This window comes from Flavobacterium chungbukense, from assembly GCF_020805785.1.
GTDB classification, from domain to species: domain Bacteria; phylum Bacteroidota; class Bacteroidia; order Flavobacteriales; family Flavobacteriaceae; genus Flavobacterium; species Flavobacterium chungbukense.
The window spans coordinates 115344-199800 of sequence record NZ_JAJGZV010000008.1; the positions used below are offsets into that span (position 1 = coordinate 115344).

Sequence of the window (84457 nt, forward strand, 5' to 3'; positions counted from 1 at the left end):
TTTATATAATAATGAAACCAAAAGGCTTATGAATAAAGAATAATATTTTAGATACGTTTTAAAATGCTCCACAGGAGCAAAATATTTACATCAAAATTCAATTTCACACCAATCAAAAGCTCCAGCGGAGCGGCATATAAATCATTTAAAATATGTCGCTCCGCTGGAGCTTCTTTTTTATAACGTTCATTGTTTTTCTATAAATATTTCGTCCCGCTGGGACTTTCTTCTTTTGACGATTAAATTTCCAAAAATAATTCCAAAAACAAAACCATGCCTCTCCTCTAGCCCTGATGGAAGCGGAAATCCTTTTGCTTTTTCCTTTAAAAAGCAAAAGATTGCAGCGGACAGCAGTCCCGAAGTCTCGGGACATGACTGCAAAAAATGCCAAATCTTTCGCTTCTAGTAAATATTCTTTTTAATTATAAATAAGTTTAGGTAAATTTGCGCTTTATTTTTAGAATAGTGCAAAAAGAAATTATAGTCTTGCTTGGCGGACCTGGTACTGGAAAATCGACACTTATTAACGAATTGGTAGCTCGTGGCTTTTGCTGCTATCCTGAAATTTCTAGACAGGTTACCATGAAAGCGCAAGAACAAGGCATTGAGCAGTTGTTTCTGGAACAGCCTCTTTTGTTTAGCCAAATGCTATTGGAAGGCCGTATTGAACAGTATAAAAACGCTCTTAACGAACCTGATAATGTAGTTTTTATTGACCGAGGAATTCCAGACGTTGTGGCGTATATGGATTATATTGGCGATGAATATCCGGAAAATTTCACAAAGGCTTGTGAAGACTATAAATACACCAAAACTTTTATTTTGCCACCTTGGGAAGAAATTTACCAGAGTGATGCAGAACGCTATGAAAATTTTGAGCAGGCAGTTAAAATTCAGGAACATCTTATTGAAACGTACAAAAATTACGGTTACGAACTGATTGAGGTTCCAAAAGATACGGTTGAAAACAGAATTCTTTATATCTTAGACAAAATTTAGCGAGAAGTTTTAAAGTTGCAAAACTAGGAACTGTTTTCTAAATTTTTAACTTTAAAACTAACGCAATGCTTGGAGCGCAGGATATCCTTCTAAAATACTGGAAACACGACAGTTTTAGACCTTTGCAAAAAGAAATTATCGATTCGGTCCTTGAAGGACGCGATACTTTTGCCGTACTTCCGACGGGTGGCGGAAAATCAGTTTGTTTTCAGGTCCCCGCTATGATGCAGGAAGGAATTTGCCTCGTAATTTCGCCTTTGATTGCTTTGATGAAAGATCAGGTAATGAATTTGCAGAAAAGAGATATCAAAGCAATAGCGCTTACAGGCGGAATTCATACCGAAGAATTGATTGATCTTTTGGACAATTGTCAATATGGCAATTACAAATTCTTATATCTTTCGCCAGAAAGATTACAATCGGACTGGATTTTGGAGCGCATCAAAAATCTACCTATTAATTTAATTGCTGTTGATGAAGCGCATTGTGTTTCGCAATGGGGTCATGATTTTAGACCTGCGTATCTTAAAATTTCAGAATTAAAAAAATTCTTTCCTAAAATTCCGTTTTTAGCTTTGACCGCGACAGCAACTCCGAGAGTTATTGAAGATATTAGAACACAATTAGAATTAAAAAATCCGAATCATTTTCAGCAGTCGTTTGAGCGAAAAAATATCGCTTACATGGTTTTTGAAGTCGAAGACAAATTATACCGCACAGAACAAATTCTTAAAAAGAATCCCCAACCTTCTATTATATATGTACGAAATCGCAAATCGTGTTTTAACATTTCTTCGCAATTACAATCGTTAGGTTTTTCAGCAACCTATTATCATGGAGGTCTTTCGGCAAAAGAAAAAGATAAAAACATGGAGTTGTGGATGTCGGAACAAGCGCAAGTTATTGTAGCGACAAATGCTTTCGGAATGGGAATTGACAAAGACAACGTAAAAACGGTTATACATACACAGCTTCCGGAAAATTTAGAAAATTATTATCAGGAATCTGGAAGAGCAGGACGAAATGGTGCTAAAGCTTTTTCAGTTCTACTTTATAATAATTCAGATGCCATTCAGACCGAAGAACAATTTTTGAATATTCTTCCTGACAAAAAATTCTTGAAAACAGTTTACAATAAATTGTGCAATTATTTTCAGATTGCTTACGGAGAAGGTTTGGATGAATCTTTTTCTTTTAAGATGAATCATTTTTGCAATAAATATGACTTTCCGACTCTAAAAACATATAATGCTTTGCAGTTTTTAAGCCAGCAGGGAATTATTACAATGTCTCAAGAATTCTCAGAAAAAATCAACATTCAGTTTCTTCTGGAATCTAAAGAAGTCATTCGATATGTGAGTTTGAATCCGAATGATGAAGAAATTATTTTGGCGATTTTAAGAACTTATCCTGGCGTACACGAAGTAAAAGCCAATTTAAATCTAGGCCTAATTGCCAAAAAATCAAATCGTACGGAAGAGCAAATTCTAGCGCTTTTAGAAAAACTGAAAGAAAAAGACATTATAGAATATAAGTCTAAAAACAACGACGCAACTATATTATTTAATGAAATCCGAGAAGATGACCTTACGATAAATAGAGTTTCGAAATATTTAGAAAAACAAAATCTAGTCAAAAAAGAACAGCTTTTATCTGTTTTGCATTATATAAAAGACACTAAATCTTGCAAAAACAGATTGGTTTTGGACTATTTTGGAGAAGAAACCAAAGAAAACTGTGGTATTTGTTCGTATTGCATTACGCAAAAAGGAAAAATAACCGAAGCCGATTCGATTGCAGACAAGATTTTATCTTTACTCAAAACTGCTTCGTTAACTTCTAGAGAAATTGAAAACCAAATAAAAATGGATGCAAAAGACATTATTTCGGTTCTTCAGGAATTGCTCGAAAACAACCATATTATCATACAAGCAAATAATAAATACACTTTAAAATCATAATGGAGAAATTGAGAATTATATTTATGGGAACGCCAGAATTTGCCGTTGGCATTTTGGACACCATTATTAAAAACAACTATGAAGTTGTCGGCGTAATTACTGCAGCAGACAAACCAGCAGGACGCGGACAAAAAATAAAATATTCGGCTGTAAAAGAATATGCATTGGCAAACAACCTAACTTTATTACAGCCAACCAATTTAAAAGATGAAAGTTTTTTAGCAGAATTAAAAGCTTTGAATGCCAATTTACAAATCGTAGTGGCGTTTAGAATGTTGCCAAAAGTAGTTTGGGAAATGCCAAGTCTAGGAACCTTCAATCTTCACGCTTCATTATTACCAAATTACAGAGGTGCAGCGCCAATAAACTGGGCAATTATTAACGGAGAAACTAAAACCGGAGTTACTACTTTCTTTATAGATGATAAAATTGATACCGGCGCTATGATTTTAAATTCTGAAATCGCAATAGAACCGGAAGAAACTGCTGGCCAATTGCATGATCGTTTAATGCATTTAGGAAGCTCAACTGTTATTGAAACTTTAAAAGTTATTGAAAATGGAAATGTTAAAACAACCATTCAGGAAGATAACGACGATATTAAAACAGCTTATAAACTAAACAAAGAAAACTGCAAAATCGACTGGACAAAATCTGGAGCAGAAATCAACAATCAGATTCGAGGTTTAAGTCCGTATCCTGCATCTTGGTGTTATCTGAAAGATCAAAATGAAGAATTAAACATCAAAATTTACGAAGCAAAACTAGTCTCAGAATCACACTCTTACGAGACTGGAAAACTGATTAGCAGTAAAAAAGAAATTAAAATTGCAATAAAAGACGGGTTTATTCAGTTATTAAGTCTACAATTTCCAGGAAAAAAGAGAATGTTAGCTTCAGAAATATTAAATGGAGTTAACTTTTCCGAAGCGGCAAAAGTGTATTAAAGTCAGTAAAACAGGGGTTTGCACATAGCTTTAATCGATGAATAGCACTCTTTATGAACAAAAAAAGCAAGTTATTAACAATTTTTGCTAAAATTAAAGAAAACACTTGCACGCAACGGATTTCCTACTAAATTTGTGTATTAACAATTTTTTTTAACCAACAATTAATAACTAATTATTATGAACAAATCAGAATTAATCGATGCTATCGCTGCTGATGCAGGAATTACAAAAGCTGCGGCGAAATTAGCTTTAGAGTCATTTTTAGGTAATGTAGGTACTACTTTGAAAAAAGGTGGAAGAGTTTCATTAGTAGGATTTGGATCTTGGTCAGTTTCTTCAAGAGCGGCTAGAGATGGTAGAAACCCACAAACAGGAAAAACTATTAAGATCGCAGCTAAAAACGTTGTAAAATTCAAAGCTGGAGCTGAATTAGAAGGTGCAGTGAACTAAGTAAGAAAGTTCTCTAAACTTATAATATAATTAAAACCTTCCTTATGGAAGGTTTTTTTATGCGGTTTAACGATTTTTTTTGTGATTTTAATTTTTTTATGATTAAATTTAATAAAAATTGTAACCGTATGATTTCAGAAAAATTAAAAAAAGGACACCTGCTTATTGCCGAGCCTTCAATAATTGGAGATTTATCATTTAACAGATCGGTAATTTTATTAGCAGACCATAACAAAGAAGGATCAATTGGTTTTATCATTAACAAGCCATTAAAATATACTATTAATGACTTAATACCTGAAATTGAAGCCAATTTTAAGATATACAACGGAGGCCCTGTAGAGCAAGACAACCTTTATTTTATTCACAATATTCCAGACTTAATTCCAAACAGTGTTGAGATTTCGAATGGAATTTATTGGGGAGGTGATTTTGAGTCCACAAAAGATCTAATTAACAGCGGAGCTATTAGCAAAAATAACATTCGCTTTTTCTTAGGTTATACTGGCTGGGATGAAAATCAGCTTGAAAATGAAATGCAGGGAAACTCTTGGATCATTGCTGATAATAATTATAAAAATAAAATTATCGGAAAATCTACTACTCACTTTTGGAAGGAGCAGATTATTGAGCTTGGCGGTGATTATCTAATTTGGTCGAATGCACCAGAAAATCCATATCTGAATTAATTTTCAGAAATGGATTCGTTAAGTTTCTGCACCAATAAATGAGCAAGATTCGTTGTAAAATCTTTTTTTCGATATTTAGTTATCGGCTGTATCCCTGTGATTACATTAGTCAGAAATAATTCGTCTGCTTTTTGAAGATCAAATGGCGAAATTATTTCTTCTAACACTTCTATACCTTCTACTTTTTTAGCCAATGCTAAAATTTGCTTACGCATTATTCCGTTCAAAGCACCTTCTGAAACTGGAGGCGTGATTAATTTTTTTCCTGTAAGCATAAAAACATTTCCTTGAAGTGCTTCGACTACATTTTTACTGTCATTCAGCAAAATACAATTGGCAAGACCATTTTCATCTGCAAAAATACTTCCTGTTATATTAATCATCTTATTGGTTGTTTTAAGAGATGACAATAATTGTTTTGTAACATAGAAGTCTTTATACAAATCGACTTCGTATTCGTTTGTATTTACTGTGTAAGCTTTATTTCCAAGAGAAATGGCATTTATTAAAAACGAAATTTCATTACTTTTAGGAAGATACAAACCACCATCATTTCTAAAAACGGTTATTCTAGCTCTTGCTGAAGAAGCAATATTTAATTGATTAACCAGGTTTAGAATTTGTTCTTCAAAATATTCCATTGTAAAATTCATCGGAATCATCATTCTAACAACGCGCATCGAAGCCATCAATCTAAAATAATGATCTTCGAGAAACAAGATCTTTCCGTTGACAATTTTTACTGTTTCGAATACTCCGTCACCATACAAAAAAGCGCGGTTTAAAGTTAGTATATTATCTTCTTGCGCTATGTTTCCGTTAAAATTAATCATAAAAAAAACCCTGAATTTTGTTCAGGGCAAATATAAGGTATAAAATAGACTTTTACTAAACAGAACCTATAAGATGTTTTAGATCAGAAATCTGATTCTCCCACAATTGTTTAGCCTCGCCAATTTCTTCTTTCTCAGCAAAATCAACTACCATAAGAGAAACATCTTTGGTCAATTCATCAACTAAAATATGCAATTCGAAAAAATATTCTGTGTCTTTACTGCTGTCATCAACCCATTTGAATTTTACTTTTTCTCCAGATTTTTTTGAAGCTAGACGCGCTTTTTCTTGTGAATCATTCCAAATGAATGTAAAAAATTCACCTCTTGAATTAACATTGTCGGCAAACCATTCTGATAAACCCGATGGTGTTGATATATATTGATACAATAATTGCGGCGAAGAATTGATCGGAAACTCGATTTCGTAACGTATTTTTGAATCCATGTGCTACTTTTAATTTTTTCGAAATATAAGAATATATGTCCAAAAACAATGCGTTTTTAAAAATATTTTTTTTTCTTCAAAATATTCTTGTGTGCTTTAATATTATTTCTATCTTTGCACCCGCAATGCAGGAAACAATCCTACTAGCAGTCCAGGCGAGGTAGCTCAGTTGGTTAGAGCGCAGGATTCATAACCCTGAGGTCACGGGTTCAACTCCCGTCCTCGCTACAAAAGGCAAAACCCTTAAACAGAAATGTTTAAGGGTTTTTTATTTAAATTAACGCTTTATTTTGTGAAGAACTTTATTAAATTAGCATCTTTGCAACTCAGTAATTTACCAACGTATGGATATAGTGAAATTTAAAATCACATCGAAAACGATAAAAGTGGAAGTGAGAAATTCCAACAATTATGTTTTTAACTTTAATACTGCTTTAGAGATAGAAAAAGCAGATAAAGATGTTTTATTAAAACTATACAATGCTTTAGATTTGCTTTTTAAGAAAGAAAATGCAATCGAAAATAAAAACTACATTTCTCCAAATCAAACTAATATATTAGATCAGATTTCTGCTGCCGATAATTTAGAGCAAGAGAAATAAGAAACTCGACTGTCAGGTTTGCGACATTCAATTTATTTTCGCAAGTGTAATAAAATCATTTTAGTCTCTTACTAGATTCTTAAACAAGAAAAATTGAAGATTCCGAAAGTTTTTTTGAATGCAATTGCTGGAATTTTTAAAATAAAACTAATAACCATACCAAAAACCCTAAATAATAAGGGTTTTGTACTTTAAAGTTATTTAAAAATATTACGAATCACCTTTCCTATTTCTACAAAATCATCATGACTACTTACCGCTCTTTTTTCTGTAAGATTTTTTTCGGTTTTAGAAAATGGATAAATTAGCATATAATTATTAGTACTAACTCGGTTATTGAGCAAATCTGGCACATGACGCATCTGCGAAAAGTAAGAATGCATCCCTTTATCTGCCATCATGATAATCAAGCCTTCATCTTCTACTAAATTAAACGCAACTTCTTGGGCTTCCTGCCAAGAACCAAGCACATTGAACGTTGCTTCTATATTTGCTTTTTTAACAATTCTCTTTAAAATCTGCATGGTTTTATCTTTTCCGTAAAAACTCATTTTCGCTCCTGAGTTTCGTCCAATATTCCAGATTCTTAACATGGAATGAAAAAAACCAGCATCCATTTCTGCATTTTCAGGGACCAGCACAACATAATTTTTTATTGTAGAAACAGGCTGAACAGCATGATAAACCATCAGATTTATAGTCTTATTTCTAAGATAACCATTGTACAAATTATATCCAAAAGAGGCAGAAAATCCTTTTCCTCCTTCTAAACCAACAATTAAATCCGTAATTTCCTTTTCTTTAATAACATTACTAATTCCGCTAGCTGTATCATTATCATGACGAGTTATCGGATTCAGTTTCACATCTGCAGCCGAAGCGGCTTTTACTGCCAGACCTAAAATCTTTTCTGCATTTTTTACCGAAGATTCATTTTCTTCCTCATTAATAACATTGACCCCAAAAACCCGATCTTTATTAGTGGAGGTTTTAACGATAAGCCCCAAATTAACCATTTTCTCGACAGTAGCTTCATGGTTTAATGCCAAAAGTATATTTTCTTTTTCTTCACTTTTTCCAGAAACTTTATCATCTTTATCAGATTCTGCTATACGTTGCGCGCTTGCCATAGAGACAAAAGAAGATATTGTACAGGAAATAAGTATCAGAAGAATACTGCCGTTGAGCACATGATCATTTAAAAGTCTTATAGGTTCTCCTGCATCATTTTCTCCAATTATAATATTATAACCTACCATAACAGAAGCTAATGTAGCAGCTGCAGATGCTGCACTCATACCAAAGATAAGCTGACCTTCATCATTGGTTAATTTAAACGTTTTCTTTGTAAACATAGCCGCCACATACTTTCCTCCAATTGATGCTACTAGCATAATTGCAGCGACCCACAATGTTTCCCAACTTTGTATAAAAGCACTAAAATCAATCAGCATTCCAACACTTATCAGAAAGAACGGAATAAAGATTGCGTTTCCGACAAACTCAACTCTATTCATTAATGATGAAGTATGCGGAATTAATTTATTTAATGCCAAACCAGCAAAAAATGCTCCAATAATAGATTCTATTCCAGCAATTTCTGCCAAAAGTGCCGCCAGATAAATCATTACAATCACAAAAAGATATTGAGAAATTTTGTCTTCTACATTTTTAAAAAACCATCGTGCAATTATCGGAAAAACTAACAATACAATTAAGGTAAATAGTATCATTGAAGTGGAAAGTTTCAACCAAAAAGCAGTTCCAACTTCTCCTTGTGACATTCCAACTACAACGGCCAAAACAAGTAGAGAAAGCACGTCTGTAATCATTGTTCCTCCGACTGTTATGTTTACCGAAAGATTTTTTGCAATTCCTAATCCGCTGATCATTGGATAGACAATCAAAGTATGCGATGAAAAAAGACTTGCAAACAAAACGGAAGTAAGAAATGAAAAACCTAGTATATAATAACCTCCAATAAGTCCAAGTAAAAAGGGCACTGCAAAGGTATATAACGAAAAAATAATACTTTTCCACTTGTTCTTTTTAAAATCGGCCATATCAATCTCTAGTCCAGCTAGAAACATAATATACAACAAACCTGTCGTACCTGTTACCACAACGCTGCTATCTCTAGATAAAACACCAAAACCATTAGGACCGATAACGGCTCCGGCGATAATAAGCCCCAGTAAGTGCGGAACTTTAATCTTATTTAATAATAGCGGAATGCATAATATGATGATAAGTTCAATAAGAAATTTTAAAAGCGGATCTTCTATAGGAAGACTTATATGATGTATACTTAATTGCATAAATTATTTTTTAGATGGTGTAAGCTCAACTGAAAATTTCGCTGTGCAATTATCTTGGCTAATAATAGTTTGTGTGCCTTTTATAACATTTTTTTTAATGTCATCCAGCACTACATTAATTTTGATGGTATTTTTAAGTGAACTTTCTTTAGCAGAATCAAGTACTATTTTTGTACCAAGATACTGCCCTCTAAATACGCGTTTGATCTTATTGTTACTCAAAACATTGGTAAATACGCCAGTAGAATCCGAAACAAAATCCCATACTTCAGTTCGTTGATCTCCAATAACATAATTACTGCAGTTAGATTCTCGACAGATCATTTTGCTATTCCATTTTATCTTAAGACTATCTGGCCACATTTGTACTTTAGGAACCGAATCTTTTGCTATAAAAACAGTTTTCAGACTATCTTTCATTTTTAGAAGCATTTCATATTCATCTTCTTTGTCAGCAAATTTCTTTTCACGTTCCAAAAGAGTATTTTCTCTTTGATTAAGTTCTTGTTCTTTCTTATTATTACAGGAAATGAATACAGGAATAAGAATCAGAATTAAAAGTCTTTTTAAAGTCATAAGATTTAATTTTTGTTATTTACAATTTACGCAAAAAAATCTTTTTATTGGACTAAAAACTGAAGAAACACCAATACTATGCTGCATTTGTTATCTAAAAATCATTTCAACAACGCTAAAAAACATACTCCAAAATTGTAACATTTCTCCAGCAACAGCGTCAAATCTTGAATTAAATTACGGTTCTTTGCAACAAATTAAATTCAGAAGTAAAATTCAATAGGATTTTAAATACAATAATATTGAATCCTATGAGTTTTGACTAGTGAAAACTAGTTGTGATATTTTCGATATGGACAATAAAAAGTTTATTTTAAGTTTAAAAAAAGGTAATGAAGCTGCTTTCAAAGAAGTTTACTTCAATTATTATGATAAACTGATAAATATTGCCAGACGATTTCATTCTTCTGTACTTACACCTGAAGACTTTGTTCAAGAGACTTTCATTAGGTTATACAATAAAAGAGAATTACTCCACGAAGACGTTTTGCTAGACAAACAATTGTTTACAATCTGCAAAAACATTATTCTCAATCACATCAACAGAGAAAACAAAATAATTCAGCTTGATCCTCAAGTTGATATACTACAGGAAGAAACTGATTCTACAATTTTTGACGAGCGAAAAGAAAAACTCCACAGTTTTATCCATCAGCTTCCTGAGCAACAGCAAAAAATATTTACACTACACAAACTGGAAAACCTTAGCTATAAGGAGATTGCAGCAATTACGGATCTTTCTGAAAAGACCATTGCCAATCATATTTATCTTGCCAGTAAATTTATTCGAAAAAAAATCGAAAACCATTAGGAACTTTTTTGTTCTCGTTTGTTATCTATAAAAAACAAGGACAGAAAATGCATATTGAAGCGTATAAAACTAATGTTAGAACTAAAAAAGAAGCCAGTTTATTGGTGGCTCACTTACAGTTCATCATTTCTGACTGTATCATCAATTTTGATAAAAAAGGCCGTGAAAACATTCTAAAAATCGAAACCAATCGCGAGATCAAGGAAATGGTTTATGGTGTTTTTACCAAACAAGGATTTCATTGTCAAATCATTTAAAACCAAAAAAAATGGATAAAGAAAAATTTGACGAAGAATTTGAAAAATTATGGAATGAAAATCCAGCTTCACATTCAGAAAATGAAAAAGAAGCTTCTTGGGAACAATTTCAAACCTCAACTTTTGCCAAAAAGAAAACCAAATCTAAACCTTGGCATTATTATGCCGCAGCTTCGGTTTTACTTTTTGTGCTTATTGGAACAGGAATTTATTTTAATGGAAATTCTCTAAACGAAAACAATGTTATTGCTGAAACGATTATCGAAAATACTTCTTCAGCAATAAAATATGTGACTTTACCAGATAGTTCAAAAGTCGAATTGAGTCCAAACTCTAAAATTTCTTACGGGGCAAATTTTGCTTTAAATAGAAAAATTGAAATTGATGGTGAAGCTTTTTTTAAAGTCAAAAAAGACAAGCAACATCCTTTTCAGGTTTTTTGTGATGAAACTACAACTACGGTTTTAGGAACTTCTTTTACGGTAAAAGAATCTGAAAATGAAGAAATAACGGTTGAACTTTTTGAAGGAAGCGTTCAAATGAATGTAAAAGGTCAAAAACAAAAATGGATTTTAAAACCTGGTGAAAAATTTACTTATGGAAATCAAAAAGCTTCTTTAACAGAGTTTAGCCGATTTGTAGATTTTGACAACGAAAAGCTAACCGCTGTGAGCGATTATATTCAAGAAAATTACGGCTACAGCGTGATGATTCCGCAAGAATATTCAAATCAAAAGATTACCATTCGAATCAATAAAAAAGAAGATTTAAAAACAATTGTGCAATTAATATCAGAAATGTATAACCTAAATTTTGAAATCAATGAAGATTTAAAACAGATTACTTTTCAATAGAAAAGAAAAAAGGATGCAAGCCGCGAAACTTCACATCCTCCTCATAATCAGGATAACACGAGGTTATTCCATTTAATAATAATTCAAAAATACAAAATTTCATGAAGCATATAATTTCAGCATGCTTTTTTTTACTCAGTTTAGGCATGACCGCACAAAAGGTCACGGTAACTGTAGATCAGAATGTAACTTTAAAAGATTTTTTCAAACAGATCGAAGATCAATCTGATTATAAATTTGCCTTTACAGAACAATTCGATACTAGCAAAAAATATTTCACCAAAAAAAGTACTTTTAAGCAGATCGAAGTAGACAAGCTTATTGCGGAATTAAACAAAACTGCATCTGTACAATTTTCTATAGTGGGCAACAATATTTTTGTGAAACAGAAATCTCCATCTCAAAAAGCAACTAAAAAAAAAAGCAGGCTAAAAGGACAGATTTTTGATGAAGAAAGACAACCAGTTATTGGCGCCAATATTTTTATTAAAGAGTTAGAAGCTGGCACTATAACAGACGTCAACGGAAAATACAGCTTAGAAATTCCAAATGGCACTTACACTCTTTCAATCAGTTATGTTGGTTCTAAGAATCAAGAAAAACAGATTACCGTTTCGGATGATGTTACGATGAATTTCAGTATAGAATCGGATAGCCAGCAATTGGGTGAAGTTATTGTAATGAACAATAAAGCGGTTGATATCAAAACAACTCAAATGAGTGTTAACCGACTTTCGATGCAGGAAATCAAAAAAATTCCTGTTGCCATGGGAGAACCAGATCCGTTAAAGTCGATTTTAACTTTACCTGGAGTAACCAATGCTGGAGAAGCTTCTTCTGGTTTTAATGTTCGAGGCGGTGCTGCCGATCAGAATTTGATTCTGTTAGATGGCGCGCCTGTTTATGCAGATTCGCATATGTTTGGATTCTTTTCCATTTTTAATGCAGATATCATAAATGGTTTGGATTTATATAAAGGCGGAATTCCGTCTAAATTCGGAGGACGCGTTTCTTCTGTTTTAGATGTAGCCCAGCAAACTGGAGATTTTCAAGAATATAAAGTAAATGGAGGAATCGGAATTATTTCGAGCCGCCTTTTGGTTCAAGGACCAATACAGAAAGAGAAAAGTTCGTTCATCCTTTCCGGACGTGCTTCGTATGCGCATTTGTTCATGAAACTGGCAGACAATAAAAACTCTGCCATGTTTTATGATTTGAATGCTAAATTTAATTTTCGTTTGAATGCTAATAATACTCTTTCATTTTCTGGTTATTTAGGAAATGATTTATTTGATATTAATGAACGTTTTTCGAGTACCTACGGAAGCACAATGGGAATTTTGAGCTGGAAACATAAATTTAATGATCATTTAAATTCAAATCTTTCTGCTTTTTACAGCGATTATAAGTTCAATTTGGGACTTTCTACAGAAAATTTTGAATGGGATAGCAACATTCAAAGCTCTGGTTTAAAATACGCTTTTAATTATCAAAAATCTGAAAAATTCAAAATCAACTATGGAGTTGACGGACTGTATTACAATTTCAATCCAGGCGTTGTCCAGCCGACAAGTACAGATTCTCAATTCAATTACAAACAATTGGATAAAAAATATGCGCTAGAAGCTTCTGCTTTTATTGATTTTGAAAATCAAATTACAGCAAAATTAAATTTCCGTTACGGACTTCGTTACAGTACATTTTACCGTTTAGGATCTGAAGAAATCAGTACATATGAAAATGGTCTGGCGGTTGTTTATAATCCGCTTTATAAAATTTATGAAGAAGGAATTCCAACTGGAACTATTAAATACGGAAGTGGAAAAACCATCAGCAATTTTGGAAATTTTGAACCGCGAGCTGCTTTATCATATGCTTTTAACGATGATACTTCTATAAAAGCGAGTTACAACAGAATGGCACAATACATTCATATTTTATCAAACACGCAATCTCCGTTACCAATGAGTATTTGGACGCCAAGCGGACCTTTTACAAAACCTCAGCTTTTGGATCAATATGCGATGGGTTATTTTAAAAATTTCAGAGATGGTGATTACTCTTTAGAAACCGAATTATTTTATAAAAATGTTCAAAATCGTATTGATTATATTGACGGCGCTGATGTTTTGGCTAACAACAACATTGAACAAGTTATTCTAAACGGAAAAGCAAGATCGTACGGTTTGGAATTATTATTTAGAAAAAACACCGGTAATTTTACAGGATGGGTTTCTTATACTTTATCTAGAGCAGAACAAAAAACGCCAGGAAGAACCACTGAAGAACCAGGAATTGCAAATGGCGATTGGTATTTGTCGGGTTATGACAAATTGCATAATTTGAGTATTGTTGGAAGTTACGAATTGAATCCGAAATGGTCTTTTAATGGAAATTTCACTTTGCAATCGGGTCAGCCGGTAACGTATGCAAATGGTTATTATGAATTTGGAGGAATTCATGTTCCGAATTATTCTTTGCGAAATGAAAACAGATTGCCGCTGTTTCACCACTTAGATCTTGCGGCAACTTATACACCAAAACCAGACAAAAAGAAAGGATGGCAAAGCTATTGGGTATTTAGTCTTTATAATGTCTACAACAGAAAAAATGCGGCTTCGATGAGTTTTACAACAAATGATGATACAGGAGCAAATGAAACCAGAAGACTTTCGATCTTCGGAATTGTTCCTGGAGTTTCTTATAATTTTAAATTTTAATGCTATGAAAAGAATAAAAAAGCACACAATTATGAATAAAGCATTAGCCTTATTAACGCTTCTTTTAGCATTCTCTTTTACCTCTTGTGAAGACGTTGTCAATCTTGATCTGGAAACAGGCGAAACAAGATTGGTAATTGATGCCGAAATTATGTGGAAGAAAGGAACTGACGGTAAAGAACAAACCATAAAAATCAGTAAAACGGCCCCATACTACAACAATACAACCCCAAAAGTTTCGGGTGCGCAAGTACGAGTTGAAAACAGCAACGGAGATGTTTTTACTTTTAATGAAACAGAAGCTGGCGTTTACAAATGCACAAATTTTGTTGCCGTAATCGATATGGATTACAAACTGTTTATTGAAGCTGAAGGAAAAAGCTTTACAGCCACAGAAAAATTAACCTCTGTAGTTCCAATCAATAAAGTGGAACAAGCACTTGTTCCAGATTTTGGCGGAGAAGATGTAATCGAGCTAACTTTTTATTATACAGATCCAGCTGATCAGGTAAATTTTTATTTAACTGATTATCAAAGTGAATTTCTAATTTTTCCAGAATATGAAAACACAAATGATGAATTTTATAATGGAAATACAATCAGTACGAGATTTTCTCATGAAGATATGAAAGCCGGAAATACAGTAAAAATTACACATAGAGGTGTTTCTAAAAACTTTTTCAATTACATGAAATTAATTTTGGAAGCCTCAAGTTCAAATCCGTTTTCTGTTCCTCCGGGAAATATTAGAGGGAACATTTTAAATACGAATAATGCAAATGATTATGCTTTGGGTTATTTTAGACTTTGCGAAGCCGATCAGGTTGATTATTTAGTGAAGTAAATTATTTACATAAATTTGCCCCCTTAAACGCAATTGTTCAAGGGGGTTTACTTTAAATATTAAGAATTTCATTTTTTACTTTATCCAGCCCGTTTTCCTTTTCCATTCTTCCAGTTGCAATTTCCTTTTTTCAAAATCCTTTGGAACCGATTGATTTTCATCTTTAACACGTTTTCTTATGATTTCGATTTGTTCTTCTAAAGTATTCAGACCAATTTGTTTTCTTCTTTCATTTACCTTTGCTAAATCATCATAAGAATTTGGACTCATTTTACCGCTTTCGTCCCAATCAAACTGCGTTCCGTAAAGCTGGGGTTTATCTTCGAAAACAGCAATTCGATCATTCAAATATGCCAGATTTATTGGATCAGCTTTATTCTCGTTAATAGCTTTTTCTAATTCGAAGGCACATTTTCTCATAAAGTCTGGCTTTCCGATTGAATGTTGAATTATAATCCATGCACTTTGACAGGCTTCTTCTCCAACTTTATCAATTGATGGATAACCAATCTGTTGTATTATATCTTCTAATTCACTTGCATTTTTATTGTGCAACTGTTCCATTTCTGTATTATATCCAGCTGAAAGCTTTCCGTTTTGAATAAGTTTTTCTCTTAATTCAAAATCAGCATTTCTTAGTTCTATTATCTTTTCAGCTATTTTTTGATAATTCATCTTCGTGCAAAATATTCCTATTCAATGTCTATCAAATATAACTAAATATAAAAAAACCTCCAAAATCAAAACTGATTCTGAAGGTTTTTCACTCTATTTAAACTACTAACTTATTTATATTCTTTTTCTTTCTGCGCGTACCAATCTTTCATTACATAAAAAGCTTTCTTTTTAATTCCTTGATCTGAAATTAAACCTTTACGATTAAAGAAATCCTGAATATTTGGCAATTGTCTTCTTGGCGATCTAAAGTCAACTAAAATCCACGGCGAAACTCCTGCTAAACCCTCAATTCTATTGAACATCTGTGTATTTTGAATGTATAATTCTTCCTGATATTCTTCATTCCATCTTTCTTTTTTATCTCCGTGAAGACCTTGTAAAGCTTCGCCTCCAAATTCGCTGATAATAACGGGCTTGTTGTACGGAATAACCCATTGCATGTCTTTGCAAGATTCATTTGTTCCTCTGTACCAGCCTAAATATTGGTTGAAACTTACAATGTCTACATATTCATTCATATTATCGTGAAGTGTATTGACATTGTTCGGACTTTTAGTGACTTCCATCGCCATACTAATCAAACGAGAATTGTCTTGCGTACGCGCGTATTTTGCCAATTTACTTAAGAAAACATCTCTTTCGTCACTGTGCGGTGTTTCATTAGCGATAGACCAAATTACAATTCCACAACGGTTTTTGTCTCTGTAAATCATGTCGTGCAATTGGCGTTCTGCATTCGCGTATGTATCCGGATTTGTCCAAGAAATCGTCCAATAAACTGGAACTTCAGACCAAATCATAATTCCCATTTTTTCGGCTTCTCTTACCATATTTTCGTTGTGCGGATAATGTGCCAGACGAACATAATTACAGCCTAATTCTTTTGCCCAATTCAACAAAGTAATCGCATCATCTTGCGACCAACCTCTACCTGATCTAAATGGTGCTTCTTCATGAATACTGATTCCGCGTAAAAAGACTTTTTTTCCATTTAAAAGAATTTCTTTTCCTTTGGCTTCAATAGTTCTAAAACCAATTTGATCCGCGATATTTTCATCTGCTTTAGAAATCGTTACATCGTACAATTTTGGTTTTTCTGGCGTCCATAAAATTGGATTCGCTTTAATTTCAAAATACGCTATTCCTTTTGCGTCTGTTGTGACGTTCTTTTTGATTTTCAATTCTGGAATTGAAACTGAAATGGACTGATTGGCACTTTCGCTATTCAATTTGATCCAGCCTGAAATTTTTCCTTTTTCCTTTTTATCCAATTGAACCAAATAATCTTCGATATAGGTATTCGGAACTTGAGCCAAAGTGACATCTCTTGTAATTCCGCCGTAATTCCACCAATCCATATTTACCGTTGGCACATTATCTTTATGGCGTTTATTATCTGCTTTTACTACAACGAAGTTATTTCCGTCTACTAATAAATCGGTAACATCAAAATTGAAAGGCGTGTAACCGCCAACGTGAGCACCTGCTAATTTTCCGTTTACGTAAACTTTCGCATCATAATTAACGGCTCCAAAATGCAAAATTCCTTTTGTTTTAGCATCTTTTTTATAATTGAAATCTTTTTGAAACCAAACTGTTCCTTCGTAAAAAAACAATCTTTCTTCTTTCGAATTCCAATCTGAGGGAATATCCATCGTAGCAGAAGTGGCGAAATTATATTCGGTTAAATCTGTGTTATTCCATTTTTTATTTTCGAAAAATCCGTTGTTTTTAAAAGGCATTAAACGGTAATCGTAATATCCATTTTCTAACGGATCTACAATGTAACTCCATTTTCCATTTAAAGCAATATTGTTTCGGGCAGCAATATTTGAAACTAATGGAACTTCCTGTGCTACGGCTTTTCCCATTAATAGAAAAGTACAACACAGCATTACAATTTTTTTCATAGTTTTTATTTTTAATTATATAGGATCTAATTAATTTAAACACATAGAATCATAGATTTTCTTAGTGTATAGAGGCGTTTCACTAGTTTGAACACACATAGCTGCATTTTTACTTGTTTAGATTTACAAATCTTAGCTATGTGTTAGAAACTAGTTTCTTTTAGTATACTTTTTCAAGTCTAAAAAATTTATGTTTCTATGTGTTTAAAAATTTATTTTTTATCAAAATAACGAGTCAGCTCATAAGCATTATCATTAATGACTTTCATCTCTTTTAATAAAGGCAAATACGGTTCAAAATTACTATTGACAATTCCTTTGTTTGAATCTCTGTTCGAATAATCGGTGCTTAAATCCTGCGGATCGTTATCCATGTATTTGAACCAATGCCAACCGACACTGTTTTTATTTTTAAGTAAATCCAAAGTAAAGTTCTGATAGAAAAGCCCTCTTTCTTTTTGCGTACGAACTAGCCATCCTGCACCTGTATTATTTGGCAGTCCAGAATCTTCTCCTTTTGTATACCATTCTGTAATTAAAAATGGTTTTCCTGACCATTCTCCCCAATTGTTCATTAATTCCTGACTTGGCTCCCATTTTCTATAATGATTTATCGAAATGATATCCATATACTTTCCAGCTACTTTAAAAATTTCAGGATTGGTCAATTCTTGTTCTTTATCCTGATTGAAACGACAGCCTAAATACAGATGATTTGGATCTGCTTTTCTAAGCGCTTCGGTCACTTTTTTCATATAAGTTTCAAAATAAAATGCTGTAAATGCCATTCTATCTTCCTGAGTAACATCAGATAATGATGCATTAAATCCTTTTCTTTGATCTAACCAAGCTTTTGCAGCGATATAACCCTGCTCATCTTTGGCCAATAAAGTTAAATGTTTATCTAATGCGTCATTATACCAAGGAAGCTCATTATCAGTAAAATAACCCATCAAATACTTATCATTTTTATACTGAGAAACCTCTTCTACCGATTTTTGGACATAAGAATCAAATTCTTTATCGAAAACCATAACCAAATCAAAGCGGTAATTCTGCCAGCTCGCTTCTTTGTATTTTCCACCGTATTTTTTAATATGATCGGAATGATACATTCCCATTGGCGAAATAATTACGGTATAAACCAGCGGATTTTCTGCATTTTTAACCAAATCAACATTCGACCACGCTCCTACGCCATTGAATCCGTTGTTACGCAATAGTTTAGATTCTTGTTTCACCCAATTTTCTTTGCTTCCGTATTTTTTATCAAATGCCTTTTGCTGATTTACAGAACGCCCTGCGTTGAAAACTGCAATTCCTTTGTAAATAAACGGATAACCTTCTGGATCAATAATCCACCATCTATTGTCTATTTTTTCGGTTCTAAAAAATCCTGTTGCTTCTTTCTGCCAAACTTTAAAACCGCCATAAATTGAAGTCGATTCTGTTTTTTTCGTTTTAAATCCAGGCAATTTATCAATGGTTTTAGCGTCGTAAGTCACCCATTTCGGATCTAATGCATTTTGTCTTGCTTCGACTTTTTGGTACGTAATTTTATTCTGTGCATTCAACGGTATTAGGCTTGTAAAACAGAACAATATGCAAATGGAATGTTTCTTTAAATTCATTTTTAATTGTTTTTTTGAGAGGAATATTGCCTCTAATTTTAACACATAGAAACATAGTTTATTTTGAACATAAAGACGTTTCACTAGTTTGAATTCACATAGCGCATCTATGTTTGAGAAACTAGTTCTCTTTATATTCTTTTAAAGTTTAAAAAATCTATGTTTCTATGTGTTTAGAAAAATTATTTAGATAAATAAATATGATCGATATCGAAAATGTAATTATTTAAAGCTCTTACATCTTCAGGATCAACACTTCTTAAAACCAAAATATCTTTGATTTTCGTTAAATCTAAAAGTGCATTTTGCTTTTTATAATCCGCAATCGGAATTTTAACCATGTTCCAGCTTCCGTCTCTTTTTAATCCGTAAAGATTACTTGTGGCATCAAATTCTACATAACCTGTATTGGAAGCATCTTTCATTCTAAATCTGATTTTGCCGGTGCTGGTTGTTCTTACTGCTAAATTCAGATAAGTGTAAGATGAAATATCGGTGAAATTTACAAACGAAAGAATCGCCATTGCCCATTTAGCTTCTGCAGCTGGAGGTGTTGCTGGAAGAGAAAAATTTCTATAAGCACCTTCATATCCTTCGGTTGCCACTTCTTTAATTACAAATTGATTGCTTGAAACCCAGTTTAAAACAGGAGCTGTTTTGGTGAAATCAGGGTTTTCAGAATAAATTTTAAGCGCATCCACTGGAACAACAATTGGCGGAGTTGGCGGCGCTTCAACCACAACGGTAAAAGTTTTCTTTTCAATTGTATTATCAGTATGTGTTATCTCAAGAGTGGTAGTAAATGTTCCTGCTTTAGTATATTTTACCTCAACAATTGGTTCGATCGAAACACCGGGAGAACCTCCTTGAAAGGTCCATTTGATAGCACGAACTTTTGTAGACGAATCGGTATACGTAACCGTTTCTCCTCCTTTAATAGCAGTATTGGTTGAAGTTGCTTCTATTGTTCCCTTTTTATAAAGATATACTTCGCGTACATCATCTTCGCAGGAAAACAAAACAGCAACAAGCACAAAAAATAAATATTTTAATTTGTCTATATGATTTAGTTTTATGGTCATGATTTTAATGTTTTTGGTTAATTTTTTTTTTGAGAGAATAATAGATGCAAGAAGCAAGAGTAAAGATTTCTTCTAATATCTTGTCTCTTGTTTCTTTTTAGAAAATAGATCCAAGAACAAAGAAGAAAGACTTTCATCAAATCTTGTTTCTTGCTTCTTGCTTCTACACTTCTCTTACTTCAATCCATCTAAAAATCCTTGATACGCCGCTTTTTTATTATAATCTGCGTCTAAAAGCAAAGGATATTCGTTTGAGTGCCAGAAACTTGTAAGCCAAGTATACTTATCCGTCACTCCCCAAGTCGAAATGGCAAATTTTTGAGTTTGAGGCAATTCTTCATACATCGATGTAATGTATTTGTATGTCTCTGATTGTTTTTGCGCTTCGGCATCATTAAAAACATACGAATCTGATTTTGCTGTATTTACCTTGATATCTAATTCTGAAATGTGAATTAGCAATCCTGTCGAAGCCATATCGGTAAAACCAGTTTTCATGGTTTGTCTGTTGGTATCTGTTGCGTAATGAAACTGATCTCCAATACCATCAATTGGCACTCCGTTGGCTTTAAATCTCGTTACCATTTTTTTGATTGCAGCTCTTTTTCCTGCATCAATAACAACGCTGTAATCATTGTAAAATAATTTAGCATCTGGATCTGCAGCTTTGGCATAACGGAAACATCTTCCGTAAAAACCGATTGGATCTTTGAAAAGAGAATTGATTACAGTTTCGTTTCGCATAGCACCTCCATCTGCAAAAACTTCGTTGACAACATCCCAGCTTTTTACTTTGCCTTTGTATCGGCCTACAACGTCGGTAATGTAAACTTTGACTTTTGACTCAAAAGCAATTGAATCGTATTTGGCATTTTTAAACCATTCTGGAAAAGAATCGTACCAAACCAAAGTATGTCCGTGAACTTCTAATTTATTGTCTTGAGCAAAGCCTACTAAATAATCGGCAGCGGTATAATTGTAAGCCGTTGAAGAAGTCCAAATACTCGCCATTTTCATTTCGAATTCGGCTGTAATCTGACTGTAATGCTTTAAAACGGCATTTTTAAAATTGGCTTCATTTTGCAAATCTCTCATTTTGACCGCAGCACCAATTTTAAATTTTGCTTTTTCTTTTAAGGTCTGTGTAATCGGATTTGGATTTCCGGTATCGCCTTCATCTGCATTTATAAAAACTACTTTTTCGTCGTTGCTGCAAGAAGCAAACATCAAAGCGGTTAATGCTCCTAAAATATATTGTTTTATCATCGTGTTAATTTTTAATAGATCTGGAAATCAAAACCAAAAATGATTTCCAGATCAGTGTTAGTAACTAAAAACTTAATTCATAACTTATAATTTTTAAACCCATAGGATCATAGATTTTTTCAAACTTAACAAAGGCGTTTCACTTATTTAAATTCACATAGTTCTCTATGTGTGAGAAACTGGTTTCTTTTTTTAAACTCTTCTCGTAATTTTAAATCTATGTTTCTATGTGTTAAAATCAATTAATACCCAACGTTAAATCCTGCAGGTTTTCCCATCAAATCGATTTGCGATTGCGGAATTGGCATGTTTACCATGACATGAGTCATTTTTAATTGTACTTCACCAGAAATAGTTCCAGATGGACTTGAACGGAAATACAAATTCTGTCTTTCTACCAAAAGCCCTAATCTTTTCAATAAAAACCATCTGTTATTTTCGAATGCCAATTCTCTCGCAGATTCGTCTAAATAATTATTTAAAGTCCAAGCGGTTAAATCGTAAGTGGTTACGGCACTTTCAGGATTTCCAGTGTAACCTCTTCTTCTTACTTTGTTCAAATAAGCCAATGCTTTTCCGTCATTTCCTAAATTATGATACGCTTCAGATGCTAACAAGTAGGTTTCTGCCAATCTGTAATACATATAATCTTTATAACTGTTTGAAGTCATTGGCAGTTTTTCTGTATCGTGATATTTCTTCAAACTCCAATGCCAAGCTCTGTAATTTCCGTTTGGAGCTGCAATGGCAGGATTGGTAATCGGTTGTCCAAATTTTGGGTTTCCAGCAACATTGATTTTATAATCTTGATAATTATCTGAATAATAATACGTTTTGAACCTTAAATCGTTCGTCTGATCGTAAAGTGATTTCAGGTAATTATTTGGATAAAACCATCCTAAAGCCTGACCTCCATAAGCTACATCTTGAACCAACTCGCTTGTATTCAATTCGTAAGTTCTGTGGGTGAAAACACTGCTCAGCCAAGAACCGCCGCCTCCAGCTAAATTATCATCAGGGCCTAATAAGAAGTCTTTTTGGTATGTAAAAAGCGATTCTTTATGATTTCCGTTTTGTCCCCAAACATCAATAAGATTTACTAAACCATGAGTACCGTCATTAATAATCGCATCAAATTGAGCTGCTGCTCCTGCCCAGTCTTGCTGCCATAAAGCGCTTTTCCCGCGAATGTGCCTTGCAACACCTTGCCCGTAACGTCCTGGATCTACTTTGAATGGAAGATTTGCAATTGCATAATCTAAATCTCCATCAATTAATTTGTACACATCTGCATCACTTGCTACTTTGTATTCTACTGGATCGTTAATGTTTTGTGGTGTTGTTGGAATCGTATCGATTAAAATTCCACCATACATTTGTTTTAAATCCAAATACAATTCACCGCGAATAACACGTGCCTGTGCCACTAATCTTTTTTTAGCTGCTTCATCCATTTGGATTGATCTTGCAGCCGTAATTATAGCAGAACATCTGTCGATAATTTTATAGCCTTGAATCCATTTTGAACCTGTAAATGATTGCGGATTATGTCCTGTTCCGTAAGGTGTGTTCCAAGTTCTGTGCAATCCTAAATCGGTTGCCACCATAAAGAATACGTTTGCCCACAAATCGCTATTATCGCCAGATGGCAAGTTGTAAAAACGCATCTGATTGTAAAGTGCATTAACTCCAACTTCTAAACCTGCTGGAGAACTGTAGACATAATCTACAGAAACTTGATCTTTTACCGTTTCTTCTAGAAATTCTTCGCATGAAGTAAGTCCCAAAGAAAGTCCGAAAATCAAAACAAATAGAAAATTTATATTTTTCATGATCTTGTTATTTTTTATTTTATTGAATTAGAAACCAACTTGTAAGCCTATAACACAAGTAACAGGTTCTGGATAATCGTATATTTCTTTCTCTGGACTGTATGATTGATAATCTGTGATTGTAATTAAATTACTTCCAGTTACATACAATCTCATATTACTTAATCCTAGTGGTTTAAGAGTGCTTTCTGGGAATTTAAATCCGACAGAAACGTTTTGTAAACGAACATACGAAGCATCTTGCAATCCTAAAGTGTTAATATATGGCGGATCATTTCCGTCTCTTGGTCTTGGCCAATTTCCTCCAGGATTTTCTGGTGTCCAATAATCTTGTTTGATTCCGTTTTTAACTCCTCTTAAAGAACCTCCGCGTACATAGTCGTATAAAAATGGATTGTCTCTTGTAATACCTTGAACGGTATAGATATCTGCTGAAAAATCGAATTGTTTGTATTCTAAAGCCACAGAAAAAGTACCAAACCAATCCGGCATTTTGGAAGTGATCACCCTATCCTGATCCGGATTTGGATTGGCTCCATTTGACGGATCTGCATCCCATAATTTGATATCTCCAGGATATAAAGTTGTTCCTGTTACAAGAGGAATATTTTCTCCTTCTTGATAAATTCCAACCGCTTTATATCTGTAATAAACATCAATTGGTTTTCCGATAAACCATAAATTTCCAACAGAATTATCTTCTTTTCCGTCACCGTCAGCATCTTTTCCGTAGATACTTACAATGCTATTTTTGTTTTTAGTGAATGTTGCTCCAAGGTTTAATCTGAAATCTTTCTTTTTGATTACATCTCCATTCAAAGAAACTTCTAAACCTTTATTATTTACTTTTCCAATATTTGAAAGTTTGGTTGTGTAACCTGTATTCGCGTTAAGCGTTTCATAAATCAATAAATCTGAAGTATCGGTATTATAAACCTCAACCGTTCCGTTTAATCTATTTTTGAATAAACCAAAATCTGCAGCAAGGTTTAATTGCGTTGAAGTTTCCCATCTTAAATCTGGATTTGATAATTGATTTCCTGGAACATAACCCGAAACTTTTACACCATTAATAATATAATCTCTTTGTGTAGCAGTTGCCATACTTTGATAGGGATTTTGAGGCTGATTTCCGACTTTACCATAACTTGCTCTTAGTTTTAAATTGCTCAAAACTGGAACATGTTCTTTCATGAATTCTTCGTTAGAAACATTCCATGCCGCGTTTACAGCTGGAAAAAATCCCCATTTATTATTTGCTCCAAATACAGAAGATCCATCGGCTCTTCCTGAAACGGTAAAATAATATTTGTTATCAAAATCATATTCTAATTTTCCAGCGAAAGAAATAAGCGATCTTTCATTTCCTCCAATTAATGGTGTATTTAAAAATGCACTTTCTAAACCATAAATTCCCAAAATATCACTCGGAATTCTGCTTGCTGAGTTTCTAAAATCATTGTATTCTGATGAGGTGATTTCATAAACCCCAGTTACATTAAAATGATTTTTTTCGGCTAAATTCAAGTTGTAATGCAAAATATTACTCAACTGATATTCTACATTATCTTTATACTCGATATAACCACTTCCTTGTCCTGAATTGGCAATTCCAGAAAGCGATTTTGAACTATTAAAACTCATTGCTTTATAATTCCAAGATCTGCGGCTGGCATTTAGTTTATATGTAAAACCTTTTGCAAGATTAATATCTACAAACACGTTCATGATATCGTTGCGGTTCAACTCGTTTGTAGTGGTTTCGTAAATATCTATAAGCGGATTTGGGGTTTCTTGAATTCCTCCTGGCAAATAACGGAAAGATCCATCTGGATTATAAACTTGCCCAAGTGGCGAAGTATTAATAGCATTGTTTAAAATATTCCCCACATTCGGACGATTCGATTCAGAAAACTGAAGTGAAACATTCATTCCGATTTTCAGCCAATCTGTAACTCTTTGATCCACATTTACTCTCATCGCTACTTTGTCATAGTCCGAATTTGGAACTACTCCCGTAGTATTAATGTAGTTGATACTAGAAAATATGCTCGTTTTATCCGTTCCTGACGAAATGCTCAAACTATGGTTATTCGTTACACCAGTTCTTAAAACCAATTTTTCCCAATCGATATATTTTCCAGACTGAACCGATTCTAATTCTAATGGAGTGAAAACTTGATTGTCTGGTCTGTAAACTCCATTGTTACTTGTTCTGTATGCTTCTCTTTTTAGTTGCGCAAATTCTTCTCCGCTGTAAACATCAAAATTTCTATTTACTGTTTGAACTCCAGAAAAACCATTATAAGAGATTTTTGCTTTTCCTGTTTTTCCTCTTTTTGTAGTAATCAAGATAACTCCGTTAGAAGCTCTTGCTCCGTAAATAGATTGTGCAGCAGCATCTTTTAGAATTTCCAAAGAAGCAATATCATTTGCATTAACATCATTAATACTTCCAATTACGATTCCGTCCGCAATTACGATTGGTTCGTTACTTCCATTAATGGATTTTTTTCCTCTAATTTGAATTGAAGAAGAACTTCCTGGTCCGCCATCGGCTAAACTTACCTGAACTCCAGCTGCTTTTCCTCTCAACATTTCTCCAACATCTGAAGTGGCCACTTTTGTCAAATCGCCTGGTTTTACAGAAGCCACCGAACTGATTACGTCACTTTTCTTTTTGGTGCCGTAACCAACAACTATAATTTCGTCCAGCGCTTGTGAACTTTCTTTTAAAACTACTTTTAGATTTTTTTTATTTTCTACATCAACAGCAGTTTCATCCATTCCGATAAAAGAAAAAACTAATATGCTTTTTGGAGCGGTATTAATACTGAAGTTACCGTCAAAATCGGTTTGAGTTCCTTTTGTGCTTCCTTTTACGTGGACGTTTACACCTGGTAAAGGCAGTCCTTTATTATCTACTACTTTTCCGGTCACGGTATTTTCCTGCGCCTGCATATTCGTGGACAATATGCACATCAACAGCATCAAAACTAGTTTTAGATAATTTCCACCAAGAAAAAGCATCTTTTCGGGTTTGTTGTTTTTCATTGTAAATTGGTTTGGTTAGTTAATTAATAAATCGTGTGATTACATTGCAAAAGTGCTTAATTAAAGGCTTCTGCAAGGGAGGGTGTTATTCGTTTTTAGGGGTGTCAATGTCTTTCTTTGAGGATTTTGTATTATTTGAAGGTAGAAAAAATGGTATTCGTAATAAAAAACTTAATTTTTAATAAGACAGTTAGTTTTCAGATTGTAACATAAATTTAAACGCAAAGAGGGAAACGTAAAGTCCAGAAAAAATTTAGCCACAGATTATTAGGATTAAAATGATTTTAAAAATCTGTGTTAATCTGTATAATCTGTGGCTAAAAATTGTGTGCAATTAAAAATAAACTATTAATTCACTTGAGAACTTTTATAATCGCTTGGAGAAAGATTGTAGAATTTCTTAAACTCTTTGCTGAAATGTTTTCGATCATTAAAACCAACCATATAGGTTACTTCAGAAACTGAATAACTGGTATTAGCCAAAAGACTGGCGGCTTTCTTTAATCGCATGTTTTTGATGAAACCAGCAACTGAATGATTAGTCAAAGTTTGGACTTTTTTATAAAGTACGGTTCGGCTCATTCCAATTTCGTTTACCAAATCGTTTACATCAAAATCGGTATTATCGAGATTGTTTTCAATAATCTGAGTCAGTTTTTTTAGAAAGATTCCTTCGGGTGTGTTTATGTTTTCTTCTTCAACCGCTGCGATGAAACCTTCGCCATATTTCTGACGCATGATTTCTTTGGCAGATAATAAATTGGCAATCGTCAGTTTTAATTCTTCAATGCTGAATGGTTTTGAAATATAAGAATCTGCTCCTGTAGAAAGTCCTTCAATTCTATTTAAAGTGGATGATTTCGCCGTCAATAAAATAACTGGAATATGATTCGTATTCAAACTTGTTTTCAAGATTTTACACAATTCAAAACCATCCATTTCGGGCATCATCACATCACTGACAATCAAATCTGGAATTTCAGAATCCATATATTCTAAAGCATTTAAGCCGTTAGTAAATTTTAAAACACGATAATCGGCATGAAGTACATCAAAAATAAACGACAAAACTTCTTCATTGTCATCAATAACCAAAATGGTCTTTTTATCGTTATTGTCTTCTAAGTATTCTGGTTCGTAAATGTTAATTTCTGTTTTTACATCAGAAATCGGATTGGCATTTTCATTAATTGAAATTGCATTTTCGACAATTTGAGATTTTTTAAAATGGTCTTTTCCTTTCTTTAATTTTATGGTAAAAATGGTATTGAAATTCGGATCTTCTTCGGTCTGCACTTTTATTTCTCCGTGATGCAATTCGACAATACTTTTGCTCAAAGCCAAACCAATTCCGCTTCCTAAATTGGCGCTTCCGCGATCATCCAACTGGAAAAAGTTTTTGAAAATCTTCTTTTTACGATTATCTGGAATTCCGATTCCGTTGTCTTTTACTTTAATTTCAATACAATCTGAATTGTCTTTTTGTTCCACTGCTAAAGTAATTTTACCGCCTTTGCTTGTGAATTTAAAAGCATTCGAAAGCAGATTGTAAATCACTTTTTCCATCTGATTTTTATCGAAATAAATCAAAGCCGTATTGATATTCAGCACAAACTTGTAATCGATTTTCTTCTCGACAGCAATTCCACGAAACGATTCATAAATATCAAAACAGAAAGAGACAATATCCTGCTGTTCGCAATAGATTTTCATGCTTCCTTTTTCAGCTTTTCTAAAATCCATTAATTCATTAACCAATTTTAATAATCGATCAGAATTGCTTTTTATGGTTTTTAATTTGTGTTCAAGATTTGAATTCTTTTCGGCACTGTTTAAAAGTTCTTCAACCGGTCCGCTGATTAGAGTCAGCGGCGTTCTAATTTCGTGCGAAACATTGGTAAAGAAATCCAGTTTCATTTTATACAATTCTTCCTGTCTTTCTTTTTCTACCTGTTCCAAATAATAGGCTTGTTTTAATAATTCTCTATTTCTAAAAAAACGGAACAATAAAACCGAAGCGCCAGCCAATAAAGCCAGATAAAATAAATAAGCCCACCACGTTTTCCACCAAGGTGGCAACATAATAATTTTTAAGGTTTTAATGGTTGGATTCCATTCTCCCCCTCCATTTGAAGTTTTGATTTTTAGCGTGTACGTTCCCGAATTCAGGTTTGTTAAGTTGATATAATGCTGCGAACCAATTACATGCCATTCGTCTTTATTGAATGAACTTTCAAGTTTGTAAGCATATTCATTTTTTTCTGGCGAAATAAAATTCATCGCACTAAATTCTAAACCAATATATCCTTGATCGTGTTTTAAAGTGATTTCAGTCGTTTCGCTGATGCGTTTTTCTAAAGAAACTTCTTTGTTTCCAGGTCTAATTTCTTCATTATTCACAATCAGCTTTGTTAAAACAATTGGCGATTTATCTTCGGTTTTAATCAATTTTGAAGGATTGAAAACAATCAAACCATTTGAACATCCAAAAACAAGCTCTTTTGCATTTAGATTAGCGCTACAATTATTGGAGAATTGTTTGACTTTTAAACCATCTTTTGAAGAAAAAGAAGTGATTTCAAAATCTTTAATATGGAATACCGATTTCACATTTTTAGTTGTGATTTTATAAAGCAGATTATTATCTGAAATCCAGATATTTCCTTGCGCATCTTCAGAAATACTTTTGATAGTTTCGTCTGTAAAACCCATTGATCGGTTGATTTCGAAAAAACGTCCTTTCTTTTCATCAAAAAGATTCACGCCTCCACTTTCGGCGCCAATCCAAAATCTATTTTTAGAATCGGTAAACATGACCGTCAAACTATTGTTGGACAAACCGCTTTTTGGACCTGCTTTGAAAACTCGGGTAACTTGTTTTAGTTTTTTATCGAAATAATTTAAACCATATTGTGTGGCAATCCAAAGTCCGTCTTTTCTATTGACGATATCGGTAATAAAATTATCGCTAAGCGAATTGGAAGAACCGTCTGCCATATAAATTTCTACAGTTCCGTCTGGCATTACTTTTTTTAATCCGTTGCCATTTGTTCCGACCCATAAATCGCCATTATCCATTAATAAAGACGTAATCGGACGTTCACGTTCTTTGGAATCCCTTCGCGAAAGCGAGATAAATTGAAAAGATTTACTGCTTTTATTGAATTTGAATAATCCGTTGAAAGTCCCGCAAAACAAATTCTGCTCATTCTGATTGACCAAAGCCGTAATCATATTCACGCTTTTATCAGAATCGTAACCTTGAACAAAATACGAAACGCTTTTATTATTTTTAAAATCCAGATAATTTAAACCGCCACCATTGGTTCCAACCCAAATTGAGCCGTCATTTTCTCTTGAAACGGCGTTTACCGTAGCATTATTTAATCCGAAATTAGGTCGAACAACTTCTCTTACATTAACAAAATTGGTATTTGTTTTTTGAAAAAAATTGACTCCGCCTCCATTTGTTCCGATCCAAATATCGTTGTGGCGATCTTTCAAAAAGCATTTTACATCGTCATCCGAAAGGCTATAATTCTGCTGCGGATTATGTCCGTATTTACTAAATTCGTTTCTGTCTTTTTTGTAAACACACAAACCATTTTTGGTAGCAAACCAAATTGTATTTGCATCAACTGCCACAATATCGTTGACCCAATTGGAGGATAAACTGTTTCGGTTGTTAGCAATGAGCAAAAAATTGGTTACCACATTTTTGTCGACATCAAAACGAAAAACACCATTTGCTTCGGTTGCAAACCATAAATCGCCATTTTTTTCTTTAATGACTTTCCATACTTTCGATTTAAGTAAAGCTTCATTTTCGGCAAGCGCTTTTGGCAATGCTTTTTTTGAACCATTTTTAGGGTCAAAACATTCCAAACCTTTAGAAGTTCCGACCAAAATGCCGTAATTTTTATCATAAAACAAAGACAAAACCCTGCTTTTTCTGAAAGGTGAATTGTGGTCGTTGGAGATTTCTTCTAATAAAAATTTCTGTTTGTTTAGTTTTTTAATTCCGCCAAAAGTTCCAATCCAAATTCTATTTTGGTCATCTTGAATTATGGATGAAATATAGTTTCGTCCGCCTTTTATTTTTTGAATATCAATTCGTAAAAAAGTTCTTTCGTTTTTGTTGAAAAGATTTAATCCATTGTTGGTTCCAATCCATATTTGTCTTTCGCTATCTTCTAAAATAACATTCACATGGTTGTTACTTATGCTGTTTAGAATGTCTTTGTTGTACACATATCGCAAGAAATCGTAACCGTCATAACTAATTAATCCGTTTGCAGTTCCAATCCAAATAAATCCTTTTTGAGTCTGATGAATACTCGAAATCATACTTTGCGAAAAACTCGTATCGTAATTGATATGATCAAAATACAAATCTGATTCCTGCGCCTTCGAGCCAAAAGAAATAAAAAGAAATAAGATAAAACTTAAAAAGTAGGTTCTAATGTACTGCATAAAGGAAATTGAATAAAGCCCGAATAATTAATTGCGATAAACCTATGAAAAAAATCAATCGATTGCGGTGCAAAATAGCCTTTATTCTGAAAAAAGAAGAGGGAGTTTTTTCTTTTTAAGGGGTGTAGATGTACTTTATTAATTGTTTTTTTAAAAGAAAAATCATTTTTAAACCCGATAGCGCAGATTTTTAATCCGTGCCCGCAAAGATTGGTTAGTTCTCTTTGTAAATATAAAAAAGTACATTAATTGTGTAACTTTTATTTTAGTGATTTGTTTTGTGTCTTACTGGTGCGGGCACGGATTGCAAATCCGCGCTATCGGGATTATTGATGTTAATTGATATGCTGTGTGTGCACGAGCGGGACGCTCGCGCTAGCGAATGAAATTCTATTTTAATTTATATTTGTTTCAGTACAAAAATTAATTAAATACTCCCCATGAAATCAACATTAAAAAAGACACTATATTTTTTATTTTTATTTTTCTTGTTTAGTTGTGACTCAAATCCACGTAGTAGTTTAATTTATTTGTTTTCTAAGGATAAATCCCAAGTAATTACCGTATTTAGTAATTATTATGAGAACGAAAGAATAGTAGCTTTGGGCAAATTAAATGTAAAACCCAAAAATGATTATGTGAAATTAGATATTTCAGAGGTTACAGAATTGGGCGATGAAATTGGTGTATGCTGGTTTGGAAAAGAGAAAGGATGGCAATTGGTAAGTGATCAATCTAAAATTGTCGAAGTACATTTAGACACTACAAAATACATCATTAAAACAGAATGGTATCGAGAAGATAATACTCCGAATGCCAAATATTATAGACGCACTGGTTGTTTTACAATTGATATGTTAAAACATTCTACAATTCATCCTTCTGTGAATGGATATATTGAAAGACATTAAAAAAAACCACTTCAATTAAGAAATAGCTTCTGTTTCTTCAATCAAACCCAAAATTTTACCATAAGCAATCGCTGCTTTATGAACCTGAACTGACCAATCTTCTGCCGCATTATCATCAGCGCCATCAGAAATGTATTTTAAACTCAAAAACGGAATGTTTTCTTTCATGGCAATCATGGCTAAAGCATAGGCTTCCATATCGACAACATTATAGGCGTCTGAACAATGTCCCATTTCGAAGTTATCTCCTGTTCCGCAAATTCCTTCTTGAAGATTATCCATCAATAAACCGTATTCTAAAACTGGCGGTAATCCAGAAAGAGGCGTTTCAAATTTTGCGAAACCTAATCCGCGAACATCCATATCTCTTTGTACAAATTTGGTACAGCAAATTACATCGCCTTTTTGAAAACAGCTGCTTCCTGCCGATCCTAAATTTACAATTACCGCAGGTTTTTTCTTTTGAATCGCTTTTGTCAATTCGTAAGCCGCATTTACCTTTCCGATTCCGGTAAATAAAACATTATGTCCTTTAAAAACTTCTGCTGCTTCAGATTCGAGAGCAAAGCAGAATAATATATCTTCAATGGCAAAAGATGCCGTTTGGTTTATCTGTATCATGCGTAATGTATTTTCGGTTTACAAAAATAAGCTTTAAAATTTACGTGGCTCTAACCTAAATTTAAAATCTAAAAAACACGTTAAATTCTGCTTTCTATGCTGAATTTTGTCTCAGAAAAAATACTTTTGTTAAAATCAAAAAAGAAGAATTTCAATCCTTAAAAACAGAAAGAAAAACTGAATGGATAATGAAAAATTTATTTTCTGCCTTGAAGGCGTTCGAGATGTAGACGATGATACCCAAACTCATGTGGTTAAATGTCTGGAAGAATTGGCAATTGACCAAGGTATTTCCAGTATCCACAAAACTTGTGACACTATTGAAGGATTAGAAGAAAGTCTGAATATTTTGCTTTATGAAGATCATAATTTTAAAGATTATGAAATCATTTATTTAGCCATGCCGGGACAGCAAAACAACATCTGTCTTCACGATTATTATTACAGCCTAGAAGAAATTGCTGAACTTTTTGAAGGAAAAATGAAAGGCAAAATCATTCATTTTGCGAATCTTAAAGTTTTAGATTTGAATGAAGAAGAGGCACAATATTTCTTGGATATAACAGGAGCAAGAGCCATTTCGGGCTACGGTTCGACTTATAATAAAATTGCCAGCTGCAGTACAATTGACAAGGCGTTTTTTAGTCTGTATCAAGAAAATGACAATCTTTTTGAAGTTGTTGAAGATCTCTATGCTAAACATTACAATCTATGCAAATTGCTTGATTTTAGATTATATTATTAAGGATGAAATCAAAGTCGGCTGAAAAAATAAAAACGTATGAAGCGAAAGGTTTTCGAGAAAAATTTCTCGGAGAAGACAATCCTATTCATTTACTTTTCAAATCCAATTCGGATCATTTTTTCTGTTTAGAAATTGAGGAGGTAATGCATATGCAGTATCCTGTTCCGCCTTCTAAACATTCTTGTCATACCTTAATTTTTATTTCTTCAGGTCAGCACGTTATGAAATTGGGAGATCAAGAATATATAACCACCGATAACCAAATGATTATGGTTCCTGCCGGTCAAATTTTCTCTCTTGATAATGTTAACAATATACACAATGGCTACATCTGCCAGTTTCATCCGGATGTTTTAATTAGAAGATATGGCAGCCGAGAACTGCTCAATGAATTTGATTTCCTAAAAATTTCTGGAAATCCTAAAATCGAACTGGCTCTTGAAGATATTGGCGCTATTACAAATATCTTGGAACGATTGAAAAAGGAATATTCTGAAACCGCCTTTACGGATTTGAATATTGTACAATCGTACTTGATTACGCTGTTTTATGAAATGAATAAAAATACTGTAAAAATGTCTAAGAATATTTCGGCGGCAGAAGCCATTACAGGAAAATTCAAAGAATTGATTCACGATCAAATCAAAACCCAGCATCAGGTTAATTATTATTCTTCTTTATTAAATATAACTCCCAACCATTTAAACAAATGCGTAAAGACTGTCACGGGAAAATCTGCCGTAAAATGGATTGATGACAGCATATTATTAGAAGCCAAATATTTACTCTTTCAAACTACATTTTCTGTTGGCGAAATTGCCACTCAAGTAGGCTTTGAAGATCAATCTTACTTTAGTCGATTTTTCAAAAAAGCAGAAGGAATCTCTCCTATTAGATATCGAAAATTGATTGATAAGTCCTAATTATTGATTACAGAATCCTAACAAATATGTTCTCTTTTTTCAGAAATTTGTGTCCTCAAAAATGCAAACTATGATTTATGTTTTTAAAACTTCCGTTGACAGCCACGCCAAATTTGAGTCGGCTTCTGCATTATTAGATCAATTATTACCAGAATCTCAGTGGAATTTTGATCTTGAAGATTGCGATAATATCTTAAGAGTAGACAGCGAATTGAATGTTGCTGAATTACTTCAAAATAATGCTATTTTCGATTGTATCGAATTAGAATAACTTTATACGCCTTTTAAACATTTATGGAGTCCAAATTATACCAGAACCGAACTTTTGAAACAATCGATTATTCGGAACAAAGTTTAGCCAATACCGAATTTGTAAATTGCGAATTCATAAACTGCAATTTTTCTAAAAGCGATTTAAGCCATAATGACTTTCTGGATTGCACTTTTAAAAACTGTAATCTTTCTTTGGCTGTTTTGCGAAACACTGGTTTAAAAAATATCAAATTTATCGGATGTAAACTTATGGGCCTTGATTTTAGCGCCTGTAACAGTTTTCTATTTTCAATGAATTTTGAAGATTGTCTTTTAGATTATTCCACTTTCATTTATAAAAAACTAAAGAAAACGAATTTTGCAGAATGTTCTTTAAAAGAAACAGACTTCTCGAATACGGATTTATCTCTGGCCATTTTTAAAAATTGTGATCTTTCTAGTGCCACTTTCGTGGAAAGTATTTTGGAGAAAACTGATTTTAGAGGCTCCCGAAACTATGCTTTTGATCCATCAGAAAATAAGATTAAAGGAACTAAAGTTTCGCATACAGCACTTGCGGGTTTATTGCAAAAATTTGATTTATCGATCGAATAGTTTTTTAATCGCAGTTTTCAGTCGCAGTTCGCAACTACTTGAAAACTGAGACTGAATACTGAGACTAAAAAAAAACGGAATACAAACTTAATTGCATCCCGCTTTTCCTATTTATTAACCATGAATTCTAGTTACCAGTGATCCAACGTGGATCTCCAACTTTTCTATCAATTAAAGTTTGATTTTTAATTGTAAAGTTTCCTGTTGCTGCACTTGTAAATTGAGGATCAAGTACAGTTGCTGTAGCATCAGGTCTGTTATTGCTTGCTGTAGCTTGCAAACCAGTCGAATTGAAATTATTATTATTTGAGAACGTCGGAGCTGCTGTTGCAGTCGTGTTTGTATATACTGCCGATCCAACTGCCAATAATGAATTACGTACTGTTAATGTATTTGAGACAAAACGCACATATAAAATTCTACTTGCAGCTGGTAAAGTAGGCGCATATATTGTACATCCGTCGACTAAAACAGTACTAGTCAAACCTGTTCCAGATAATGTAGCAGCCGCATCTAAGCGAATAAAGTCACGAGATGAACAATTATCGAAAGTGCTTTTTGTTAAAGTTACAGTTGCCACATAAGTAGTTCTGAAATCTATAAAATCAGCACCAGCAGCAGTGTTTACATTTTTAATAATACTATTATCAACAGTGAATGATTTTAATCTAGCCAATGCATTTCCATACATTAACTGAGAAGGATAATCATGAACGTTACAGCCACTTATTAAAACATCTCCTAGTTGTGTTGGCGATGCTGTACCAATTGTGATTGCTCCACCAGTTGTACCAGTTCCATTCAAATCTAAGTCGATTAATGAGAAATTAACCACTTCGCTAGCATTAGCCGGATTATTACCAAGAGTGAAATTAACTTTTAGTTTTGATTTATCAGCTGGTCTCAAACCTCTTAATGTTAAGGTTTTATTCACAGCTATTGTTCCCGTTTGCGCTGTGTAATCACCAGGCATAAAAACTAAAACAGATCCAGCAGGAGCATCAGTAATTTTTTGGAAAATATTATCTTCTGGTTTCACTAAAATACCAGTTCCGATATCTATTCCTGTCGTAAAAGTTACCACTCCTCTTTTCTTAGCTCCATTTAATAATGTTGCTGTATACGCTGTTTCTCCTGTAAGTCCAGTTATTACAGCTACACCAGCCGTTTTCTCCGCTGGAGTAATTGTATGAGAAATATTTCCTGGCATTACTGTAATTTGAGTAACCGTACTATTTGGAACCCATCTTAAAGTAACTTGTTTTGCATCAATATCTGCAGGTTGTACAGCAGAGAAAAGTTGCTCAGATAATGTTGTTGCAGTTGTAATAGACCATTTAGAATCTTCTAAACCACCACCATTAACCGCTTTTACTCTAATAGAATAAACCGTTTCTCCTTCTAAAGCCACTTGAACTGGAAGCTGTGCTGCTGTAACATTTACCGTTTTATAAATAGTTTTGAACTCAGGATCATCTGCACTAAACTCAATAACATAATGATCTGCATTTTCGTCACTTTTTGTTGTCCAAGTTAGTTCAACAGTAGTTTGATTTCTAATGGTAGCTTTAAGACCAATAGGCGAAAATTCTCTTGTATTTCCTATACCGTCTAATAATCCTTCATTATAACTTTCGCAGCTTGAAACTGCAATTGCTAGTAGTAATGTGGCTATTAATCCTTTAAATATATATTTTGCTTTCATAATTTATAATTTATTAATACCCGTAATCATTTTTTAACTGACCATTACTTCCGTCAATAAACACCTGCCATATTGGCCAAAACTGTCTATTATCAGGGTTAACTCCTGCTTTGTATAATGAATTTACTTTAGCATCTGCAGTTGTTCCTGTCCATGTCCAAGTTACTGCTGTATATGTTGCTCCTGGATTAACATTTTCACCTCTATTTAATCCGTAAATATCAATAGAAACATTATCTGTTTTAAATTTATAATACAAAGTAGTTGGCACATCGGCATATTCTCCTGTACGAGCTGACAAGGCAGCCATTTTTACTTTAGCTTCGTCTAGTTTTGCTTTTAATAAATTCCAACGAATTAAATTTTGTTTACGTTCCATTTCACCTGTAAACTCATATTTATTTTCAGTTACAAGAGCATTAAACATTGCTTCTTTACTAGTTAAAGCATTTACATAAGCATCAACTTTTACAGCTTGAGATGCCGCAGGGAATGATCTTCTGCGTATTTCTTTCAAATAAGGCATTGCCGCACCTGGACCTTCTAATTCGTTTGCTGTTTCAGCAGCAATAAGAAGTACTTCAGCATATCTCATGTACATTTTATTAACTCCATCATCATTAGTTGAAGTTACATAACGTTTCATCCACTCGTAACGGTATTTACCAAAATACCAAGTATCTAGCGTACCTAATTCTTGTTTAGCGATATTATTAGTTGCTGCACCATATTTATAAGGTACACAAGTAACATCTCTACGAGCATCAACTTGATCATAATCATAGAAAACAGTTGGTAATGGACCCGCTACACCACCACGGTTAGCTCCGTTTGCTTGAAATTGATCACTAGCAGCTGTATGTTTTACAGCGAAAGTAAACAACATTCTACCACGTCCATCAGCGAAAGGAAGTTCCCAAAGAGATTCTCCTCCAGCAGTAGTATTTTCTTCATTGTATTTTCTCCATAATCCTTCAAAAGTAGACTCTAAACGAGCTGAACCGCTTTGAATTACTTCACGAGATTCTTTTAAAGCCAATGCATACATATTAGCAACGGAAAGTTCTGGATCATTACTTCTTCTAACTCCGTCAGGATACTGTTGAAAACCGCTTGCTACCAAAGCCAAACGCGCTCTAAATCCTTTAACAAAGGCTTTATTTACGTGTTCAACAGTATTGGTATAAGCAGTTGCGTTTGGCCATGCAACCAATGTTGAAGCTTCTCCTAAATCTGCAATTAATTGTTTATAAAGAATATCTCTGCTTGTTTTAGGCAAGTATAGAGTTTCACTTGTAATAGGCTCAAAACGAGCTGGAACATCACCCCAAGCTTTAATTAAATCAGCATAATAAATTGCTCTCAGTGTTAGAGCCTCTCCTAATAATTGTCCCATTTCTGATCCTGGAGTAGGATTTCCGTATTGACGTATACCTTTTATACAAACATTAGCACGTTCAATACCTGAAAACATCATCGAATACGCATTATTAGTTGTGTTCATTTCCGTATTGCCCGGTTTTGCATCATAAACACATAAATCGGCTTTATCTCCAGCTGTTTGCGAAGTATTATACCACTCTGTATCTGTATTTAATCCGTAATAAGGTAAAAATCTTCCTCTATAAGAGTTCGTTTCTGCAAATGGCACTTTTATTCCATCTATAGCTCCTTTTGCAAGTCCAGGTGTAGAAAAAATCAAAGCAGCATCTAATGTTGATTGGGCAGGCGAATCTAAGTAGTCATCTTCAAATTGCTGACAAGAACTAAATAGACCCGAAATTATCAATCCCGCTATTATTATTTTATGTTTCATTTTTGTAGTAATTAAAATTAAAAATTAAGATTCATCCCAAAAACCATTTGTCTGCTTCTTGGATAAGGACTTGAATCAACCCCTGGCGTAAGGGGGTTTTTTCTTCTAGTTGAAACTTCCGGATCAGAACCCGAATAGTTAGTCCAAACAAAAACATTGCTTGCCGTCAGATAGAATCTCAATTTAGAAACTCCAAGTTTAGATGTAAACATCTCAGGTGCTGTATACCCTAATGTCAAAGTATTTAATCTTAAAAATGATGCGTCTTCAACTGCCCAATCCGTAAATATAGCAGTTCTCATATATGGTGACCACATAGTCGTATTAGCATTAAGTGCAGTTAATGCAGCTGGATCTGTTACTAATTGACCTGTAGCAGGATCTAAATTTGTCCATCTCTTTCCATCTGCCATTGTTGAATTTAAATTTTTGTACTGCGCTGAAGCATTAGCAGTAGAAAATTCAATTTTATCAGCATTATAAACATCATTACCAATACTCCAGTTAAAAGCTGCCATTAAATCAAATCCGTAAGCATTTCCATTAATAACAAAACCTCCTGAACTTTTTGGATTAACATTACCAATAACAGTTTTATCGCTTAAATCTACTTTACCATCACCGTTAACATCTTTCAATTTCATATCTCCAGGTTTAAGCGCGCTTCCGTCTCCAACCAAAGTAGTAGCAGTACTAATTACTCCAGATTTTAGAACATATTTTCCTCCAACATAATCAAAATCAGAAACCTCATATCTTCCATCATTTTTATAACCGTACATTGTACCTAATGAAGAACCAACTTGAATTAGATAATCATCTCCAATTTGTGAAGAAGCCCAACCGGTTGCTGCTCCAAAATTATTCATAACTCCTAATGAGTTAATACGATTTTTGTTTATTCCCATGTTGAATGAAAAATTCAATCCGTATTTTGCTTTTTCAATTGCAACTACGTTAATAGTAGCCTCGAAACCTGTATTTTGTGTTTCTCCCATGTTACGGTATTGGAAATCATATCCAGAACCTGGAACTGGGAAATTAATTAATAAGTCACTTGTAATATTTTTGTAGACATCAAAATTACCGCTTAAACGATTCTTGAAAAATCCAAAATCTAAACCGAAGTTCTGAGTTACAGTTGTTTCCCATTTTAAATCAGGATTAGGCATTGTTTTAGAAGGTGCCCAAATACTAGTCACACCATTAATCCATGTTGTTGCTGTAGATTGAAAAATCTGAACTTGCTGCCCAACAGGAATATTATTATTTCCTGCCTCACCGTAACTAGCTCTTACTTTCAGAAGATTGATCCAACTTGTATTTTTAAGGAAGCTTTCTTCTGAAATTTTCCATCCTGCTGCAAAAGCTGGGAAATAACCCCAACGATTCTGCTCTAAAAATTTACTTGATCCGTCTGCACGAAATGTAGCTGACAAAATATAACGATTTTTGTAGTCGTAATTAGCACGTCCGAAAAATGACAATAATTTATCATCAGGGCTGTAATAGTTATCTACTGATTGAGGCGTTCCTTGTGTTGTTAATGTTTTTGCTTTATCAAAATCAAAAAACTTAGGATATCCATGAATAGTAGTAGTTACGGTATTAGAATTATAGTTAATGCTTTCCTGTCCAAGAAGTGCTGTCAAATGGTGATTTTCTCCCATTATCTTTTTGAAATCATAATTCAATGTATTAGCATTTCTAAAACGTCTTTCTTTGCTATCTCCCATAATCATTGCAGGCATTCCTTGCAAAGGACCTAATGGAGCATTAGCTATGTAATAGGTAGTTAAGCCATAATAACGATAATCCAAATTGTTAAAATTATCCAGACCTAAGTCAACATTTAATTTTAAATTTTCTGCAATTTCCCATCCAAAACTTCCTAACATATTAAAGTTTTTACGAAACTGCTGACGCTCATTGTCATAGACCGCTCTTAACGGATTCACCAATATATCTGAACCATCACCTGATACATCATCTGAACTCAATCCTGCCACCGGAAGTGGTGCATAACCAACAATAGTACGCATACGTGAATCTGCTGAAGATTTTTCATTTTGCTCATTTACACCACCACCATCAATCTCTGTATCAGAATAACGTACAGTAAAACCAACATCAATCTTGTCATTCAATTTACTTTTTAAAGCCAAAGACAGGTTATTTCTTTTATAATTTGAACCTATCATAATTGCTTTTTCATCGTAATGCGCATAATTAAAGTTATAATTAAGCTTATCCGTTCCGCCTCTAATTCCTAAATCACGGCTTTGTACTTCTCCAGTACGCCCGAAAATTTGTTTTTGCCAATTGTCTCCTTTTAAACCTTTGTACATATCTTGATCTTGCCAATTTCCGAAATACTTAGTATATGAACTAGGATCAGAAGCTACTTTTGTTCCTGTTTGAGAAAGCAAAGCATATTCGTATTGCCATTTAGTATAATCATCTGGCGATAAAACATCAATTTGTTTCGCCATCGTTTTCATACCGTAAAACATATTAAAATTCACGGCTATTTTTCCATCTTTTCCTTTTTTTGTTGTAATCAGAATAACTCCATTTGCGCCACGCGATCCGTAGATTGCAGTTGAAGCAGCATCTTTCAAAACAGTCATCGAATCGATATCTGATGAAGAAATATCATTCATGCTGTTAATTGGAAATCCGTCCACAATAATCAAAGGTGAAGCATCTTGAGTAAGCGATCCACCACCACGAACTCTAATTCTAATATCGGCATCTGGAGAACCTTCTGCAGCAGTTACTTGGACCCCCGCAATACGTCCTGTCAAAGCTTCAGCGACATTTGCCACTGGAACTTTTTTCAAGTCATTTCCAGAAATCGTAGATACTGCACCAGTCAAATCAGATTTCTTTGATGTTCCATACCCAATAACTACAACTTCGTTTAAGTTATTTGAGTCTTCAGTTAAAGTTGCATTTACTTTTGTTTTACCAGCCGCAGAAACATCAATGGTTTTAAATCCAATGAAAGAAAAGCTAAGTACCGCTTTCGGGTTGGTTAGTTTAAGTTTGTAATGACCGTCAAAATCGGTAGAAGTTCCGTTCTTAGTTCCTTTCTCTAAGACATTTACGCCTGGAAGAGAAAGACCCGCAGCATCTGTCACGGTTCCCTCTACAGTTGTATTCTGCGCATGTAACTGACTGCCGATCAATAAGCACAGTAAGAAAACAAGTTTAAAGCAAAAATTTGCTCCTTTGTTTAATAGTTCTTTAAAGTTCATGGTTGATTGTTTAAGTTATTAATTGTTTTTAGTCGTGGTTTAAGTGGTTTTTTGTGGTTACTTTCAATTCATTTATTTAATTATTACAGGTATTTATGTTTACTATTATATCACATTTCTTAACAAATCGGATTAATTATAATCCCTTTTTAACTTCTCGTTACTTAATCGATTTCGAAGATCAAAAATAAAGTTGTAATCGATTACACAAACATAAATATTTTTTTTAAACGAAAAATAATTTTTCATAAAAAAGTCATAAAAAAAATTATATATCAAAAAAAATATTGATTTTTTATATGAGATATATAATTTTAATGAACATAAAATATTAAATATATTATTACTAATCGTTCATTTGATTCGATTTTTACAAAAAAAACAATCGATTACATGAATATTAATTATGAAATTATTAGGTGTATTTTTTACACTTAAAAAGTTAAAAAGATGCTAATTTTTTTTAAATCAATACCGGAAAAACAGGATTTTTTAAAATGAATTTTCTGATATAAAGAAGAATTGGTGCCGAAAAAAGGGTATTTTTCAATCCAAGCAATTGAATTTAAACATAAAAAAAGCCCTTAAACAAAAGTTAAGGGCTAAAAGAATGTATTTTTTTTAAGTGTTAAATATGCTGCAACTGCACTTTCTTTTGATGTAACTTTATCAATATGAATGTAATAATCATACCGATAATTGACATTGCTACTCCAATCAGGTTTGGAGAAGAATAGCTTAGTCCTGCCGCCAGTGGCAATCCGCCTAGAAAAGCGCCTAAAGCGTTACCAATATTAAAACTCCCTTGAAGCGATGCCGAAGCAATCATCTCTGCTCCTTTCGCTGTGCGAATCATTAGCATCTGAATTGGTGCAATAACCGAGAATGAAATAGCTCCTGTTAAGAAAGTTAGAAATAAGGAAACATATTGATTGAATGAGAAAAAGTAAACTAAAACTAAATCTAAAGACATTACCATTAATAAGGCTAAAGTAGTTGGTGCTGGCGAGAATCTATCTGCTAATTTTCCTCCAACAAAATTACCAACAACCATCCCTAATCCTGCTAGGATCAAGATTGAAGAAACATCTTCTGGCTCAAATTTCGATACATTAATTAATAAAGGAGCAATATAACTGATCCAAGCAAATAAACCTCCAAAACCAATTGCAGTAATTCCGATAATCAACCATGCTTCCGTTTTCTTAAAAAACTGAAGTTGTGTTTTCATGTTGACACTTTCTCCTTTTTCAAGATTTGGCATCCATAAATAAATGGCTAAAAATGTTAATAGACCAACAATTGCAATTAGCACAAAAGTATAACGCCAAATAAAATGATGTCCAATATAAGTTCCAATTGGCACTCCGATTAAGTTAGCAATTGTTAATCCTGCAAACATGGTTGATATAGCCTGAGCTTCTTTTCCTTTGTCTGCTAAACGGCTTGCCACTACAGCACCAACTCCAAAGAATGCGCCATGCGGCAAACCTGAAAGAAATCGAGATGCAAATAAAACATTATAATCTGGAGCAATAATAGACAACGCATTAAAAACTGCCAGCATTAAAGCTAAGATTAAAAGCATTTTTTTAGGCGCATAATTTCTACCAGCAATCACCAATAAAGGTGCACCAATAACAACTCCTAAAGCATAAGATGAAATTAAATATCCCGCAACAGGAATTGAAACTTTCATATCTGAAGCAATATCTGGGAGTAATCCCATCATTACAAATTCTGTAATTCCAATAGTTAACCCTCCAAGAGAGAGTGCAATAAGACTTTTTTTCATTTTGATTTATTGTAGAAAGGAATAGATTTCTACGTTGCAAAATTAACACCGTTAACCGAATTAGAAATTGTATATTTGTGATATAAAATTGTACATTTAAGTTATGCCGAAATTAAATCAGTTTAAAACGCTTGTACTTGATGAATTTGAAGAAGAGAAATTTCATCTTCCTCCGCATACGCATACCTATTATGAAATCATCTACATTAATAAAGGAAGCGGCATTCATCATTTAAATCATAATTTGCTGCCATACAAAGCGGGAGATCTATTTGTAATTTCACCAGACGATGAACATTATTTTGACATTAAGAAAAGTACGCGCTTTACCTTTATCAAATTCACCGATAATTACTTCAATTCTAAACAAAATCTTACTTGCGATGAATTTTTGGTCAATACACCGGAGAGTTTCATGCGTGATAAAATCTTGAAAGAAACAGTTCTAAAGTTTGATGAACCTTGTAAAACGATTCTAAAAAACACGGTTGAAAACATTATTACGTACGGAAAATATATTGATGTGACTTCTTCTCCAATTGTTTTTTATCAGATTCTTTCGATTTTTGGTTTAATTAAAGAAACCATTCGAGGAATGAATTTACAGATGAAATCGCCACATCTTGATAATGAACAAATTGCGAATTATATTCATCAAAATATTTATCAGCCAAAATTGGTTCAGATTAAAGTGATTGCAGATCATTTTAATATTGCTCAAACCTATTTCAGTGCTTATTTCAAAAGAACATTCAGTATCAGTTACCGCGAATACATTCATAATTTGAGAACCACTCTAATCGAAAAAAGATTCCATAACAATCAATTACCGATTAAACAGATTGCCTATGAATTTGGTTTTACCGACGAAAGCCATTTGACCAATTATTTCAAAAAACGTAAAAACATGAAGCCAACAGATTTTAAGAAACTGTAGTTATTGAAATCTTAAAAAGTGATTTACTCGAACAATTTTAGCTAAATTTGTAATTCTAAAAAACAATTTCTTGACCAAAAAAACCCACATAATAATGCTTTTTCTAACGCTGACTTTCCTTTTGAATCCAGGTTATACATACGCATGCAATATGGGACATCATAAAGAAATTGCCGTTAAGGAAGAAAACAGCTGTTCTAAAAAATGCTGCGAGAAGAAAACTTCAAAAGAAAAAAAACACAATTGCGATGGAAAATGCCGTCATTCTGGCTGTAATACAACAAGCTTTTCAAGCATTATTTTAACTTCTAATGAATTTGATTTAGAAAATAATGTTTTTAATTTTTCTTTAAAAAACACTTTCACTTATTATCCTGAAGTAACTATTTCTTCGGGTTTTACTTCCATCTGGCTAAAGCCGAAGATATAATTATTGCATTTCTGACAGCCCATATTGGGTCTTTTTTGAATCGAAAACTTTTAAATTAATCTAAAGGAAATTTGAAAATCCTTTATCAAATATCAAACACAATGAAAAAATCCATAATAGCTTTAACAGCAACAATCGCCATTTTATTTTCTACAAATAACATTCAGGCAAGCACACCAAATTCTGAGTTAACAACAATCGAAATTGCAGATGCTCAATTACAAAATGTTTATGATGCATATTTCACTGTAAAAGATGCACTTATAAAAAGTGACAGCAAATTGACTTCGGCAAAAGCCGCAGCTTTATTGACTGCAATTACAGCAGTAAAAATGGACAAACTAAAAAGTAACGAACATACAGTTTGGATGAAAGTGGTAAAGAAACTAACTTCTGATGCAAAAAGCATTTCGTCTACAACAGATTTAAAAAAACAACGTGAAACTTTTAAATCGTTATCTAAAAGTACTTATGATTTAATTAAAGTTTCAAGTCCAGAACAGCCAATTTACAAACAATATTGCCCAATGGCAGACGCAGATTGGTTGAGCAAAGAAAAAGCAGTTAAAAATCCGTATTACGGTTCTTCGATGCTGACTTGCGGAAACGTGGTAGAAACGATTAAATAATATGAAGCTTTACATCAAAAATATGGTGTGCAGCCGATGCAAAATGGTTGTGAAGTCTGAGTTCGAAAAACTCGGACTTCAAACTATTGCTGTTGAATTGGGCGAAGTTGAAATTGAGAAAGAAATCAATGACAATCAAAAAGAAGTCTTATTAGAAAATCTTCAAGCTTTAGGTTTTGATTTAATTGATGATAAAAAAACGAAAACAGTCGAAAGAATAAAGAATCTAATTGTGGATTTGGTTCATCATAAAAACAATGATCTTAAAATCAACTTGTCTGATTACTTATCAGAAAACCTCAATCAAGATTATAATTCGTTAAGCAATTTATTTTCGGAAATTGAAAACACGACAATCGAAAAGTATTTCATCAGCCAAAAAATAGAAAAGGTAAAAGAATTATTGATTTATAATGAGCTTTCGTTAAGCGAAATTGCCGATATTCTCAACTACAGTAATGTGGCGCATTTGAGCAATCAATTCAAAAAAATTACAGGCTTTACTCCTACTTCGTTCAAACAATCGAAAGATAAAAAACGGATTCAGATCGAGAATTTGTAAAAGTCAATTTCTCGCAAGGTCGCAGAGGCGCAAAGTTTTATTTCACGCAGATTTTAAAAGATTTAAGCAGATTTTGCAAATATTTATTTGTTAATCAAATCTGCTCAATCTGCGTGAAAACTTTAAAAACTTATTGCCTTATCTTTATTTAAAAAACTCACGCTTCTGCAACTTTGCGAGATTAATACAAAATTTTTCAAAAATTCAGCTTTAAATCAAGTAGATCAAAAAAAATCTGCTCAATCTGCTCAATCTACGTGAAACAAAAACCTTTGTAAATCTTACAAATCATTCACAAAATTCTACAAACCAAACTCACAGATACTTCGGAAATTTGCATTGTAATACTTAAAAACCAATACAATGACTCATCAATATATAATTTCAGGAATGTCTTGCAACGGATGCCGAACCAAAGTAGAAAAAACTTTGAATGAAGTAGATGGCGTTCAAGCAGAAGTAACTTTGAATCCTCCAACGGCTACGATTATAATGGACAAACACGTTGCGACAGAAAAATTTCAAGAAGTTTTAGCTGCAGCGGGAAATTATACAATTGAAATGGATTCTCCTAAAAACCATTCTGAAACAGCAGTTAAATCATGTTGTTCTAGTCATAAAAAAGAGCATCACGATCATCATAAAATAGATACAAAAAAAGCACCTCAACATAGTGCAAATGGCATTTATTATTGTCCAATGCATTGCGAAGGCGACAAAACCTATAACAAACCCGGAGATTGTCCTGTTTGCGGAATGGATTTAGTGCCACAAATTGCCATAACAGCAACACAATTTACTTGTCCGATGCATCCAGAAATTGTTTCAAACGAACCAGGCGATTGTCCGATCTGCGGAATGGATTTGGTGCCGATGCAGGCTTCTGAAAGTGAAGAAAACAAAACCTATTCTGATTTATTGAAGAAGATGAAAATTGCGATTTTGTTTACGCTTCCTATTTTCATTATTTCAATGTCAGAAATGATTCCGAATAATCCATTTTACAATATAATGTCGATAGAAAAGTGGAATTGGGTTCAGTTTTTATTTTCAATTCCAGTTTTGTTTTATGCGGGTTGGATGTTTTTTGTTCGTGCTTACAAATCGATTGTTACTCGGAATCTGAATATGTTTACTTTAATTGGAATTGGAACCAGTGTTGCTTTCTTATTTAGTATTGTCGGAATGTTTTTTCCAGATATTTTTCCAGCCGAATTCAAATCACATCACGGAACGATTCATTTGTATTTTGAAGCTGCAACTGTAATTATCACTTTAGTTTTATTGGGACAATTATTGGAAGCCAAAGCGCACGGACAAACGAACGGCGCAATCAAAGAATTATTAAAATTAGCTCCAACTGAAGCTGCGTTGGTTGAAAACGGAATTGATAGAGTAATCTCCATTCACAACATTCAAAAGGGAAATTTACTTCGGGTTAAACCAGGAGAAAAAATTCCAGTTGACGGAAAAATAACTTCTGGCGAAAGTAACATCAACGAATCGATGATTACGGGAGAACCAATTCCCGTTGATAAAAAAGTTGGAGACGCAGTAATTTCTGGAACCATAAATGGCACCAAATCGTTTGTAATGATTGCTGAAAAAGTGGGTTCAGAAACGATGCTTTCGCAGATTATTCAAATGGTCAATGACGCGAGCAGATCTCGCGCTCCAATTCAGAAATTGGCCGATCGCGTTTCTAAATATTTTGTTCCGACTGTTGTTATTATTTCGATTGTAACCTTTTTTGTTTGGGCGAAATTTGGACCTGAACCATCATACATTTACGGATTAATCAATGCCATTGCTGTTTTAATTATCGCTTGTCCTTGCGCACTTGGACTCGCAACTCCGATGTCTGTTATGGTGGGAGTTGGTAAAGGTGCACAAAACGGAATCCTGATCAAAAATGCTGAAGCATTGGAAAACATGAATAAAATTGATGTTTTAATTACCGATAAAACAGGAACAATTACCGAAGGAAAACCTTCTGTAGAAAAAATATATGCCTTTAATAATGAGGAAGATTTTCTGCTTCAAAATATTGCTTCCTTAAATCAGCATAGCGAACATCCTTTGGCGCAGGCTGTCGTCAATTTCGCGAAAGCAAAAAATAGTTCTTTAAAAGAAGTTAAAGGTTTTGAAACTATCGCAGGAAAAGGTGTTTTAGGAAACATTGAAAACAAAAAAGTAGCTTTAGGAAATAAAAAATTAATGGCTGAAATCGGCGCTTCTATTTCTGAAAATTTAGAAAAACAAGTTACTGCCGAGCAAAATTTAGGCAAAACGATTTCTTATATTGCTATTGAAAAAGAAGTTTTAGGTTATGTAGCCATTACCGATGCTATCAAAGAAAATAGCGCAAAAGCAATCAAGGAATTAATCAATCAAGGCGTTGAGGTTATCATGATGACGGGCGATAATCACAACACCGCAAAAGCCGTTGCGAAACATTTGCATCTGACTTCTTTTAAAGCGGATTGTCTTCCAGAAGATAAATTAAAAGAAATTGAACGTCTTCAAGCGCAAGGAAAAATTGTTGCGATGGCTGGCGACGGAATCAACGATGCGCCAGCTTTAGCACAATCAAACATTGGAATTGCAATGGGAACAGGAACTGATGTTGCGATCGAAAGCGCAAAAATCACTTTGGTAAAAGGCGATTTAAACGGAATTGTAAAAGCAAAAAAACTGAGCCACGCCGTTATGTCAAATATCAAACAAAATCTATTTTTTGCTTTTATTTATAATACTTTAGGCGTACCAATTGCAGCAGGAATTTTATATCCTTTTTTAGGAATTCTGCTTTCGCCGATGTTGGCTGCGGTGGCAATGAGTTTGAGTTCTGTATCTGTAATCGTAAATGCTTTGCGATTGAGAAATTTAAAATTATAGACTTGAATTTAATTATTTTAACACATAGAATCATAGTTTCACTTGTCGTTAAAAGGCGTTTCACTTGCTTCAGTGCACATAGTTTAGCTATGTTTTGAAACTAGTTTCTTTTATTATCTTTTTTAAACAAAAAATCTATGTTTCTATGTGCTAAAATTAAATCGTGTTCGATCTAACATAAAAATTTAAAAATTATAATTTATAATGAAAATCAAATACCTATTTCTTTTCTTTTTAATTGCTTTTCAGCTGAAGGCACAAAAAATAGTACGTTACGATTTGTATGTTCGCGATACGATTGTCAATTTTTCGGGCAAAGAGAAACGTGCAATTGCAGTAAACGGACAAATTCCGATGCCGACTCTGACTTTTACCGAAGGCGATATTGCCGAAATTTATGTGCATAACGAATTAAAAAAAGAAACAACTTCTATGCACTGGCACGGATTATTTCTTCCTAACAAAGAAGATGGCGTTCCGTACTTGACTCAAATGCCGATTGAACCTGGAACTACTCATAAATATTCTTTCCCAATAATTCAGAACGGAACCTATTGGTATCACAGCCATTCTGGTCTGCAGGAACAAATTGGTTTGTACGGACTTTTTATCATCAATAAGAAAACAAACGATGCAACGATTCGAAAAGGAATTGACGATTTACCAACCGTTCCAGTTATTTTAAGCGAATGGTCTGATTTGAAACCAGAGAATATTCAACGAATGCTACACAATGCCAACGATTGGTTTGCTATCAAAAAAGGAACTACCCAAAGTTATTTTGAATCTTTAAAACAAAAACATTTTTCGACCAAAGTGACCAACGAATGGAAACGAATGAACGCGATGGATGTGAGCGATGTTTACTATGAAAAATTTCTGATTAATGGTAAAAATGAACAACAGCTTTCGGATTTTAAACCCGGAACAAAAGTTCGTTTGAGAATTGCAAACGGTGGCGCTTCGAGTTATTTCTGGTTGACTTATGGCGGCGGAAAAATCACCGTTGTGGCAAGCGACGGAAATGATGTAGAACCCGTAGAAGTGGATCGTTTGATTATTGCCGTTTCTGAAACTTATGATGTTGTCGTTACAATTCCAGAAAACAACAAATCTTTTGCCTTTTTGGCTACAGCCGAAGATAGAACGGGATCTGCTTCTTTATTTTTAGGAAATGGAGAAAAACAGCCAATTCATCATCTTTCAAAACTAAAATATTTTGAAGGCATGAAAATGATGAATGATATGATGAAAATGAACGGCGAAATGAATGACATGGGAATGAATATGTCTTTGAATAAAATGGACATGAATGCCGTAATGTATCCTGAAATTTCGGGCGAAGACGAAAATTCAAAACCAAAAATGGATCATTCCAATCATAATATGGAAGACATGAAAATGGAAAGTGACAGTACTGAAACTTCTGAAATTGTGACTTTGAATTATGGAATGCTGAAATCTCCTTTTAAAACCAATCTTCCGAAAGATGCACCAGTTAAGGAATTGCGTTTCACTTTATCTGGAAATATGAATCGTTATGTTTGGAGTTTAGATAATAAAGTGGTTTCAGAAACCGATAAAATTTTAATTAAAAAGGGAGAAAACGTTCGCATCGTTTTATATAATGGTTCGATGATGCGCCACCCGATGCATTTGCACGGTCATGATTTTAGAATTTTAAACGAACACGGCGATTATGCTCCACTCAAAAATGTGATTGATATTATGCCAATGGAAACCGATACTATCGAATTTCAGGCAAATGCTGATGGTGACTGGTTTTTTCATTGCCATATATTATATCATATGATGGCAGGAATGGGAAGAATTTTTACTTATGAAAATTCAGCACCAAATCCGCTGATTCATCATCCGGAAATGGCTTACAAAATGCTAAAAATGGACGATCGCATGTTTCATTTTATGGCTGAAAATGATTTTGCCAGCAATGGAAATGATGGTGAAGCGATGTTCAGTAACACTCGCTGGAGCATTGGAACCGAATGGAGATTGGGTTACAACGACAAACACGGTTACGAAACCGAAACTCATATTGGCCGTTACATTGGGAAAAATCAATGGCTAATGCCTTTTATTGGTTTTGACTGGCGTTACCGAAAAATGGGAATGGACGAACAGGAACAGAATCTTTTTGGACAGAAAAACACCAAAGACAATCGTTCGGTTTTTAGTGCAGGTCTTGAATATACTTTACCAATGCTCATAAAAGCACAAGTTGAGGTTTATACGGATGGAAATGTTCGTTTACAGTTTGAGCGAAAAGATATTCCGCTTTCGCAAAGACTTCGAATGAATTTAATGTGGAATACGGATAAAGAATATATGGCGGGATTAAAATACATCGTTGCCCGTAACTTCGGAATTACAACACATTATGACAGCGATATGGGAATTGGTTTTGGGGTTAATTTGAATTATTAGAAAAGAATTGGCATTAATTTTGGAATGACAAAAAACACCAAAAAAACCAATTTAATTAAACCTTATGAATCAAACTCTTTTTCTATTATTACTGGCTTTACCAATGATTTTTCAAATTATATTCGGAAGAAAAGCAATTGCCGAAAGTATAAAACTAACTTTCTTTAAAGTCTGTTTAATTACTTTTCTTTCTCAGTTTATATTTTTCATCATTGCGTTTAAAATACTTTCAAACAGACTTCGATCAGAATCAAACGGACAAATTCACTGTGGAATGCCATTTGTTGGACTCATAGGTTTAGAAATCTTGGTAACTCTAATTATATTGGTTATCATTTTAATCCAATATTTAATTAAAAGATCTTACAATCGTAATACATAAAAACTTGCTTTATTTTTCTTTTTACAAAAGCATTAAAAATAAAATTATTCATACAATAAAAACCAGAAGACCTCTAAGCAATTGAGGTCTTTTTTATGTCTTGTGCCTAAATTTGAATAATATATTTTTTTATTGTTTGCGTTTTTTTGCGTTTTTTGTATTCTAAAACAAATTAAAAACGAAATAAAATGCAAAATAAATGAATACAATTGCGTTTTTTAATATATTTATATTTCGATAATTATACCAAAAAACCAATTTACCATGAAAAAAACTACTCTTACTGTTTTTAAAACTGCAATCGCAACATGTCTGTTTTTGAGTTTCTCACTACTCGAAGCGCAATGCATACAGGGACCAGAATTTAACAAAACAACACCTAAAAGAGATTTGAGAGGTGTTTTTTTACCCTCTGTTTTCAATCTGACATGGCCTACAAACAAAACAGCTTCTCCCGCTGTGCAACAGGCCGAATTAATTACAATTCTAGACAATCTTCAAAACAATGGTTATAATACGGTATTTCTGCAAGTTCGCCCAGCTAGTGATGCACTTTATGTATCTGCAATAGAACCATGGTCAAACTACTTAACAGGAACAGAAGGACTCGCTCCTAACCCTATATGGGATCCTTTGACATTTGCCATAACTGAATCGCATAAGAGAGGATTGGATCTTCATGCTTGGATAAATCCTTATAGAGCAAAGAATGGTACTTATCCAAATGCGTCAAATCATCCGATAAGTAAAAATCCGTCATGGGTAATTACTGCCACCAATAATGCCAATTTGAAAATATTAAATCCCGGCTTACCCACAGTTCGGGACTACATTGTTTCCATCATTCAGGATATTGCCACACGATATGATGTTGATGGAATTCATTTTGACGACTATTTTTATCCAAGCGGTGCCATGGCTGCAGCTCCCGCAAATCAAGATAGTCAAGCATTTATTGACCATAACCCAAATGGTTTAACATTAGCAAACTGGAGAAGAGAAAACGGAAACATTTTGATTACAAGGGTTTATGATGCTCTTCAGACTATTAATACTAATTTGAATAAAAATATTGTTTTTGGAGTGAGTCCTTCTGGGATATGGAAAAGCGGTGTGCCTGCTGGAATTACTGGTGGATCATCTTACAATGACTTATTTTACGATCCGATTGCATGGTTAGACGCTGGAAAAGTAGATTATCTTGCTCCGCAATTATATTGGAAAATCACTGGAGCGCAAGATTATGTAAAACTTTCGCAATGGTGGAATGATGAAATAAAAGCTAGAAACAAGCAATTATATGTAAGTCAAGCGTTTTACAAAATGGACGACACAAACAACTGGGCATCGTCAGAATTACAAAATCAGATGATTCACAACAGAACAGCGTCTATGAATGCTACATTTGGTCAAATTGCCTACAGCTACGCTTCTATAAAAACCAATTCAAAATCAATAAATACAAATTTGAGTGGAGCAGAATATAAATATAAATCGTTCGCTCCGCCTATTCCGGGAAAAGATGACATTTGCCCAAATAAACCGGCAAATATTACTATTACAGGAACCAGCTTAACTTGGGATACCCCTGCTCCTGCCTCTGATGGTGATTTACCAGTAAAATATGTAATTTATGCTTTTAACAACGCTGCCGAAGCCGTTACCAACAAAGATGACGGTTCTAAAATTATCGAAATTACAGCTAAAAACCAGTTTACATTGACTCAGGATCAAGTTGATACTAAATTTATTGTGGTAACATCCTTAGATAAAAATAATAACGAAGCTGGAACTTATGATCCGAACTTAGGAAATGATGATTTTGAGCTTGCATCAAAAAATTCATTTAATGTTTATCCTAATCCTTTTAATGAAGTGTTTACAATAGATTTTAACAATCCTGTAAACATTGCGCATATTACAATTTATGAAGCAAGTGGAAAACAAGTGTGGCTTCAGAATATTAATAATTCTGATTCACAAGCAACAGTATCACCCTCAAATTTAATGAGTGGTTTTTATTTTGTTAAAGTTAGTTTTGAAAATGGAAGTAGTGAAAGTTTTAAAATAATCAAAAAATAACCACAGCAGTTTTCTGTAAAACAGCCTCATTTCTGAGGCTGTTTTTATTTTATTTTAAGCGAACACTCCATTCAAAATCCATTTCAGAAACCTGAACACCTTCCTCATTTGTTCCAATAGATTTCATCCAGAACGTCTGTCCTTCTCCAGTTTCAATTGTTCTTTTGATCGCATCGGCAATTAAATGTCCGTCGTTACAAACAAAAGTTATTCTACCCGTCGCTTTTTTAGTAAAGTTTCCTTTATTATTGGCAACTAACATCGAGATCTTTTTTCCGCTTTGCTGAATTTGAGAAATGACCAAAGCTCCTGTTGTCAACTCAGCCGCCATTGCCTGAACAGCAAAATACATCGAATTAAAAGGATTTTGATTAATCCATCTATGTTTAACTGTTACTGTACAGCTAGAATCGTTTATATCTTTAACGCGTACTCCACAGAAGTATGCAGAAGGAAGTTTAAACAGAACAAACTTATTAAGTTTTGATACAGAAATTGCCATGTGATTTATTTTTTTATGTAAAAATACAAAAAAACTATGCACGCACAATAAATTATTAAACTATCAAAACAACCCCAGCAAAATCAATTATTCTGAGTGATTTTCAACAATTTAAAACCAAATTCTTACTTTTTAAATTGTTAAATTTTTGTTAATATTTGGTACTATGCAAAACAAGATACTGTTTTTTAGACATATATTTGCATAAGAAATTACTATATACTTTTAATCATGGAAACAACAACAACACTCATCATGGAAAAAACATCAGAAAAGAACACAGCAGCATTTACTCATTTGAGTACATTAAGTCAATATGTAATTCCGTTTGGAAACTATATTTTTCCGCTAATCATTTGGACAAATTATAAAGATAAATCTGAATTTGCTGATCATCACGGAAAACAGGCTTTGAACTTTCAGTTAAGCTTATTGCTTTATACTTTGATTTTAGCAATTATTGCAATACCAATTTTTATCACTGTGTTTTTACAGAATATTCCAATAGAAGCCGTTTTTAATGATCATGATTTTGTAATTAGAAACTTTGACTTTCAATCGCATATCGGAATGTTAAGTGTCGGAATAACAGCTGTAGTGCTTTTCGGATTATTAAAATTTGTTGAATTCTTTTTAGTGATTTACGCTACGATAAAAGCTTCAAACGGAGAATTTTACAAATATCCGCTTTCGATTCCTTTTATAAAATAACAGTTCGACTTAGCTCACTGTGACAAAAAAAGTTAAAAGTTATAGGTTATACGAACGAGTTCAGACAGAATAAATTCGAAATCAATCATCAATCAATCATCAATCAATCATCAATCAATCATCAATCAATCATCATCAATCAAAAAACGAATTGTTCAATCAAAAAAAAACAAAATGAAATTATGAACATTGAAAACACAAAAGCACAGATGCGCAAAGGTGTTCTTGAGTTTTGCATCTTATCTGTATTAAAAGAAAAAGATGCCTATACATCTGAGATATTAGACACTTTAAAAAACGCAAAACTACTAGTTGTAGAGGGAACTGTTTATCCGTTGTTAACGAGATTAAAAAATGACGGTTTACTAAATTATCGCTGGGAAGAATCGACCTCTGGGCCACCACGAAAATATTATGGATTAACCGAAATAGGGCAAACTTTTTTAAACGAACTTAGCGGTACCTGGACAGAATTGTCTGACGCTGTAAACTTAATCACCAATCAAAATCAATAAGTCATGAACAAAACAGTAAATATTAACTTAGGCGGGATGTTTTTTCACATCGATGAAGATGCATACCTAAAATTAACACGCTATTTTGACGCTATAAAACGATCACTTAACAACTCATCTGGAGAAGATGAAATCATTAAAGATATCGAAATGCGTGTTTCTGAATTATTGACAGAAAAACAAAAAAGTGAAAAACATGTTGTTGGACTGAAAGACGTTGACGAAGTGATTGCGGTTATGGGACAACCAGAAGATTACAGAATTGAAGACGAAGAAAAAACGAATCAATCTTATAGTAATTATGGCCCAAGAAAACACAAAAAATTATACCGCGATAAAGAAAGAGGTGTAATTGGAGGTGTGGCTACAGGTTTAGGTCACTACTTTGGGATCGACGCTGTATGGATTAAAGTTTTATTCTTAATCTTTGTTTTTGCTGGATTTGGAACTGGAATTTTAGCTTATTTCGTTCTTTGGATTGTAACGCCTGAAGCGATTACAACTTCTGAAAAATTAGAAATGACTGGAGAGCCGGTAACGATTTCAAACATCGAAAAAAAAGTTCGAGAAGAAATTGATTCATTGTCTGATAAATTTAAAAATGCAGATTATGACAAAATGGGAAACCAAGTAAAGTCGGGAGCTGGGAGAATAAGTAGTTCATTGGGTGACTTTGTAATGACCATTTTTAAAATCTTCGCTAAGTTTTTAGGAGTAATTCTAATTATAGCTGGACTTTCAACTTTGATCATATTGCTAATTGGCGTTTTTACGTTGGGAACAAACATCTTTATAGAATTTCCTTGGCAAAATTTTATTGACGCAGGAAACTTTCCAGAATATCCACTTTGGGCGTTTGGTTTGTTAATGTTTTTTGCAATCGGAATTCCGTTTTTCTTCTTAACATTATTAGGATTTAAATTGTTATCTCCAAATTTAAAATCAATTGGAAACATTACAAAATACACTTTATTAGCTCTTTGGATTATCTCTATTGCCATTCTTACTAGTATCGGAATTAAACAAGCAACCGAAATATCATATGACAATAAAGTTGTAGAGAAAAAAGCTTTGGCAATCAAATCGACAGATACACTTTATGTAAAGTTTAAATACAGTGATTACTATGCAAAAAGTCTAAATCATCACAGCGATTTTGAATTTGTACAAGATTCTGCAAACAATGAATTGATCTATTCTAATGATGTACGTTTACATATCTTACATACAGACGAGACTGCTCCTTTCATCCAAATCGAAAAAAGCGCGAGAGGAAATTCTTTTCAAAATGCTAAAAAAAGAGCAGAAAAAATTAATTATAAGTTTCAAATTGTCGGAAATCATTTAATTTTGGATAATTATTTCCTTACAGATGTAAAGAATAAATTTAGAGGACAGGAAGTTGACATTTACATTTACATACCAGAAGGACAACTAGTTAAACCAGATTCTTCTGTTAGAGATTATTATAATTCTGATGAAGGATTTTTTAATCTAAATTATGATGGAGATTACAACTATAAAGTTGAAAATTCAAAAGTAAAATGTCTAAACTGCCCTGCTGACGATGAAAGCGATTACGACACAGAAGAAGTAAACACTATTGAGAATGATTCTGTAAATGAAGTTTCTGTTAAAATTAATGGGAAAGAAATTATAAACGGAAAGAAAACAAAAGGAAAGCTAACCACTGACAAAAACGGAGTTATAATCAAAATAAACTAAGCCATGATAAAAATAATCATTCATATTACAAAATTTATAATTGTTACTGTTGCTGCTTTATTATTTGCTTCTTGTAATTTTAACGTAAATTCGATAGAAGGAAGCGGACACGTAACAACTGAAAAAAGAATTGTTCAGGGAGATTTTAAAAATGTTTCTGTAAGCAACGCCATCGATGTCGTAATCGAACAGTCTGATGTAACTGAAATTACAGTTGAAGCCGATGATAATCTTCAAAACGAAATTGTTACAAAAGTTGAAAACGGAACTCTTATAATTAAATGTAAATTCAATTCTTTCCGCAATATTACAGCTAAAAAGGTAACGGTAAAAATGCCTGTTATTGATAAGATTGAAGCTTCTAGCGCATCGTCAGTAACGACCAAAGGAATTGTTGAAGGAGAAGATATTACTTTGGAAACTTCTAGCGCAGGATCTATGAATGTTACTATTGAGTCTGATAAAATTTCAGTAGATGCAGGTAGCGCAGGTTCTGTTAACATCGAAGGAAAAGCGCTAAGTTTTAATTCTTCTGCGTCAAGCGGAGGAAGTATCGATGCCGAAAAATTAATGGCTAACGAAGTAGAAGTAAAAGCAACTAGCGGAGCAACGATTTCTGTAAATCCAATTTTGAGTTTAAAAGCTAAGGCTTCAAGCGGAGGAAGCATAAATTATAGTGGTTCTCCAAAGACAATCGAAAAAGAAGCAAGTTCAGGAGGAAATATCAATAAAAATTAAAAAAAGCGAACTGTTAAATATAAAAGAAATCATTCATCAAAAGTGGATGATTTTTTTATATTTGTCAAAATCAAATCTAGAATTAATGAAAAAAAGTACAGCGCTGCTCCTATTGTTATTTGTTACAACATTAACTTTTGCTCAAAAAAGAGAAAAAATTAAAGGCTCTAAAGTTGTAACGACTTCAGTAAAAGAAGTTGGAAGTTTTGACGCCATTGAAGTCGATGATAATCTGGAAGTTTATTTGGAACAAGGCGAAAAAAACGAAATTAAAATTGAAGCCGATGATAATTTACACGATATCATTGGAATGGATTTAAGAGAAAAAACGCTTCGATTATATACCAATAAAGAATCTAGTATTTTCAAGAAATTAGCTGTTAAGGTTACTTACACGAAATCATTAAATAAAGTAATTACTAAAAATGAGGCTATTGTTTACGCCATTCAGGAATTGCAATTGGACGACATTACCATGAATTGTCTTGATTTTTCGAAATTGTTTTTGAATGTAAATGCCAAAAAATTCACCTTAATTGCCGATGATAAAACCAGAACGGAGCTAAATTTAAAAGCAGATGAAGGAATTATACAGTTGAGTAAAAATGCGGTTCTTAAGACTTTGGTTTCTGCTATAAAATTTAAATGTGATTTATACCAAAGAGGAAATGCTGCAATTGAAGGTATTGCTGAAAAAGCGACTATTCGATTAGACAATAATTCTGTTTTTACAGGAACAAAATTTACCTTGAAGGATGCAAATGTAACAGCTGAAAATTTTGCCGTTGGAAGCATTTTTGCAGAAACAACTGTTTCTTTAGCAATTGGAGACAAAGCCGAAATTTCTCTTTTAGGAAGTCCTGCTATTACCTTAACTCGCTTTTCTGAAGAAGCAAAATTGATTAAAAAGATTAAATAAAAGTTGTCGTTTTCAGTCTGATAATTCCACATAAAATAAAAAAGTCCCAATCATTTACGATTGGGACTTTTTTATTTTTATGTCTTATTCTGTTTACATTCTAACAAACTGAAAACTGAATACTGCCACTAATATTATTCCTTAGAAGCCAAATATCTTTCAGCATCAAGAGCTGCCATACAACCTGTTCCAGCAGCAGTAATAGCTTGACGGTAAACGTGATCTGCAGCATCTCCAGCAACGAAAACACCTTCTACATTTGTTTTAGATGTTCCTGGTGTATTTACGATATATCCTGTTTCATCAAGTGTAATGTAAGAGGCAAAAATATCTGTATTTGGTTTATGGCCAATTGCCACGAAGAAACCAGTTGCAGGAATTTCAATAATTTCGCCAGTCGTTTTATTCAAAGCTTTAATGGCGTGAACTACATTTGAATCTCCTAAAACTTCAACTGTATCATGATTCATTAAAATCTCTATATTTTCTGTTTTGCGAACGCGTTCTTCCATAATTTTAGAAGCTCTGAATTTTTCGCTTCTTACCAACATCGTTACTTTTTTACAAAGTTTAGATAAGTAATGTGCTTCTTCACAGGCAGAATCTCCAGCTCCGACAATCACAACTTCCTGATTTCTGTAGAAAAATCCGTCGCAAACAGCACAAGCAGAAACTCCTCCACCCATATTTAAATAATGCTGTTCTGAAGGTAATCCTAAATATTTTGCCGAAGCACCTGTAGAAATAATTACGGTTTCACAGTGCAATTCAATTGAATCGTTAATCCAAACTTTATGAATATCTCCAGAAAAATCAACTTTTGTAGCCCAACCGTCACGGATATCAGCACCAAAACGTTTTGCTTGTTCTTGTAATTGAACCATCATTTCTGGTCCAGTAACTCCATCAACATAACCTGGAAAGTTTTCAACCTCATTTGTTGTAGTCAATTGACCACCAGGCTGCATTCCTTGATATAACACTGGATTCATATTAGCTCTAGCCGCATAAATAGCCGCAGTGTAACCTGCAGGGCCAGAACCTATAATAAGGCATTTAATTTTTTCGATTGTATTTGACATAGTAATAGTTTTTTTGAGTTGCAAATGTAAACTTTATTATAAAAAATACAGACGAAAATAAATCCTAAAAAACTATGTTCAAATAAGTTTTATTTATTTTTCAATTTTCCTTTTGTAAACGAAATTTATTTATATCTTTGCATCCGCTTTCGGGCAGTATTACAAATACATCTTCGGGGTGTAGCGTAGCCCGGTTATCGCGCCTGCTTTGGGAGCAGGAGGCCGCAGGTTCGAATCCTGCCACCCCGACAAAAGTCTTTTCATTTCTTTGAAAAGACTTTTTTTTTGCAATAAACTGAAATATTGTCGAACGATTATCGCGTCCCGATGGAAAATCGGGAATATCGCAGGTTTGAATGCTGTTACTCCTTTTTTATTTTACATAATTTCAATTTTCACAACCAACAATATTTCCTTAATTTGAAACATAGTCCGTGGTTTCAACCACGGGGACACATCATACTATTCACGATACATTTCCCGTGGTTGAAACCACGGGCTATATTAAAAAAATAAAACCTCTAAAGAAATATGTATCTCGAGAGGTAATATTTTTAAATCTGCCCTATTTTATTTACTTCTCCATTTCAATAAAAGCAGGATAAGATTCACTGTTAGGCAAATTATATTCTTCGTCATAAGGCTGCATACCTTCTCCATTATTATACAAGGCTACACGTTTTGGACCAGTTGCTGTACTCCCACCAGTACCATTTATAACATTCTGAATATTCCCTGAACCGGCAAAACGAGTAATACACATTTTTTCTAATCTAACATTTGGACTGTTTGGCACTTCAAAACCATTTTTCTTGTTCACATTTCCATCTGTTCCTGTAAAAACTGCATAAGATCCCATTCCTACAGTATGATGTTCTTTTACCGTATTTGCAACCTTGAAAGCAGCATAACCATCAACTTTACCGTTTTGACTACTCCAGCTTTTTTGGTTTGGAGCATCATATGGAGGTTCATTTTGAAAGAAAAAAGTTCTTCCTCTTTCACCAAGCCACAAAACCTCATATTCTTGAAAATGCTCTACAAATAAACCATAAAGTGTAACATCATTCCCAGTAACTACAAGTCCGTTTTTACATCTATCTCTTGTCCAGCGCACATCTCCACCACGCTGCGAACCATGATCGGCACGCCACAACCAGAAGTGATCTCCAACCACATTACTACTATTAATCTGCATAGCAACTTGTATCTGAATATTGTTTGACTGGACCCCGCCTACTCTACAAGTAATATCTGTAAGCAAGATAGGATCTGCAGAATGATCTGCTTTTGATCCTTCATCACCAATTCTAACCTGATAGATTGTGCTATTAAATGAATCCATAAGCAATCCCGCAATGATAATTCCATCTTTATCATCGGCATAAATACATCCCCAAGTATTTTTATCAGTTGGTTCTAATGTTACAGAAGCGATTCCTGCCCCAAGAAGAATTGCATCCTTTCTGTTTACTTGAATCGGAGCATTTAGTGAATAATGCCCAGGAGTAAAAAATATATTTTTACCCGCTTTTAACGCAGCATTTATTTCAGCATCTGTATCGCCTTCTTTTGCAACATACCAATTTGCAATTAAATCTTGGACTTTTCCTTCACCCATATTTTTTGAACTCCAAGAAACTCCTATTCTATCTTTTTGCCAAGCTGGAATAAATACTTTATATTCTCCATCTTGATCTATAAAAAGAAAAGGCTTTTCTCTAATAATAGGTGTAGTTGCAATTGCAGAATTGGAATCGTCTGCTAGCGGAGGATTTACACAACCTTGCCAAACCATATTATAAGAACCGCCCATCGCTTCCGAACCAGAGGGAAATACAGCATTTCTTGTATACCATTGCTGTTGTCCTTTCCAATTTGGTCTGTCGGATTCGTAATGAGTATCTGCAATAAAACCTCCACTTCCCCAGAAATTAGTATCTCCAATATCTGAAATATATTTTGAAGTGCTATCAATCAGTAATCTTCTTGCACTTGTTGACTGAGAAACTGTCCAAGCAAAATCTCGCATTACCTCTACATTTTCTACAGAACGCCAAAAAGTACAAGTAGCATTTGCTCCTCCAGAAAGATGAGGCCTTGTAAATATCGAACCCAATTTAACATCTGAAGGCAATTTCCCCAAACCTCCTATGTGAGAATAAAAACCTAATTCTATTGAATTCGCTTCTTTTGATGAAGCAGAACCTGATCCACCAACATCATAAGTCTGACCATCCACATTTGGTTTGAAGTAATAAGCCTGACGTTTTGTAGTCCATTCGCCATTTGCACCACCTAAACCAATAGTACTAAACTGAGAATTAATATCGTTTCTGGCACTTTCTGCTTTTTCATATTTCCTGTCATAGAAATATATATTGTCTCCAAAAATTTGATTTTCTAACGAAATTATGATCGTAATATCATTACGCGAAACTTTATAGTAATTCTCATATTTATTTGCATTCGGTTTATTATCAATAAATAGCAGCTTAGAAGTTGATCCAACCGAAACAAAATCGGAGGACAGACGGCTTCCTCCACGTGTAATTATATAATTTCCTGAAGAGCCAAAAGCCGACCATGATATGGTGATATTATGTTTCTTTTTATTGTAAACAATTTTCCGTTCTATTTTTTTATTTCCCTCTATTTTTTCGTTAGATGAACAAGGCGAAATAAAACTGCATAGAAACAGTATGCATGCAAATAATGTAGATAATGAGATTACTTTTTTACTCATAAGAATGTTCCTTTTTGTGGTTTGATTGACAGCAATAATTGTAATTTTAAGAAAGTCCAAAATAGCAATAATCTTCAACCTTCGAGTCCGTTTTCACACCCAATTTTCTTATCAAAAACACTACAAAATCTAAAAAAATGCCTTTTTATAACATAAATAAAGCTTATGGAACATATCCATTTTTCTTTAATAGCTTTTTTTTGCCGCAAATAGAATGAGAAAACAAAATGAAAGAGATTATACTATTTATGGCTTTAACTTTTTCTGCCATTACATTCGCGCAACAAAAGAACCAAACTTCTATTGATTCTTGCACAGCAACCAAAGCAAGCATATTGTACAAGAAAAACGCACATGCTTCTTATTATCATGATAAATTTAATGGCAGAAAAACGGCGAGCGGAAAAAGATTCAATAACGATGATTTTACTGCTGCACATAAAAAATTCCCTTTTGGCACAATATTAAAAGTAACAAATGAATTAAATAACAATTTTGTAATTGTAGAAATTACAGATCGCGGACCTTTTGTTAAAGGAAGAGAAATCGATCTCAGCAAAAGAGCTTTTATGGATATTGCATCTAATAAAAAAAGCGGTTTGGTTTATGTCACTATAGAAATTCTAAAATAATTATCTTCTCGAGATGAAATTCAGGTTTCTGTCCTTTTAAAGGAGAAACACCTTTCAAAACTTTGCTAACAATTTTATTCATAACTAAAATAATTTTCAGCCGAACACCTATAAAACAACGAATAGCTAAACTTTCACAAATGTTAACAAAATAGATTTTCAAAAACCATAAATAATTGTATTTTTACGGTTCAAAATTCAGAAAATAAATGGGCAAAATCATTGCTATTGCTAATCAAAAAGGAGGCGTTGGAAAGACTACTACATCAGTAAATCTTGCTGCCTCATTAGGTGTTTTAGAAAAAAAAGTATTGTTAATCGATGCTGATCCTCAAGCCAATGCTACATCTGGTCTTGGAATTGATGTAGAAACAGTTGAAATTGGAACTTATCAAATTCTTGAGCATACTGCAACACCGACAGAAGCCGTTTTAAAATGTACAGCTCCAAATGTTGACGTGATCCCTGCGCATATTGACCTTGTTGCTATCGAAATTGAATTGGTTGACAAAGAAAACCGTGAATATATGCTTAAAAAAGCATTGGAAACTGCAAAAGAAGAATATGATTATATCATTATCGATTGTGCTCCTTCTCTAGGTTTGTTAACCTTGAATGCCTTAACAGCTGCAGATTCTGTAGTTATTCCTATTCAATGTGAATATTTTGCACTAGAAGGATTAGGAAAACTATTGAACACTATCAAGAGTATTCAAAAAATACACAATCCAGATCTTGACATCGAAGGTTTATTATTAACCATGTACGATTCAAGATTACGTTTATCCAATCAGGTTGTAGAAGAGGTTCAAAAACACTTTAACGACATGGTTTTTGATACCGTAATTCAGCGAAATGTAAAATTAAGTGAAGCGCCTAGTTTTGGTGAAAGTATCATTAACTATGATGCAACAAGCAAAGGAGCAGTAAACTATATTCATTTAGCTCAAGAAATTATAAAGAAAAACAGCAAATAGTTTTTATGACAAAAGCAATTAAAAAACAAGCCTTAGGAAGAGGATTATCAGCATTATTAAAAGATCCGGAAAACGACATTAAATCAGTAGACGATAAAAATGCTGACAAAGTTGTTGGAAACATTATTGAGCTTGAAATAAGTGCTATCGAAATAAATCCGTTTCAGCCTAGAAGTAATTTTAATGAAGAATCATTACGCGAATTAGCAACTTCTATTAAAGAATTGGGTGTAATTCAACCTATTACTGTTCGAAAATTAGATTTCAATAAATACCAGTTAATCTCTGGAGAGCGTCGTCTTCGTGCTTCGAAATTGGTAGGACTTACACATGTTCCCGCTTATATTCGTATTGCCAATGACAACGAATCTTTAGTTATGGCTTTGGTTGAAAATATTCAGCGTCATGACTTAGATCCAATTGAGATTGCTTTATCATACCAACGTTTAATTGACGAAATTCAATTAACACAGGAACAAATGAGTGAAAGAGTTGGAAAAAAACGTTCTACGATTGCCAATTATTTACGTCTTTTAAAACTTGATCCGATTATTCAAACAGGTATTCGTGATGGTTTTATCAGCATGGGACACGGTAGAGCAATCATCAACATTGAAGACTTAGACGTTCAAACTGATATTTACCAAAAAATTGTAAGTCAGAACTTATCAGTTCGCGAAACAGAAGCCTTAGTTAAAAACTATCATGAAGGCCAGCAGCCAAAAGCTGAGGGAAAACCGAAAGCTGACTCTGCATTTCAAATTAGAGAAACACAAAAAAACACTTTCAACGATTACTTTGGTTCGAAAGTTGATATAAAAGTCGCTGGCAACGGAAAAGGAAAAATTACAATTCCATTTAATTCTGAGGCCGACTTTAATAGAATTATAAAATTAATAAACGGATAGTGAATAAAATTGTCCCCATCAGTCTATTGTTCTTTCTAATAGGAACCGTTTCTCTTTTTGCCCAGGTAAAAAAAGACACGGTTTTGGTCGTAAAAGACACTACTGCATATAAAGAAATAGACCCGCTTACACCAGCAAAAGCAGCTTTTTACTCTGCTATCCTGCCAGGTTTAGGTCAAGCATATAACAAAAAATACTGGAAAATTCCCTTAGTTTATGGAGCTATCGGAACCAGCTTATATTTTTACATCGATAATAATAAAAAATACCACGATTATCGTGATGCCTACAAACGTAGATTAGAAGGCTATAATGATGATAACTATCAATTTTTGGATGAGAGCAGATTAATTGCTGGACAAAAATTCTATCAAAGAAATAGAGATTTATCAGCTTTATTTGTCGTTGGCTTTTATGTATTAAACATTATTGATGCCAATGTTGACGCCGCATTAATTCAGTTTAACGTTAACGAAAGATTGTCACTGCGTCCAGAAATTTATCCCGCCGATGTAACATTTAGACCAAATGTCGGACTAACTTTTAATTACAAGTTTTAATAGATTCTATTAAAAAATCAAAAAAATAATCATAATGAAAATTGCGCTTTTAGGATACGGAAAAATGGGTAAAGTAATCGAAAGAATTGCTTTAGAAAGAGGTCACGAAATAGTTTTAAGAAAAGATGAATTCAATACTTATGACGGACTTTCAACAGCAGATGTTGCCATTGATTTTAGTGTTCCATCAGCAGCCGTAAATAACATCTCTGCTGCTTTCAATGCAAATGTGCCAGTAGTTTCTGGAACAACTGGATGGCTAGAACATTATGACGAAATGATTGCTCTTTGCAATGAGAAAAAGGGAGGTTTTATTTCGAGTTCAAACTTTAGTTTAGGTGTAAATATCTTCTTCGGTTTAAATGAATATCTGGCTAAAATCATGAATCAATTTGATTCTTACAAAGTTTCAATGGAAGAAATTCACCATATCCATAAATTAGATGCGCCAAGCGGAACAGCAATTTCTTTAGCTCAAGGAGTTATTCAAAATAGTAATTATGATGAATGGACTCTAGAGGATGCTAAAAACGATCAAATTCATATTGAAGCAAAAAGAATTGGAGAAGTTCCTGGTACACATACCGTAAACTACGATTCAGCTATTGACAGCATCGAAATTAAACATACCGCTCACAATCGTGAAGGCTTTGCACTTGGTGCCGTTATCGCCGCAGAATGGCTTGCAGGGAAACAAGGAATTTTCACTATGAAAGATGTATTAAACTTACAATAATGGAATAAAATTCAGAATCATTTTCATCTGAATTTAAAATTTAAAATACAATATTATGACACTTTACTCTTGGTTCGTATTTTTCTTAGCTGTCCAAATAATTCATTTTCTTGGTACTTGGAAATTGTATCAGGCTGCAGGTAGAAAAAGCTGGGAAGCAGCAATTCCAGTATACAATTCTATCGTTTTGATGAAAATAATCGGACGCCCGACTTGGTGGACCTTGTTGCTTTTTATCCCAATTATCAATTTGATTATGTTTCCTGTTGTATGGGTAGAAACTTTAAGAACATTTAATAAAAGATCAACCTTAGATACAATCCTTGGGCTTTTCACTTTAGGTTTTTATATCTATTATGTCAATTATACACAAAAATTAGAGTATCGCGCAGAGCGTCAATTAACCCCAGAAAACAAAACGGCAGACACCATCAGTTCATTGCTTTTTGCTATAATAGTTGCTACTTTAGTGCACACTTATGTTGTACAACCTTACACAATTCCGACATCATCTCTAGAGAAATCTTTATTAATTGGTGATTTCTTATTTGTGAGCAAAATCAATTATGGTCCAAGAGTTCCAATGACTACAGTAGCACTTCCTATGGTTCATGACTCTATTCCTTTAACAAAGAAAAAATCATACTTAAGCTGGCCACAATTACCATATTTTAGATTACCCGCAATCGAAAAAATAAAACGATGCGATATAGTCGTTTTTAACTGGCCAGTAGATACCGTTCATTATTTCTTTGAACCAAAAGGAAGACCAGGTGTTATCAAACCTATTGACAAGAAATCAAATTATGTAAAAAGATGTGTTGGCATTCCTGGAGATAGTTTATCAATAAAAGATGGTTATGTTTTCATTAATGGTAAAAAATTAGATTTACCAGAAAGAGCTAAACCTCAATATTCTTACGCAGTTGCTTTAGACCAAAAAACTCCTGTTGATTTCGAAACAATTTTCAAAGAATTAGATATTACTGATCGCGCTGGCTTTAGAACTGAAATTGATTCTACAGGCAGTAGAGTTGAAAAAAGAGATACGCTTTATTTAGGTGCACTTACAGAAGCTGGAGCTCAAAGATTCAAGCAAACTCCTGGAGTTACTGCTGTAATCAGAAAAATTGATAAAGGGAATGATAATGCTATTTTTCCTCATATCAACAAATGGAGCCAGGATAACATGGGACCAATCTATATTCCTGAAGCAGGAAAAACGGTTGCCTTGAATAATGTATCACTTCCTTTCTACAAAGAAATTATTACAAATTACGAAGGAAATAAATTAACTATTGAGGGTTCAAAATTTTTAATTAACGGAAAACCTGCAACAACCTACACCTTCAAACAAAATTATTACTGGATGATGGGAGATAACCGTCATAACTCTGAAGACAGCCGTTATTGGGGTTACGTTCCAGAAAATCATATCGTTGGAAAACCAGTATTCATTTGGATGAGCTGGGATACTAACGGAAAAGGCATCAATAAAATTCGCTGGAGCAGAGTATTTACAACTGTTGACGGTGAAGGCCAGCCACAATCCTACTTCAAATATTTCTTAATAGTTCTTGCTTTATATTTTGTGGGAGATTTTATTTGGAAAAAAAGAAGAGAAAATAAAGCATAATTAAAAATAAACAGTCAAACGTTTAAAAGTTCAAAGTCATAAAGTCAAGCCAAAAACTTACTTTATGACTTTTGACTTTTGACTTTAAAAACTTTAGACATCATGAATTCCTTATTACTTCCAACTTATTTCCCATCTATTAGTCACTTTGCTGTAATAGCGCAATCTGACAGTATTACATTTGAAATGGAAGATAATTTTCAGAAACAGACCAATAGAAACAGAACTTACATCTATAGTCCAAATGGAATTCAGTTATTAAATATCCCTGTAAAGCATTCTAAGGAAGCACATCAGAAAACAAAAGATATTCTAATAGAAAATGAATTTGATTGGCAGAAACAGCATTTTAAATCGCTTGAAGCAGCTTATAGAAGTTCTCCTTTCTTTGAGTACTTTGAAGATGACTTTTTGCCTATTTTCGAGAAAAAACACACGTTTTTAATGGATTTGAATTTCGAAGTTTTAGACATCCTGACAAAATGTTTAAGAATGAAATTTGAATTCGGAAAAACAACAGAATATTTTCATGAAAGTCCAGATTTTACTGATTTCAGGTATTTAGCAAATGGAAAAAAAGACCCGAATTCATTTGACAAATACACTCAGGTCTTTGACGACAAACATGGATTTATCAATAATCTAAGCGTTTTAGATTTGCTTTTCAATGAAGGTAAATTTGCCGTAGACTATTTAAAAACCCAGAAAATAATTTAGATTGGGAATTACAACTTTTGACTATTGACTTTCGACTAAAAAAAATCATTCCATTGAAAGCCTAGTCATAATTGGATAATGATCTGAATTTTCAAAATCTGAAAAACTCTCAAATTGTTTTACTTTCATCTTACTGTCTGTAAAAATATAGTCAATTCTGGCAGGATAATATTTAAATTTATAAGTAGCTCCAAAGCCTCCACCAGCTTCTTCAAAGGCATCTTTTAGCTTTCCTTTGATATTTCTATAAACATAAGAAAAAGGACTGTTATTCATATCTCCGCAGATAATCATTGGCGTTTTGCATTTTTTTATGTGCTCCTTAAAAATTTCGGCTTGCTCCTGTTGCTGAGAAAAACCTTTGCTGATTCTAGCATAAATACGCTGCGATTTCTTTTGATTTACATTATCAATATCATCTGAAATTTCGCTGACGTCAGGAGAAATTTTAATGGATTGCAAATGCATATTATAAACTCTAATAATATCTTTCCCTCGTTTAATATCAGCATAAACCACATTGTTATCTGATTTTGGAAAAACAATATTTCCTTGATCAATAATAGGGAATTTTGAAAAAATGGCCTGTCCAGTTTTTACCTTCTTTCCATCTATAAAAATATATCGATGCGGGTACACTTTTAAATCGAGATGCGCTGAGTTTGAATATTCCTGAATACAGAGAATATCCGGATCTTTTTCATCGATAAAAACCTTGATATTTTCTGGAATATCATCACGATCCAACCATTTAAAGACATTAAAAAGACGAACGTTGTAACTCATTACAGAGAAATCTTTCTCATCTTGAACATATTGTTTAGCCGAAAATTTATAAAACTTATTGATAAAAGTAATTCCGATTAACAGAACCAACCCAGACAAAATAAGACGTTTTTTAAACTGAATTGCCCAATAAACAAAGAAAAGTCCATTTGCTACAAAAAAGGCTGGCATAAACAGCGTAAGCACCGATAAAAGCGGAAAGCTTTTAGGTGCTAAAAAAGGCAGAATATAGATACTAAATGTAAGCACAGTTAGCACTATATTCAAAAAGAACATTATTTTATTAAACCAAGAAAGGTTTTTCATATTTATTTACTACAAGTTTATTTTCCAGCTTTAAATAAAAACTCTTTTTCTTCTTTGGTCAGACAATCGTAACCCGACTGACTGATTTTGTCTAAAATTTCATCTATCTGTTGCTGCGTCTTGTCTTTCGTAACAATTCTTGATGTAGCTTTTTCTGTAGGCTTCTTGTAATTTTTATGAACTTTTGTAAATGGTGTCGTAGGAGATTTTCTAAAGAAGTTGGCAAAGAAATCTAACGTTTTAGAAACAATTATACTTAAATCTGTACCGTTTTGAAGCAATTTAATATAGGCAAAACCAAAAAAAGCACCAGCCAGATGAGAAATATGTCCGCCCATATTACCGGAACGCAACTGTACTAAATCTAGGATCAGAATTACAGCAGTAATATGCCACAGTTTTACGTTTCCGAATAAAAACAAACGAACATCCATTAACGGTGAATAAGTCGTTGAAGCCACTAAAATTGCCATTATTGCTGCAGATGCGCCAACAATTGAACCATAGATGTTAGAAAAATAAAAACTTAATGCAAAAACAACTCCTGCAAAAAGCGCACTTAAAATATATAAGCCTAAGTATTGTTTTTGAGTAAAAAACGTCAAAAACAAATTACTTGCAAAATTCAAAACCATCATATTGAATAACAAATGCCAGAAATCAAAATGAAAAAAAGCATATGTTAAAAAGGTCCACGGCTTAAACATGAAAACTTGAGGATCTGACGACAAAGCTAGCCAATTTGGATAATCAAATGCTCCAACAAAATTTGGCCAGAAAAAAAGCAAAGAAATTATAAAACAAGCTACATTCCAATAAATCATGCGCATTGCTATACCACCCAATCTATATTGAAGTTTTAAATCATCAAGAATATTCATAAAGTCTTCTTTTACTTTTTAAAATTAATTATTAAAGTTAAAAATTAATTCCATCGATTGTTATTAAACTGATTTTTTTTCCAGTACCACATGATCATAAATCCAAAAAAAGCACCTCCAATATGAGCATAGTGCGCTACTCCCGATTCTATACCCATTAAAGAGTTTCCTAAAATCCCAAAAAAACCATCATACAAAAGCATGTAGACTGGTACAAAGTATTTTGCTTTTACAGGAATCGGAATAAACATAATTCCCAATTCAGCGTTTGGAAACATAAAGGCAAATGCCACAAGCAAACCGTATATTGCACCAGAAGCACCAATTACAGGTACAGAATAAGCTTCGAAGAAATGCTTAAGTTGAGATGGAGTTAAAAGTTCATTCCAACTCGTAACTATTTTTCCTTGATTAACTACTTGCAAAATTTGCGTCTTACTAAATCCGTTTGACATTAGAATATTCATAGCGTCCTGATAAAAGTAATAATTAACAGCAAAATTTATTAAAGCCGCACCTAAACCACAAGAAATATAAAAGAATAGAAATTTCTTTCCGCCCCAAAAGTGTTCTAATGTTGATCCAAAAGAATATAATGCAAACATATTAAATGCAATATGAGCAAATCCGCCATGCATAAACATATGTGTAATTGGTTGCCACACTCTAAACGAAGGATTTTCAGGAAAAAATAATGCTAAAAAATGTTCAGAAGCAGGAACTATTTGAGAACCAATAAAAAATATAATATTGATTATCAATAATTGTTTTACTACAGGAGTTATTTTCATCATAAGGCAAACTTTTTATCTATATCTTCCACACGCATGGTGATGAAAGTTGGTTTTTGAAAAGGTGAAATATTTGGATCTTTACAAGCAAACAAACCGTTTACTAAATTATCTTGTTCTTTTTCGGTTAAATAAGATCCGGTTTTAACCGCTAAACTTTTTGCCATCGATTTGGCAATGGTATCGTTTTGACTATAACTACTTGCCGGAATTCCGTCTTGCAAGTCACTCAACAATTGTTCTATTACTAGAGAAACTTCACTTTCCGTAATATTTACAGGAATTCCAGAAACTACAATATGGTCAGTTTTACTTTCATCAAAAACAAAACCCGTTGTTTCCAAAGAAGGCTTTAATTCTTCAATCAGCTTCATTTCGGTTGCCGAATAAAATAAATCTAACGGAAAAAGCAATTGCTGGCTTGAAGCCTGATTTACTGTCATATTCAATAAAAATTGCTCATACAAAATACGCTGATGTGCACGTTGCTGATCTACAATTACCATTCCTGATTTAATTGGCGAAACGATGTATTTTTTGTGAATTTGATACGTTTTTTGAGTAGATTGCTCAATCTCATCATCGTTAAATAAAGAAGAGGTAACTTCTTCGTTTTCGAACGTAAATGGCGAACTTTCTATTGTTTCAGGATTTTCTGTGTCTAAACCAACATATAAACTTTCCCAGCTCGCCGTTGGCTCTACACGTTTTGAATACCCAGAATAAGAAGAACCCGAATAAGACGATCCTGACGAAGATGAAGAACCAGAACTATAACTACCTCCAGAACTGGATTTAGCATAATGCTGGTTGGTTTTATCATCCGTAAAAGGATTAAAAGTTCCATCTACCTGAATCGTTGGCGTTTCTGCTTCCACATCTTTATAATGATATGGCGTATCTAAGTTAGCATCTCGATCAAAATCTAAAACGGGCGCAACATTAAATTGCCCTAAACTATGCTTAATCGAGGCTCTTAAAATAGCATACAAAGCTTGTTCGTCGTCGAACTTAATCTCCGTTTTTGTCGGATGTATATTAATATCAATTGTGTTTGGCGGAACTTGCAAATACAAGAAATAACTTGGCTGAGAACCATCTTTTAACAATCCGTCATAAGCAGCCATTACCGCATGATGCAAGTAACCGCTCTTTATAAAACGATCGTTTACAAAAAAGAACTGTTCTCCCCTATTTTTCTTTGCAAATTCTGGTTTGCAAACAAAACCCTGAACATTTATAATTTCTGTTTCTTCGCTTACAGGAACTAACTTTTCATTGGTTTTTCCAGACATAATTCCAACAATTCTCTGGCGATATCCAGCCGCAGGAAGATTGTACAATTCGCTTCCGTTATGATAAAAACTAAAATGAATATTTGGATGCGCCAAAGCCACTCGCTGAAATTCATCCATTACATGACGAAATTCAACTGTATCTGACTTTAAGAAATTACGGCGAGCAGGAATATTAAAAAATAAGTTTTTAACCGCAAAAGACGTTCCTTTCGGCAAAACGGCCACTTCTTGCGAAACAAACTTACTTCCTTCGATTACAATATGAGTTCCAAGCTCGTCTTGATCTTGTTTGGTTTTCATTTCCATGTGTGCAATCGCTGCAATAGAAGCCAAAGCCTCTCCACGGAAACCTTTTGTTCCAAGAGAAAACAAATCTTCTGCCTGACGTATTTTTGAAGTAGCATGACGCGCAAAACACAAACGTGCATCTGTAACAGTCATACCAACTCCATTATCAATAACCTGCACTAACGATTTACCGGCATCTTTGATAATTAATTTAATATCCGTTGCTTTTGCATCAACAGCGTTTTCTAACAATTCTTTTACGACTGAAGCTGGTCTTTGAACCACTTCTCCAGCAGCAATTTGGTTAGCAACGTGATCAGGAAGCAATTGAATAATACTCGACATTAAGCAAAAAAAGTTTTAAAGATTAGATTCGGTTTTAATAAACCAAGAAGTACAAATTTAGTAAATTTTGATTGGCTTTTAGAATATGAATAATCATAAAAAAAACAAAAAACCTATACCATTGTGACACAGTATAGGTTTTAATATTTTTAAAACAAATGTGTTTTATTCGTTTTCTATTTTTATTGGAGAATCTTCAATTTGAAGCGCTCCTGAAGTTAATAATGGCTGATTGTATGCATGAGCTATGGAAGCCTGCTGACGAATGTAAGCCATTTTGATTGCTGCAATTGCCGCTTCGGTTCCTTTGTTTCCGTGAACACCGCCACTTCTATCAATTGACTGCTGCATATTATTATCTGTTAAAACACAGAAAATAACTGGAATATCTGTTTGAACATTTAAGTCCTTAATTCCTTGTGTCACGCCTTCGCAAACAAAATCAAAATGTTTGGTTTCTCCTTGAATCACACATCCAATTACAATAACCGCATCTACATTTTGGGTTTGAAGCATTTTTTTTGCTCCGTAAATTAATTCAAAACTTCCTGGAACATTCCAGCGAATAATTTGCTGAGCAGGAACTTCACAATCAATTAATGCATCAAATGCACCATTGTAAAGTCCTTCCGTTATAGTATCATTCCATTCAGAAACAACAATCCCAAATCGAAAATCTTTCGCATTTGGGATTGTGTTTTTATCGTATTCAGATAGATTTTTATTTTCAGTAGCCATCTTTTATATTTAAGATTTTAGAATTTTGATTTCAGATTGTAAAAATACAAATCTAAAATCTAAAATCTGAACTCTATAATAATAATTATTGTGCTAATCCAATCAAAGCATCAACTGATGCAGCTTCTGGAGCACTATCATAAGTATCTTTGATGTTATTTAAATATTTCAAAGCATCTTCTTTCTGACCTAAAGCTAAAGCAGTTTTAGCAGCTTTTAATAAGAAACGAGGTGTTGTAAAATCATTTTTATTAGATTCAGCAGCTTTCACATAAAAATCAAGCGCTTCTTTTTGCTGATTTTTCTGAGAATAAGCATCTCCTGTAGCACCTTTAGCTAGAGCAGTCAAGATTAAATCTTCAGACTTAAATTCACCTAAATATTTAATTGCCTCATCGTATTTACCTGTATTCAAATAAGCAATACCAGCATAGTAGTTTGCCAAATTTCCAGCATCTGTTCCAGAATATTCGTCTGCAATTTTAATAAATCCGAATTTACCTTCTGAACCGTTCAATGATAATTTGAACAATGAATCACTAGAAACACCATTTACAGCTTTTTCAAAGTTTTGCTGCGCAACAAACATTTCACTTGCAGCTTCTTCTTGTTTTGGATTTGCAATGAATTTTTGGTAAGCCAAATATCCAATTGTAACAACAGCGATACCAGCAACTAAACCAATAATGATTTTTTGATTTTTAGCCACCCAATCCTCAGTTTTTGAAGCTGTCTCATCTAGTTTTGAAAAAACACCAGCAGTTGTGCTGTCTTTTTCGTCAATAACCACTTGTTGTTCTTCAGTAACCTCTTTTACTTCCTTCTCTTTTGGTGTCTTATATCCTCTTTTATTGTAAGTTGCCATTTAAAATTTATTTAGTGAACGGCAAAAATAAAATTTTTATTGAAAATGACGTAAAAAATTTCAATTTTATCACTTATTTAAAGGAATTATTTTTGTTATTCGTTTTTCCTTTGGCGAAAGCGCTAAAATAAATCAGCCGAGAATTGCTCTAAAGCCAATTATATCGATATTTTTCGGTAATTTGCACCCTCAATTCAAATCAACTTTTTCAAAACTAAAAAATTTATTTTTAGCCACAGATTTCACAGATTTTCACAGATTAAAAGCTTTTAAAAAAAATCCTTTTCAATCATTATAATCTGTGGCAGAAGAAAAAACAAAGAATTGACGCAAAATTTCAAACTTTATCTTTTTTTATAAGGTCTTTCTAAAATGCATTTAAACAAAATATCTTTATTTAATTATAAAAACTTTTCTGAAGCAAGTTTTGATTTCGACATCAAAATCAACTGTTTTGTTGGAAAAAATGGTATTGGAAAAACCAATGTACTTGATGCTATTTACCATTTAGCATACGGAAAAAGTTATTTTAATCCTCTAGCTGTTCAAAATATAAAACATGGAGAAGAGTTTTTTGTGATTGATGCCGAACTCGAAAAAAATGAAAGAACAGAGCAAATTGTATGCAGTTTAAAAAAAGGACAGAAGAAAGTTTTAAAAAGAAACGGCAAAGCGTACGATAAATTCTCCGATCATATTGGGTTTATTCCATTAGTTATTATTTCACCAGCTGACAGAGATCTGATTGTAGAAGGCAGCGAAACACGTCGTAAATTTATGGACAGTGTTATTTCGCAATTAGACGCTCATTATCTGCATGAATTAATAGCGTATCAAAAAGTAATTACACAGCGAAATGCACTTTTAAAATATTTTGCTTTGAATCATCTTTTTGATAACGATACCTTATCTATATATAATGAGCAGTTGCAAGGTTATGGAAAGTCGATTTTTGAAAAACGAAAAGAATTTCTAGAACAATTTATACCTATATTTAATAGACATCACCAAGCCATAACAGGATCTGAAGAAAGCGTGCAATTGGTCTACGAAAGTCATTTGTTTCAAAAGGATTTATTAGTGCTTTTACAAGAGAACATCAATAAAGATCGTGCACTTCAATATACAACGGTCGGAATTCATAAAGATGATCTGTCTTTTGAAATTGATTCGCATCCAATAAAAAAATTCGGATCTCAAGGACAGCAAAAATCTTTTCTTATTGCCTTAAAATTAGCTCAATTTGAGTTTCTAAAAAAACAAAGTGGCGTAAAACCAATTCTTTTGTTTGATGATATTTTTGATAAATTGGATGAAACTCGTGTTGCCAAAATTGTAGAAATGGTAAACAGCGAAACATTCGGCCAGCTTTTTATTTCCGACACACATCCCGAGAGAACCGAAGCAATCGTAAAATCGACACATCAGAGCTATAAAATATTTAATTTATAAAGTTTTTTTTGCCACGAATTTCACGAATTTACACGAATTTATTTTTAGGATTTAACTTTGACAAAGTTTAAAACTTTGCCAAAACTGAATAATAAGCAATTAAAAAATTAGTGTAAATTCGTGAAATTAGTGGCTAACTAAATCATTAAATTAGCCCAAACATTAACTGCAATAAAAACATAGAATATGCTAACGAAAGAATCATTGCAATTTTTAGACGATTTAAAAAGAAACAACAATAGAGAATGGTTTCAGGAAAACAAAAAACGATATGAAATTTTCAAAAAAGATTACCATCAATTGGTAAGTGATTTTTTGGACGCAATGAAACCGCTCGATCCTTCATTAGAATTACTTGAAATCAAAGATTGCACCTTTAGAATTAATCGTGATATTCGTTTTTCTAAAGACAAATCTCCGTACAAAGCACATTTGGGCGTTTGGCTTTCTGCTGGCGCAAAAGGTGCAAATCGTTCAGGATATTATGTTCATATCGAAAAAGGTGCAAGTTTTATTGCCGGCGGATTTTATTCGCCAGATGCTGACGAATTAAAGAAAGTCCGAAAAGAAATTGCCTTTTTCTACGATGATTTACAGGAAATTTTAAATGATAAAAACTTCAAAAAAGAATTCGGAAGTTTAGACATCAACGAAAATAATTCGCTTAAAAATCCGCCTCGTGGCTACGAAAAAGACCATCCCGCAATTGAGTTTTTAAAATTGAAAAGCTTCACCGCAACGCAAGTTTATGACATTTCTGAAGTTACAAAGAAAGATTTCGTAGAGAAAATGAGCAAAAAACTGATTGCTCTGAAACCTCTAAATCACTTTATCAATCGCGCTTTAGAAACCGAAGAATAAAAGATAAATTCGCCACGAATTAATTTTTTTTGCCACAGATTAAAAGGATTAGAATGATTTTTTTTTCGCCACGACCCGAGCGATAGCGAACGGACGAAGTAATTACACTAATTTTCACTAATTAATTCGTGTAAATTCGTGAAATTCGCGGCAACTTTAACAACAAATCCGTTTAATCTTTTTAATCTGTGGCAAATAAAACAATAACCGAATGAAAAGAAAAATACTTTTTCTTGGAGAATCTTACCGCGCCGACGCCATAACTTGGATGAAAGGGCTGAAAGAATTTGGCGATTTCAAAATTATTACTTGTGAACTTCAAACGCCGAACAATTCCAAAATCAATCGATTCAAACGTATTTTAGAATATTTCTTTGCTCCTATTGCCATTCGAAAAATCATTAAAAAAGAAAAACCAGACATGGTTATTGCAGAAAGAACCACCAGTTACGGTTTTCTTGCCGCTTTATCTGGTTCAAAAACTATAGCTATCGCACAGCAAGGCCGCACCGATTTATGGCCTGAAGGTTCAGTTTTATATCCGTTTAAAAAATTCATTCAGAAATATGCATTTAAAAAAGCGCATTTAATTCACGCTTGGGGCCCTGTCATGGCAATCCACATGAAAGCATCTGGAGTTGACATGAGTAAAGTTCTGGTTCTCCCAAAAGGAATTGATTTATCACTTTTTACTCCTTCTACAAACAATTCAAACAAAATTGAAGCGATTGTAACACGCTCTTTAATGCCTGAATATCGACACGATTCTATTTTAAAAGCTTTTGGAGTTTTACATCAAAAAGGAATTGACTTTTCTTTGACAATCGTTGGAGACGGAACACGATTGCAGTATTTGAAAGATTTAACTACAGCACTTCAAATAGAAAACAAGGTAATTTTCTCAGGAAGAATTCCAAACACGGAACTTCCTAAATTATTACAGCAATCCAATATTTATATCAGCATGCCTATTACTGAAGGTGTTTCGGCTTCTTTGTTTGAAGCAATGGCGTCTAATTGTTATCCTGTAGTTTCTGATATTCCAGGAAACCAAAGCTGGATTACGCATCGAGAAAACGGTCAATTAATTACAATCGACGATATCGAAATGCTTGCCAATGAATTAATTTGGTCTTTTGAAAATGCCGAATCTAGAAATAAAGCTATTATTCGAAACAGAAAATTTGTTGAAGAAAATGCAAATTATGATATTAATATGAAGATTATTTCGGAGAAGTATCATGAGTTATTAGATTCCCGAAAGTAGTTTAACCACCAAGTAAACAAAGTTTTACACAAAGTTCTCTGAGCTTTATAATCTTTGCGTAAAACTTTGCGGACTTTGCGGTTAGAAAAAAATTATAATTCATACTTTTGAACTATATTAAAAAGCCTTTTATTTATGGAAATCCAATCCAATTTTTCTTTAAAAAAATATAATACTTTCGGCATTGAAGCCAGTGCAAAAAAATTTGTTGCCGTTCATTCTATTGCTGAATTGAAAACAGTTTTAGCAGAAAACAAAAACGAGAAAAAATTCATTTTGGGCGGCGGAAGCAATATGCTTTTAACGAAAGACATCGACGCTTTGGTAATTCACATCGATTTAAAAGGCAAAAAAATAACAAAAGAAGACGACGATTTTGTTTGGGTGGAAAGTCAGGCGGGCGAAACTTGGCACGATTTCGTACTTTATACAATCGACAATAATTTTGGCGGATTAGAAAATATGTCTCTAATTCCTGGAAATGTAGGCACAACTCCAGTTCAGAATATTGGCGCTTACGGAACAGAAATTAAAGACACGTTTGTTTCTTGTGAAGCTATGAATATAGAAACTCAGGAAATGAAAACTTTCGACAATGCTGAATGTAATTTTGGCTACCGCGAAAGTATTTTCAAACATGAAGTAAAAGACCAATATATTATAACTTCGGTTATTTTTAAATTGACCAAACGCAATCATAAAATCAATACTTCTTACGGAGACATTTTGGCTGAATTGGCTAAAAATAATATTACTGAACCAACTTTAAAAGATGTAAGCAACGCAGTAATTGCCATTAGACAAAGTAAATTGCCAGATCCAAAAGAATTAGGAAACAGCGGAAGTTTCTTTAAAAACCCGATTTTATTGAAATCTGATTTCGAAAAAATTCATCAGAAGTTTCCAGAAATGAAGTTTTATGAAGTTTCAGAAACCGAAATAAAAGTTCCTGCGGGCTGGCTGATTGAGCAAGCAGGTTTTAAAGGAAAACGTTTCGGCGATGCTGGAGTTCATAAAAATCAAGCGCTTGTTTTAGTTAATTACGGAAACGCCACTGGACAGGAAATCTTGGCCGTTTCTAAAGAAGTTCAGAAAACCGTTTTTGAAACTTTCGGCATACAAATTGAGGCAGAAGTGAATGTGATTTAAAAAAACAAACTTCATTAATTCAAATTTTTTAATGAAAAAACTAAATGTTGGAGTCCTTCTAATTCAATTCTTAGGAATGATTTTCCTAATTAATGGTATTTTTCAGTTGCGGTTATATACTGTTGCAGATAAAGTTCTTTGCATAAAGGATCAATTTCAATTTCAAAAATCAGAAAACTGGGATTCCTTATTTCCAACAAATGACGACGTTACAAATTTCTGGCCGAGTGTCTATATTTGGATCTTTTTTGCTTTATTAATTGGTATTTTCTATGTTACCTTTCTAAATTGGAAAAGTAAACTTTCTTCTATAAACACTATTTTGCTAGCAATAGCTTTATATATTCTCTTAAGATTGAAATTTTTTAGAAAAGAGATATTTTCACATTTTTTCCGACCAATTAGAGTTTTACTTTCAGACGATTTTGGCACACAATGCTTAATCGAGGGAGTTATTTTTACACTTATTGGTTTTTCTATTATTTACTTTAGTGTCAATTCAAAATTATTTAATTTTAAAAAAGAAGAAATTGAGAATTAGACAATTGAAAAACTACTTTAAATTCTCTATTTAAAAACAAAAACAATGTATACACCCGATTTATACAAAAACGAAAACCCTGAAGAAATCAGAACTTTTTTAAAAGAAAATAGTTTTGGAATTCTAATCAATCAAACTAACGGAAAATTATGCGCCACGCATATTCCGATAGAACTTGAATTGAATGCTGAAGGAAAAGAAATTTTACAAGGACATATCTCAAAATTAAATCCGCAAGCAGAAGGTTTTGCAGCAAACGATCAGGTTTTAGCAGTATTTACAGGTCCGCACAGTTATATTTCTTCGTCTTGGTATGATCACGAAAATGTTCCAACATGGAACTACATAGCCGTGCATGTTTACGGAAAGATCAAAATTGTTGATTACGAAACTTCGGTTGAACAATTGAAAAAGTTAGTGGACAAATACGAAGTAAATTCTGAAAACCCGGTACGTGTTGAAGATTTATCAGCAAAAACAATGCGTGAAGCAAGAGGAATATTTGGTTTTGAAATAGAAATTGACGAAATTCAAGCCACAAAAAAACTCTCTCAGAACAGAGACGACCACAATTATAAAAACATAATTAAAGAATTAGAAAAAACAGAAAACCCTCAGTCTATAGCTGTTGCAGAAGAAATGTCAAAATGCCGAAAGTAAAATCGGTTTAGCTATTGAATTTAGCGAATTCATAAGTACATTTGCAGTCGCAAAACGTAAAAATTAATAGAACCAAATAAATCAGATGCTTATATACATATTTTACTTTTTTATTGCTATTGTCGTAGTTCAATTATTTTATTATTTAGGTGTTTTTGGAAAATTTGCTTTTGCCAAACCTCAACATGTGAAGCCTAAAAATCTTCCCGTTTCTGTAATTGTATGCGCTAAAAACGAAGAAGAGAATGTTAAAAAATACATTCCGCTTCTGGCACAGCAAAACTATCCAGATTTTGAAATTGTTTTAATTGACGACGCATCAAGTGACGAGACTCTTGAAGTTTTTGAAGAATTTGAAAAAGAATTCTCTAATATTCGTTTGGTAAAAGTTGAAAACAACGAAGCTTTTTGGGGAAATAAAAAATACGCTCTGACTCTTGGAATCAAAGCCGCAAAAAAAGATTATTTACTATTTACAGATGCAGATTGTTTTCCATCTTCTAAAGATTGGATTACTTCTATGACCTCGCAGTTTACCATGAACAAAACGATTGTATTGGGCTATGGAGGTTACGAAAAAATAGAGCGCTCTTTCTTAAATAAAATCATTCGTTTTGAAACGGTTTTAACTGCTATCCAATACTTTTCTTGGGCAAAAATTGGCTCTCCTTATATGGGCGTGGGACGCAATTTGGCATATAAAAAAGAAGAATTTTTCAACGTAAACGGCTTTATTGATCACATTCAGGTCCGTTCCGGCGATGATGATTTATTTATTAATCAGGCGGCAAACAAAACGAATACTACAATTTCATACACTCCGGAAAGTTTTACTTATTCTAAACCTAAGAAAACATATAAAGAATGGTTTACTCAAAAAAGAAGACATATTTCGACCGCAGAACATTATAAGTTTTTTGACAAAATGCAGTTGGGATTGTTTTTCCTTTCACAATTATTTTTCTTTTTATTAGTTATAGTTTTATTGGCTTTCCAATTTCAATGGATTGCCGTATTAGCGATTTTGGCAACTCGTTACACCGTTGTTTGGACAGTAATCGGATGTTCTGCAGGAAAACTTAAAGAAAACGACCTTAAAATTTGGTTTCCTGTTGTTGAGATAGCGCTTATATTAACACAAATTAATATCTTTATAACTAATATCTTTTCAAAACCAGTATATTGGAAATAAATTCTAAAATAGAAAAAGCAAAAAAAGGCGATCAAATCGCCTTTACTTTTTTATTAGATCATTACTGGAATGAAGTGTATGCTTTTATGCTTAAGCGAACTGAAAATGAAACGATCGCAGAAGACATTACCATTGAAACTTTCTCCAAAGCTTTTGACAAAATCGGATCTTACAATGCCGAATTCCAATTTAACACTTGGCTTATTGCAATAGCAAAAAACGTCTACATTGATTTATTACGAAAAAAGAAAACCAGTCTTTTTATAGAAATCACAGACAACGAAGATCAGCAGGCTTATAATATTGCCGACCCTACTCCATCAGCAGAAGATGCGTTAATTAAAGAACAGAATCTTTCTCGTCTGCTCTTATGCATCAAAGAACTCAAACCGCATTATCAAGAAGTAATTCAGCTTCGCTATTTTCAAGAAATGTCTTATCAGGAAATTGCCGTTAAGATCAACGAACCTTTAAGCAGTGTAAAAGTTAAACTTTTACGCGCTAAAAAATTATTAGCAGAAATTATTGAACGTAATAGATAATTTATTATCTTTAGGTAAAGAATAAACTATTCGTATTTTTATTCTTAAAAAAATATATTTCTACAATACTAAAACTACAACTTTTACGTTGTTAGCTCAAACCCAAACCCTTTCTGCGTATGATTTAAAGTTACTTAACCTTAAAACCCAAAAATTATGTCTAAATTAAGCATTTATGAAAGCAAGTGGACTGATCTTGTTTTCGAAAATAAGAACAAAGAGTACGGCGCGTATCAGCTACGCCAAGAGAGTTCTAAAAATTCTGTTACAGCTCTGTTTATGGGTTTATTGTTAATAGCGGTAATAGGAAGTGCATCGGTGCTCATTAACAAACTTAGACCTTCAGTTTCTGATCCTACGATAGAAACACCACCTAGTTACGAAGACCCTATGACTGTGGTCAATGTTGATCCTAATGTTGCACCTCCACCACCAGCTCCACCGACTCCAATAATGGAACAAAGTGCAGCAAGTGCGACAGAAGCAATTCAGCTGACTAATCCTGTGGTGGCAACGACAGAAAACGCAGTTGAAAATATTGCACCTAACACTGAAAATGCTCCAGCTTCAGTAAATGCTACTGGAAATGGAACGGCTGTTAATGCAATGCCTACAACAGGAGGCGGTGGAAATGGAGATGTAGCTTCAGTAGCTCCGCCTACAAACGATCCCGTTTCTTCTGCAATTTTGGATAAAGTTCCTGAATTTCCAGGTGGAATTGCGCAATTCTACAAATATGTAGGAAACAATTTTCGCAGACCTGATCTTGATATGGAAAAAACATTAAAAGTATATGTTTTTTTTATCGTTGAAAAAGATGGTTCGCTTACCGATATTACGGTAAAAAACGATCCAGGTTACGGAATGGGGAAAGAAGCAATTAGAGTTTTAAAATCATTAAAAACAAAATGGAATCCAGGAATTCTAGACGGAAAACCTGTGAGAACAGCATATAGCCTTCCAATTACTGTAAAAACAGAAATGGAATAAATCAATTTATCAATGTATAAAAAAAGCAGAACTTTAGACTGCACCCAAAAGTTTGGACGAATTTATAATTAAATTTGATAATAATGAGCTCGATATTTTATCGGGCTCATTCCTTTTAAATTAAGTTTTATTCTTTCATTATTATAGTATTCTAT

At 33.4% G+C, this 84457-nt stretch carries 72 protein-coding genes and 2 tRNA genes (1 of these 74 running past the window's edge); 47 read left to right on the top strand and 27 right to left on the bottom strand.

The genetic code is table 11. The features are described from left to right. From LL966_RS19260 to LL966_RS19285, 6 genes are all read left to right on the top strand, one after another. On the top strand, positions 1-43 hold the 3' end of the coding sequence (locus LL966_RS19260) for a hypothetical protein (RefSeq protein WP_229355472.1). The gene continues 164 nt to the left of window position 1, outside the view; the window shows 43 of its 207 coding nt (coding positions 165-207); its start codon lies beyond the left edge, outside the window; its stop codon occupies positions 41-43. Positions 44-465: 422 nt separating this feature from the next. Next, entirely contained in the window at positions 466-999 is a 534-nt protein-coding gene (locus tag LL966_RS19265; protein ID WP_229355473.1) for an AAA family ATPase, read from the top strand. A 65-nt stretch (positions 1000-1064) separates the two neighbouring features. Further along, positions 1065-2960: a RecQ family ATP-dependent DNA helicase gene (locus LL966_RS19270; RefSeq protein WP_229355474.1), complete on the top strand. Its 1896-nt coding sequence runs from the start codon at positions 1065-1067 to the stop codon at positions 2958-2960. After that, entirely contained in the window at positions 2960-3907 is a 948-nt protein-coding gene (gene fmt / locus LL966_RS19275; RefSeq protein WP_229355475.1) for a methionyl-tRNA formyltransferase, read from the top strand. Before LL966_RS19270 ends, fmt begins: the two co-directional genes overlap by 1 nt. Positions 3908-4087: 180 nt before the next feature. Beyond that, positions 4088-4360 carry an HU family DNA-binding protein gene (locus tag LL966_RS19280; RefSeq protein ID WP_008464760.1) on the top strand — a complete coding sequence of 91 codons (273 nt, stop codon included), beginning with the start codon at positions 4088-4090 and terminating at the stop codon, positions 4358-4360. Between the two features lie 128 nt (positions 4361-4488). Then, positions 4489-5049: a YqgE/AlgH family protein gene (locus LL966_RS19285; RefSeq protein WP_184167397.1), complete on the top strand. Its 561-nt coding sequence runs from the start codon at positions 4489-4491 to the stop codon at positions 5047-5049. On the opposite strand, the gene LL966_RS19290 is transcribed toward LL966_RS19285, so the two are convergent. Next, positions 5046-5882 carry an aminotransferase class IV gene (locus LL966_RS19290; RefSeq protein WP_229355476.1) on the bottom strand — a complete coding sequence of 279 codons (837 nt, stop codon included), beginning with the start codon at positions 5880-5882 and terminating at the stop codon, positions 5046-5048. The two genes, LL966_RS19285 and LL966_RS19290, sit on opposite strands and share 4 nt — an antisense overlap. 55 nt (positions 5883-5937) lie before the next feature. After that, complete coding sequence (locus LL966_RS19295; RefSeq protein WP_184167403.1) at positions 5938-6330, bottom strand: START-like domain-containing protein; 393 nt, start codon at positions 6328-6330, stop codon at positions 5938-5940. Between the two features lie 154 nt (positions 6331-6484). On the opposite strand from LL966_RS19295, the gene LL966_RS19300 reads away from it, so the two are divergent. Together LL966_RS19300 and LL966_RS19305 are read left to right on the top strand one after the other, a co-directional pair. Next, a tRNA-Met gene (locus tag LL966_RS19300) sits at positions 6485-6558 on the top strand. 116 nt (positions 6559-6674) lie between these two features. Further along, entirely contained in the window at positions 6675-6932 is a 258-nt protein-coding gene (locus tag LL966_RS19305) for a hypothetical protein (RefSeq protein ID WP_229355477.1), read from the top strand. Positions 6933-7129: 197 nt separating this feature from the next. Here the strand turns inward: LL966_RS19305 and LL966_RS19310 are convergent, their stop codons facing one another. Further along, a complete protein-coding gene (locus tag LL966_RS19310) occupies positions 7130-9250 on the bottom strand; it encodes a cation:proton antiporter (protein WP_229355478.1) in 2121 nt (706 codons plus the stop codon). 3 nt (positions 9251-9253) lie between these two features. Further along, positions 9254-9826 carry a hypothetical protein gene (locus LL966_RS19315; protein ID WP_229355480.1) on the bottom strand — a complete coding sequence of 191 codons (573 nt, stop codon included), beginning with the start codon at positions 9824-9826 and terminating at the stop codon, positions 9254-9256. Between the two features lie 292 nt (positions 9827-10118). On the opposite strand from LL966_RS19315, the gene LL966_RS19320 reads away from it, so the two are divergent. From LL966_RS19320 to LL966_RS19340, 5 genes are all read left to right on the top strand, one after another. After that, positions 10119-10637: an RNA polymerase sigma factor gene (locus tag LL966_RS19320; RefSeq protein ID WP_229355481.1), complete on the top strand. Its 519-nt coding sequence runs from the start codon at positions 10119-10121 to the stop codon at positions 10635-10637. A gap of 47 nt (positions 10638-10684) precedes the next feature. After that, positions 10685-10894: a hypothetical protein gene (locus tag LL966_RS19325; RefSeq protein WP_223709135.1), complete on the top strand. Its 210-nt coding sequence runs from the start codon at positions 10685-10687 to the stop codon at positions 10892-10894. A gap of 11 nt (positions 10895-10905) precedes the next feature. Then, positions 10906-11748 (top strand): FecR family protein, encoded by an 843-nt coding sequence (locus tag LL966_RS19330; RefSeq protein ID WP_229355483.1) that lies wholly within the window; start codon positions 10906-10908, stop codon positions 11746-11748. Between the two features lie 101 nt (positions 11749-11849). Continuing rightward, positions 11850-14468 (top strand): TonB-dependent receptor, encoded by a 2619-nt coding sequence (locus LL966_RS19335; RefSeq protein WP_344758350.1) that lies wholly within the window; start codon positions 11850-11852, stop codon positions 14466-14468. A 4-nt stretch (positions 14469-14472) separates the two neighbouring features. After that, a complete protein-coding gene (locus LL966_RS19340) occupies positions 14473-15312 on the top strand; it encodes a DUF4249 domain-containing protein (protein ID WP_229355485.1) in 840 nt (279 codons plus the stop codon). Between the two features lie 75 nt (positions 15313-15387). On the opposite strand, the gene LL966_RS19345 is transcribed toward LL966_RS19340, so the two are convergent. The 8 genes from LL966_RS19345 to LL966_RS19380 form a co-directional block, all read right to left on the bottom strand. After that, positions 15388-15987 (bottom strand): DUF6624 domain-containing protein, encoded by a 600-nt coding sequence (locus LL966_RS19345; protein WP_229355486.1) that lies wholly within the window; start codon positions 15985-15987, stop codon positions 15388-15390. A gap of 110 nt (positions 15988-16097) precedes the next feature. After that, on the bottom strand, positions 16098-17900 hold the full coding sequence (locus tag LL966_RS19350; protein ID WP_229355487.1) for a glycoside hydrolase family 2 protein: 1803 nt from the start codon (positions 17898-17900) through the stop codon (positions 16098-16100). A 212-nt stretch (positions 17901-18112) separates the two neighbouring features. Next, a complete protein-coding gene (locus LL966_RS19355) occupies positions 18113-19531 on the bottom strand; it encodes a hypothetical protein (protein ID WP_229355489.1) in 1419 nt (472 codons plus the stop codon). A gap of 182 nt (positions 19532-19713) precedes the next feature. Beyond that, a complete protein-coding gene (locus tag LL966_RS19360; RefSeq protein WP_229355490.1) occupies positions 19714-20613 on the bottom strand; it encodes a PKD domain-containing protein in 900 nt (299 codons plus the stop codon). A 174-nt stretch (positions 20614-20787) separates the two neighbouring features. Next, the gene (locus LL966_RS19365; RefSeq protein ID WP_229355491.1) at positions 20788-21879 is read right to left on the bottom strand and encodes an endo-1,4-beta-xylanase; all 1092 of its coding nucleotides are present in this window, start codon (positions 21877-21879) and stop codon (positions 20788-20790) included. Between the two features lie 242 nt (positions 21880-22121). Beyond that, positions 22122-23711, bottom strand: coding sequence for a RagB/SusD family nutrient uptake outer membrane protein (locus LL966_RS19370; RefSeq protein ID WP_229355492.1), 1590 nt, complete (start codon positions 23709-23711; stop codon positions 22122-22124). A 27-nt stretch (positions 23712-23738) separates the two neighbouring features. Further along, positions 23739-26765, bottom strand: coding sequence for a SusC/RagA family TonB-linked outer membrane protein (locus LL966_RS19375; protein ID WP_229355493.1), 3027 nt, complete (start codon positions 26763-26765; stop codon positions 23739-23741). Between the two features lie 348 nt (positions 26766-27113). Further along, entirely contained in the window at positions 27114-31238 is a 4125-nt protein-coding gene (locus LL966_RS19380) for a hybrid sensor histidine kinase/response regulator transcription factor (protein ID WP_229355494.1), read from the bottom strand. Positions 31239-31876: 638 nt separating this feature from the next. On the opposite strand from LL966_RS19380, the gene LL966_RS19385 reads away from it, so the two are divergent. Then, positions 31877-32149 carry a hypothetical protein gene (locus LL966_RS19385; protein ID WP_229355495.1) on the top strand — a complete coding sequence of 91 codons (273 nt, stop codon included), beginning with the start codon at positions 31877-31879 and terminating at the stop codon, positions 32147-32149. Between the two features lie 15 nt (positions 32150-32164). Here LL966_RS19385 and LL966_RS19390 read toward each other — a convergent pair whose 3' ends face one another. Then, on the bottom strand, positions 32165-32770 hold the full coding sequence (locus LL966_RS19390) for a 5'-methylthioadenosine/S-adenosylhomocysteine nucleosidase family protein (protein WP_229355496.1): 606 nt from the start codon (positions 32768-32770) through the stop codon (positions 32165-32167). A 181-nt stretch (positions 32771-32951) separates the two neighbouring features. On the opposite strand from LL966_RS19390, the gene LL966_RS19395 reads away from it, so the two are divergent. From LL966_RS19395 to LL966_RS19410, 4 genes are all read left to right on the top strand, one after another. Further along, the gene (locus tag LL966_RS19395; protein WP_229355498.1) at positions 32952-33515 is read left to right on the top strand and encodes a DUF6642 family protein; all 564 of its coding nucleotides are present in this window, start codon (positions 32952-32954) and stop codon (positions 33513-33515) included. Between the two features lie 2 nt (positions 33516-33517). Continuing rightward, positions 33518-34438 (top strand): helix-turn-helix domain-containing protein, encoded by a 921-nt coding sequence (locus LL966_RS19400; protein WP_229355500.1) that lies wholly within the window; start codon positions 33518-33520, stop codon positions 34436-34438. Positions 34439-34499: 61 nt separating this feature from the next. Continuing rightward, a complete protein-coding gene (locus tag LL966_RS19405; protein ID WP_229355502.1) occupies positions 34500-34709 on the top strand; it encodes a hypothetical protein in 210 nt (69 codons plus the stop codon). Positions 34710-34732: 23 nt separating this feature from the next. Next, positions 34733-35305 (top strand): pentapeptide repeat-containing protein, encoded by a 573-nt coding sequence (locus tag LL966_RS19410; RefSeq protein WP_229355504.1) that lies wholly within the window; start codon positions 34733-34735, stop codon positions 35303-35305. A gap of 127 nt (positions 35306-35432) precedes the next feature. Here the strand turns inward: LL966_RS19410 and LL966_RS19415 are convergent, their stop codons facing one another. From LL966_RS19415 to LL966_RS19430, 4 genes are all read right to left on the bottom strand, one after another. Beyond that, complete coding sequence (locus tag LL966_RS19415) at positions 35433-37010, bottom strand: DUF4957 domain-containing protein (protein WP_229355506.1); 1578 nt, start codon at positions 37008-37010, stop codon at positions 35433-35435. A 13-nt stretch (positions 37011-37023) separates the two neighbouring features. Beyond that, entirely contained in the window at positions 37024-38826 is a 1803-nt protein-coding gene (locus tag LL966_RS19420; RefSeq protein WP_229355508.1) for a RagB/SusD family nutrient uptake outer membrane protein, read from the bottom strand. Between the two features lie 17 nt (positions 38827-38843). Next, the gene (locus LL966_RS19425; RefSeq protein ID WP_229355509.1) at positions 38844-42086 is read right to left on the bottom strand and encodes a SusC/RagA family TonB-linked outer membrane protein; all 3243 of its coding nucleotides are present in this window, start codon (positions 42084-42086) and stop codon (positions 38844-38846) included. A gap of 628 nt (positions 42087-42714) precedes the next feature. After that, complete coding sequence (locus LL966_RS19430) at positions 42715-43881, bottom strand: MFS transporter (protein ID WP_229355510.1); 1167 nt, start codon at positions 43879-43881, stop codon at positions 42715-42717. Between the two features lie 103 nt (positions 43882-43984). Here LL966_RS19430 and LL966_RS19435 point away from each other — a divergent pair, with 103 nt between their 5' ends. From LL966_RS19435 to LL966_RS19470, 8 genes are all read left to right on the top strand, one after another. Then, the gene (locus tag LL966_RS19435; RefSeq protein ID WP_229355511.1) at positions 43985-44818 is read left to right on the top strand and encodes an AraC family transcriptional regulator; all 834 of its coding nucleotides are present in this window, start codon (positions 43985-43987) and stop codon (positions 44816-44818) included. 94 nt (positions 44819-44912) lie between these two features. After that, positions 44913-45248 carry a hypothetical protein gene (locus LL966_RS19440; protein WP_229355512.1) on the top strand — a complete coding sequence of 112 codons (336 nt, stop codon included), beginning with the start codon at positions 44913-44915 and terminating at the stop codon, positions 45246-45248. Between the two features lie 101 nt (positions 45249-45349). Continuing rightward, on the top strand, positions 45350-45877 hold the full coding sequence (locus LL966_RS19445) for a DUF3347 domain-containing protein (protein WP_229355513.1): 528 nt from the start codon (positions 45350-45352) through the stop codon (positions 45875-45877). A gap of 1 nt (position 45878) precedes the next feature. Beyond that, a complete protein-coding gene (locus tag LL966_RS19450; RefSeq protein ID WP_229355516.1) occupies positions 45879-46439 on the top strand; it encodes a helix-turn-helix domain-containing protein in 561 nt (186 codons plus the stop codon). 363 nt (positions 46440-46802) lie between these two features. Beyond that, a complete protein-coding gene (locus LL966_RS19455) occupies positions 46803-49337 on the top strand; it encodes a heavy metal translocating P-type ATPase (protein ID WP_229355518.1) in 2535 nt (844 codons plus the stop codon). A 204-nt stretch (positions 49338-49541) separates the two neighbouring features. Beyond that, on the top strand, positions 49542-51782 hold the full coding sequence (locus tag LL966_RS19460) for a multicopper oxidase family protein (RefSeq protein ID WP_229355519.1): 2241 nt from the start codon (positions 49542-49544) through the stop codon (positions 51780-51782). Positions 51783-51846: 64 nt separating this feature from the next. Then, complete coding sequence (locus tag LL966_RS19465; protein ID WP_229355520.1) at positions 51847-52164, top strand: hypothetical protein; 318 nt, start codon at positions 51847-51849, stop codon at positions 52162-52164. Positions 52165-52428: 264 nt separating this feature from the next. Further along, positions 52429-54246 (top strand): family 10 glycosylhydrolase, encoded by a 1818-nt coding sequence (locus LL966_RS19470; RefSeq protein WP_229355521.1) that lies wholly within the window; start codon positions 52429-52431, stop codon positions 54244-54246. A 49-nt stretch (positions 54247-54295) separates the two neighbouring features. Here the strand turns inward: LL966_RS19470 and LL966_RS19475 are convergent, their stop codons facing one another. Next, entirely contained in the window at positions 54296-54748 is a 453-nt protein-coding gene (locus LL966_RS19475) for a DUF4442 domain-containing protein (protein WP_229355522.1), read from the bottom strand. Positions 54749-54979: 231 nt separating this feature from the next. Here LL966_RS19475 and LL966_RS19480 point away from each other — a divergent pair, with 231 nt between their 5' ends. From LL966_RS19480 to LL966_RS19500, 5 genes are all read left to right on the top strand, one after another. Further along, positions 54980-55459, top strand: coding sequence for a DUF4870 domain-containing protein (locus LL966_RS19480; RefSeq protein ID WP_229355523.1), 480 nt, complete (start codon positions 54980-54982; stop codon positions 55457-55459). Between the two features lie 182 nt (positions 55460-55641). Continuing rightward, complete coding sequence (locus tag LL966_RS19485) at positions 55642-55974, top strand: PadR family transcriptional regulator (protein ID WP_008464689.1); 333 nt, start codon at positions 55642-55644, stop codon at positions 55972-55974. Between the two features lie 3 nt (positions 55975-55977). Further along, entirely contained in the window at positions 55978-57699 is a 1722-nt protein-coding gene (locus LL966_RS19490; protein ID WP_229355524.1) for a PspC domain-containing protein, read from the top strand. A gap of 3 nt (positions 57700-57702) precedes the next feature. Next, on the top strand, positions 57703-58437 hold the full coding sequence (locus tag LL966_RS19495) for a head GIN domain-containing protein (protein ID WP_229355525.1): 735 nt from the start codon (positions 57703-57705) through the stop codon (positions 58435-58437). Positions 58438-58522: 85 nt separating this feature from the next. Further along, entirely contained in the window at positions 58523-59356 is an 834-nt protein-coding gene (locus LL966_RS19500) for a GIN domain-containing protein (RefSeq protein ID WP_229355526.1), read from the top strand. 134 nt (positions 59357-59490) lie between these two features. Here the strand turns inward: LL966_RS19500 and trxB are convergent, their stop codons facing one another. Then, positions 59491-60438, bottom strand: coding sequence for a thioredoxin-disulfide reductase (gene trxB / locus LL966_RS19505; RefSeq protein WP_229355528.1), 948 nt, complete (start codon positions 60436-60438; stop codon positions 59491-59493). A 174-nt stretch (positions 60439-60612) separates the two neighbouring features. Between trxB and LL966_RS19510 the strand changes: the two genes are divergently transcribed. After that, positions 60613-60687: transfer RNA gene (locus tag LL966_RS19510), tRNA-Pro, on the top strand. A gap of 325 nt (positions 60688-61012) precedes the next feature. On the opposite strand, the gene LL966_RS19515 is transcribed toward LL966_RS19510, so the two are convergent. Further along, positions 61013-63184, bottom strand: a complete 2172-nt coding sequence (locus LL966_RS19515; RefSeq protein WP_229355530.1) for a hypothetical protein — start codon at positions 63182-63184, stop codon at positions 61013-61015. A 227-nt stretch (positions 63185-63411) separates the two neighbouring features. On the opposite strand from LL966_RS19515, the gene LL966_RS19520 reads away from it, so the two are divergent. From LL966_RS19520 to LL966_RS19550, 7 genes are all read left to right on the top strand, one after another. After that, entirely contained in the window at positions 63412-63816 is a 405-nt protein-coding gene (locus tag LL966_RS19520; RefSeq protein ID WP_229355532.1) for a septal ring lytic transglycosylase RlpA family protein, read from the top strand. A 209-nt stretch (positions 63817-64025) separates the two neighbouring features. Continuing rightward, positions 64026-64793, top strand: a complete 768-nt coding sequence (locus LL966_RS19525) for a ParA family protein (protein WP_229355534.1) — start codon at positions 64026-64028, stop codon at positions 64791-64793. A 5-nt stretch (positions 64794-64798) separates the two neighbouring features. After that, entirely contained in the window at positions 64799-65701 is a 903-nt protein-coding gene (locus LL966_RS19530; protein ID WP_229355536.1) for a ParB/RepB/Spo0J family partition protein, read from the top strand. Further along, positions 65701-66261, top strand: a complete 561-nt coding sequence (locus tag LL966_RS19535; RefSeq protein WP_229355537.1) for a DUF5683 domain-containing protein — start codon at positions 65701-65703, stop codon at positions 66259-66261. Before LL966_RS19530 ends, LL966_RS19535 begins: the two co-directional genes overlap by 1 nt. A 34-nt stretch (positions 66262-66295) precedes the next feature. Further along, positions 66296-66997, top strand: coding sequence for a 4-hydroxy-tetrahydrodipicolinate reductase (gene dapB / locus LL966_RS19540; RefSeq protein ID WP_229355540.1), 702 nt, complete (start codon positions 66296-66298; stop codon positions 66995-66997). 55 nt (positions 66998-67052) lie between these two features. Beyond that, positions 67053-68633 carry a signal peptidase I gene (gene lepB / locus LL966_RS19545; RefSeq protein ID WP_229355542.1) on the top strand — a complete coding sequence of 527 codons (1581 nt, stop codon included), beginning with the start codon at positions 67053-67055 and terminating at the stop codon, positions 68631-68633. 102 nt (positions 68634-68735) lie between these two features. After that, complete coding sequence (locus LL966_RS19550; RefSeq protein WP_229355544.1) at positions 68736-69350, top strand: WbqC family protein; 615 nt, start codon at positions 68736-68738, stop codon at positions 69348-69350. 45 nt (positions 69351-69395) lie between these two features. On the opposite strand, the gene LL966_RS19555 is transcribed toward LL966_RS19550, so the two are convergent. The 6 genes from LL966_RS19555 to LL966_RS19580 form a co-directional block, all read right to left on the bottom strand. Next, positions 69396-70412, bottom strand: coding sequence for an endonuclease/exonuclease/phosphatase family protein (locus LL966_RS19555; RefSeq protein WP_229355572.1), 1017 nt, complete (start codon positions 70410-70412; stop codon positions 69396-69398). A 47-nt stretch (positions 70413-70459) separates the two neighbouring features. Next, the gene (locus LL966_RS19560; RefSeq protein ID WP_229355546.1) at positions 70460-71323 is read right to left on the bottom strand and encodes a rhomboid family intramembrane serine protease; all 864 of its coding nucleotides are present in this window, start codon (positions 71321-71323) and stop codon (positions 70460-70462) included. Positions 71324-71367: 44 nt separating this feature from the next. Then, on the bottom strand, positions 71368-72117 hold the full coding sequence (locus tag LL966_RS19565) for a rhomboid family intramembrane serine protease (RefSeq protein ID WP_229355547.1): 750 nt from the start codon (positions 72115-72117) through the stop codon (positions 71368-71370). Next, positions 72114-74045: a DNA mismatch repair endonuclease MutL gene (mutL, locus tag LL966_RS19570; protein ID WP_229355548.1), complete on the bottom strand. Its 1932-nt coding sequence runs from the start codon at positions 74043-74045 to the stop codon at positions 72114-72116. The genes LL966_RS19565 and mutL overlap by 4 nt, the downstream gene beginning before the upstream one ends. Positions 74046-74210: 165 nt before the next feature. Beyond that, positions 74211-74783 carry a 6,7-dimethyl-8-ribityllumazine synthase gene (ribH, locus tag LL966_RS19575; RefSeq protein WP_229355550.1) on the bottom strand — a complete coding sequence of 191 codons (573 nt, stop codon included), beginning with the start codon at positions 74781-74783 and terminating at the stop codon, positions 74211-74213. A gap of 85 nt (positions 74784-74868) precedes the next feature. After that, positions 74869-75648: a tetratricopeptide repeat protein gene (locus tag LL966_RS19580; protein ID WP_229355551.1), complete on the bottom strand. Its 780-nt coding sequence runs from the start codon at positions 75646-75648 to the stop codon at positions 74869-74871. Positions 75649-76020: 372 nt separating this feature from the next. Between LL966_RS19580 and recF the strand changes: the two genes are divergently transcribed. From recF to LL966_RS19620, 8 genes are all read left to right on the top strand, one after another. Then, positions 76021-77100 carry a DNA replication/repair protein RecF gene (gene recF / locus LL966_RS19585; protein ID WP_229355553.1) on the top strand — a complete coding sequence of 360 codons (1080 nt, stop codon included), beginning with the start codon at positions 76021-76023 and terminating at the stop codon, positions 77098-77100. Positions 77101-77286: 186 nt separating this feature from the next. Beyond that, a complete protein-coding gene (locus tag LL966_RS19590) occupies positions 77287-77961 on the top strand; it encodes a DUF2461 domain-containing protein (RefSeq protein ID WP_229355555.1) in 675 nt (224 codons plus the stop codon). Positions 77962-78172: 211 nt separating this feature from the next. Next, positions 78173-79228 carry a glycosyltransferase gene (locus LL966_RS19595; RefSeq protein ID WP_229355557.1) on the top strand — a complete coding sequence of 352 codons (1056 nt, stop codon included), beginning with the start codon at positions 78173-78175 and terminating at the stop codon, positions 79226-79228. A 135-nt stretch (positions 79229-79363) separates the two neighbouring features. Next, a complete protein-coding gene (gene murB / locus LL966_RS19600; RefSeq protein WP_229355559.1) occupies positions 79364-80377 on the top strand; it encodes a UDP-N-acetylmuramate dehydrogenase in 1014 nt (337 codons plus the stop codon). A gap of 586 nt (positions 80378-80963) precedes the next feature. Then, the gene (locus LL966_RS19605) at positions 80964-81578 is read left to right on the top strand and encodes an FMN-binding negative transcriptional regulator (protein WP_229355561.1); all 615 of its coding nucleotides are present in this window, start codon (positions 80964-80966) and stop codon (positions 81576-81578) included. An 85-nt stretch (positions 81579-81663) separates the two neighbouring features. Continuing rightward, positions 81664-82770: a glycosyltransferase gene (locus LL966_RS19610; RefSeq protein ID WP_229355563.1), complete on the top strand. Its 1107-nt coding sequence runs from the start codon at positions 81664-81666 to the stop codon at positions 82768-82770. After that, positions 82761-83312, top strand: a complete 552-nt coding sequence (locus LL966_RS19615) for an RNA polymerase sigma factor (RefSeq protein WP_229355565.1) — start codon at positions 82761-82763, stop codon at positions 83310-83312. Before LL966_RS19610 ends, LL966_RS19615 begins: the two co-directional genes overlap by 10 nt. Before the next feature lie 156 nt (positions 83313-83468). Then, the gene (locus tag LL966_RS19620) at positions 83469-84302 is read left to right on the top strand and encodes an energy transducer TonB (protein ID WP_229355567.1); all 834 of its coding nucleotides are present in this window, start codon (positions 83469-83471) and stop codon (positions 84300-84302) included. A 68-nt stretch (positions 84303-84370) separates the two neighbouring features. Here LL966_RS19620 and LL966_RS22900 read toward each other — a convergent pair whose 3' ends face one another. Continuing rightward, complete coding sequence (locus LL966_RS22900) at positions 84371-84457, bottom strand: IS3 family transposase (protein ID WP_394799461.1); 87 nt, start codon at positions 84455-84457, stop codon at positions 84371-84373.

What these genes read in the sequence shown, in the direction of transcription:
- LL966_RS19285 (WP_184167397.1), top strand. Translation starts at nt 4,489, where the DNA reads ATGATTTCAGAAAAATTAAAAAAAGGACACCTGCTTATTGCCGAGCCT.
- LL966_RS19335 (WP_344758350.1), top strand. Translation starts at nt 11,850, where the DNA reads ATGAAGCATATAATTTCAGCATGCTTTTTTTTACTCAGTTTAGGCATG.
- LL966_RS19360 (WP_229355490.1), bottom strand. Translation starts at nt 20,613, where the DNA reads ATGACCATAAAACTAAATCATATAGACAAATTAAAATATTTATTTTTT.
- LL966_RS19415 (WP_229355506.1), bottom strand. Translation starts at nt 37,010, where the DNA reads ATGAAAGCAAAATATATATTTAAAGGATTAATAGCCACATTACTACTA.
- LL966_RS19475 (WP_229355522.1), bottom strand. Translation starts at nt 54,748, where the DNA reads ATGGCAATTTCTGTATCAAAACTTAATAAGTTTGTTCTGTTTAAACTT.
- LL966_RS19605 (WP_229355561.1), top strand. Translation starts at nt 80,964, where the DNA reads ATGTATACACCCGATTTATACAAAAACGAAAACCCTGAAGAAATCAGA.
- LL966_RS19465 (WP_229355520.1), top strand. Translation starts at nt 51,847, where the DNA reads ATGAATCAAACTCTTTTTCTATTATTACTGGCTTTACCAATGATTTTT.
- LL966_RS19325 (WP_223709135.1), top strand. Translation starts at nt 10,685, where the DNA reads ATGCATATTGAAGCGTATAAAACTAATGTTAGAACTAAAAAAGAAGCC.
- ribH (WP_229355550.1), bottom strand. Translation starts at nt 74,783, where the DNA reads ATGGCTACTGAAAATAAAAATCTATCTGAATACGATAAAAACACAATC.
- LL966_RS19400 (WP_229355500.1), top strand. Translation starts at nt 33,518, where the DNA reads ATGAAATCAAAGTCGGCTGAAAAAATAAAAACGTATGAAGCGAAAGGT.
- trxB (WP_229355528.1), bottom strand. Translation starts at nt 60,438, where the DNA reads ATGTCAAATACAATCGAAAAAATTAAATGCCTTATTATAGGTTCTGGC.
- LL966_RS19610 (WP_229355563.1), top strand. Translation starts at nt 81,664, where the DNA reads ATGCTTATATACATATTTTACTTTTTTATTGCTATTGTCGTAGTTCAA.
- LL966_RS19295 (WP_184167403.1), bottom strand. Translation starts at nt 6,330, where the DNA reads ATGGATTCAAAAATACGTTACGAAATCGAGTTTCCGATCAATTCTTCG.
- LL966_RS19370 (WP_229355492.1), bottom strand. Translation starts at nt 23,711, where the DNA reads ATGAAAAATATAAATTTTCTATTTGTTTTGATTTTCGGACTTTCTTTG.
- LL966_RS19425 (WP_229355509.1), bottom strand. Translation starts at nt 42,086, where the DNA reads ATGAACTTTAAAGAACTATTAAACAAAGGAGCAAATTTTTGCTTTAAA.
- LL966_RS19555 (WP_229355572.1), bottom strand. Translation starts at nt 70,412, where the DNA reads ATGTTCTTTTTGAATATAGTGCTAACTGTGCTTACATTTAGTATCTAT.
- LL966_RS19350 (WP_229355487.1), bottom strand. Translation starts at nt 17,900, where the DNA reads ATGAAAAAAATTGTAATGCTGTGTTGTACTTTTCTATTAATGGGAAAA.
- LL966_RS19445 (WP_229355513.1), top strand. Translation starts at nt 45,350, where the DNA reads ATGAAAAAATCCATAATAGCTTTAACAGCAACAATCGCCATTTTATTT.
- recF (WP_229355553.1), top strand. Translation starts at nt 76,021, where the DNA reads ATGCATTTAAACAAAATATCTTTATTTAATTATAAAAACTTTTCTGAA.
- LL966_RS19435 (WP_229355511.1), top strand. Translation starts at nt 43,985, where the DNA reads ATGCCGAAATTAAATCAGTTTAAAACGCTTGTACTTGATGAATTTGAA.
- LL966_RS19480 (WP_229355523.1), top strand. Translation starts at nt 54,980, where the DNA reads ATGGAAACAACAACAACACTCATCATGGAAAAAACATCAGAAAAGAAC.
- LL966_RS19320 (WP_229355481.1), top strand. Translation starts at nt 10,119, where the DNA reads ATGGACAATAAAAAGTTTATTTTAAGTTTAAAAAAAGGTAATGAAGCT.
- LL966_RS19580 (WP_229355551.1), bottom strand. Translation starts at nt 75,648, where the DNA reads ATGGCAACTTACAATAAAAGAGGATATAAGACACCAAAAGAGAAGGAA.
- LL966_RS19595 (WP_229355557.1), top strand. Translation starts at nt 78,173, where the DNA reads ATGAAAAGAAAAATACTTTTTCTTGGAGAATCTTACCGCGCCGACGCC.
- LL966_RS19380 (WP_229355494.1), bottom strand. Translation starts at nt 31,238, where the DNA reads ATGCAGTACATTAGAACCTACTTTTTAAGTTTTATCTTATTTCTTTTT.
- LL966_RS19355 (WP_229355489.1), bottom strand. Translation starts at nt 19,531, where the DNA reads ATGAATTTAAAGAAACATTCCATTTGCATATTGTTCTGTTTTACAAGC.
- LL966_RS19500 (WP_229355526.1), top strand. Translation starts at nt 58,523, where the DNA reads ATGAAAAAAAGTACAGCGCTGCTCCTATTGTTATTTGTTACAACATTA.
- LL966_RS19440 (WP_229355512.1), top strand. Translation starts at nt 44,913, where the DNA reads ATGCTTTTTCTAACGCTGACTTTCCTTTTGAATCCAGGTTATACATAC.
- LL966_RS19330 (WP_229355483.1), top strand. Translation starts at nt 10,906, where the DNA reads ATGGATAAAGAAAAATTTGACGAAGAATTTGAAAAATTATGGAATGAA.
- LL966_RS19495 (WP_229355525.1), top strand. Translation starts at nt 57,703, where the DNA reads ATGATAAAAATAATCATTCATATTACAAAATTTATAATTGTTACTGTT.
- LL966_RS19410 (WP_229355504.1), top strand. Translation starts at nt 34,733, where the DNA reads ATGGAGTCCAAATTATACCAGAACCGAACTTTTGAAACAATCGATTAT.
- LL966_RS19515 (WP_229355530.1), bottom strand. Translation starts at nt 63,184, where the DNA reads ATGAGTAAAAAAGTAATCTCATTATCTACATTATTTGCATGCATACTG.
- LL966_RS19280 (WP_008464760.1), top strand. Translation starts at nt 4,088, where the DNA reads ATGAACAAATCAGAATTAATCGATGCTATCGCTGCTGATGCAGGAATT.
- LL966_RS19520 (WP_229355532.1), top strand. Translation starts at nt 63,412, where the DNA reads ATGAAAGAGATTATACTATTTATGGCTTTAACTTTTTCTGCCATTACA.
- LL966_RS19420 (WP_229355508.1), bottom strand. Translation starts at nt 38,826, where the DNA reads ATGAAACATAAAATAATAATAGCGGGATTGATAATTTCGGGTCTATTT.
- LL966_RS19460 (WP_229355519.1), top strand. Translation starts at nt 49,542, where the DNA reads ATGAAAATCAAATACCTATTTCTTTTCTTTTTAATTGCTTTTCAGCTG.
- lepB (WP_229355542.1), top strand. Translation starts at nt 67,053, where the DNA reads ATGACACTTTACTCTTGGTTCGTATTTTTCTTAGCTGTCCAAATAATT.
- LL966_RS19450 (WP_229355516.1), top strand. Translation starts at nt 45,879, where the DNA reads ATGAAGCTTTACATCAAAAATATGGTGTGCAGCCGATGCAAAATGGTT.
- LL966_RS19375 (WP_229355493.1), bottom strand. Translation starts at nt 26,765, where the DNA reads ATGAAAAACAACAAACCCGAAAAGATGCTTTTTCTTGGTGGAAATTAT.
- LL966_RS19620 (WP_229355567.1), top strand. Translation starts at nt 83,469, where the DNA reads ATGTCTAAATTAAGCATTTATGAAAGCAAGTGGACTGATCTTGTTTTC.
- LL966_RS19550 (WP_229355544.1), top strand. Translation starts at nt 68,736, where the DNA reads ATGAATTCCTTATTACTTCCAACTTATTTCCCATCTATTAGTCACTTT.
- fmt (WP_229355475.1), top strand. Translation starts at nt 2,960, where the DNA reads ATGGAGAAATTGAGAATTATATTTATGGGAACGCCAGAATTTGCCGTT.
- LL966_RS19565 (WP_229355547.1), bottom strand. Translation starts at nt 72,117, where the DNA reads ATGATGAAAATAACTCCTGTAGTAAAACAATTATTGATAATCAATATT.
- LL966_RS19310 (WP_229355478.1), bottom strand. Translation starts at nt 9,250, where the DNA reads ATGCAATTAAGTATACATCATATAAGTCTTCCTATAGAAGATCCGCTT.
- LL966_RS19270 (WP_229355474.1), top strand. Translation starts at nt 1,065, where the DNA reads ATGCTTGGAGCGCAGGATATCCTTCTAAAATACTGGAAACACGACAGT.
- LL966_RS19390 (WP_229355496.1), bottom strand. Translation starts at nt 32,770, where the DNA reads ATGATACAGATAAACCAAACGGCATCTTTTGCCATTGAAGATATATTA.
- LL966_RS19290 (WP_229355476.1), bottom strand. Translation starts at nt 5,882, where the DNA reads ATGATTAATTTTAACGGAAACATAGCGCAAGAAGATAATATACTAACT.
- LL966_RS19560 (WP_229355546.1), bottom strand. Translation starts at nt 71,323, where the DNA reads ATGAATATTCTTGATGATTTAAAACTTCAATATAGATTGGGTGGTATA.
- LL966_RS19590 (WP_229355555.1), top strand. Translation starts at nt 77,287, where the DNA reads ATGCTAACGAAAGAATCATTGCAATTTTTAGACGATTTAAAAAGAAAC.
- LL966_RS19365 (WP_229355491.1), bottom strand. Translation starts at nt 21,879, where the DNA reads ATGATAAAACAATATATTTTAGGAGCATTAACCGCTTTGATGTTTGCT.
- LL966_RS19395 (WP_229355498.1), top strand. Translation starts at nt 32,952, where the DNA reads ATGGATAATGAAAAATTTATTTTCTGCCTTGAAGGCGTTCGAGATGTA.
- mutL (WP_229355548.1), bottom strand. Translation starts at nt 74,045, where the DNA reads ATGTCGAGTATTATTCAATTGCTTCCTGATCACGTTGCTAACCAAATT.
- LL966_RS19455 (WP_229355518.1), top strand. Translation starts at nt 46,803, where the DNA reads ATGACTCATCAATATATAATTTCAGGAATGTCTTGCAACGGATGCCGA.
- LL966_RS19430 (WP_229355510.1), bottom strand. Translation starts at nt 43,881, where the DNA reads ATGAAAAAAAGTCTTATTGCACTCTCTCTTGGAGGGTTAACTATTGGA.
- LL966_RS19315 (WP_229355480.1), bottom strand. Translation starts at nt 9,826, where the DNA reads ATGACTTTAAAAAGACTTTTAATTCTGATTCTTATTCCTGTATTCATT.
- LL966_RS19345 (WP_229355486.1), bottom strand. Translation starts at nt 15,987, where the DNA reads ATGAATTATCAAAAAATAGCTGAAAAGATAATAGAACTAAGAAATGCT.
- LL966_RS19485 (WP_008464689.1), top strand. Translation starts at nt 55,642, where the DNA reads ATGAACATTGAAAACACAAAAGCACAGATGCGCAAAGGTGTTCTTGAG.
- LL966_RS19470 (WP_229355521.1), top strand. Translation starts at nt 52,429, where the DNA reads ATGAAAAAAACTACTCTTACTGTTTTTAAAACTGCAATCGCAACATGT.
- LL966_RS19340 (WP_229355485.1), top strand. Translation starts at nt 14,473, where the DNA reads ATGAAAAGAATAAAAAAGCACACAATTATGAATAAAGCATTAGCCTTA.
- LL966_RS19530 (WP_229355536.1), top strand. Translation starts at nt 64,799, where the DNA reads ATGACAAAAGCAATTAAAAAACAAGCCTTAGGAAGAGGATTATCAGCA.
- LL966_RS19405 (WP_229355502.1), top strand. Translation starts at nt 34,500, where the DNA reads ATGCAAACTATGATTTATGTTTTTAAAACTTCCGTTGACAGCCACGCC.
- LL966_RS19305 (WP_229355477.1), top strand. Translation starts at nt 6,675, where the DNA reads ATGGATATAGTGAAATTTAAAATCACATCGAAAACGATAAAAGTGGAA.
- murB (WP_229355559.1), top strand. Translation starts at nt 79,364, where the DNA reads ATGGAAATCCAATCCAATTTTTCTTTAAAAAAATATAATACTTTCGGC.
- LL966_RS19525 (WP_229355534.1), top strand. Translation starts at nt 64,026, where the DNA reads ATGGGCAAAATCATTGCTATTGCTAATCAAAAAGGAGGCGTTGGAAAG.
- LL966_RS19490 (WP_229355524.1), top strand. Translation starts at nt 55,978, where the DNA reads ATGAACAAAACAGTAAATATTAACTTAGGCGGGATGTTTTTTCACATC.
- dapB (WP_229355540.1), top strand. Translation starts at nt 66,296, where the DNA reads ATGAAAATTGCGCTTTTAGGATACGGAAAAATGGGTAAAGTAATCGAA.